At 36.7% G+C, this 115,343-nt stretch carries 103 protein-coding genes and 1 pseudogene (1 of these 104 running past the window's edge); 37 read left to right on the top strand and 67 right to left on the bottom strand.

All coding sequences use genetic code 11. From position 1 onward, the window contains the following. Positions 1-537: the 5' portion of a tetratricopeptide repeat protein gene (locus B9Y84_RS17145; RefSeq protein WP_176223827.1), read on the bottom strand. 1,506 nt of this gene lie to the left of the window's left edge; only the first 537 of its 2,043 coding nucleotides appear in the window; the start codon lies at positions 535-537; the stop codon falls past the left edge of the window. Between the two features lie 150 nt (positions 538-687). Here B9Y84_RS17145 and B9Y84_RS17140 point away from each other — a divergent pair, with 150 nt between their 5' ends. Beyond that, a complete protein-coding gene (locus tag B9Y84_RS17140; RefSeq protein ID WP_085518624.1) occupies positions 688-1,824 on the top strand; it encodes a BamA/TamA family outer membrane protein in 1,137 nt (378 codons plus the stop codon). A 104-nt stretch (positions 1,825-1,928) separates the two neighbouring features. Here the strand turns inward: B9Y84_RS17140 and B9Y84_RS17135 are convergent, their stop codons facing one another. From B9Y84_RS17135 to B9Y84_RS17120, 4 genes are read right to left on the bottom strand one after another with little or no spacing between them, the layout of a single operon-like run. Next, positions 1,929-3,944, bottom strand: coding sequence for a caspase family protein (locus B9Y84_RS17135; RefSeq protein ID WP_085518623.1), 2,016 nt, complete (start codon positions 3,942-3,944; stop codon positions 1,929-1,931). Then, a complete protein-coding gene (locus B9Y84_RS17130; RefSeq protein WP_085518622.1) occupies positions 3,941-4,507 on the bottom strand; it encodes a hypothetical protein in 567 nt (188 codons plus the stop codon). Before B9Y84_RS17130 ends, B9Y84_RS17135 begins: the two co-directional genes overlap by 4 nt. After that, positions 4,504-5,121: a hypothetical protein gene (locus B9Y84_RS17125; RefSeq protein ID WP_085518621.1), complete on the bottom strand. Its 618-nt coding sequence runs from the start codon at positions 5,119-5,121 to the stop codon at positions 4,504-4,506. Before B9Y84_RS17125 ends, B9Y84_RS17130 begins: the two co-directional genes overlap by 4 nt. After that, on the bottom strand, positions 5,118-5,723 hold the full coding sequence (locus B9Y84_RS17120; RefSeq protein WP_085518620.1) for a hypothetical protein: 606 nt from the start codon (positions 5,721-5,723) through the stop codon (positions 5,118-5,120). The genes B9Y84_RS17125 and B9Y84_RS17120 overlap by 4 nt, the downstream gene beginning before the upstream one ends. A 571-nt stretch (positions 5,724-6,294) precedes the next feature. On the opposite strand from B9Y84_RS17120, the gene B9Y84_RS17115 reads away from it, so the two are divergent. Then, complete coding sequence (locus tag B9Y84_RS17115; RefSeq protein ID WP_085518619.1) at positions 6,295-6,516, top strand: hypothetical protein; 222 nt, start codon at positions 6,295-6,297, stop codon at positions 6,514-6,516. Positions 6,517-6,852: 336 nt separating this feature from the next. Here the strand turns inward: B9Y84_RS17115 and B9Y84_RS17110 are convergent, their stop codons facing one another. From B9Y84_RS17110 to B9Y84_RS17085, 6 genes are all read right to left on the bottom strand, one after another. After that, positions 6,853-7,080 (bottom strand): PspC domain-containing protein, encoded by a 228-nt coding sequence (locus B9Y84_RS17110; RefSeq protein ID WP_085518618.1) that lies wholly within the window; start codon positions 7,078-7,080, stop codon positions 6,853-6,855. Between the two features lie 179 nt (positions 7,081-7,259). Further along, positions 7,260-7,757 (bottom strand): ClbS/DfsB family four-helix bundle protein, encoded by a 498-nt coding sequence (locus B9Y84_RS17105; protein WP_085518617.1) that lies wholly within the window; start codon positions 7,755-7,757, stop codon positions 7,260-7,262. Continuing rightward, complete coding sequence (locus B9Y84_RS17100) at positions 7,744-8,208, bottom strand: DinB family protein (protein ID WP_085518616.1); 465 nt, start codon at positions 8,206-8,208, stop codon at positions 7,744-7,746. Before B9Y84_RS17100 ends, B9Y84_RS17105 begins: the two co-directional genes overlap by 14 nt. A 97-nt stretch (positions 8,209-8,305) precedes the next feature. Beyond that, the gene (locus B9Y84_RS17095) at positions 8,306-9,193 is read right to left on the bottom strand and encodes a polysaccharide deacetylase family protein (protein WP_085518615.1); all 888 of its coding nucleotides are present in this window, start codon (positions 9,191-9,193) and stop codon (positions 8,306-8,308) included. A 168-nt stretch (positions 9,194-9,361) separates the two neighbouring features. Beyond that, positions 9,362-10,006 carry a DUF6624 domain-containing protein gene (locus B9Y84_RS17090; RefSeq protein WP_176223826.1) on the bottom strand — a complete coding sequence of 215 codons (645 nt, stop codon included), beginning with the start codon at positions 10,004-10,006 and terminating at the stop codon, positions 9,362-9,364. Between the two features lie 413 nt (positions 10,007-10,419). After that, positions 10,420-11,208: a DUF547 domain-containing protein gene (locus tag B9Y84_RS17085; protein ID WP_176223825.1), complete on the bottom strand. Its 789-nt coding sequence runs from the start codon at positions 11,206-11,208 to the stop codon at positions 10,420-10,422. 54 nt (positions 11,209-11,262) lie between these two features. Between B9Y84_RS17085 and B9Y84_RS17080 the strand changes: the two genes are divergently transcribed. The 8 genes from B9Y84_RS17080 to B9Y84_RS17045 all read left to right on the top strand — a co-directional run bounded on the left by B9Y84_RS17080 (position 11,263) and on the right by B9Y84_RS17045 (position 22,044). Then, positions 11,263-11,985 (top strand): TIGR04283 family arsenosugar biosynthesis glycosyltransferase, encoded by a 723-nt coding sequence (locus tag B9Y84_RS17080; protein WP_085518612.1) that lies wholly within the window; start codon positions 11,263-11,265, stop codon positions 11,983-11,985. Positions 11,986-12,130: 145 nt separating this feature from the next. Next, positions 12,131-12,865: a 3-oxoacyl-ACP reductase FabG gene (gene fabG, locus B9Y84_RS17075; protein WP_085518611.1), complete on the top strand. Its 735-nt coding sequence runs from the start codon at positions 12,131-12,133 to the stop codon at positions 12,863-12,865. 45 nt (positions 12,866-12,910) lie between these two features. Further along, positions 12,911-13,900, top strand: a complete 990-nt coding sequence (locus B9Y84_RS17070) for a 3-oxoacyl-ACP synthase III family protein (protein ID WP_085518610.1) — start codon at positions 12,911-12,913, stop codon at positions 13,898-13,900. A 26-nt stretch (positions 13,901-13,926) separates the two neighbouring features. Continuing rightward, on the top strand, positions 13,927-15,450 hold the full coding sequence (locus tag B9Y84_RS17065; protein ID WP_085518609.1) for a sodium/pantothenate symporter: 1,524 nt from the start codon (positions 13,927-13,929) through the stop codon (positions 15,448-15,450). After that, complete coding sequence (locus tag B9Y84_RS17060) at positions 15,440-16,924, top strand: class I adenylate-forming enzyme family protein (protein WP_085518608.1); 1,485 nt, start codon at positions 15,440-15,442, stop codon at positions 16,922-16,924. The genes B9Y84_RS17065 and B9Y84_RS17060 overlap by 11 nt, the downstream gene beginning before the upstream one ends. A 90-nt stretch (positions 16,925-17,014) precedes the next feature. Continuing rightward, on the top strand, positions 17,015-18,412 hold the full coding sequence (locus tag B9Y84_RS17055; protein WP_085518607.1) for a hypothetical protein: 1,398 nt from the start codon (positions 17,015-17,017) through the stop codon (positions 18,410-18,412). Between the two features lie 185 nt (positions 18,413-18,597). Next, positions 18,598-19,569, top strand: a complete 972-nt coding sequence (locus B9Y84_RS17050) for an alpha/beta fold hydrolase (RefSeq protein ID WP_085518606.1) — start codon at positions 18,598-18,600, stop codon at positions 19,567-19,569. 21 nt (positions 19,570-19,590) lie between these two features. Beyond that, positions 19,591-22,044, top strand: a complete 2,454-nt coding sequence (locus B9Y84_RS17045) for a TonB-dependent receptor (protein ID WP_085518605.1) — start codon at positions 19,591-19,593, stop codon at positions 22,042-22,044. Between the two features lie 360 nt (positions 22,045-22,404). On the opposite strand, the gene B9Y84_RS17040 is transcribed toward B9Y84_RS17045, so the two are convergent. The 15 genes from B9Y84_RS17040 to B9Y84_RS16970 all read right to left on the bottom strand — a co-directional run bounded on the left by B9Y84_RS17040 (position 22,405) and on the right by B9Y84_RS16970 (position 43,210). Further along, positions 22,405-25,470, bottom strand: coding sequence for a T9SS type A sorting domain-containing protein (locus tag B9Y84_RS17040; RefSeq protein ID WP_085518604.1), 3,066 nt, complete (start codon positions 25,468-25,470; stop codon positions 22,405-22,407). Positions 25,471-25,782: 312 nt separating this feature from the next. Continuing rightward, positions 25,783-26,199 carry a hypothetical protein gene (locus B9Y84_RS17035; RefSeq protein ID WP_085518603.1) on the bottom strand — a complete coding sequence of 139 codons (417 nt, stop codon included), beginning with the start codon at positions 26,197-26,199 and terminating at the stop codon, positions 25,783-25,785. 83 nt (positions 26,200-26,282) lie between these two features. After that, the gene (locus B9Y84_RS17030; RefSeq protein WP_085518602.1) at positions 26,283-28,796 is read right to left on the bottom strand and encodes a T9SS type A sorting domain-containing protein; all 2,514 of its coding nucleotides are present in this window, start codon (positions 28,794-28,796) and stop codon (positions 26,283-26,285) included. Between the two features lie 291 nt (positions 28,797-29,087). Continuing rightward, entirely contained in the window at positions 29,088-30,740 is a 1,653-nt protein-coding gene (locus B9Y84_RS17025) for a GEVED domain-containing protein (protein ID WP_085518601.1), read from the bottom strand. A 299-nt stretch (positions 30,741-31,039) separates the two neighbouring features. Continuing rightward, entirely contained in the window at positions 31,040-33,208 is a 2,169-nt protein-coding gene (locus tag B9Y84_RS17020; RefSeq protein WP_085518600.1) for a hypothetical protein, read from the bottom strand. Between the two features lie 50 nt (positions 33,209-33,258). After that, positions 33,259-33,963: a hypothetical protein gene (locus tag B9Y84_RS17015; protein ID WP_085518599.1), complete on the bottom strand. Its 705-nt coding sequence runs from the start codon at positions 33,961-33,963 to the stop codon at positions 33,259-33,261. 376 nt (positions 33,964-34,339) lie between these two features. Further along, on the bottom strand, positions 34,340-35,353 hold the full coding sequence (gene aroF, locus B9Y84_RS17010) for a 3-deoxy-7-phosphoheptulonate synthase (RefSeq protein ID WP_085518598.1): 1,014 nt from the start codon (positions 35,351-35,353) through the stop codon (positions 34,340-34,342). Positions 35,354-35,499: 146 nt separating this feature from the next. Beyond that, positions 35,500-36,294 (bottom strand): tryptophan synthase subunit alpha, encoded by a 795-nt coding sequence (gene trpA, locus B9Y84_RS17005; protein WP_085518597.1) that lies wholly within the window; start codon positions 36,292-36,294, stop codon positions 35,500-35,502. A 99-nt stretch (positions 36,295-36,393) separates the two neighbouring features. Continuing rightward, positions 36,394-37,575, bottom strand: coding sequence for a tryptophan synthase subunit beta (gene trpB / locus B9Y84_RS17000; RefSeq protein WP_085518739.1), 1,182 nt, complete (start codon positions 37,573-37,575; stop codon positions 36,394-36,396). A gap of 185 nt (positions 37,576-37,760) precedes the next feature. Beyond that, a complete protein-coding gene (locus B9Y84_RS16995; RefSeq protein WP_085518596.1) occupies positions 37,761-38,405 on the bottom strand; it encodes a phosphoribosylanthranilate isomerase in 645 nt (214 codons plus the stop codon). A 31-nt stretch (positions 38,406-38,436) separates the two neighbouring features. Continuing rightward, positions 38,437-39,252 carry an indole-3-glycerol phosphate synthase TrpC gene (trpC, locus tag B9Y84_RS16990; protein WP_085518595.1) on the bottom strand — a complete coding sequence of 272 codons (816 nt, stop codon included), beginning with the start codon at positions 39,250-39,252 and terminating at the stop codon, positions 38,437-38,439. A gap of 40 nt (positions 39,253-39,292) precedes the next feature. After that, positions 39,293-40,282, bottom strand: a complete 990-nt coding sequence (gene trpD / locus B9Y84_RS16985) for an anthranilate phosphoribosyltransferase (protein ID WP_085518594.1) — start codon at positions 40,280-40,282, stop codon at positions 39,293-39,295. 269 nt (positions 40,283-40,551) lie between these two features. Further along, positions 40,552-41,154 carry an anthranilate synthase component II gene (locus B9Y84_RS16980; protein ID WP_085518593.1) on the bottom strand — a complete coding sequence of 201 codons (603 nt, stop codon included), beginning with the start codon at positions 41,152-41,154 and terminating at the stop codon, positions 40,552-40,554. Positions 41,155-41,163: 9 nt separating this feature from the next. After that, positions 41,164-42,573 (bottom strand): anthranilate synthase component I family protein, encoded by a 1,410-nt coding sequence (locus B9Y84_RS16975; protein WP_085518592.1) that lies wholly within the window; start codon positions 42,571-42,573, stop codon positions 41,164-41,166. A gap of 412 nt (positions 42,574-42,985) precedes the next feature. After that, complete coding sequence (locus B9Y84_RS16970; RefSeq protein ID WP_085518591.1) at positions 42,986-43,210, bottom strand: 30S ribosomal protein THX; 225 nt, start codon at positions 43,208-43,210, stop codon at positions 42,986-42,988. A gap of 138 nt (positions 43,211-43,348) precedes the next feature. Between B9Y84_RS16970 and B9Y84_RS16965 the strand changes: the two genes are divergently transcribed. The 6 genes from B9Y84_RS16965 to B9Y84_RS16940 all read left to right on the top strand — a co-directional run bounded on the left by B9Y84_RS16965 (position 43,349) and on the right by B9Y84_RS16940 (position 49,931). Next, a complete protein-coding gene (locus tag B9Y84_RS16965) occupies positions 43,349-44,320 on the top strand; it encodes a calcium/sodium antiporter (protein WP_176223824.1) in 972 nt (323 codons plus the stop codon). Positions 44,321-44,440: 120 nt separating this feature from the next. After that, positions 44,441-45,139 carry a C39 family peptidase gene (locus tag B9Y84_RS16960; RefSeq protein WP_085518590.1) on the top strand — a complete coding sequence of 233 codons (699 nt, stop codon included), beginning with the start codon at positions 44,441-44,443 and terminating at the stop codon, positions 45,137-45,139. Continuing rightward, entirely contained in the window at positions 45,136-46,599 is a 1,464-nt protein-coding gene (locus B9Y84_RS16955; RefSeq protein ID WP_085518589.1) for a RimK family protein, read from the top strand. The genes B9Y84_RS16960 and B9Y84_RS16955 overlap by 4 nt, the downstream gene beginning before the upstream one ends. 204 nt (positions 46,600-46,803) lie before the next feature. Then, complete coding sequence (locus B9Y84_RS16950) at positions 46,804-48,042, top strand: carboxylate-amine ligase (RefSeq protein ID WP_085518588.1); 1,239 nt, start codon at positions 46,804-46,806, stop codon at positions 48,040-48,042. Beyond that, positions 48,039-48,746 carry an N-formylglutamate amidohydrolase gene (locus B9Y84_RS16945; protein ID WP_085518587.1) on the top strand — a complete coding sequence of 236 codons (708 nt, stop codon included), beginning with the start codon at positions 48,039-48,041 and terminating at the stop codon, positions 48,744-48,746. Before B9Y84_RS16950 ends, B9Y84_RS16945 begins: the two co-directional genes overlap by 4 nt. A 303-nt stretch (positions 48,747-49,049) precedes the next feature. Continuing rightward, positions 49,050-49,931 carry an alpha/beta hydrolase family protein gene (locus B9Y84_RS16940; RefSeq protein ID WP_085518586.1) on the top strand — a complete coding sequence of 294 codons (882 nt, stop codon included), beginning with the start codon at positions 49,050-49,052 and terminating at the stop codon, positions 49,929-49,931. A 31-nt stretch (positions 49,932-49,962) separates the two neighbouring features. Here B9Y84_RS16940 and B9Y84_RS16935 read toward each other — a convergent pair whose 3' ends face one another. Then, on the bottom strand, positions 49,963-50,904 hold the full coding sequence (locus B9Y84_RS16935) for an alpha/beta hydrolase (RefSeq protein WP_139828078.1): 942 nt from the start codon (positions 50,902-50,904) through the stop codon (positions 49,963-49,965). A gap of 123 nt (positions 50,905-51,027) precedes the next feature. Between B9Y84_RS16935 and B9Y84_RS16930 the strand changes: the two genes are divergently transcribed. Together B9Y84_RS16930 and B9Y84_RS16925 are read left to right on the top strand one after the other, a co-directional pair. Then, positions 51,028-51,297 carry a hypothetical protein gene (locus B9Y84_RS16930; RefSeq protein WP_139828077.1) on the top strand — a complete coding sequence of 90 codons (270 nt, stop codon included), beginning with the start codon at positions 51,028-51,030 and terminating at the stop codon, positions 51,295-51,297. A 55-nt stretch (positions 51,298-51,352) separates the two neighbouring features. Continuing rightward, the gene (locus B9Y84_RS16925; RefSeq protein ID WP_085518583.1) at positions 51,353-51,616 is read left to right on the top strand and encodes a hypothetical protein; all 264 of its coding nucleotides are present in this window, start codon (positions 51,353-51,355) and stop codon (positions 51,614-51,616) included. Between the two features lie 64 nt (positions 51,617-51,680). On the opposite strand, the gene B9Y84_RS16920 is transcribed toward B9Y84_RS16925, so the two are convergent. The 5 genes from B9Y84_RS16920 to B9Y84_RS16900 form a co-directional block, all read right to left on the bottom strand. Beyond that, complete coding sequence (locus B9Y84_RS16920; protein WP_085518582.1) at positions 51,681-52,295, bottom strand: hypothetical protein; 615 nt, start codon at positions 52,293-52,295, stop codon at positions 51,681-51,683. A 132-nt stretch (positions 52,296-52,427) separates the two neighbouring features. Beyond that, the gene (locus B9Y84_RS16915) at positions 52,428-52,700 is read right to left on the bottom strand and encodes a hypothetical protein (RefSeq protein ID WP_085518581.1); all 273 of its coding nucleotides are present in this window, start codon (positions 52,698-52,700) and stop codon (positions 52,428-52,430) included. 536 nt (positions 52,701-53,236) lie between these two features. Beyond that, positions 53,237-53,656, bottom strand: coding sequence for a response regulator (locus tag B9Y84_RS16910; protein ID WP_085518580.1), 420 nt, complete (start codon positions 53,654-53,656; stop codon positions 53,237-53,239). 3 nt (positions 53,657-53,659) lie between these two features. Then, positions 53,660-55,459: a sensor histidine kinase gene (locus tag B9Y84_RS16905; protein WP_085518579.1), complete on the bottom strand. Its 1,800-nt coding sequence runs from the start codon at positions 55,457-55,459 to the stop codon at positions 53,660-53,662. A gap of 418 nt (positions 55,460-55,877) precedes the next feature. Next, complete coding sequence (locus B9Y84_RS16900; RefSeq protein WP_085518578.1) at positions 55,878-57,344, bottom strand: alpha/beta hydrolase family protein; 1,467 nt, start codon at positions 57,342-57,344, stop codon at positions 55,878-55,880. Positions 57,345-57,573: 229 nt separating this feature from the next. Between B9Y84_RS16900 and B9Y84_RS20660 the strand changes: the two genes are divergently transcribed. Then, on the top strand, positions 57,574-57,732 hold the full coding sequence (locus B9Y84_RS20660; protein ID WP_176223823.1) for a hypothetical protein: 159 nt from the start codon (positions 57,574-57,576) through the stop codon (positions 57,730-57,732). On the opposite strand, the gene B9Y84_RS16895 is transcribed toward B9Y84_RS20660, so the two are convergent. The 3 genes from B9Y84_RS16895 to B9Y84_RS16885 are packed head-to-tail and all read right to left on the bottom strand — an operon-like array spanning position 57,725 to position 59,706. Further along, a complete protein-coding gene (locus B9Y84_RS16895) occupies positions 57,725-58,801 on the bottom strand; it encodes an alpha/beta hydrolase family protein (protein ID WP_085518577.1) in 1,077 nt (358 codons plus the stop codon). The genes B9Y84_RS20660 and B9Y84_RS16895 overlap by 8 nt on opposite strands. Next, a complete protein-coding gene (locus B9Y84_RS16890) occupies positions 58,798-59,448 on the bottom strand; it encodes an SdpI family protein (RefSeq protein ID WP_085518576.1) in 651 nt (216 codons plus the stop codon). The genes B9Y84_RS16895 and B9Y84_RS16890 overlap by 4 nt, the downstream gene beginning before the upstream one ends. Positions 59,449-59,451: 3 nt before the next feature. Continuing rightward, positions 59,452-59,706, bottom strand: coding sequence for an autorepressor SdpR family transcription factor (locus B9Y84_RS16885; protein WP_085518575.1), 255 nt, complete (start codon positions 59,704-59,706; stop codon positions 59,452-59,454). 67 nt (positions 59,707-59,773) lie between these two features. On the opposite strand from B9Y84_RS16885, the gene B9Y84_RS20945 reads away from it, so the two are divergent. Continuing rightward, a complete protein-coding gene (locus B9Y84_RS20945) occupies positions 59,774-59,899 on the top strand; it encodes a hypothetical protein (RefSeq protein ID WP_262494125.1) in 126 nt (41 codons plus the stop codon). A 149-nt stretch (positions 59,900-60,048) separates the two neighbouring features. Here the strand turns inward: B9Y84_RS20945 and B9Y84_RS16880 are convergent, their stop codons facing one another. From B9Y84_RS16880 to B9Y84_RS16855, 6 genes are all read right to left on the bottom strand, one after another. Further along, positions 60,049-60,621, bottom strand: coding sequence for a hypothetical protein (locus B9Y84_RS16880; protein ID WP_139828076.1), 573 nt, complete (start codon positions 60,619-60,621; stop codon positions 60,049-60,051). A 188-nt stretch (positions 60,622-60,809) separates the two neighbouring features. Further along, positions 60,810-61,589 (bottom strand): hypothetical protein, encoded by a 780-nt coding sequence (locus B9Y84_RS16875; protein WP_085518573.1) that lies wholly within the window; start codon positions 61,587-61,589, stop codon positions 60,810-60,812. A gap of 220 nt (positions 61,590-61,809) precedes the next feature. Next, positions 61,810-63,546, bottom strand: coding sequence for an ATP-dependent nuclease (locus B9Y84_RS16870; RefSeq protein WP_085518572.1), 1,737 nt, complete (start codon positions 63,544-63,546; stop codon positions 61,810-61,812). A 135-nt stretch (positions 63,547-63,681) separates the two neighbouring features. Then, on the bottom strand, positions 63,682-64,674 hold the full coding sequence (locus B9Y84_RS16865) for a hypothetical protein (protein ID WP_085518571.1): 993 nt from the start codon (positions 64,672-64,674) through the stop codon (positions 63,682-63,684). A 401-nt stretch (positions 64,675-65,075) separates the two neighbouring features. Continuing rightward, positions 65,076-65,264 carry a hypothetical protein gene (locus B9Y84_RS16860; RefSeq protein WP_085518570.1) on the bottom strand — a complete coding sequence of 63 codons (189 nt, stop codon included), beginning with the start codon at positions 65,262-65,264 and terminating at the stop codon, positions 65,076-65,078. After that, positions 65,265-66,200: a putative signal transducing protein gene (locus B9Y84_RS16855; RefSeq protein WP_176223822.1), complete on the bottom strand. Its 936-nt coding sequence runs from the start codon at positions 66,198-66,200 to the stop codon at positions 65,265-65,267. 224 nt (positions 66,201-66,424) lie between these two features. Here B9Y84_RS16855 and B9Y84_RS16850 point away from each other — a divergent pair, with 224 nt between their 5' ends. Together B9Y84_RS16850 and B9Y84_RS16845 are read left to right on the top strand one after the other, a co-directional pair. Next, on the top strand, positions 66,425-66,742 hold the full coding sequence (locus tag B9Y84_RS16850; protein WP_085518568.1) for a helix-turn-helix domain-containing protein: 318 nt from the start codon (positions 66,425-66,427) through the stop codon (positions 66,740-66,742). Continuing rightward, on the top strand, positions 66,742-68,007 hold the full coding sequence (locus tag B9Y84_RS16845; RefSeq protein WP_245830876.1) for a type II toxin-antitoxin system HipA family toxin: 1,266 nt from the start codon (positions 66,742-66,744) through the stop codon (positions 68,005-68,007). Before B9Y84_RS16850 ends, B9Y84_RS16845 begins: the two co-directional genes overlap by 1 nt. Before the next feature lie 19 nt (positions 68,008-68,026). Here the strand turns inward: B9Y84_RS16845 and B9Y84_RS20885 are convergent. Continuing rightward, positions 68,027-68,365, bottom strand: a pseudogene (locus B9Y84_RS20885) (GNAT family N-acetyltransferase); the annotation flags it as partial. 846 nt (positions 68,366-69,211) lie between these two features. Next, positions 69,212-70,231 (bottom strand): hypothetical protein, encoded by a 1,020-nt coding sequence (locus B9Y84_RS16835; RefSeq protein WP_085518567.1) that lies wholly within the window; start codon positions 70,229-70,231, stop codon positions 69,212-69,214. A gap of 487 nt (positions 70,232-70,718) precedes the next feature. Between B9Y84_RS16835 and B9Y84_RS16830 the strand changes: the two genes are divergently transcribed. From B9Y84_RS16830 to B9Y84_RS16780, 11 genes are all read left to right on the top strand, one after another. After that, complete coding sequence (locus B9Y84_RS16830; protein ID WP_085518566.1) at positions 70,719-71,549, top strand: ABC transporter ATP-binding protein; 831 nt, start codon at positions 70,719-70,721, stop codon at positions 71,547-71,549. Further along, positions 71,539-72,333: a hypothetical protein gene (locus B9Y84_RS16825; RefSeq protein ID WP_085518565.1), complete on the top strand. Its 795-nt coding sequence runs from the start codon at positions 71,539-71,541 to the stop codon at positions 72,331-72,333. The genes B9Y84_RS16830 and B9Y84_RS16825 overlap by 11 nt, the downstream gene beginning before the upstream one ends. A 1-nt stretch (position 72,334) precedes the next feature. Continuing rightward, the gene (locus tag B9Y84_RS16820; RefSeq protein ID WP_085518564.1) at positions 72,335-72,691 is read left to right on the top strand and encodes a GntR family transcriptional regulator; all 357 of its coding nucleotides are present in this window, start codon (positions 72,335-72,337) and stop codon (positions 72,689-72,691) included. 5 nt (positions 72,692-72,696) lie between these two features. Next, complete coding sequence (locus tag B9Y84_RS16815; protein WP_085518563.1) at positions 72,697-73,395, top strand: hypothetical protein; 699 nt, start codon at positions 72,697-72,699, stop codon at positions 73,393-73,395. Between the two features lie 108 nt (positions 73,396-73,503). Further along, a complete protein-coding gene (locus B9Y84_RS16810; protein WP_085518562.1) occupies positions 73,504-74,394 on the top strand; it encodes an ABC transporter ATP-binding protein in 891 nt (296 codons plus the stop codon). Beyond that, a complete protein-coding gene (locus B9Y84_RS16805; protein ID WP_085518561.1) occupies positions 74,391-77,723 on the top strand; it encodes a golvesin C-terminal-like domain-containing protein in 3,333 nt (1,110 codons plus the stop codon). The genes B9Y84_RS16810 and B9Y84_RS16805 overlap by 4 nt, the downstream gene beginning before the upstream one ends. A gap of 4 nt (positions 77,724-77,727) precedes the next feature. Further along, on the top strand, positions 77,728-79,230 hold the full coding sequence (locus tag B9Y84_RS16800) for a TolC family protein (RefSeq protein WP_085518560.1): 1,503 nt from the start codon (positions 77,728-77,730) through the stop codon (positions 79,228-79,230). Positions 79,231-79,313: 83 nt separating this feature from the next. Continuing rightward, positions 79,314-80,372 carry an efflux RND transporter periplasmic adaptor subunit gene (locus B9Y84_RS16795; protein ID WP_085518559.1) on the top strand — a complete coding sequence of 353 codons (1,059 nt, stop codon included), beginning with the start codon at positions 79,314-79,316 and terminating at the stop codon, positions 80,370-80,372. Between the two features lie 52 nt (positions 80,373-80,424). Next, positions 80,425-83,595: an efflux RND transporter permease subunit gene (locus B9Y84_RS16790; protein ID WP_085518558.1), complete on the top strand. Its 3,171-nt coding sequence runs from the start codon at positions 80,425-80,427 to the stop codon at positions 83,593-83,595. Continuing rightward, entirely contained in the window at positions 83,588-88,306 is a 4,719-nt protein-coding gene (locus B9Y84_RS16785; RefSeq protein ID WP_085518557.1) for an efflux RND transporter permease subunit, read from the top strand. The genes B9Y84_RS16790 and B9Y84_RS16785 overlap by 8 nt, the downstream gene beginning before the upstream one ends. A 114-nt stretch (positions 88,307-88,420) precedes the next feature. Beyond that, positions 88,421-89,122 (top strand): cation-translocating P-type ATPase, encoded by a 702-nt coding sequence (locus B9Y84_RS16780; protein ID WP_085518556.1) that lies wholly within the window; start codon positions 88,421-88,423, stop codon positions 89,120-89,122. Between the two features lie 62 nt (positions 89,123-89,184). On the opposite strand, the gene B9Y84_RS16775 is transcribed toward B9Y84_RS16780, so the two are convergent. From B9Y84_RS16775 to B9Y84_RS16750, 6 genes are all read right to left on the bottom strand, one after another. Further along, positions 89,185-89,544 carry a cupin domain-containing protein gene (locus B9Y84_RS16775; RefSeq protein ID WP_085518555.1) on the bottom strand — a complete coding sequence of 120 codons (360 nt, stop codon included), beginning with the start codon at positions 89,542-89,544 and terminating at the stop codon, positions 89,185-89,187. A 13-nt stretch (positions 89,545-89,557) separates the two neighbouring features. Next, positions 89,558-89,974, bottom strand: a complete 417-nt coding sequence (locus B9Y84_RS16770; RefSeq protein ID WP_085518554.1) for a VOC family protein — start codon at positions 89,972-89,974, stop codon at positions 89,558-89,560. 281 nt (positions 89,975-90,255) lie between these two features. Beyond that, positions 90,256-91,593 (bottom strand): S41 family peptidase, encoded by a 1,338-nt coding sequence (locus B9Y84_RS16765; protein WP_085518553.1) that lies wholly within the window; start codon positions 91,591-91,593, stop codon positions 90,256-90,258. A gap of 279 nt (positions 91,594-91,872) precedes the next feature. Continuing rightward, entirely contained in the window at positions 91,873-92,517 is a 645-nt protein-coding gene (locus B9Y84_RS16760) for a hypothetical protein (protein WP_085518552.1), read from the bottom strand. Further along, positions 92,501-92,995, bottom strand: coding sequence for an RNA polymerase sigma factor (locus B9Y84_RS16755; RefSeq protein ID WP_085518551.1), 495 nt, complete (start codon positions 92,993-92,995; stop codon positions 92,501-92,503). Before B9Y84_RS16755 ends, B9Y84_RS16760 begins: the two co-directional genes overlap by 17 nt. Then, positions 92,995-94,380 (bottom strand): alpha/beta hydrolase family protein, encoded by a 1,386-nt coding sequence (locus B9Y84_RS16750; protein ID WP_085518550.1) that lies wholly within the window; start codon positions 94,378-94,380, stop codon positions 92,995-92,997. Before B9Y84_RS16750 ends, B9Y84_RS16755 begins: the two co-directional genes overlap by 1 nt. Before the next feature lie 306 nt (positions 94,381-94,686). On the opposite strand from B9Y84_RS16750, the gene B9Y84_RS16745 reads away from it, so the two are divergent. Then, entirely contained in the window at positions 94,687-95,037 is a 351-nt protein-coding gene (locus B9Y84_RS16745) for a nuclear transport factor 2 family protein (protein ID WP_041650393.1), read from the top strand. Positions 95,038-95,216: 179 nt separating this feature from the next. After that, on the top strand, positions 95,217-96,377 hold the full coding sequence (locus B9Y84_RS16740; RefSeq protein ID WP_085518548.1) for a class I SAM-dependent methyltransferase: 1,161 nt from the start codon (positions 95,217-95,219) through the stop codon (positions 96,375-96,377). A 120-nt stretch (positions 96,378-96,497) separates the two neighbouring features. Here B9Y84_RS16740 and B9Y84_RS16735 read toward each other — a convergent pair whose 3' ends face one another. Together B9Y84_RS16735 and B9Y84_RS16730 are read right to left on the bottom strand one after the other, a co-directional pair. Continuing rightward, positions 96,498-96,935 (bottom strand): GNAT family N-acetyltransferase, encoded by a 438-nt coding sequence (locus tag B9Y84_RS16735; RefSeq protein ID WP_085518547.1) that lies wholly within the window; start codon positions 96,933-96,935, stop codon positions 96,498-96,500. Further along, the gene (locus B9Y84_RS16730) at positions 96,932-97,903 is read right to left on the bottom strand and encodes a PhoH family protein (RefSeq protein ID WP_085518546.1); all 972 of its coding nucleotides are present in this window, start codon (positions 97,901-97,903) and stop codon (positions 96,932-96,934) included. Before B9Y84_RS16730 ends, B9Y84_RS16735 begins: the two co-directional genes overlap by 4 nt. Positions 97,904-97,995: 92 nt before the next feature. Between B9Y84_RS16730 and B9Y84_RS16725 the strand changes: the two genes are divergently transcribed. Next, positions 97,996-98,775: an SAM hydrolase/SAM-dependent halogenase family protein gene (locus B9Y84_RS16725; protein ID WP_085518545.1), complete on the top strand. Its 780-nt coding sequence runs from the start codon at positions 97,996-97,998 to the stop codon at positions 98,773-98,775. A 60-nt stretch (positions 98,776-98,835) separates the two neighbouring features. On the opposite strand, the gene B9Y84_RS16720 is transcribed toward B9Y84_RS16725, so the two are convergent. The 8 genes from B9Y84_RS16720 to B9Y84_RS16685 form a co-directional block, all read right to left on the bottom strand. Beyond that, the gene (locus B9Y84_RS16720) at positions 98,836-99,195 is read right to left on the bottom strand and encodes a cupin domain-containing protein (RefSeq protein ID WP_085518544.1); all 360 of its coding nucleotides are present in this window, start codon (positions 99,193-99,195) and stop codon (positions 98,836-98,838) included. A gap of 113 nt (positions 99,196-99,308) precedes the next feature. Beyond that, positions 99,309-100,523, bottom strand: a complete 1,215-nt coding sequence (locus B9Y84_RS16715; RefSeq protein WP_085518543.1) for an acyloxyacyl hydrolase — start codon at positions 100,521-100,523, stop codon at positions 99,309-99,311. A 242-nt stretch (positions 100,524-100,765) separates the two neighbouring features. Continuing rightward, the gene (locus B9Y84_RS16710) at positions 100,766-102,166 is read right to left on the bottom strand and encodes an alginate export family protein (RefSeq protein ID WP_085518542.1); all 1,401 of its coding nucleotides are present in this window, start codon (positions 102,164-102,166) and stop codon (positions 100,766-100,768) included. Between the two features lie 5 nt (positions 102,167-102,171). Next, positions 102,172-102,618, bottom strand: coding sequence for a hypothetical protein (locus B9Y84_RS16705; RefSeq protein ID WP_085518541.1), 447 nt, complete (start codon positions 102,616-102,618; stop codon positions 102,172-102,174). Between the two features lie 11 nt (positions 102,619-102,629). Next, complete coding sequence (locus B9Y84_RS16700) at positions 102,630-103,172, bottom strand: NADPH-dependent FMN reductase (protein WP_085518540.1); 543 nt, start codon at positions 103,170-103,172, stop codon at positions 102,630-102,632. A gap of 3 nt (positions 103,173-103,175) precedes the next feature. Beyond that, positions 103,176-103,529 carry a DoxX family protein gene (locus tag B9Y84_RS16695; RefSeq protein WP_085518539.1) on the bottom strand — a complete coding sequence of 118 codons (354 nt, stop codon included), beginning with the start codon at positions 103,527-103,529 and terminating at the stop codon, positions 103,176-103,178. Positions 103,530-103,536: 7 nt separating this feature from the next. Further along, positions 103,537-104,019, bottom strand: a complete 483-nt coding sequence (locus tag B9Y84_RS16690; RefSeq protein WP_176223821.1) for a YceI family protein — start codon at positions 104,017-104,019, stop codon at positions 103,537-103,539. Between the two features lie 93 nt (positions 104,020-104,112). Further along, positions 104,113-104,574, bottom strand: coding sequence for a Crp/Fnr family transcriptional regulator (locus B9Y84_RS16685; RefSeq protein WP_085518537.1), 462 nt, complete (start codon positions 104,572-104,574; stop codon positions 104,113-104,115). Between the two features lie 475 nt (positions 104,575-105,049). On the opposite strand from B9Y84_RS16685, the gene B9Y84_RS16680 reads away from it, so the two are divergent. Next, positions 105,050-106,645 carry an OmpA family protein gene (locus tag B9Y84_RS16680; protein ID WP_176223820.1) on the top strand — a complete coding sequence of 532 codons (1,596 nt, stop codon included), beginning with the start codon at positions 105,050-105,052 and terminating at the stop codon, positions 106,643-106,645. 271 nt (positions 106,646-106,916) lie between these two features. On the opposite strand, the gene B9Y84_RS16675 is transcribed toward B9Y84_RS16680, so the two are convergent. From B9Y84_RS16675 to B9Y84_RS16640, 8 genes are all read right to left on the bottom strand, one after another. Next, complete coding sequence (locus B9Y84_RS16675) at positions 106,917-107,495, bottom strand: YdeI/OmpD-associated family protein (RefSeq protein ID WP_085518535.1); 579 nt, start codon at positions 107,493-107,495, stop codon at positions 106,917-106,919. 35 nt (positions 107,496-107,530) lie between these two features. Further along, positions 107,531-108,058 carry a TlpA family protein disulfide reductase gene (locus B9Y84_RS16670; protein ID WP_085518534.1) on the bottom strand — a complete coding sequence of 176 codons (528 nt, stop codon included), beginning with the start codon at positions 108,056-108,058 and terminating at the stop codon, positions 107,531-107,533. Positions 108,059-108,163: 105 nt separating this feature from the next. Beyond that, the gene (locus B9Y84_RS16665) at positions 108,164-110,164 is read right to left on the bottom strand and encodes an OmpA family protein (RefSeq protein WP_085518533.1); all 2,001 of its coding nucleotides are present in this window, start codon (positions 110,162-110,164) and stop codon (positions 108,164-108,166) included. 603 nt (positions 110,165-110,767) lie between these two features. Beyond that, a complete protein-coding gene (locus tag B9Y84_RS16660; RefSeq protein WP_085518532.1) occupies positions 110,768-111,157 on the bottom strand; it encodes a VOC family protein in 390 nt (129 codons plus the stop codon). 105 nt (positions 111,158-111,262) lie between these two features. Beyond that, positions 111,263-112,417 (bottom strand): DUF4932 domain-containing protein, encoded by a 1,155-nt coding sequence (locus tag B9Y84_RS16655; RefSeq protein WP_085518531.1) that lies wholly within the window; start codon positions 112,415-112,417, stop codon positions 111,263-111,265. Between the two features lie 349 nt (positions 112,418-112,766). Continuing rightward, positions 112,767-113,174 carry a UPF0158 family protein gene (locus tag B9Y84_RS16650; protein ID WP_085518530.1) on the bottom strand — a complete coding sequence of 136 codons (408 nt, stop codon included), beginning with the start codon at positions 113,172-113,174 and terminating at the stop codon, positions 112,767-112,769. 188 nt (positions 113,175-113,362) lie between these two features. Next, positions 113,363-114,766: a S41 family peptidase gene (locus tag B9Y84_RS16645; protein WP_176223819.1), complete on the bottom strand. Its 1,404-nt coding sequence runs from the start codon at positions 114,764-114,766 to the stop codon at positions 113,363-113,365. A gap of 158 nt (positions 114,767-114,924) precedes the next feature. Further along, a complete protein-coding gene (locus B9Y84_RS16640) occupies positions 114,925-115,293 on the bottom strand; it encodes a helix-turn-helix domain-containing protein (protein ID WP_085518528.1) in 369 nt (122 codons plus the stop codon). Positions 115,294-115,343 lie beyond the last annotated feature (50 nt).

Below are 115,343 nucleotides of genomic sequence, written 5' to 3'. Positions count from 1 at the left end.
CAAGGCCTTCTCATTATCCCCTGTTGCTTGATAAACTTCCCCAATATTTAATTTGTAAACTGCTGTACTCATCGCATATTCTGAAGAGTCAATCAATGAAAGCGCCTTACTGTAGTAGGTTTCGGCACTTGCATAATCTTCCTGATTGAAGTATAAAATTCCTAAACTATTGGATGAATTTGCCACACCCTTTGAATCACCTAGCAATTCGTAAATCCGCAATGATTCCAGCAGATTAGCAATTGCTTTTTCATAATCTCCCAAAACCGTGTACACCGCTCCCAAAATATGTAAAGAGGATGCCTTTTGGTCATAATTCTCATTTCGATCTGCAATTTTTAATGCTTCATTTACATACTTTAAAGCTGTATTGGGTTGAACTGAACGATAGCCAACCGCTAAGTCGAGGTACACTTTTGTTTTAACGCTATCGTTCGAACTTTCTGCTACAGCCAATAAGCTATCCACTTCTGAATTTTGAGCAGATAATTTAAAGCAAAAGACCAGTAAAAGAATGACTAATAAGTTGTTTTTCATCTTAGCAAAAAAATTAATGAAAGAGTCCATTTTCTCCTATTCAATAATTTCTCATTATATTTCGAGTCGATTAAAATCAATCAAAACTGAATTGAAAATAATCTTTAATTTGACTGAATACAAAATATAATTTTATCTATTTCAATATTCATGGAACAATCCTTTAAAAACTTTATATTTTTATTTTTTACAGTAGTAACTATTAGCTTAACTGCTACGGAGACCGCATTTTCTCAAGATAATATCGATAAAAAAACAGTTGATTTAGATACTGCTCTTTTCGAAACTGATAAAAATTCGCTTTTCCCCCTGCCTGTGGTATATTACACACCGGAGGCTGGCTTGTTTTATGGAGCTAGTATATTATATAATTTTTTCACTAATAGGAAAAAACCCATCAATGCAAGTCAAATTCAATTGGCAGCTGGCTATACAACCAAGCAACAAACATTGATCTTTTTGCCCTTTCAAATCTTTTGGGATCAAAATAAATGGCGAAGTATTGGGGAGTTAGGCTACTACAATTATGCCTACCCATTTTATGGAATCGGAAATAACGGCCAACAAGATGTATTTTCCACTTACAGGGCTAGCTTCCCACGGGTTAGGGTATTCTTACTAAAAGAAACTGCTCCTAATTTATTTGTGGGAGGACGCTATTGGTTTGAAAATTATGATATCATAGAATGGGACAATTCGGGTGATTTCCAACAAGAGGACTTTTCAGGCGGTACTTTTAACAGAACTAGCGGAATTGGGCCAGCGATGATTTATGACACTAGGGATGCTATCTACTATCCTAGAAGAGGTCACTACTTGGAAAGTTTTATAGAAACTAATCACCAATTCACAGGTAGTACACATAATTACACTGCTATTTCATTTGATTACGCTTATTATTATTCTCCTGCTGATAAAACAGTGTTAGCTGCCAATGCTTTTTCACTATCTAACGTAGGCGATGTTCCTTTTAATAGGCTAGCGCAATTAGGTGGTAATAAAAAAATGCGAGGATATTTTCAAGGATATTTTCAAGACAAAAATTTACTGCTTGGTCAATTTGAAGTAAGGCAAGAGCTTGTTTGGCGGATAGGATTAACAGCTTTTGCGTCTGCCGGCCAAACAGCTGAAAGTTGGGGAGATTATGGAATGAACCGATGGAACTACGCTGGAGGTGCAGGATTAAGATTCACCTTCGATACCAAAAAGCACATTAATGTAAGATTGGATTATGCAATCGGGAAAGATAGCAATGGGTTTTACATTGCTTTTAATGAGGCTTTTTAAAATCTGCCAACCAGATAAAAGAAAAAATCTGGACTAGGGTTAATCATCGTAAAAATTTATCTATTACCACAACGTTAGAAATAATTCGAACTTCCAAAAACAAACTATTGATCAGACTTTCTAAAAATAAATTCTCCCCCCTGATCCCCAATTCCTAGAATCGGATTACCAATAGGAGTTTGGTTTGTTTTATTTGCAACCTCAACCTTTACATGTTGAACTAGTTGAGAAACAGGTATCTCCTTTTCATCACTATTACTTAAAAAATTTATCACTTCTTGAGCAAATGGACTATTTTCTCCATACAAGCCATCCGATACAGTTTCTAATCTCCCAGAGGCAAGACCCCATCTAGACTTATACTTTTCAACATTCTCAACAAAACCTCTTTTCTGTTGTCCAAATAATGAGCCAGAAAAACATGCATCCACGACCAAAAAAGTATGCATACTATTAATATTATTCAATATTTTAAGCAAATTACTATTAGACATGTATTCTCCAGGGGCATTTATTTCAGCATTAACTGGTATCCAATATCCTTCATTTAATAGCTCATCATAAAATCCATGCCCGGAATAGTAAATCATGAGATTATCAACAGGCTTCACTTTTTCTATTAAAGCTCTCAACTCATCATATATATTTTTTGATGTCGCTTGATCATTCAGAAGGACTTTTACATTACTATACTCAAAACCATACTTTGCAATTAATAAATTCGTAATTGTATTGGCATCATCGACCGCATTATATAGAATAGGCCAATATTTATAATCATTTATACCCACCACAAATAAGAAATTTTCACTTTCTTTAATATTTAAATCATCATTAATAACATTCTCTCTTTGGATTACAAAACGCTTAACAGATGTATTTCCATTAACGTCAGTTGCCTCAATGGCAACATAATTTTTACCCATTGATAATGGTAGATTTATGACAAAATTTCCATTCTCCTTTATAGGTGTTGTAATTCCGTTGACAACTAAACTATTGACACCTGATTCATCAACCACCGATCCCTTGATAGGATAAAAAGGTTTTGAATAAGTAATTTCATTATTATCTATCTGCGGAGGACTAGAAACATATATCAAAGGTGCTGTTTGATCATTTACATCTTTAACTCTGTAGATTGGTTCAATTCCTAAAAACTTAACATCAAAATTAAAATACTTTCTCGAATCTTGAATAACAACTAGCATTTTATTACCTAGTGGAGAAAAAGCTACGTTATACAAATAAGATCTTTCTTGTAGATCATATGTTTTAACAATTTGATTTTGTTCTATGCTCCATATTTCAATATTGCCTTTTGAATAAGAGAATGCAACATATCTATTATCGGCACTGATAGAGCAAGAACTAAGGTTTCCTTTACTAGTTGATTTCAGTTCCATTAATTTGTAAGGTTCATTTAACTCAATTCTTCTGATTTTTCCTTCATCATTACCAACAAATAAAAACTTTCCTGTTAGATCAAAAGCCAATGTTCTTATCCACGTATTTTCAAATTTAATTTTGAAATTATCCACCAGTTTACCATTACGAATTAAAAAAACTTCGCCATACTCTGTTGATAAGCTGAATACATTTTCAACTGGATTGTATGCCATTCGAAGTACTTTAAAACTTTCATTTGCGTGGTTAAAAATTAAATGGCTTTTCTTATCATTCAGTCCCAATTTAAATATCTCACCTGATCTGGTGTTAAAATAAATTGTATCAGAAAACTTATTTAATTCAACATCAACTATCTCATTGTATTCTTGCTCTGAATCAGCGAACAAAGATTCTATTTTACCAAAAGAATAGTCTAACTTTATTATATCTCCTTTCCCAGAACTACTTTTTCCTGCAATAAAAAGCTCATCTGAGTTTGGGATAAATGCAATAGAGTAAATTCTTTTTAAATCTACAGTTTCATTATACAAAAGACCGTTAGTTTTGGAGTCATAAATAAATAGCTCATCATCTGCGGCAATAGCATATGTATTCCCGTCAGGACTAAACTTTATGTAATGAGACTCAATGGAGTTAATTTTCAGTTTATCTGATTGGCTAAAAACTGGAAAATATAAAGTCATACATATAAAAAGTATAAAATTTTTCATATAGATTTAATTAAAAATTTAAAACCTAATCCTAATCTCACATCTAATATCTTTGGTAATTCGTAATAAGAAACAGAGTCACCTCTGAAATCAAAACGAACCTTTCGCTTATTTATATAATAATTTGTCAAATCTAAAGCTAAATAAAACTTAGCATTTAAGTTCATTCTAGCTGTGATTCCGCCATATGATGAAAACCAATATCTATCAAAAACATTGCCACTAGAAATAAAATAAGAATTTCTAACCCCAACGTTTACAAATGGACTAATTGAAAAAGTCGGTGAAAGGATAACAGCATAAGAAAAACGAACTCCACCTAAAAAACTTGTGAACGATTGACTTAGATTGCCAGAAGACCCCCTATAATCATTTTTCAGAAAAGAAAATTCTGGGCCAATTGAAAAATTTTTATTGACATTTATTGGAATTACAACATCGATCGAGGGTTGAAATATATCAACAACTCTCAGAGGCTTAGTTTCTACACTAAATACATGTATTTGTCCGAATATATTTGTCACGGACAACATTACAATTGTAAAAAGTACTATCTTCTTCATAATCTCTTAGTGTATAATTTAAACCCGGTGCCAAGATTGATTTCCCATTCTTCAGGTTTAGGAAGAACAGAAAAATCACCACTTGCACTTGAAAATGAATTATCATCATAAGTGACATCAATAGAATAGTCACCATAAATATTGTGGATATATTTATGTAAGCTAGCAGATATAAAAATATTAGAGGAAAATAAATACCGAGCTGAAAAGCCAAAATATGAAAATATAAGTTGTTTTTGAATACTACTTTCTTCCACTACCAGATTATTTTGTGCCACAACAGTGTAATCTGAAGATATTGTACTTATAGTAACAAATGGACTTAGTTCAAAAACAGGTAAAACTTTCCATATGTAGCTAAATCTTAGTCCATAGATTATAGAATTAGAATCATATGTTACACCTTGAGTTTCTTCTGAATAGGAAAACGAATTAATCTCTGGGCCTATAGAAAAGTTACTTTCTATATAAAATGGAACATGAAAATGCATCGGATAATTAATTGCATCCACATTCTGTTCAGTTCGCATGAAATAGTATTCTAAATCAGCTATATTCCTTTGAGCAAGCAATATGGCCGGCATGAAAAGCAGAGTAACAATCAAGACTTTCATAGACTCTTTGAATAAAGGTTAAAACCAAGTCCACAGGTAATATTTACATCATCAAAACCAACAAGTTTATTTATCCCCCTAACACCGTAATTTCTAATTTGAAGTTGAATATTAAAGTACCTAGTGATTTGTTGAACAAAAGAAATAGAGGAATAAATGTCATAGTAATTGTGCTCAATAAAGTATACATCTGAATTATCTATCCTCCTTACTATATCGAAATCATACTGGGGTGAATAGAAATAACTATCTGTACTTTCAATATCAATTTTGGCTACTCCAAGACTAAATCTGATTTTTAAAAACTCAGAGATGTATGTATTATAACCCATCCCTAAACCCGCTAACCTCAATTTAGAATCGTGAAAGTTGGAGCCACTAGAGTGGAAAAAATTTAATTGATTATAGTCTATACCAATGGTAATATTTTTATTTAAAAAGTAACTTACCCTAGTTTGATATTCAATTTTTGATCTTTTATCAACAATAGGGTCTTCAAATAGGCCGTATCGAAAGAAATGTAGGTCGATATCCACTACATTTTTTTGGGCAGTGAGATTTAATGAAGCGAAAAATAATACAATAATAGCAGCGATTTTCATTTACAAATGATTTACTGTCAAAGATTAGGTTAAGGAAGTTAATAAAATAATTAGAAAAACAATAATTATATAAATCAATATTATTTAATAAAATATTGAAACACCGAAAATCGAGTATTCAAATTAGTATTATTTATGCATCAAATTGAATTTTGCAATAATTCTAAATGCTATTAAACTTAGATATAAAGATACATGTAATGATTATTAGTTTTCATTTGGACGGCAGGCTAACTTCATTCAAATTGTAAAATAAATATAAGTGTATTGGAATTGAATAAAAATGTATCCACTGAAATTACTATTTCCAAGATAAAATAAAGAGTGTGATTTGAGCCTTTTTGCTTACTATACTTTCCCTCACTTTTTTTATAACCTTCTGCAATTTTAAAGTAATAGAACAAGATGAAAACGACAAGGACCCTAATTTTTTAAATTGTTCATGGTGTCTGCATAATGTCAATATTTTAGATGAATCATTAATTTGAAATTAGGTTCGTTCCAAACTTGACATTCAAAAGCATATGAATTTGTATCCTTTAATGATAACAATCTAAATAATGCTGATTTCATGGTCTGTAGTCGGACTTATTCCGTTTCGGCAAATAATGATGCTCTTTCTTTTTCTCCCGTAGGTACAGAATTACTTGCCATAATTTCTGATGTTAGATTTACTTTAACTTATGGTGCACTGTATCCAAAAATGACAGATGTTGCAGGCGCCATTACATTAATATTTTCTAAGCTGATTATGATCAATTGCCGTAAATATTTTACAGCAAGTGAATTTTAGAAGCTAAGGTTCTGCATAAAAGATGTTTTTCATAAGATTTTAGACAATTTCAGTACGGCTAGATCGTGAAAATTTATCTCAAGCATAGAGCGTGTTTTAAAAGTTAGTCTAAGAAAATTAGATTTCAGGGTTAAAATAACCGTAAGAACAGGGCAATTGCAATTAAAATTAAGATTTAGAAAGGATTTATTAATTCAAACTCACCTTGACAGAGCTCATTGTTTTTTGAAGGGATTACATTTCGCGAAAACAAATACAACAAGCCACCCAACCAAAAAAAAGAATATCTACGATGTTACAGAAGCTTAAAATTACGTCCTGTCAGCACTGCCACTTTCACTTCTCAAAATCCTTGATATTAAAAGGGCTGGAATCATTACTGTCTGAATTGGGCATTAAAAAGAATAAAATGACGTAGGCAAGTACTCCAGAGGCCCCTAAAATTATAGCAATAACAAACATCAACCTCACTTGTGAGGGCTGCCATCCAAAATATTCTGCAATTCCAGCACATATGCCTGCAATTACTTTATTCTTTGATTTTTTCAGTACTCTATTTTTCATTTTATATGTAGGGAAATATTTCTCAAGACGTAATTTAAGTCTATAAATTTAAATAGTAAAATCTGAGACAACCCAATAATGCTCATATCGCATTGTGTCTTCCTGTTCTCTAAAAAGCTAATATATGTTCCATGGCGAGGCTAGGAGTCATGATTGCACAAACAGTGTAGGCTTCCTTTTTACTTCTTCGCTTTCTTAATCAGCTTTATAGCCCAGTCATAATGGCTTGAAGTAGCCGAGACTATATAAGCTCCCAATGAGGTAGTTCCAGTCCATTTGTATCTTTTCTTTTCAAATAGTTCTTCGTCAGTATGTTTCTCAATCAAACTCCTAACTTTTTCGTAACTGGATTTACAATTTTGTTTGGCATCTTCAAGAGGGGTAGCCTTATATTTTTCCCAAATCCACCTGTTCAATTCAGGGGTTGTTTTCCAAGTGTATCCTTTGGCAGGCATATCTGGTTTATCTCCTTTCATTCCTACAACGTACCAATCAAACATCATTAAATGCCAATGGTGAAGATGCATCAGTACATCTCGAATATTTCGATTCATTGTTCCTTTCGGAAAATCTGTGTTTTGCTCTTCATTTGACAAACATTCAATGAAATCCATCAGAAGCTCAAAGTTCTTTTTACTCAAATTCAGCAAATCAGCTTTGTCCTTAGGTCGTGCCATATTTTTTAGAAATGTCTTTTAAATGTTTATGAATGTGATTTGATACTACTTCTAAATGCTCGCTCCTAGTATAATCCCGGGCCCCCTTCTTGTAGGGTATGAGGTTTATTTTGTCATTAACTATGAATTCTTCAATTGTTGCTTGAGCGACTTTCAGTCGTTTGATTAGGTGTTCTATCGATTCGTTTTTTGTTGTTTCAACACTTTGGTTGTTAACTTCTGACAGCTTTCCTCTTAATGGTTTAGGTTTAATGCCCTTACCTAAATCTGAAATATTTCTTGCAAAACTCTCGTGCCAAAAAGTTATATGTCCAAGAATGTCCTTTGCATTCCAGAATTCATAAACCATTTTATGATAGTCTAGGTCTTGCTCAAAAAAGGCAAAAAGCTGTTCGAGTTCATTTCGTAGAATTCCAATAATTGCTTTTATGTGTTCCTCTTTGTTTGTCATTTCAACTTAATTAGAACGAACGCACAGCTAAAATGAATATGCGCCCCAGTTGTTGGGATTGATTGAGTATGAGCTTTGCATATATCTTTCAAAATCCTTAATTCGAATATTCATCTTTGCCATCTGCTATGCACCTTTTTATATCTTTCCAAGTGATTAATTCTACGTTATTTTGTTCCAAAATAAATTTCTTCTTTTGATCAATGAAAAAGTCAAAATCAATTTGCCTCCACTCTGAACCAAAATTGGGGTGATTTATAGTGATGCCTTTCATTTCCTGATTATCGAAAGCTGGATGAATTAGAATAAGGTTTATTCCACTTGCTAAGTTTTCCAATACAGAACTATAATAGTCTGCCAGTTTCCCATTCTCGAAATACTTGTATTCACCTACAAAAACATTATCAACCAAAAAATCTCCATTCTCAATGTTCAACTCAGGATTTAGACCTACCATTTTCATTAATTGTCCATTTATTAAAACAGGAAGGTCGTATTTTACTCCTAGGTCTCTATATATTCTAAACAATTCAGGGGTTGATGCGACACTGTACATATGTGAATCTATATGACTTGGCGTTAATCCAAATTTTAACAACTTTTCAATTTGTGCTTCAAGTTCTTTTTCGATTTCACATGGCACAGCATTTTTCTCAAGCTGTTCCCTCTTTTTAAAGAAATGACCATTTTCGTCAACCAGACTAGGCACTTCTGCAACAGGTACAACAGGTCCAAATTTGTAATTTTCCCACTCACAAGTCAGGGTCAAATGTATTCCACTATCAAATTGAGGATTATTCCTAGCAAAAACAGCCATTTCATAGAACCAAGGACATGGTGCCATAATGCTGTAAGAATTGACAATTCCTTTTTTAAGTGATTGCATGGTAGCCATATTTTCTGAATGCGAAAGTCCGGCATCATCTGCATGTACTATTAACAATTTGGTATTCTCCGGAAACCCCAATTTTTGAGCTACATTCATTTCACTTAGGTTCTTTGCAAGTTGAGTTTTTGCATAACGTTAAGAATATGGGGCGTTGGGCACTTCAAGGCTCCAAACTACTAATTCCCTACATATTTTATTACATGGAAGCATTGTCAGTTTTAGCACTATATGCCCAATGACCTATATTTAGTGTTACACACTTTATTATTCATTTGGCACCTTGTACAGCTTTGGTTCGGTAATCCCTTTTTTTAACATGTTCTCTTTGTTCATCTCAAAGTGGCTAACAGTCATTCGGTTAAGATATTCCTCAATTGATTCTAGACCAACTTCTGCTCTTCTCTCATTTACATTAGCACTATCCTCTAAAGGTCGAGAGATTGCTTGTCCATATTCGTTGTAGCTTACCTGGGTTCCGTAAATAATTTTCTTTCCTAAGTTTTTGTTAACTCGGTCAGTTAGGTAGGCATAGTTTCTTTTACTTGCATTCCCCTTCTCCATTTTAATTCTCATGTCAGCTAAAACTTTTCCCTGAAAATCAGGATTATGGTCTGAATGCTGAACCATTAACCAAAAATTAAACGAGCCCTCCTCTCCAGCTAAGTCGAAGCCAACAAAGCCGTGTTTGTCAAAAATTTCTTTTAGGCGAATTTGATGAGTCGTGAAGACACTATCTTTAAAAGAATTCCATTCTTCATTTGTCATTTCCTTGTACTTCCCTTGCGGTATGTATGCAGCTATTTGGTCTATTTCAGCCATTTTTCTTAGTTCATCCTGAAGCTTTTGATTAAACTCAACTGGAGATTCGTTCTTTGTCTCTTCTTGTTTTCTGTCACAAGATTGAAACATTAGCAAGGTAATAAAAGCGATTAAAGTGATTCTTTTAGTTCTAGGTAGCATATGGATTAAGGGTTGATTAAGTTTTTAAAAATTCATTTTCTGTAAATATCTCTTTTTATTCTCATTCTATTACCAGTTCATGTTCTTCATCCAGCTAGCTAAATGATTTTGATTAGCTTTAGAAATTGTGTGTAACAATTGGCAAAGTGCACCTCAAGGTACACTTATTTACCTTATATAATCAGCTAAATGCACCTCGGTTATCTGAAATGTATAAAATTTAAACTAAACATGAAAGAGTTCATTGTTTTTTGAAGGGATTACATTTACCGAAAACAAATACAACAAAAAACCCCCAACCAAAAATCTGATTGAGGGAATTTTAAACTATAAACCATTAAACTATACTACTACTAATTTTACTATTTCAACTCTGTGAAATTGCCTAAATCCAGTGTCCAATCATACTCTTTATAATTGACCTTAGGGTCGGCACTCTCAGGAATACATTCGTATTTCTTTAAAAATCCTATTACACCGCCTCCATCAGAAAAATCACCTTTGAACCAACTAAATAAGGTAGTAACATATACCTCATCTTCACTTTTATCGTAGCTGGTAGTTCTTTGCAAGAATTGTTGTGATATCTGATCTAATTCCTTCTCTAAATCATATGCACTGTATACAGCTACATAAGGACATGATGTGGCTCCGCAATTCAAAGCAAAGTGAATTCTACCATCGGCCTCCTCCACTCTAAATTGTTTTTCAAGTTTACTAGCGAATGGATCGTTAAGAAAACCCATCGATAATTTTACTTTAGACCCTCTGATAATACCGTGTTCTATAAAATCAAGACTTAACATCTCTCCACCGACATTTACTAAATCCGATTTGAAGAATGCACCTCTGTCATCGAAAAGGGAAGGATCTTCTGATAAAAGAATTTGAACATAGGCATTGTAGGTATTAATCCAGAAAGCCTTGATCTTTCGATCAGTATTTAAGGATTCAGCCAACGTATTTAAAGGTAAGGCTTTGTATTCATTTACATAGTTTTGATAATCTCCTGTATTTTTAACAGAAGATATTAATTCCATGCTTAATCGGACAAATTCATTGGGTTCATTATTAATTTTACTTTGTGCAAAACTATCAAAGCCCACAAAAATTAAATAAAAACTAATTAGTATACCGCTAAATCTCTTCATTATTGTTATTTCGTAAGTTGTTTCAATCAACATACGCAATATTACAAATTAGAGATGTCACAAACTGATATTAATAAAATAACTGTCATTATTCCGACACTCAATGAAGCTGATAACATTGAGCAGTTACTGGATTATTTACATAAACTGGCAAATGAAAAAATTGCTGAAATTATAGTCAGTGATGCGGAAAGTAATGATCTCACTCGAGAAATTGCTAAAGAAAAGGGGGCGATGGTAATCTCTACCAAGCTAGCTTCAAGAGCTCATCAAATGAACGAAGCTGCAAAAAAAGCAACAGCTGATATCTTATATTTCGTACATGCGGATGCAAGACCACCCAAAAGCTTTGTGAAAGATATTTCAAGAGCGATCGAAAATGGAGCTGACTTCGGTTGCTACCGCTTCAAATTTGACTCGAAGCATCCTTTTTTAGCTGTTAATTCCTTTTTCACCCGTTTCAAAGTGCTATGGTGCCGTGGAGGGGATCAAACCATGTTTATCAAGAAATCGGTTTTTGAGAAAACGAATGGCTTTGATGAAGAATTCGTGGTGATGGAAGATTTTGAATTGATCAGAAGATTATGGAAAAAGTACCGATTTCATATTATCCCAAAATCAGTATTGGTATCTGCAAGAAAGTATGAAAATAATGGCTACTGGCAGGTAAACTTAGCCAATTTAAAAATCTATAAGATGTTTATGAAAGGTTACCATCCTCAAATATTAAAAGAAAAGTATTTTCAATTGATCAAACATCCAAAAGAAATACAATAGTCAACCCTATAATATTTGCATTAAATCAACTTTTTAACCTTTTAAATAGTAAAATATAATTTTAGTCAACCTCTACTTTTAAGAGGTGCACATGGAGCTATAATTATTAATTTCTCAATTTGCTTTCCAAAATTAATCGACATTTATGGAAAGACTGAAAAATAAAGTAGCAGTAATTACAGGGGGCGCTAACGGAATTGGAAAAGCTACCGCACTAAAATTTATCAAGGAAGGTGCTCAAGTAGCAATATGGGATATTACCAAAGAGAAAGGTGAAGAAGCTGCCAAGGAATTAGGAAGCGACACGAAATTCTATCAAGTAGATACTACTTCCTTTGAGCAAGTTGAAAAAGCTGCCCAGCAAACTTATCAAGATTTCGGTAAAATCGATATCCTCATTAATAATGCAGGCATTACCCAAGATGCTACTTTAGCCAAAATGACAATAGAGCAGTGGCAAAAAGTATTGGATGTAAACCTTAACGGAGTTTTCTTTTGTACTAAAGCTATTTCACCTTTTATGGTTGAGCAAGCCTGTGGAAGAATTGTGAATGCATCGTCAGTAGTAGGCGTTTATGGAAATTTCGGACAAACAAATTATGTAGCCACTAAAGCCGGTGTAATTGGAATGACGAAGACGTGGGCAAAAGAATTAGGAAGAAAAGGCATCACTGTAAATGCTATTGCTCCGGGATTCATAGCAACAGAAATGGTAAAGAGTATCCCTGAAAAGGTAATTAATATGCTGGAGGGCAAAACTCCTTTAGGAAGATTAGGGCAACCTGAAGAAATCGCAAATGCTTATGCCTTCTTAGCATCTGATGAAGCTTCATTCATTAGCGGCACTACCTTAAATGTTGACGGGGCAGTGACAATATAATTAAGACTGCTTCAAATAAATAATCTATACTTAAAGAGAGAGTAAATGAGAAACGCAACCATCAGCGGAACTGGTTCCTATGTTCCCAAGAGATTACTGAAAAACGAATATTTCAATGAGCTTTTAGGAGAAGATGTGGACACCTGGTTACGAGAAAACTTAACTATAGAACAACGATATTGGTGTGATGAAGATGAATCAACCATCGATTTATGTGAGCATGCTGCCTTAAAAGCTATTGAAAATGCAGGAATTAGAGCGGATGAATTAGACCAAATCATCATCTCTACTGATACTCCTGAAAATATTTCCCCTGCCACTGCCGCAGTCTTACAACATAGGCTTGGGGCTACCGGAGCCGGTACTTTTGATTTGAATTCTGCCTGTGCAGGATTTGTAAGCGCCATTGATACAGCTTCAAAATACATTATTGCAGACAAACAGTACAAACACATTTTGGTCATAGGCGCTTATGCCATGAGCAAATACCTAAATAGGAAGGATAAAAAAACCGTCACACTTTTTGCTGATGGAGCAGGAGCCGTGATCTTGAGTGCTAAAGAAAATACAGATAGTGGATTTTTAAACGCACATCAATTTACGCAAGGGCAGTATCATGATTGGATGGGTGTTTATGCTGGCGGAACGGGCATTCCTGTCAATCATGATGTAGTGGATAGTGGAAAGCATCTGCTTCAATTTGTGAAGAAATTCCCAAAGGAACTCAATCCAACTATGTGGACAGAAATGAGCCATAGAATGGCAAAAGAGGCCGGAATTGAAATAAAAGATGTAAAGAAATTCTTTATGACTCAGATCAATATCAATGCTATTCACGAAATGTTAGATAATTTGGGTCTGGAAAAAGACAAAGCCAAATACATTATGCATAAATATGGCTACACGGGTTCCGCGGCTATTCCCATGGCATTAGATGAATCTTTTCGTAATGGAGAAATAAAAAAAGGGGATACTATATTTTTAATTGGGTCTGGTGGAGGTTTATCTTTCGCGGGTGCTGCTTTTAAAGTCTAAACTTAAATTTTTACGCTGTGCACAATATGAACTTTTTAATAGGAATGATCCCGGTCGCAACTGCCACCACCATTTTGCTTTCGGCTTATGCAATAGCTGTAATTTATCTGGTCTTTAAGGGTTTTAAGCAAACTCAAAACATGAATGATTACGCTGTGGGAAGTGTTTCCTTCTCTCCTGCTTTTGTCGGTCTATCTTTAGCGGCCTCCATGACAAGTGCGGCTACCTTTATTATCAATCCTGGTTTAATTGGAACTTATGGCATTAGTGCCTTTATCTCCTATGGTCTAGCCTTGCCTATTGCAGCTGTTTTCTCACTTATATTGTTGACAAAAGGATTCAGAAAATTCGGAAGTAAAGTATCTGCTTTGACCATGGCACAGTGGATGGGCAATCGCTATCAAAGCAAAGGCTTCTCGTTATTTTTTGCTTTCCTGTCCCTACTTCTGATCACTTTTATTGTGCTAATTTGTGTAGGAATCAGTCAGGTTTTATCCAAAGCTTTAGGCGTGGATGCTGTTTGGGTGCTAACAGGAGTTGTAGTTTTCATTTTTGGTTATATGATGTTTGGCGGAGCAAACTCCATGGTTTACACCAATGCCATTCAAGCTTTGTCTATGTTGATTGTGGCTATCATTTTAATAGCTTCAGGATATGAATATTTAGACGAAGGCATCAGCGGGTTTATGGAGAAACTCAACAATATTGACCCTATCCTAACAAAGCCATTAAACCCGAAAAGCCCTATTTTTAGAGATTATTTTGAAATCATCTTTTGCCAAATGGTGGTAGGTATCGCGATCGTTTGTCAACCTCATATATTGACTAAGTCTCTCCTCTTAAAGAAAGAAAGTGATGTGAATCGGTACTTGATAGTGGGTTCAATTGTGCAATTCCTATTCTTCTTAGTAGTAATTGCAGGATTATATGCTAGAATTGAATTTCCTGATTTAATGAATGAAGGAAGTGCCATTGCTCCAGATGGCTTGATTTCAACCTATGTCGTGAGCAAATTTCCTGTTTACATCAGTATAGTGATTATTTTTGGACTCATTTCGGCAGGCATGTCCACTTTGGAAGGTTTAATTCAAAGTTTAAGCACTACCATTACATCTGATATATTATTAAAAATCAGTCCTAAAAACATCAGAGAAAAACTGACTGAGCCAAAGAATGGAATGTTGGTTAATAAAATAGTTATTATACTTTTGGCAGTTGTCTCCTTCATATTTTCCTATCAGCAATTGATGAACCCGAACATGAGTGTGGCTATATTTGCTCAAAATGGTGTTTACGCCTATTTTTCCTGCGCGTTTATTCCAGTCCTTTTCGGCATGTTCTTTCAAAGGACGCATCCAAAAGCAGTTTTTTTTGCAGCACTAACAGCCTTGATTGTTTATTTCAGCATATACTATGGAGGATTGACCCCTTATATGAAAGGTGAAGTAAAAAATCCTGCCATATCTTCTGCGCTAGCTATCCTAAGCTCATCCTTTGTCGGATTATTTTTTTATTTTGTATTACCAAAACAAGCGAAAGATGAAATGTGATTGGTTTGAAAAATGGAGTACCTATAGTCCCACTAAACTAGCCGTGAAGAATATTGGTACCGGCCAAGGCTATGATTATAAATCGCTCAATCATGGTGCTAATGCCGTAGCCACTATTCTGGAGAAAGATTTTAACTTAACCAAGGGAGATCGACTTTTGATATTGGGAGATTTTGATGCAGAGTATGTAGCGTTGCTAGGCGTAGCACAGAAAATGGGGATCATATTAGTCCCATTAAATTACCGCTTAAGCGCCAATGAAATAGCATTTTTGGTTCAAAATTCTGATCCCAGCCTGATAATAGTCGCTGAAGAATATAGAAGTTTACTCAAAGAAGTACCTCAACTAGTCGCTGATAAAGTAATCAGTTTTACCCAATATAGCGACTGGCTTTTATCAGCTGCCAAAGCGCAAAAAGCTCAGTATAATTCGAAACCTCTAGAAGAAAATCATCCCGCATTCATACTCTACACATCAGGAACAACTGGTCAGCCAAAGGGGGCTATTTATACACATGGTATGATGCTGTGGAATAGCATTAACACTTCAATTCGATTAAAGATAACCTCCGATGATATATATTTAAATGTAATGCCTCCTTTTCACACGGGAGGCTGGAATGTGCTGACTGCTCCCATTCTTCATTTTGGTGGAACCTTAATTATGATGCCTAAATTTGACTCAGAACATGTTTTGAAAGCTCTTGAAAGAGAAAAGGTCTCCATTAGCATGCTGGTTCCGACCATGGTGAGAATGTTAAGTGAATGTGATGATTTTAGAAAAATAGACTTTAGCCAATTACGCTACATGATCGTAGGTGGAGAAGCACTTCCTATACAATTAATTGAGCAATGGAATGAACAAGGAGTGCCCATTCGACAAGGTTATGGCTTAACAGAATGTGGGCCAAATATTACCTCATTAGAAGCAGAAGATGCTATAAGAAAAAGAGGTTCTATTGGTTTCCCTAACTTTTATGTAGATACTAAATTAGTAAATGAAGAGGGGGTTAAAGCCGGTCAGCAGGAAAAAGGAGAACTGTGGATCAAAGGCCCTATTGTTACAACTGGCTACTGGAAAAATGCCAAGGAAACAGAGAAAGCAATAGTAGATGGATGGTTTAAAACCGGAGACATACTAATAGAAGATGAAGATGGCTATTTATATGTAGTGGATAGAATCAAAAATATGTACATCTCAGGTGGCGAAAATGTATATCCAGCCGAGGTGGAAAAATGCATTTTAAAGCATCCCGAAATTAAGGAAGTTTGTGTTGTTGGAGTTGCACATGACAAGTGGGGTGAGGTAGGAAAAGCTTTTTTAGTATTCAAAAACGGGCAAAGAGAAGTATCTGATCTAACTGCTTATTGCATCAAGAATTTGGCAAAATACAAAGTGCCAAAATATTTTGAAGTGATGAAAGAGCTCCCTAAAAATGATACTGGTAAGATTGATAGGAAGATGCTACGTTAAAATAAGCATAATCATTTATTGATTTAGCCTCTAAAATATCTTAATTTTCATGACTTTAGCATTACGGTTTAACAATAGTCCACTATCCTTTTGAAAAAGCAGAAACTGAAAAAATTTAACGAGTTCATATTAGGTCTCTTACCTCATGAAACAACATATCTGCTCAAAAAACAGCAATTTGCCGACCCTGATAATCTTACTATACTAAAGCAAACCCATGAAAAAGTCGCAGGGGTAACTCCACAACCTGATTTTTCAACTCACATTGATAAAAGAAAATATTCGCGTATGATTCACTGGATCAGCGAAAACCTCAATAGTGCGGATGTGGACAAAGAATTTGATCAACTTATTCAGTTAGAAAAGAAATTAATGAATGATGCGATCAGCACTGAAGATGAACAGATTCTATTAACCTTAATTAAGAATACGGATACATCACATTACTATTTCATGAAGCGCTTCGAATTAGCTATGCACTTATTGAATTATCTTTTGGTGAGGATGCGTCATAAGGAATACAATGAAGCGGTAAATTTTGTTAATCGGTATAAGCATAATTACGACCAATGCCGATTGGTTTACGGGAGAATACAAGAAGCTACTTTTGATATTACTAACCAATATACTTTTAACGATAAGGAATCCAGACAGTGGGAAAGTTGGCTTTTAACCATTTTCCGTGATCCTATGATGGACGGGATGAATCGCTACTACGCACTGGTGCGACTTATCTTTCTCTACTATAACTACAACCAGCAAGAACAAATGGAGAATTTGTTTGAAGAGGTTGAGCCCTTACTAGAATCTGGAAATTTCTACAGTAAAAGAATTCTGATTAACTACTACGGAAACCGTTTACTTTTCCACAGCAAGGCCAATCAACTAGATTTAGCTGAAAAATATGGCTACTTGTCTATAAGAGTGGAAAATAGTGACTTTTTACATTATGTGAATAATCTCAATACTGTATTATTAAAAAAGGGAAAAACACCGCAAGCGCTAAGCCTAATGAAAACAGCTTTTCCGGAAGCAAAGAAAAGCGCTAATTTTCATCATCGTGTGAGCTTTGTGGCATCCTATGTTCGCTGTTTAACAGACTCAGAAGAGTTGAATAAAGCCATCACGCATGCTGAGATCTTCCTTTCTGCATATAAAAAGGAATTGCTAGAGCATAGATGGCATTTTTTCTTCACTGTGTATTTTAGAGCATTATTTCTCAAAGGACATTACCGGAAAATATTGCAATACATTAGCAAATTCAAGCTTTTAGAAAGAGAGGAAAAGTATCTGCAAAAAATAAGCTCAGTAGCAACACTTGAATGGTATTCGTTCGCTGCATCTTATAAAAGTGAAAAAATTGAATTAAATGAATTAAGGAAATTCTCTAGTGATTTCTTGAAAATCTATGACAAAATCAGCAACAGAAGTAAAGCGGTTAATGAACTACTAAAAGACACCCAAAAAGTCATACCTGAACTATTCTAAATTCTAATAGTCGCACCCACTTTAATTTTTAATTAGTTATCTATTTGCTCTAAAATAGAATTAATCAACTACCCTACTCTTAAAAGTCAACCCTTCATTAATAATATTCTTCATTTGGTTTGAATTAAGCTTTCATAGATTAGCAATGCAGTTTTAAAGCAAAGTTAATTTTACACAAATGAGAAATGAAAGTACAATATTCTTACTCCACCCAGAATTTCACCTCCGGTATTATTCTACTAATAATGATAGTTATGGGTTTAGCTACTAAAAATGTGTCCGGTCAAAATCAGTTTCAAGCGCTAGCGTATCCATTTGAGATGAAAGAGGCCCAGCTCTCTGATAATAAGATAATGGCCTATACTGATTTGGGAAAAGGAGAGCCTATTTTATTCATCCATGGCTTAGCTAGCTATGCACCTGCATGGAAATATACGGTCAATGAGTTATCCAAATCCTATAGATGCATAGTGGTAGATTTAATCGGTTACGGAAAGTCTTCAAAAGGTCAGTACAAAGCAAATATGAGTTTCCATACTCAATACCTATTCGAATTAATGGATCATCTTGCTATTAATTCAACTCATATCGTAGGCCACTCGATGGGTGGACAAATTGCTTTAAAGATGGCTGTAGAAAAACCAGAAAAAGTAAAAACTCTGCTATTGATGGCTCCTGCAGGTATTGAAACCTTTACTGCTCAAGAAAAGAAAATATTCAAAAATTCTACCACTCCTCAAAGCATAGCTGAAGTATCAGACGAACAGTATCGTGCAAACCTTGCATTAAATTTTTACAAGATGGATGAAAGGGCAGAATTCATGTACGAAGACAGAATGAAAATCAAATCTGATGAGCAATTTATGGACTACAGCTATGTAGTGGCAGAAGGTGTAATGGGAATGTTAAATGAACCCATTTTTGACCAATTGCAGGTAATTACTCAGCCAACATTGATTTGCTATGGACTTGAAGACCGCTTGATCCCTAACACCTACCTACATAAAGAATTAACTACCAATAAAATAGGAGAAATAGCTAAAGAAAGCATTCCAAACAGTGAATTGAAAATGATACCTGACGCAGGTCACTTTGTACATTTTGATCAGCCTAAAAAAGTAAACGAAATCATGAAAAACTTTTTAGAAAACAATTAAACCACTTAATATACAACTACTATGAAAACGATAATTACAATAGGAATTAGTATTTGCCTTTTTTGGGCAAATATTAGTTATGCACAGCAAACCATTACTGGAAAAGTAATGGACGGAGACACCAAAGATCCACTTCCCGGAGTTAATGTTATGATTGAAGGAACTCAAGAAGGAGTCTCGACAAGAACGGATGGAACATTCGAACTAAAAACTTCCGTATCAAATCCAACCTTAGTTTTTAGTTTTATTGGGTTTGAAACCATAAAAAAAGAGACTAGTGGCAGTTCAGATCTAGGAACCATTACGATGACCCCCTCCTTGGTATATCTATCTGATCAGGTAGTAGTTTCTGGCACCAGAAGAGCTGAAAAAATCACTGAAACTCCTGCTACTATCCAAGTAATTGACTCAAGACAAATTAATGAGCTCCCTTCTTTTAATGCAGGCGAGCTACTTTCTCGAGTAAAAGGAGTTGAATTTGTTAGATCTGGTGTAATCGGAACAGGCGTTAACATAAGAGGTTTTAATAGCAATTTTAATGCTAAAAACTTGCAAGTTAATGATGGTAGATTTGCAACGCTAATTGCAACAGGGCTTCCTTTGGGTCCACTTTCTACTTTTATAAAAGAAGATATTGACAGAGTAGAAGTCATATTAGGACCAAATGCGGCACTTTACGGGCCGAATGCACACAACGGTTTGGTAAATACTATCATGAAAGACCCAAGAACATCAGAAGGGACAACCTTCGCTTTGGGAGCTGGCAATCAAAACATGTTTACCGGCAGACTAAGACATGCACAAAAAATCAACGATAAACTATCTTTTAGAATATCAGGAGAATATACAAGAGGAACTGAGTTTGAATTTACAGATTCAGTTTACGTCAATAGAATTGACAGCGAAGGCAATATCTATAAATCTGCAGAGGAAGAACTAGAATTAGATAATGACTTTGAATTTTTAAAAGGAAATGCTTCAATGGTATATGAAGTTGCAGATAATGCGGAGTTAGTAGCTACTTGGGGTGGCAGCAGCAGTACTTATTTAGCACCTACAAATGTTGGGAGAAATCAAATTAAAGATTGGAGAATTAACCATTACACTTTGAAATTCATATCAGATAAATGGTTTGCACAAGCTTATTACACCACTAGTAAAACAGATTCAACCTACTCAATTGACGATAGGACTAAACGCTACTACAGCGGAATCGATGCAGGATTAAGCGATGCTGAAGCAAGAGGAGATTTTTCTTACGAAACAGGAGCACTATTCGTAGATGATTCAAGAAGAATAAATGCCGAAATTCAACACAACAACAGCATCGGTGATTTGAATATAGTAGTAGGTTCTCAATTCCAACGTGATATGGCAAATAGCCATGGAACCTACCTTTTAGACGAAGATGAGAATGATTATATCACCATCAACCAGATTGGATTCTATACGCAGTTGGATTATAAATTAGGAAATGGATTTAAACTAACAGGAGCTGCCAGAGGTGACTACCATCAAATTTATGAATTCAATTTCGTGCCTAAGGGAGGAATTGTAAAATCATTTAAAAACGGTGCTGCAAGGTTGACTTACAGCAAAGGTATAGCGGCTCCAACCATCTTAAATATGTATGGTGATTTGTTCAGCGGTTTGATTTTGGGAAATGCGGAAGGCTTTACTTTAGCTGATGGAAGCACAGTGGCACCTCAAAGAGTAGAACAAATTCAGACTATAGAATTAGGGTACAAAGGTAAAGTTACTAAAAAGCTATACTTTGATGCTAATGCTTATTACAACATGTCCAAAGACTTTTTGAGTCCAGTTACAGTGGTCGGGGTAGCTACACAGAGAGGTGACCAACCCATTGAGGAAGTACAATCAGGTTATGGGGCATATGGCGGATTGGTTGCCACCTATATCAATTTTGGAGAAATAGACACTTACGGTTTTGATTTAGGCCTTAATTATGCTTTAAGCAATAGCTTAAGCTTGAATTTCAACTACTCCTTTTTCGATTATTCGGTTGATGAAGACAATATGGAAAATGATTTCAATAACGATGGAGTCGTCAATAAACTGGATGTATTGGTGAACTCACCAAATAACAGAGCAGGCTTTGGACTAACATACTCAGGAAGCAAATTTTTCGGTACTATCTTCACTAGATGGGTAGAGGAATACGATTACTTCTCCAGTTTCCAAATAGCAGCAGAAACGCAGGATTTAACCTACAGAGGAACTCCGATTGTAGAGGATGCCAGAAGTACAGACACTTGGAATTACGGACCATTGGGAGGCTTTGTGAATGTTGATGTGAGTTTAGGTTATAGAATCAATGATAAATTCACTGTTTCAGGGCAGGTAACCAATCTATTTGATTCAGAATTTAGAGAGTTCACAGCCTCCCCTTTCATTGGAAGGTTATTCAACTTTGAATTCAAAATGAACTTACCTCCGATTGGAAGTAAGAAGTAATATTTAAATCATTACAACCAACCTTCACCTTAAAAGACTGTTAGCAATAGCAGTCTTTTTTTACCTACAAAAAAAAACCTGTATTGCTACAGGGGCTCCTGAAAAACCACTACCTAAACGTGGGCTATTGCTAGCTTCTTCTATTCAGTCTAAACTCATATGTACCAAACTCACCCCGTCTAATTTCTTCATGATAGACGATGATGATGCTCAGCCTTTCATTGTTGAGTAAAGCTCTTGATTAAAGCGGAGAGTAAGCTTCTATCTCCCGAATTTTCTTAGATTTCCTGAAAAAGCCCCTGTTTCTAAGCAGGGATCTTTGAAAACAAATACATTCTGTACTAGAAATAAAATGCACACTTATTCTTTAATAAATTTCTGCATACTGCCTGTCTGATTTAGGCGAATAAAGTATAGACCTGAAGATAAATTACTAACATCAATTTCAGTTGATTCTCCAATGATAGTTGTAGATTTCACTATCACCCCCTTGACACTATAAATATTTAAGTAATCCGAATCCGCATTGTGCAGAATGCGAATCACATTCTCTGCTGGATTTGGATAAATAATAAAATCGTCATCTTTTTCATGATCAGTTGAAGTCACTCCTCCCACCTCAAAACTTTCTTCTACACTGCATCCATTCCCATCTGTTACAATAACGGAGTAAATACCTGTTTCAAGATTTTCTATTGAAGAAGTATTGGCTCCTGTGTTCCAGTCGTAAGCGTAGTCTTTAGTTCCTCCAGAGACCGTTAAATCTATCGCTCCGTTTCCTGCAACAGAGCTACTATTGGTCACCTTTTCGTCAACTACCAAAGCGGTTGGACTCTTAATGGTAGCAGTGGTTGACAAAACACAACTGCTATCATCCATTATTACTAAACTGTATTCTCCTTCTAATAAACCCTCCCAGGTATTATTTTCGCCAAAGGCACTTCCATTTAGACTATACGTGTAGGGTTCTATACCACCCGATACCATTACTTCAATTGAACCATCCTGTCCACCAAAGCAATTTATGTCTGATGTGATAAGCTCTGAAACAACAAAGTCTAAACAAGGATCTTTCGTCACCTGGAAGGAGGTTGAAGTTGTGGCTGCTTTAAACACTTCATTTCCTACTTGCACGGCAGTTAAGGTCACTTCTCCAATCGTTCCTTCCAAACTAATAGTAGTTCCATTAAGTTTGGCAGGACCTGAAACTTCATAAGTGAGGTCAAGACCGCTTGAGACTTCTGCTTCGAATTCAAAATCGTGATCAGTAGTATATTTGTTAGGAATCGAAGAAATATTAATAATCTGATCTACTTTACTAACTACTAATACTTTTTGAGCAACAGGTGCCGCTAAAAAATCTTCATTCCCCTCTTGAATTGCAGTTATTGTAGCCTCGCCAGCCCCGATAATAGTAGCAATTTTACCATTTACTGTAACCACCTGCAAATTTGAAGATGAATAGGAAACCTCTAAATTGCTGGAAGCAGTAGCCTTCAATTCAAAAGGCAGGTCATTCACTTTTTTATCTGATAGTACATCCCAAGTAATTGACTGCAAATTTTTTCCGGAAGAAACGGACCAGTCAAACCCGTCAGTACTATGAGTATCGTTCCACTGAATATAAATAATTTGACCCGCCTCTAAAATCGTTCTAATTTCTGATTGTAAACTCTCTGCATTATCATTTTCCGCAATGATGGTATTGCAATCGCTGTAAATATTTAAATCAGTATCTACTGTTGTTAGACCAACTGAGCTTATAATATATTCACTATTTTCCATTGCTTTAAATTCATATACAGCAGGAGCTGAAACAACGGTATTGATACCTAGTGAAGCATTCATGGTATTTTCACAATCTACAGTTTCAAGTACTCCCACACAAAAACTTACGGTTTCACTAAACTCAAATTCTCCACCTGATTTTATGATCCTACCATCAGCATCGGTAATAGTGTACGAGCCGTTCCCTTCACCGCAGCATATCCCGTCTCCAAAGGAATCCTTGATTTCAAAAGTATAATTACCATCCTCAAAATCAAAATTTTCAGTATAGGTAGTTTCATTACCATAAGTTATTGAATCAGTCTGAACCACAACTCCATCCAAGGACAGAACCCATGAAGTTTCGTCACCATATTTATCAGTATTGAGCGTAAATGTAAGAGGACTACTATAGCACCCTAAAGTATTAAAAGAAACTGCTTCTGAATACGCTCCAATACCACCTTCACTACATTTTGCAGTCACTTTTATAGTATATGTATTCCCTTCTGCTAAATCAATTAAGTCAATAGAATTACTGAGCGTATTACTCACTATGCCGTTAACCCAAACGTCATAACTATTCGCTTCTGCAACTGCATCCCAAACTAAGCTTAAAGAATTGGTACTTCTACCGGACAAAGACAAGTTTGTAGGTGCTGATAAAGAGCAACCATCCTGAACTATTCCAAGATTTTCTCTGAAACCACCCGGTTCAAATAATGCATAAGACCTCGTTTTTTGCCCTTCTGAAAACATAAACATGCAAGCATCATTTGTATAATCCATGTAATTCATGAACATATCACTAGTGAATTCGGTGTTTTCAGCACATGATTTTGAAGGATAAGAGGGACATCCCCCGTTCGAATCGGCTGCAAGAGGAGTATCGCCTACTCCATCGTCTACACTACAACCTCCGTCCCCCCAAATGTGTCTTAAGTTTAAGTAGTGCCCGATTTCGTGCGTAGTAGTTCTTCCTTTATCATAAGGCGAACTTAAATAAAAAGGATTTGAAGGATCAGTATCATAATCAGAACTACCAAAGAAATTAGGTCCCACAACAACTCCATCTGTTGGAAGAGAGCCTCCAGGAAACTGAGCATATCCCAAAATATCACCAGAAATTTTACAAACCCAAATATTTAAGTGCGTTTCAGGCGTAATAGCATCAACTCCTCCAGTTGCGGTACTTTTCATTTTGTTATCGGTATCCCATTCTACTACAGTTGAAGATTTTCTGCTAATACCTTCCAAGGTAAAAATCAATTGATAATCGGATACTAAACTTTCAAATTCGGTCGGAACATCAGCAACATCCGTGTTTAAAGCCCTGAAGTCTTCATTTAACACTTCAATTTGTGATTCAATTTGAGCGTTACTTAGATTTTGTTCAGGAACATTTTCATCATATATAATGTGTACGTAGACAGGAATTTCTCTTACGGTAGTAGAGGCTGTACTCCTGAAAGATTTTTGTATTTCCTGAAAGGCTTTTGTATTTCTTTGAATCTGCTTATAGCGATTTTTGTACAATGGGTCATGATCCATTTGATAATCATGCAAAGTTTGAGCAGCACATTTACGCTGCTGCGGAGCCTGTGAAAAAACAGATCCGCTAATGAAAAGTGAAAGGAGTAAAAGATACAATTCCTTCATGAGAGCATTTAAGCATTAATTCTATACATAAAGTTAAGCAAAATAATAGCTTATTAAGAGTATGACATTCTGTTTTCGATGAAAGCTAGTAGAATACATGTAAGAATTTTCTTGTTCTCCGAAGATTACCTTGTTGATAGTGACAGAATTACGAAATATTACAAACATTTTCTCCGCATCAGAATCTTATCTACTACTATTAACTCTATCCTGCATCTTGTAGCTTTTGACTGGCGGGCTATCAAAAAAAAAGCATCCGCTAGTGAGCGGATGCCTTTGATAGTAGTTAGTTTAATCTGAATTTGCGAATGATTATTCCATCACAAACTCGTAAGTCCCATATTCTCCTCTGCCAGTTTCCTCTTCATAAATGATCACTACTGTTAAAGACCCATTATTTACATTAGCAGTAAATAATCTTCCGTCTTGTCTAAGAAACTCATCCTCTGTTTCGGCAGTTTCAAAGTCATAGCTACCGCTTTCCGGCCATACAGGACTCCCATTTTGGGTAGTATAATTCTTATCCGATAGCGTAATGCTGAAATCAGCAAAATCTGAGATCACCGTTTGATCTTTTCTTACTTCACTGGCCGTCCAGGTGCCTTGCAGTGCTTCAATTATAGCTGCTTGTGTATCTTCATCTGGTTTCGGATCATCTTTTCCTTTGCAAGAGGCTATGATGATGGCCATTAAAGCCAGAAAACCTGTATATTTTAATATATTCTTCATCTCTTTGATTTTAATGTTGGTTCTATATTTTTTAAAGGAATCAAGGCAGAAGTTTGAAAAGATCTGCCCTGATTCTAATTCAATTATTCTTTTACAAATCTGTAGATCGGAGAGGCTCCATCTTGTTTGATGAAGTACAAACCTGAAGGCAACTGACTTACATTAAATTCAGTTCTGCTTCCTTCTGTAGAGATCTCATTTAACAACTTTCCTGTTGCATCATACAGCTTCAAGCTTTTCGCTTTTTCGCTATGCTGCAATTGAACGATGTCTTTTGCCGGATTAGGGAAGATCGTAATGGCGTTCGACAAGGCTTCTTCATTAGCTGTAACACCACCAATCGTAAAGCTTTCTTCGATACTACAGTCATTGGCATCTGTTACAGTTACCGTATATTCTCCTACTTCCAGTTCGCTGATTGATGCTGTTTCGGCTCCATTGCTCCAACTGTAAGTATAGTCTGCTGTTCCGCCTGTCACCGTCAATGCTATACTCCCATTTCCTAAAATGCTGTTGCTATTCTCCACTTCCGCTGTAATTTCCAAAGCATCAGGACTAGAGATAGTAGCAGAGGTGGTAGCAGTACAGCCATTTGCATCTGTTACTTCAATCGTATACTCTCCCGCTGTCAATTCAGTAAACTCATTGCTTTCTATTCCTTCTGCTCCAGCTAAACTATAAGTAAATGGAGCAGTTCCTGCTGTAGTTTCAACTGTGATTGTCCCATCTGCTTCTCCTGCGCAATTTACATTAGCGGCAGTAGCACTAGCTGCAAAATCTAAACATGGGTCTTCGGTCACTTCGAAACTGATTGTCTCTGAAGCAGAATTGTAATTATCATTACCTGCTTGGCTTGCGGTCACTTCCACCGTTCCTGTGGTTCCATCTAAGCTGATAGTAGATCCTTCAATTGTCGCAGGACCGCTCACTTCATAAGTTAATGCAAGCTCACTAGTCGAACTTGCCTCTACCTCAAAAGGCGCATCGGTTGTGAACTTTTCAACAATTGCTGTAATGCTGACTTCCTGTTCAGCTTTATTGACTACTAAAGATCGTTCAACGGGAATAGCTGCACTATTATCAACATTTCCTTCTTGAGAAGCTGTTATGACAGTTTTTCCAGCTCCATTAATAGTTACAATCGAGCCTTCAATTGAAGCTACATCTGTATTACTAGAATTATAGCTTATATTTAGCCCTGAAGTTGAAAAGGCAGATAATTCAAAATCATCATCTCCAAAGGTTTTTTCAGGTATAGGATTAAATGTTATTTGTTGTCTAGAGGTGTTATATACAGTCCAAGTAAATCCATCTTGGGTATTAAATTGATCTGACTCCCATAATAGCAATATGGTCTCATCTTGTTGTAACTCTAAACTTATTTTTGCTTTGGAAGAATATCCACTTGGATTATTCTCTGCTCGAATAGTCCCTTCACAACTATCATAAATTTTCAAAACTGTTCCTTTATCACTAGTCTCGGCTTCAGATGAAATTTCATAAGTGGCTGCCTCAGTAGCTGTAAAACTAAACCATTGTGGTGTGAAATCTGCTGATTGTTGCCCCTCTTCCGCTACGATTGGATCACTGCATTGGTCTCCAGCATCAGGTTCTGTTAATAATAATTCCCAATCAAAATCACCGCCCTCAATATTATTAAACCTAAAATAATAGTCAGTTTCAGCTTCTAAATCCAAAGCAAAAACAGAACTGTCTCTTTCTTGCACAATTGAGCTTGATCCACAACCATTTTTCGTAAGGATCATTTCAACACCTTCTTTTACGTTGGCTTGTAATTTTTTTCCTGCTACATCAGCTGGCGTAGTATATTTAAACCAATAAGGTTCTAAATCAGTTGCTGGCAAAGTGTTTGTCCCAACAATAGCGGTCTTAGCAACTGAACATCTCTCCCCGGTTTCTGGAATTTCAATTGTCCAATCAAAACTACTTTGACCACTAATTTCAATTTTTATAAAGTATTGTTGATTTGCAATAAAATTTGAATTGCCCAAATTTGAACTAGCTAAAATATTTCTCTCATTTGTAAGGTTACTACAGTCGCCTTCAAATACTTTAATATCAGAAAAGTTAAAATCTGGTAAAATAAAATACACTATATCATTTTCAACATCGGGCATTGTGAAAGTGTACCAATATTGGCCACCTCCTTCTAAAGGCATATTATTAGTACCTTCTACTGCTTCAACAGCTGTAGAACATAATTCACCAGTTACAAAATCTAGGACTTCTACCGTCCATTCAAAGCTTTCAGTATTACCAGCCTCAACTTCAATCAGGATAACTTCATTTGGTTCAGCATCATAATATAGCAGATCTCCAAAACTTTGAACATATAAAGTATTCGTGAATCCTGTGCAGCTACTGTTAAGTTCAACCCTCGTTCCATCTGGTGACCCAATTTTTAATTTACCTCCAGATGATGGCATTGTAAACTCATACCAATAGTAATTATCATTTGGAGTTGCCGGTTGGGTTTGGGTACCTTCTGTTATGGGAACAGCGGTCGAACAATCTGTTTGACCAAAGCTCATAAAACTGGTGAACAGTAAAATAAGTACAAAATAAAGTTTTTTCATTTGGGTAAATTTGTTGTGAGTAAAAATCAAAACTAGGCAACTGCTGGAAAGAATCAAAACGAAACTACGCAAATCGGATCAAAAAGGTAGGTGCTGAACCGCCCCAATTCTGACTATTCTTGAAGCCTAACACAAATCACTAGACCTCTTATCAACCTCAAAGAACCAACCAGAAAAAAAACAAGGAATTCATAAAAAATTCTAAAAAAAATAGCACCAGATTTTTTTCCAGTGCTATTTTTAAATTTGAGACTAAAATATTTAGTCATTCACGACTATTTCTAGTATCTCTTACTTTACAACAAACTCTGCGCTAACAGTCTTTCCACCAGCTTGTGCTTGTATTGTGTAGTTACCTTTAGGTAAATCGCTTGTATTAATGGTTGTACGTTCACCCTCTGCATCCACTGATTTAACTAAATCATTAGCGGTATTGTAAATCTGTATTGGTTCAGAAGTATCAATATTATTGATCAATACATCAAATTTATCACTATTGGATACACCATCTGTCTTTAAGAACAAAATATCATCTTCCGATCCAAGATCAATAACTTCTGATCCGTTAATTGGGGTTTCATTTGCATCAGTTGGAGAATCTGTAATTATAACAGTATAGTCTTCAACTTCACCAAAAGTAAAATCATCACACGGACCAACTGTTCCATTGTAACTCATAGTGAATCTTAATCTTGTAGCTCCTAATGAAGCACTTGCAGGAATAGTAATGGTAGTTGCTAAAAGGCTAGGATCAGCTGTACAACAAATATTTAATAACTTTTCACCTGCGTCATCAAAATCACCATCCTGATTTAAATCAATCCATAAATTCCAAGCTTCAGACCAAAGAATTGAAGAATAACCAGCTTGAAAAAATACGTTTTCAGTAGATCCTCGCTGCAGAGCAGTAGATAAATTAGTGAAATCTGCATAGTCACCACTGACTCCACTGTTGTTATCAATTGAACCTAATACAAATCTTTGGATCCACTCATCTGCCTGTGTATCAGCTTTCGAATCGCAATACGTTAGGTTAGGACAAGCCTCTAATGGAATCGTAATAATTGATTCATTATCTGAGGTACTAATTTCAACATCATTATCATCACCAGTTATCACTGAACCAGCGATACTAACTTTCAAAATTAAATCATTACATGCATCAAAAGCTGCGTCCTCTATAAAGACTCTGATATTCTTCTCAGTCTCTCCTTCCTCAAACGTAATAGAACCTCCAGTAAGATCACTATATAAATCACCAACTTGACCACTTTCATTTGTAAGATCATAAGTCAAAGTCGTTTCAGTAATAGCAGGCATATCAAGCACTACCGGAATAATAACAGTTCTGTTTTTAGAAACAGTAACTTCAAATTCAGATTCGGCAATCGTTGCGATGGTAGGATTATTTTCAATTGTAATTGTAGCTGAGAACCTCTCACGCTCGCCCTCATCTACTGTAAATTCTGTTCCATCAGCGGCCGTTGCACTTTCAAGCGAAACAGTTACCGATTCATCTCCCTCAGTAACCCCATCACGGAGCACGGCTACGGTAAACTCAGCAATTTTTAATGACTTAGAAATTGTTATGATAGCACCATCTGCATCAACACTTTTCAAGTCAGCACCTAATATAGTAAAATCTTCTCCGTATTCACCTGCGCCAGAAAAAGAAAGGTTTACATCAATATCCTGATCAACTTCACTTGGATTTAGAACTTGAAGAGCAAAACTTTCACCCTCCTGAACTGTGGCAGATCCTGGGCTAGCTGAAGATAGTTCAACATAAAAATCTGGTAATTCGTCAGTGCCCTCTAGCAAATCATTTTGTTGCCTCACCATATCAGGCGTAGGACCTGGATCTTGATTGTCACACGAGACCACTACAAAAAAAGATGAAATTAGTAATGCGAGTAAGTATTCAATTCTATAATGTCTTTTCATATTGAACCAATTAATATTTGAACTGTAAAAATAACCATATAAATATAGTTAACAAATATTTCTATATCTTAAATGATAACAAATATCAAATTCATTATAAAAGGACCATACGCGATAATCCCTTTTATCCCTGCTATCAAAAAAATTAGCGCTATTGACTTATGCAAACTCACGACTATTAAATCACAAGATTCATATCCTTGCCCATAAAGCACTAAAAATTATTAAAATATAAAAAAAACATAAAAAAACCGATCCGGATATCCGGATCGGTTTATACACTAAGATTCTACAAAATCTTATTGAACTCTATCATCTAATAAGAATCCAGGTCCATAATTGATATTTCTAATGATTGTAGTTCCATTCTCTGGAGCTCCAATACCAATTGGTAAATTGTTTCCAACTAAAGCACCACTGTCATTAACATCATCAGTATAACCTGATCCACCATTGACAATAATGAAATCTTCACTCCATTCGATTTCTAAATCATCACTGTTAGTATCAAAACCTGTCAATGTCACTTCTACATCGGAAGCTACAGTTCCGTCAAGATTTTGGAATGTTACTGTTACAGGCTCTGTATAACCAGTACCTGCCACAATATTGCTGAAGTCGTCAAACTCACCATCAACAAGGTCGATATCAGCAGAAGCAGCTTCGTGCTTAGCGTTTACAACGATTGGCTCAGGAGCTTCTACAAAACGATCATCCGTTACAAATTCAGTATATGCAAAATAGATATCTTCAGGTAATAAAACATATGGAGTAGTAACGGTAGCTGAAGGAGTAAAACGGTACTGGAACTCCATAGCTTCAATTACTGCTGTAGCAGCTGTAGTAGCATCTCCACCTGTTAATGTAATAGTAGGCGCTGAATCATAACCTTCTCCACCTGTTTCGATATCAAGGTCAGTAAGTCTACCTGTATAAGTTACAGTAAATGTTGCATCCTCATCTCCACCAGGGTTGGTGAAATCGTCTTCAAAACCTCTAATAGAAGCTACTTCATTAGTACCAAGATCATCCCAAGTATCCCAGAAATCACCAGTAGTTGGTAAATCATCAATATCAATACCCGTGATTCCACCTGTTCCGTTTACAGCTGTAACCTCAGCAGAAACTTGCGCTACGCCGGCCAAAGGAACATCATTACCATCACCATCGACTCTTCTTATTTCAATATCAAAAACATCTCCAACAATATAGCCTTCACCAGCATTATTAATTGCAAGAGTAGCACCTGTGTTTCTCCATTCCATTCCTACTTTTGCCTCAGCGCTGTCTTCAGGAGCAACACGACCACCACCTGTAATCGTTGCAACTGGAGATGACTGGTAACCAGCTCCTTGTGTCGTTCTAATTCTTATACCGCCAATTGTTTCAACTGGAAAATCATAATCACCAGCAGTTAAACTTCTTTGGAAAGTACCTGCAACATCTAAAGTAAATCCAGCACCTTGAGGAGCCGGCTCAGAAAATACTGCTCTTAAACTACTGTAAGTATTAGTAGTGTAAACATTATCGCTTCCACCTGTAGTTGCAGCGCTTTCACCGAAAACTGCAGGGAATGTACCAACTGCAACGCCACCTTCTACTGTAGTTTGACCTCCATCTGTTGAGCTATAAGCAACTGTAGCATCAGCTTCAAGATTAGGAACTAAGAAATCATAAGTAAGACCTAGACCCGGAACAGCCGGTAAAGTCATAAGATAATCACCAGTAGTACCATCCACTTCAGCAGAACCAATGTTAGCTTGAGTAAATGTAATGCTAGTAGCACTTGAATTTGACCCTGAAAAACTTGCATTATTGTTAGTAGTTGATACAATGTTGCTTGCGTTTGTCAAGTTCGCTCTAATCGTAACACCTTGAGGAATCTCAGGTGAATCATTCGTTACATCAGATTCAAAAGTTACTTTACCTTTAACGGTACTAGTTAGCATACCTGTTAAAGGAATTGCAGTGATACGCGCACTTTCTGAAGTTTCAATTGGAATAACTTGTCCATCGATAATTTCATAGTGAACTCCTCTTTCAGGAACTCCAAAATCAATTTCGAAAGATAAATCAACGTGATCTGCAGAACTCATTTTGATGGTATGTCCACCCATTTGAATATCTGTAAAAGTAATGTTTCCATTAGCATCAGTCGTAGCTGAAGCTGTTTCTCCTGCTTGATTAGTAGCTGAGATAGTAACACCTTCCACACCAGCTTCATCAGTAGCCACTGTCACAGAAAAATCTAATAATTGACCTGCTCGATTCAAAGCATCAACAGCAGCTTGTTTGCCTGCATTGTCAATAGAATCTTCACGTGCATTTTCTCTATCTTCTTGTTGTTGAGCAAGGTCATATTGCGCTTGCAATAAATCCTCCTCCGTAAAATCGTCAGCGCAGGAAGAAATGATGAATGTCATCACCAATGCCCCCACGAACATTTTAAGTAAATTGTTGATCTTCATAATTATTGATTTAAGTTAAAATTTGAATTATTATTTATTAAGGTTAAAAATTACAGGTTAAAAATTGTCATTCCGAAATTTAACATGATACTGTTGGTGTATACATCCCCCACATTTCCAATTCTACCTAATCCAACATTATTCATTTGATTTAATCCTTGACGGTACATTATTTCTACAAATCCTTTTCTGTCATCTTCTAATGCAAAATCAAATCCGAAACCACCTGCAATATCAAAATGATGGTTAACAAAATCTCCTCTTACATTTTCTTTATCTCCGGAATATACCGCATAAGCTCCAGTAGATCTATTTACGAGCCTATAATCTCTTTTTTCAATTGTAGCTACATTAAATCCATATGCAAAACCGACTGTTAATCGAGGTTTAATTGCTGCCTCTTCTGAACCCGGATAGTAAACATTTACATAAATCGGAATCTCAACATTATGAAAGACCAATTGCCTATTAATGTATTCTGTGCTGAAATCAAAACCAGCCGGAGCATCAGTGTAACTTGGTCTAGAACCACCGAGTTGATTATAGCTTACCCCTGCCCTTGCATTTAAAAACAGAATGTCATAAGAAGCAAAAAGGCCCCCGTTGAATCCTGTATAAACCCCAGGAGAGTTTAACTGATTGATGTTAGCACCAACGCTAGCACCTAAACCGATCTGCGCTTGAAGCCCATATCCAAAGAACAAAAAGCTCAAGACTAGGGAAAGCTTAATCGTGCATTTTAGTAAGTATTTCATATTAAGCGGGTTATGTGTTAAAAATTTAATTTTAGTAGTTTTAAATGTAATTTTTCGTGTATTCGATTACAATAATACGTAATTTTTAATACAAAAAAACAAATACAATGAATTTTTGATCTATTTTTTTCGGTGTAGTTGCATTTTTCTTCGATAGAATATTTTATTTCCTACACTTACAACATTGCTGTCTAACAACATACAAATGCAAGATTCGAAAAAACATATCAATTAAAACATCTACTTATAGATTTTATTGCAAAACACCGTTACAGAAAAACTTAAAATTATATAATTAGTTTACAAATACCTAATTGAAAACCGAAGAACTTCTTCCGTCTCCCATTACATATAGGAAGCAAAATGTAATTCAGGATTAATTCAACTCCCCTCTCAGCTCATACGCTTTCTTCATTTTATTAATCATAGCTGCACTTTCTTCAAAATATAATGATTGCTGTCCGTCACTCATCGCTTTTTCAGGATTTGGATGCAGTTCAAATATTACTCCATCAGCACCCGCCATGATCCCTGCCAAAGCTATAGGTTCAACATGTTTTCTTATGCCAATTCCGTGAGAGGGATCCACCACCACTGGTAAATGTGAACGATCTTTCAACACCGGGATAGCATTAATATCCAATGTATTGCGTGTCATATTTTCGAACGTTCTAATTCCTCTTTCGCAAAGAATTAAATCTTCGTTCCCGCCACTGAAAACATATTCCGCTGAATACAACAATTCCTCTATGGTACCACTTACTCCTCTTTTAATCATTACGGGCTTATCAACCTTACCTAATTCATCCAATAAATTGAAATTTTGAGTGTTTCGGGCACCAACCTGATAAATGTCAATGAAATCATACATTTCCTCTACCTGAGAAACCTGCATGACCTCCGTGATAATTTTGATACCAGCAGCTTTGGCTTTGTCATGCCACATTTTTAAGCCTTCCATACCCAAACCACGGAAAGAATAGGGTGAGCTTCGAGGCTTATAAACTCCTCCTCGCATAATCTTGACATTATTTTCGACCAAATGTGCAATGACTGCATCCACTTGTTCTTCGTTTTCAATGCTGCACGGCCCTGCCATAATATTGAAATGATTCTGAGAAATAATATCTCCATCACGCAGTTTGATCTCTGCAGGATTTACTTTCCATTTTTTGGAAACCAATTGGTAATTATCTGATACCACATGCACATCTTTTACGCCTGAAAGATGTCCGATTTCACGTATGTCAACATCACCTTTTTCCAAGGCCACTAAGTAAAAGCCTTTTTGGGTTTGCACTTCGCTCACTGATTTGGTGAACTTTCCCAAAGAGGAGATCAGATCTTCTTTTTGGATGTTGTTTATGTTTTTTTCTAATTGTAAAATCATATTTTAGATTTTTAGAGTCTAGAATCTAGAGTCAAGACTTTTGGTGCTGTTCCTAGATTTTAGATTGTTTATATTTTTTAATCGTTATAAGTTTTAGGTTATAAGTGCACGTTTCAGATACTGACACCCCCCCGCCAGTTGGCGGGTTAGGGAGCCTTCTTTGGGCTAGGAGGCTTTATCTTTCCAATAAACCTCTCCACACTTCTTTCTAAATCATTCTCATCCAAAGCCTTTATAAAGGCACTTCCAATGATGCCTCCATCTGCATATTGATTGACCATACTGAGCGCTTCATGATCACTAATTCCGAATCCCACCATTCTTGGGGTTTTTAGATTCATCTTTTGGATCCGTTTCAGATAGTCCAATCGCTCCGGACTATCTCCCCAACTGCCCCCTGTGGTGCTTGAACTACTCACCATATAAATAAAGCCCCCTTCTTGCGCATCAACTTCTCGAATTCGTTCTTCGGACGTTTTCGGAGTAATTAGAAATACGTTTTTCAATTTGTACTTTTCAAAAATAGGCTTAAACTGTAATTTAAATTCATGCATCGGCATATCAGGCAATATCAAACCATCTATCCCTACCTCCGCACATCTCTTACAGAATTTTTCAGTTCCGTATTTTAAAACATTATTACAATAACCCATGATAAATACCGGCTTATCCGTAAGTTTTCTTAAATCGGCTAATTGCTCAAATAGTTTGTCCAAATTCATTCCATTGGCCAAGGCCTTCATACTACTTTGCTGGATAGTCGGTCCGTCTGCCAAGGGATCTGAATAAGGCATTCCTATTTCGATAATATCTACATCAGCTTTATCTAAAGCTTTTAAGATGATGGTAGTGTCTTCCAATTTAGGATGGCCTGCCGTGAAATAAATGGTCAGCTTTTCTCTATCCTTTTCCTGGAATATCTGTTCAATTCTATTTGTCATTTCTTTTTAGAATCTAGAGTCTAGAACCTAGAATCAAGACCATGACAGATACGTCATCCTCAATTCCAAATTCGTAATTAAAAAATTCATAATTCGTAATTAATAATTGCCAAAGTTAATATAAGTCTGCAAGTCTTTATCTCCCCTTCCAGAAAGATTAATGACCACTATATCATCTTTCTTAAACTCAAACTGATCTAATGCGGCCAAAGCATGAGCGGTTTCCACTGCTGGAATAATTCCTTCCAATTTGCTCAGCTCCACTCCTGCATCCATGGCTTCTTTATCAGTCACATATTTAAAAATACCTCTTTTGCTTGCATATAGATGTGCATGTAGGGGTCCAATCCCAGGATAATCTAATCCAGCACTGATTGAATAGGGCTCTGTTACTTGTCCATCTTCTGATTGCATGAGCAATGTTTTAAAGCCATGCAACACTCCTGAACTTCCTCTGGCAGTAGTAGCCGCTGTTTCACCACTATCCAAACCATGTCCTGCTGCTTCTACAGCAACCAATTTCACCTTTTCATTATTTAAGTAATGGTAAAAAGCTCCTGCAGCATTGCTACCCCCTCCTACACAAGCCACTACATAATCTGGCGCGTTAGTCCCTTCTTGTTCCTGCAATTGCGCCATCATCTCTTCGCTGATAACAGACTGAAAACGCGTCACCATATCTGGGAAAGGATGCGGTCCCACTACCGAACCTATAATATAATGTGTATCATCAGGATTATTGATCCAAAAGCGCATAGCTTCATTGGTGGCGTCTTTCAAGGTTTTGGAACCAGAAGTAGCGGGAATTACCTCGGCTCCTAAAATCCGCATGCGTTCTACATTTGGTTTTTGCCTTTCCATATCTTTCACTCCCATAAAAACTTTGCAAGGCAAGTCCAATAAAGCACAAGCAGTAGCAGTTGCCACGCCATGCTGACCTGCTCCCGTTTCCGCTATGATTTTCTTTTTACCTAATCGCTTAGCCAATAAAGCTTGCCCAATAGCATTATTAATTTTATGCGCTCCGGTGTGATTCAAATCCTCACGTTTTAAATAAATTTTAGCGCCATGCTTCGCTGAAAGTCTCTTTGCTAGATATAAAGGAGTTGGTCGACCAACATAATCTTTCAGCAAAGCTTTAAATTCCTCTTGGAACTCGGGATCGGCTGAGATTTTTAAATAATTATTTTTCAGTTCTTCAATATTCGGATGCAAAAGCTCAGGAATATAAGCTCCTCCAAACTCTCCGTAATATCCGTTTTCATCTATTTTAATTTCCATTTCTTTAGTATTGACTAGTGTGTATCTAGTATCTAGTACAGAGATATTCACCGTATATTTCTAATTATTTCTCTTTTTATTAGTAAGTAACAGGTTTTAAGTTTAAGTCTCAATCACCTGTCTTCTATTTGCTCACTTCCAACATTTTCTCGCCATTTCGGTGCGACCTAAATGTAATTTAGCACTCACCCATTCCCCCTTTGGGGGTTAGGGGGCTTTAATAATTCTTTAACTTTCTCCAAATCTTTCAATCCCGGGGCCGTTTCCAACTTGCTATTGAAATCTAGAGCGTAAAGGTTTTTGAAACTTAGACTGTTTACCAACTCTACATCCTTTACTTCTAAACCTCCACTAAGGAAAAACGGCTTTTTTATTTTACTTTTTTCCAATACTTCCCAATTGAATTTGATGCCATTTCCTCCTGGTGATTTTCCCTTCGTATCGAATAAGAAATAATCAGCCTCAGCATATTTACTTAAAACCTTAGCATCAAAATCATCATCTACTGAAAACACTTTAATCACTTCTAAACCTTCTTCTTTTAATGCTACCACTGTTTCTGGAGGTTCCGTACCGTGTAACTGGACTACATTAAAAAATCCTTCATCTGCATAAGCTAAGATCTTTTCAACGCTCTCATTCACAAAAACCCCCACTGTTTCAGTCTCTCCAAAATTAAGTTTGATGAGCTCTTTCATTTGTGCTTTGGAGACATAACGAGAAGATTTTTCAAATAAAATAAACCCTAAATAATCAGGCTCTAACCCCAATATTTGCTTGACATTTTCCACATCCCGCATTCCACAGATTTTAATTTTATGCTTTTGCATGGTATTGAAGGTTTTGATTTTAAGATTTATACTATTTTACAAATTCTTTGCTTGCTAATGCACTTTTTATTTGTTGAGAAAACCGTTGACAGGCTTTGGCAGGCTGACTACTTTTCATAAAGGTAGTACCAATCAAAAAGCCTTGAAAGCCTATTTCTTTCATTTTAACTACATCTTCTGGAGTTTTTAGGCCACTTTCTGCAACTTTTACAATTCCTTCTGGAACCTGATCAACTAAAGAAGCCAAGAGATTTAAATCCGTTTCAAAGCTCTTTAAATCTCGGCTATTAATTCCTACCAAATCAGCATAATTTCCCAAATGGCTGTCTAATTCCTCCTGACTATGCACCTCTAACAAAACCTCCATACCTAACTCATGAGCAAGTGCAGCCAAATCCTGACATAAAGTTCTATCAATCATGGCTGCAATTAGCAATATAGCATCCGCCCCATGGGCTTTGGCTTCATATACCTGGTAGGGATCCAACATGAAATCTTTTCGAAGAATCGGACAGTAATTAAACTTTCGAGCAATTTCAAGATCTTTTAAGCTGCCACCGAAAGAGGGTTCATCTGTTAAAACTGATAAGGCACTTGCTCCACTTTGCATATAGCCGATGGAAACTTCCTCTACTGAAATATGCTGATTAATCGATCCCTCAGAAGGAGATTTCCTTTTAATCTCAGCTATGATTCCTGTTTTGCTGGCATCAGTAATGTATGATTTCAAACTAACAGGCTTTGATTTATAATATAGCTTTTGCTTCAAAAATTCCACTGGAAAGAGCTTTTGACGTTCTGCTACTTCTGCCTTTTTATATTCTGCTATTTGTTGTAATATGTTCATTTTCCTTAGATTTTAGATTCTAGAGTCTAGAATCTAGATTTTATTTATTAATCAATTTTTTAAATACTTCATTAGCTTTTCCGGATTCAATGGCATCTTTGGCTGCTTCGCCTGCTTCGATTAAAGAGCTATATTTTCCAGCTGCTTGTAGAGCTAAGGCACTGTTGGCATAAACCACTGAATTTTGAGCCTTTGTTCCTTCACCTTTTAAAATGTTTGTAAATATTTTAGCTGCTTCTTCTATTGTTTCCCCACCGTAAATCTCTTCTGCTTTGATTTGTTCCAATCCAAAATCAGCTGGCTTCAAAATCTTCTCTCCGTTCGATGAAAATATTTTTGTTTCTCCAGTAAGTGAACATTCATCATATCCTTCTAAGTCATAAACTACACTATAACGAGTATCCGTTTCTTGAAATAAGTACGAATATATTCTTGCTAATTCATGACTAAAAACTCCTGCCATTTGTTTTTTAGGAACTGCAGGGTTTACTAATGGTCCTAACATATTGAAGAACGTTTTTACTCCTAATTCTTTTCGAATTGGCCCCACAAAACGCATCGCCGGATGAAATTTAGGAGCATGCAAGAAGCAAATTCCACTTTCATCTAATTGTCGCTCTAAGGCTGATTGTTCATTTGTAAATTCATATCCAAAATGTTCCAATAAATTAGAACTTCCACATTTTGAAGAAACTCCGTAATTACCATGTTTTACTACATTTTGGTCGCATGCAGCTACCACAAATGCTGACATGGTGCTGATATTAAAGGTGTTTTTACCATCACCACCTGTACCGCAAAGATCCATACCGTCATATGCCGATAAATCAAGAGGTACACGTAATTCCATCAAGCCATCACGAAAACCGCTTAATTCCTCCACCGTCACAGGTCGAATCATAAAAAGCGTCATAAAAGCTGCTAATTCAGAATTATTAAATTCCCCTTGGCCAATTCTTAAGAAAATTGCTTTGGCTTCCTCCTTGGTTAAGGTATTGTACTGTGATAATCTATTTATAAGTTCTTTCATTTTTAATTTAGATTTTTAGATCCTAGAATCTAGATATTAGACTATTCTTTAATCTCAGATATCTCTATTCTATTTTCATTTGTTTTTATCTTATATCTAGCTATTTCAATTATTTTTCTGTTCTCACATCTTCCTTCATCCATCACCCCTTATCCTTCTGCCCTCTTCCAACTTCCATTTTCCAACTATTTAATTCAATCATATTTTCAGTTTAAAGCTAACCCCGGTCTGACCTTCGGTACTGACCTAATCATCCATCACCCCACAGCCTACACCCAACTTCCCTCTTCCAACTTCCTACTTCCATCTCTCTCTATCCAATTTCTCAAAATCCTGCTACCTTCCGGTGTCATCACCGACTCAGGATGAAACTGCAATCCGCACACATCATACTCCTTGTGGCAAGCCGCCATGATCTGACCGTCTTCAGAACGTGCTAATATTTTTAATTCTGTCGGAAAATCTTCATCAGCTACTACCCAAGAATGATATCTTCCGATGCTAATATTTTGATCAACTCCCTCAAAGAGATAATGAGAATCCAACTTTACTTCACTTTGAATTCCGTGCAAAACAGGATTTATGTTTAAAAGTTTACCTCCAAAAGCTTGCCCAATGGCTTGATGGCCTAAACAAATTCCCAGTATAGGTTTTTTAGAAGCATAACGTTTTATTAAGTCTAGCATAATACCTGCATTTTCAGGAACACTCGGTCCGGGTGAGAGGAGGATTTTATCGTAAATAGCCACCTCTTCGACCGAAATCTTATCATTTCTGATAACATCTATTTCAACTCCTAAATTTTGTTGTCTGATGACCTCCACCAAATTGTATGTAAAGGAATCATAATTATCGAGTAATAATATCTTCATTTCCTTCTCTTATTTTTGATGTTGATCAAATAGATTTTCTGCTTTATCCATGGCTTTCCTTAAAGCAAAAAGTTTATTGTGCACTTCTTGCAATTCGCTTTGCGGGTTAGATAAAGCAACTATTCCTGCCCCTGCTCTATAATTGAGCTTATTACCTTTGCTAATGAATGACCGAATCACAATAGCATGATTCAAATTTCCATTCAACCCTATTAAACCCACTGCACCACCATATAAACCTCTTCCTGTTGGTTCGTATTTATTGATCAATTCCAATGCTTTATATTTTGGGGCACCACTCAAAGTTCCTGCTGGAAAGGTATCAGCCAATAGTTTCACCGCTGATTTTTCGGGAACATCAGCCGTCACTTTACTCACCAAATGAATAACATGAGAATAGAACTGTATTTCTTTATAAACATCGACTTTCACATTACTTCCATGCTTAGACAAGTCATTTCTACCCAAATCCACCAGCATCGTATGCTCGGCATTTTCCTTTTCGTCCTTCAATAGTTCTTCAGCTAATTTTGCATCTGCACCATCATCCCCACTTCTTCTGTAGGTTCCTGCAATGGGGTTTACAAAGGCTTTATTCCCCTTTACGCCTACTTGTGCTTCAGGTGACGAACCGAATAGCTTATAATCTCCATAATCAAAATAGAACAAATAAGGAGAAGGATTAAGAGAACGTAAAGCACGATAAACGGTAAATTCATCTCCTTTAAATTCCTGGGAAAAAGCTCTAGAAAGGACCATTTGAAAAACATCTCCTAATTGCGCGTGGGCAATACCTTTATTAATGATTTCCAAAAATTCTTCATCATTCATATTACTGCTTTCCTCTCCTACTTTTTTGAACTGGAATTGTGGAACTGAGCGATTTAAAATAACTTGTACCAGATCATCTAAATCAAAATCGTAGGTTTTTCCGAGTTTATGTTCAAATACATGGAGCTCGTCCTTAAAATGATCAAAAACCAATACAAAACGATAAAAGTGATAGCGTAGAAACGGAATGTCTTCTTCTACTTTGTCAAAATCGATATCCTCGAAATATTGCACACCATCAAAGCCGGTTGCCCCGAAAAATCCACTTTCTTCAAATTCCTCTCCTTTTAAGATATCCTCCGCTTCAAACTGATTAATGAAGTCTTGAAGTTTGTTGGGAAGTGATAACTTATCTTTCAATTCCTCCATCTTTTCCACCCCTTCAATTTCGGTGTAAAATAAATTCTTGGTGGCCTTTACTTCCGATATTGACTGCACTCCTATATATGAAAAGCTATTCCTTCTAGTATGATAATCAGAGCTTTCCATCAAAAAAGTATGAGGAAACTGATCTCTCAATCGTAGGTAAAGAGCTACCGGAGTAAATGAATCTGCTGGAAGCGTAATGTGTGATTTCTTTATTTTCATCTGTTATTAGTTTTGGCATTAAAACCTTTTGGGTTTTAATAAATCTATTGATTAAAATTTCTCCTTTCCAAACTCAAATTGTCAAAACTAAACCTGACAGGTTTAGTTAGAAATTAGTGCATAAAAAAAGGCTTACCGGATGTCCGGTAAGCCTTTTTTTGTTCGCAATTAAGCATGGCATATCCCTTCATCCAGTTTCAGATGTTTTCTTGTGCCACCACCATGCGTTATTTAATTTATTTATCATTTTTTAATACATTTTGACCAAAAAAAAACCTCACTTGACAGCGAGGTTTTGAATATTGTATATACCAATGCTGTCCTCTAAATATTAGAAGGCCACCACCAGATGATATTTGTATTTCGCTTTTGCATTTGCACAAATGTAAACGGCAATTTCAAATAAGCAAAATTATTTATCAGCTTTTTCAGTTTTTTTCTTTGCTGTTGTTTTTTTAGCTGTTGCAGCTTTAGTAGCTGTACTTGCTTTTTTAGCAGGTGCCTCCTTTTTCTCAGCCTTAGGTTTTGCATCTTTTGCTATCGAATTATCAGAAGAGGCATTTGGTCTTGGCCTCGTATTTCCGAAACTTCCCATCCAGATTTTACCTTTTTTCGTTTTTTTATCTCCTTTTCCCATAATATTACATTTTTATTAAATTTTATTTTCAGAATCTAAAATAAGAATAATTACACTATTTTGATAAATTTTCAAACCTCCTGTTTCCCATTAGCAATACTTATGCTAACTTGATGAGCCAACATACAATATTACAATTTGGAACTATTTCTAGATACGGTATTCATCATATTAGGATTTGTACTTTTAATAAAAGGCGCTGATTTCATGGTTAGCGGAGCTTCCTCCTTTGCCAAAAAATTCAATGTTTCAGAAATTGCAATTGGTTTAACAATAGTGGCCATGGGCACCTCTGCGCCTGAATTAGTGGTTAATCTAGTATCAAGTTCGCAAGGTCTAGATGATGTCGTTTTTGGTAATTTAATTGGTAGTAATATTTTTAATCTTTTCCTTATTTTAGGAATTGCTGGTGCTATCCGACCATTAATTGTTCAATCTGAAACAGTTTGGAAAGAAATTCCCTTTAGTATGGGGCTAGTCATCGTCTTATTCATTTTAGTAAATGATACTTTTTTCCTTGGAGGCGATCGTAATAGTTCTGGAATAATAGATGGAATAATCCTGTTGCTACTCTTTGTCACGTTTATCTTCTATGTATTTTATAATGTAAAACACAACAACCACACCTTGGATCTGCCTGATGAAACACCAATTCATAGTCATTGGGTAACATTGCTAATGATCTTAGGAGGGCTCACCGGTTTAGTGATTGGGGGCAAATTGGTGGTTGATAATGCAGTCGATATTGCTAGAAGCTTTGATTTAAGTGAGAAGTTAATCGGTTTAACGATAATAGCGGCAGGTACTTCATTGCCGGAATTAGCCACCAGCGCAGTTGCTGCTTATCGTAATAGAGCAGATATTGCCATTGGCAATGTCATCGGCTCCAACATCTTTAATTTGACTTTTATATTAGGAATCAATTCAATCGTAAAACCCTTGAATTTCAATACACAAATGAATTTCGATTTTTATGTATTAATCGGAGGATCCATTTTGTTATTTATCTTCATGTTCACGCTGAAAAGCAAAAAACTCGACCGCTGGGAAGCGATACTTTTTCTAGCAATCTTCATAGCATATATCAGCTATATTTTCATAAGGAAATAGAAAGTGTTAATCACTGATAATCAAGACAATATAATTTATTTTAAAAACTGGAAAAAATATCTAATCAAAAGAAACTAATCCTAGAATCTAGCGTTATCGAGTTACTTTTTAATACATAAATTGAAAAATAACATACTCCAACTGGATATATCCAGACAACCCACTGACAGCACTTGTGGCCCTACAAGTTTACATGCTGTTTATCAATATTTTAACGAAAACATCAGCTTAGAAAAAGTAATCGACTCTATCGAATATCTGGAAGAGGGGGGAACTTTGGCCGTAATGCTTGGCATAGATGCTTTGAAGAGAGGATTCAAAGCTGAAATCGTAACTTTCAATCTGAAGATTTTTGATCCAAGTTGGTTTCAAGATGACAACATCAACTTAGTTGGAAAATTAAAAGAACAACTAAAGTATAAAAAAGCCCCAAAGTTTAAACAGGCTTCTTTAGCTTATATCCAATTTTTAGAAAATGGGGGGACAATCACCTACAAAACACTAAATAAAGATCTATTATATTCCTACTTAATTCAGGACATCCCTATTTTAACAGGCTTGAGTGCTACTTATCTTTACAATGAAAAAAGAGAGTATGGGGACCCCATTTTATATGATGATATTAAGGGTCAACCTTCTGGTCATTTCGTGGTATTGAGTGGAATTAATTACGAAAATAAAAGTGTGCAAGTAGCAGATCCTCTGCATGGAAATCCGTTTGATTCACAGTTGTATTCAGTAAATATTGACCATTTAATTTGCGCTATTCTGTTAGGGGTAATTACTTATGACGCCAACCTATTGATTATAAACAAATGAAGATTATTATAACCGTCACTAGCCTAAAAGATTGGGATTTTGACATTAAAGACATAGAAGTTGTCACTGGTAAGCAATACCTGACAAACCCTATTTATTCAAATTTAAAAAATGCACGAGTATTTAATCTTTGTAGAGATTATAAATATCAAAATACGGGCTATTATGTTTCCTTGTTGGCGGCTGCTAGAAAGCATAAAGCTATACCGAGTATTGAAACTATTCAGGAAATGAAATCAGCCCCTGTTGTGAAAATTTTATCTACCGAATTGGATTCATTAATCCAGAAGTCATTAAAAGATATAAAATCTGAAAAATTTACGCTGAGCATATATTTCGGTAAAAATCTTTCCAAGAAATATGATGCTTTGAGCTTGCAGTTATTTAACCTGTTTCAATCTCCATTTATCCGCGCTCAATTCACCATGAGAGACGGTAAATGGACCATTCAAAATATTACACCTATAGCTTCTGGCGACATTCCTCAAGACCATGGGGCATTTGTAGAAGAGGCAACCAAAAAATATTTTGAAGCTAAGAAATTCACAGTTCCAGAGCGAACTTCCTCTGCCTATTCTATGGCTATATTATGGGACCCAAAGGAGAAAACTGCACCAAGTTCAGAAAAGACATTACAAAAATTCATCAAAGCTGCTAATCAGAAAGGAATTCAGGCCAACTTAATCACTAAGGACGATTACAGTACGCTTTCTTCCTATGATGCCTTATTCATCAGGGAAACAACAGCTGTAAATCATCATACTTTCCGCTTTGCACAGCGTGCCAAAGCCGAAGGTTTGGTGGTGGTTGATGATCCGGAAAGTATCATTAAATGTAGCAATAAAGTATATTTAGCCGAATTGCTAAAGATGCACCAAATTGATGCACCCGAAACACTGATCATCCATAAGGAAAATATTCAACTAGCCCCTGATATTTTGGGCTTTCCTATCATTCTGAAACAACCTGATAGCGCATTCAGTCAGGGTGTGAGCAAAGCTGAAAATATGGAAGAATTTAAAAAGAAAGTAGCGGATTTGTTAGAGAAATCAGACTTGATCGTTGGGCAACAATTTTTGCAAACCGATTTCGATTGGCGAGTAGGTGTTTTTAATGGAGAAGCGATTTATGCTTGCAAATATTATATGAGCAAAGAACATTGGCAAATCGTCAATTGGAATAAAAACGGGCAGTACGGAAAGGTGGAAACCATGCCGGTGGAATTAGCACCACCTGCTTTGATTAAAACTGCTGAAAAATTATCCAAACTTATAGGTGAAAGTCTTTACGGAGTGGACATAAAGCAAAAAGGCAATAAATTTTTTGTCATTGAAATCAATGATAATCCCAATATCGATACGGGCGTGGAAGATGCTGTATTGAAAGAAAAGCTATACAGTAAAATGATGGATGTGTTCTTGAATCGCATTCAAAAATCTAAGCAAATAAGTATTAATTAAGGCGAACTACTTAAATATCAGCAGCAAATACCGCCATTGCGAGGGAGAAACGACCGAAGCAATCTATAGCTAGACACTATCTGCTAAATTAGATTGCTTAGATGCGCTCGCAATGACGCACTGATTTACTTGGGTGCGTTATCCAACTAAACTTGGAAAAGTACCTTTTATAAAACATAGAATAAACAAATTATATAAAATAAAATGGGCGCAATAAATCCAACCAAAACCTATTCCCTTTTCGAATGTATCGGCATTGAGCTGGAATACATGATTGTAAACCGTAAAACGCTAATGCCTGCTCCTATTTCTGATCAACTCATTTTAAAGAAAATCGGCCACATTACCGATGAACTAGACAATGGAAACATCAGCTGGTCCAATGAGTTGGTTTTGCATGTCTTGGAACTGAAAACCACCGTACCTATGCCTGGTGTAGAGGGTTTATCTCAAGATTTTCATGACAATATTAAAGAAATCAATGAGATTTTAGCGGAAATGGATTGTCAGTTAATGCCAACTGCAATGCACCCGCTCTTCAACCCAATGACAGATGTAAAGCTTTGGCCCCACGAGCGAAATGAAATATATAGCAGATATAATCAAATATTTGACTGCAAAGGCCATGGCTGGGGAAATTTGCAGAGTATGCATATTAATCTTCCCTTCGCAAACGATGAAGAGTTTTATGTACTCCATGAAGCGATTAGACTCATTATGCCTTTAATTCCGGCCTTATCTGCTTCTTCTCCTATTTTCGATGGACAAAAATCTGAAGTATTAGATAATCGCTTGGCATTCTATGAACAAAACCAAAAGAGAGTTCCATCCATTACAGGAAAGGTGATTCCAGAATCTGTACAAAATAAAGCAGATTATGAGGGGAAGATATTAAATAAAATATATCGTGACATTGCTCCATTTGATAAGGATAGCAGCTTACAAGAAGAATGGTTAAATTCAAGAGGTGCCATCGCTCGTTTTGACAGAAATGCGATTGAAATTCGTATTATAGATTTACAAGAGTGTCCTGCTGCAGATATTGCATTAGCAGAATTTGTGGTGCAAGCTTTGAAATTCATCATTCCTGCTGTAAAAAAATCCGATCCGATTGACGAGTATGAACTCTATGATATTTACCGATTAGCACTGGAAAAAGGTGGGCGAAATATCATTTCGAATGAAGAATATCTTCGAATCTTCGATTTAGATCAGGAGGAAAAGGTAACCATTGAAAAAATCTGGAAGCACATTTTAAAACATGTTTATATATCAGAAGAGAAAGAAGCAATCATCAATTACATTTTAGAAAATGGAAACCTATCTCAAAGGATATTAGCAAATCTAAAAGAACAAAAATGGTCTGCAGAAAATATTAAGAAGGAATATCAACTTTTGGTAAATTGCTTAACCGAAAATAAGCTTTATAAGCTAAGAACATGACAAAGTTTATATTCTCTTGCGAGCATGGTGGCTATGAAATCCCCGAGCTTTATGGATCCTATTTTAAAGGAAAAGAGGAAATTCTGAAAAGTCACAGAGGTTGGGATAGAGGTGCTTTAGAGATTGGGAAATATATAAGCCGAAGAGCTGATGATAAACTCATTTCTAATTCCATTAGCCGGCTATTGATTGAATGCAATCGCACTTTAGGACATGAAGAACTATTCTCTGAATTTTCTACAATTATGTCTAAAGCAGTCAAAGAGAGCCTAATTGAAGAATATTATCTGCCTTACAGAAATCAAATTGAACGAAAAATAGAACAGCATTTACATCATAATCATCAAGTTATTCATATCTCTTTCCATAGTTTTACGCCTGTGTTAAATGGAGAAGTTCGTAAAACAGAAATCGGGATCTTATTTGACCCTGCCAATAAGTTAGAGCAAGAATTTGCCGAAGCCTGGAAAGCTAGTATAGATGAAAAAATGGATACTTGGAGAGTAAAATTTAATTACCCATACAAAGGAACCGATGATGGTTTGACCACTTATTTCAGAGGAAAATATAAAGAAAATTATGCCGGCTTAGAATTGGAGGTCAATACCAAATTGCTGGATTGCTACCCCATGCACCAAATCAGTAACTGGGTCTTCCCACCTATTTCTTTTCACAAAGGGAAAAAGGAAAACAAGAAAGTCTAAGACTTTTAGGTTATTCACGCAAAGTCGCTATGACGCAACGACCTCGTAACCTAAAGAAATATCTAATAGCCAATTATACAAAAAACATATTTTCCTTTGTGAAAACTTTGCGTCTTCGCGTCTTTGCAAGAGTTTTTTATAGCTTTTGGCTATCCTTTTGTTTTCTTTTGCCTCTTTTGCGGTAAATATAAAGCTTTAGCTTTCTCTTCGTGTCCTTTGTGACAGTCTTAGAGTAACTTAGTGGTTATAAAAAAATCTTGCGTTTTATTATGCATGCCTACTACTTTTTGTATAATTTCAGGCATGCAATCAGAAAGTTTATTTATTGAAAAGGAAAATTACCAGCTTCACCTCAAACGATTTTATACCAAAGAGAATGCTCCTACAGTATTTTTAGTCCACGGCAGCATAGAAGACGGCAAAATATTCTATTCCAAATCTGGGAAGGGATTTGCGCCCTTCTTAGCTGAAAATGGATATGATGTATTTGTAGCCGATCTCAGAGGAAGGGGTAAAAGCAAGCCACATCCAAGTCGAGACAACAACTTTGGAATGGCATCTGCCTTTGAAGAAGATATTCCGGATTTCATCGCAAAAATCAAATACATTGCAGGTAAAGAACCCGATCATTGGGTTTCCCATAGTTGGGGAGGCGTGCACTTACTGGCCTACTTAGCAAAGAATGAAGCGCCTACTTTGAAATCAATGGCCTTTTTTGGTAGCAAAAGAGACATTAGAGTCCGCAACCTTAAAAAGTTTTTAATAGTAGATTTATTATGGTTTGGCTACTGCACTTTCCTAGCTAAAACTAAAGGCTATTTACCCGCCAGAAAATATAAAATAGGCAGTGCCGATGAAGCCAAAGATTATTTTCTAGAAGTGAACAAATGGGTGCGCTCCCGAGACTGGAAAGACCTTAGAGATGGTTTTGATTATGCAGCGGCTCTACGAAGTAAAAACCTACCTCCTATTTTGTCCATAACAGGTGCCAATGACAAGCAAATCGGCCATCCTGTTGACTGCAGGCGTTTACTAAGAGAAATAGGGGATCAAGATAACTTTAGCTTCAAAGTAATTGGTAAAAAACAAGGCTATAAACATGACTATGACCACATTAATTTACTAACCCATAAAGATGCAAAGGATGATCATTTTCAGGAGGTTTTGGGGTGGTTGAAAAATTGAGGTTAGAAAAACTTAATTACTTAAACATAAACTAACTCCTCAGAATCCAGTCTAACAAATCATCCTGATTAACGATAGACCAACTATGAGGATGGCGATCACCATTTGCTCTGTATCCTTTTAGTTGCGAAGGAATGTACTCGGTATTTTCAAAGCCTCTGAGCTTTAGCAACTCGTACAATTTCTGAATTTGGTAAGCATTGGTTTGCTCAAAATCTGCTTGTCTATTTTCTTTCCACCAACTCGAATCAGGCTCTGTATAAAGTCTCAGTTTGACATTTTTCAATTGACTCAGATTTGATATATTACTCGTTTGCAGGGTTACAACGGAATGCTTTTCATAAACTTCCAGACTAGTTTCTGGACTTCCTAAACTAGACCCAAACTTTTGGAGCAGCCACTTACTCTCTTCCATTGCAACTACTGAAAAATCTCGCTTAACATTTCTTTCAGCATTTTGATACAAAGCTACTAAATCAACTGGTGAATCGATTAAGAAAACGCCATTCGCATTCCTCTCGTTTTCATTATTTGCAGCTAAATGATTCCCTAACAGTAATGCTACATTACCACCACTAGAAAACCCACCGATATATACATTACTGGTAGGCAGCTGATGTCTTTTCAGTGCTTGCTCCATTTGAAGAGCTAAGGCTTCAATTTCATTTTCTGACAGCCAAATTTTTTGATTGAAATTAGAGTATAATATTGCAACGCCTCTATTCATTGCCTTATCCATAATATCAAACTCTCTCTTGATATCGCTTGCCCTTTCAGGATAGCCGCCAAATAAAATCAAAACTGCTTGAACATCTTTGTTAGGAATAGCTAAATTATACCCCTCTTCTACAATTTGCTGATATTGTTGTTCCGTGCGGCTTCTATTTTGACATGAAATACTAAGTATAAATAGACCTAGAAAAAGAAAGTTACGCAAAGTCATTTCGAAAGATATTAATTTATTTCTAATCATTGAATTTTGAATAATCCCATTATCGGTAGACAGGCGTAGCTAGAATGAGTCATCATTTATTCTTGCTTAAAGCAAACCCAACATTTAACAATTCCGTTATCCTTTTCTAAATTATATTCGATTGTGAGGCATCTAATCTTTTTCCTGGCTTTCATCATGTTGGTTCCTTTCGGTTACCATCAGCAGGAAGCCTTTGAAAAAAATGAAACTGAAAAAATAGAGGAATTTAGTCACTCGCAAAGAATTTCTTCCAAAGAAGTAACAAAGAGCATTGGTAGGTCAACAAAAATCTTCTTCCAGCCCTCTGATTTTCACTTTCATTCTGATGAGTTCTTTCAATCATTTAGATTAGTTCAAAAAATATATTTACTGCAAAGAAACCTACTGATTTGAGACTCTAAAGTGTCAACTATCTTATTTCAAAAGTTACATTTTAAAGTTTTTACCAATGAGTAGATTATTCCCTAAAATGGTGGATAAGCTGAACAGGATAGATCAGCTCATCCGCATGAAAGCAACCGGTCAACCACATGAGTTGGCAAGTAGATTAGATATTTCACCAAGTACGCTTTATGAATATATTGAAATCATGAGAAGTGTATTATTAGCCCCTATAAGATATTGTCATATCAAGAGATCTTATGTATACGAGAAGGATGGAAAACTGCAGATCGGTTTCAAAAACCAGCAGCAATTAAACAGGATCGGCTAATCATAAATGAAAGTGGCAAGTGCTAATTGATTAACACTTGCCACTTCTTTTCAAATCAACTTTTCTATTTGAAAAGACCAATTTTTAGGCCGATGTAAGCCGTAAGTCCTGAAATGTCGGACTGATTAAAATTCCTGTAGTCCATTTCTCCTATAAACCTATACCCTCCGCCTAAGTTGAAGCGCACATTTTTATGCAAATTTACTTCCAAAAGAGCTGAGGGTTCAATTTGCAAAAAATTAGCCTCACCCAATCCTGCATCACCATTTTCATTATCCATTTGGACTTCTCCATAACCCGCGTAAAATGGAAAACTTAAATGGAAAACTTTCTTGGATAAAAGCGTATATTCTGCAAAAGCTCCCACTGTCCAATAATCCATATAAACGTTTGCTATTGTCTCACTTTCAGGATTGATTTCATTTAAAGCCGTACTAAAATAAGCTCCAAAAGAGATCTCATCTTTAAGGCTTATGCCAGCTCGAACATTCAATAAGGAGGTAGTACTTCCATCCATCTGAGTAAGACCAACAGTAGGTACAATAAAAAAACCAATAGTTTCCGTATTGATTGAATTACTATCCAATAAGGTATTTACCTCTTCGCTCTCTTGTGCATACAGCTTCTTGTTCAGAAATATGCATGCTGCTGCTAAAATCAATAAAAAGGTGTTTTTCATTTTTCGTTTTATTTAGGTTAATTAATTATTATTTATGCTGGTTTACTGGAATTTCTAAATTTTTATCTTACCTATTTTCTTAGGTGGCTTCCCAATAAAATAACTGTTAGGCTTACTTCTAAAGTCGATGTCCTAAAAGTTGGATTTTGGTAGGTTTTTTTGATGAGTTTGAATACTAGTTTTGATAATAATACTTACGCTATTGGGATAAAAAAGCCTAATCTGCTTAGCTGCATATTTTACTTGAAGATATTTTGCCCTACCCATTGCCTCCTTAGAATTAGGATAAACAGTAAACCCTAATCTGTCCTTTTTACTTTTGGCATCCACGCAAAAAATTGCAATATAATTATCCGGCTTTGGATTCGATTCACTCACTAGCCAAACTTGATCGTTCTTAATCATCTTTTTAAACCATAAATCATGAACTATTTATTCTATGAAGTGATGAAATTAAACTGATAATGAAATGGCCTCATTGCCCTCAAGGCTTAGAACCCCCTTCTTCACTCACAACTTCTTCTTGTGTTATACTTCATGATGCAATAATAGGATCGGACACTCTTATTTTACCGGAGTGATAATAAAATCAGAAATTTTAATTAGTAAACCATCTAAAGCCGCTAAAAGAACCGGATTATCTAAGCACAGCCTGTGCGACTACGAAAACTAAAGCCTTTTCAATAGTGAGAGAGATCAAGAGATTTCTGGCAATAATTACAGGAATTAGGACGAAAGCCTAAATGAAAAATTTAAGTTGATCATGCAAGGGAAAGAGATAGGCTTTACACGGGCCGAATTTAAACGACTAGTCGACAGAAGGTTTAGGAAAAAACTATAAGTAGCAAATAAAGTGGAAGTACTGGAAACTAAAATTGAAGAACTAGAGAGCAAGCTTGATCGTCTTAAACCAAAAATTTTAGTAAATTTTAGACAGTACCTTACAAATATTCAGGATAGAATTCATTCAATATTTCATCAATCATAGCTTCATCCAACGGCTTTGTTTTGAATCCGTTCACGTTCGATTCTCCTTCTGCCCTCTTCCTATCAGCAGGATTGAGAGATGTTGTCAACATAAAAAGTACGATTTTCCCTTTTGCCTGAGGGGGTAATTTCTTGTATTTTTGAAGAAATTGCCAACCATCCAATACTGGCATATTAATATCCAAGAAGATCAAATCAGGTTGAGGATAATTATGATCATCTAACCTTGCTGTCAAAAAATTAATAGCTTCTTCCCCATTTTCCCTGACGATGATTTTTTCCGAAATGTCAGCTTCTTCTAGTATTGATTTATGTAAAAAGTTTGTTGCCTCATCATCATCAATGAGCAATATACAGTTCAGTTTTTTTTTCATATATTAAAAAACAGGTATTGTAAAATAAATTGAAGTTCCTTCAGCGGGCCCTGACTCTGCCCAAATACTACCTCCATGCAAATGAATTATTTTTTCGCAATGAGCCAGCCCAATTCCCGTACCCTTAAAAGCACGTTTGTTATGTAATTGTTTAAATAAACCAAAAATCGAAGACAAATGATCTTTATCTATCCCAAGGCCATTGTCTTGAACGCAAAATTCATAGGATTCTTTCTTTTTACGGGCAAAAACTGAAATTTCAAGTTCTCTATCGGGTGACCTGAATTTGATGGAATTTTGTAAAAGATTCTGAAAAACCAGTCGCAATTCCGTCTTATAGGCTTTTAAACTTGGTAAATCCCTACAGGTTATCGTGGCATCCTTTGATTCGATAAGGGTTTGAATATCCTCTTTAACTATTCCTAGTAATGCTGCAGTATCCACCATTTCGGGTTCTTTATCTAAACCGATAAGCGAATAGTCCAATAATCCCTTAACCATAGTGCTCATTCTTACTGCAGAATCTGATATAAAATCTACAATTTTTGCATCTTCTCCGAGTTCCTCTGCTCCATAGCGCTTTTTTAGAAGGGCACTCATGCTTTTCATAGTCCTTAAAGGCTCTTGTAAATCATGTGATGCCAGATAAGTAAACTGTTCTACTTCCTTATTTCTTAACTTTAAATTCTTGTATTGATTCGATAGAATTGTTTTCTGTGTAATATCTTGTTTTATGCTAATATAGCGTTCAATTTCTCCTTTCGTATTCCGTAGAGGCACTATCACTGTATGCACCCAATAAAAATCACCAGATTTCTTTTTGTTTTTCAGTCCCCCCACCCATACATTACCCGCTTTTATGGTATTCCACATGCTCTTAAAGAATGAATCACCATGATGACCTGAATTCACTATTTCTAATGTTTTACCAATCACCTCGTCCTTTGTGTAGCCTGAAATCTCCTCAAACTTTTTATTTACGTAGATCACTGCTCCTTCTACATCAGTGATCGTTACGATAGAACTTTCATCTAATGCTGCTTTGTATTGAAAAAGCTCTTGATTTGATGCTCGTAATTCTTCCTCTAGCTTTACGCGCTCCTGATCAGATATATTGAGTTTCTGGAAAATAAAGGAAAAATAGAAAATGCTGATAGCGGCAAAGCAGACCGTATATAAAGTTACTCCATAGGCTGTGGCCAACACACCCGAATTTAAGAAATAAAGTAGTGCCGCACTTAAAATTACTGGTAAGCCCACAACAAAAGGCAACAAACTCCTTGCTTGTTTATTTCCAACATATTTACCGGTAAGGAATCCTACATAACTATGATCTGGATGTTTGAGCGAGATAGCTAAAGAGGCTAAAAAAAATAGTATGGCAGTATGCAATGCCATTGAATTAAAAATCAATACATAATTATCTGTTACAAATTGTAATAGATAAGTTGAAAAAACTAGGAGTGAAATAATGGCAACCAGCGTCACCAAATAATTAAGAAATTTCAAATCATGGGTTGTCTTAACTCCTCTTAATACTTTGGTTGTCGATAACAACAGAAAACATAAGGCAGTAGCTCGCGACATTCGACCAGGATATGTACTCGTAATTGTATCTTCAAAGAATAGGTTATCAATCCCAAAATTGAAAGAAAAAATATATTGGAAGAGCGTTAAAAAACTGATAATAAATACTATTCCAGATATTAGTACGGCAAACGTATGAAGATATTTATTTTGGTGGCCGACCAAGGCTATAGCCAGCCCTATAAAAAGAAAAAGCAAAGCCGTATTAAACTTCATAGTAGGTGCTTTGGGAATAAGGCTTAGAATAGATTCAATTCCAATTAGCCAAGCTAGAAGCACAGAAGAGCTTACCAATAATACAGTACATATACTGGCTGATTTAAGCCACGGTTTACTTATCGATATACTCAAGATCTTGATATTTTGGTGAAATTGTTTTCCAAAATATGAATTATCTGTTTAAAATTTCAACTATTTATCGAACTTTTTAATTATTACCAAAATTCACTTACTGGAGCTATAAAATGAAATTTTATTTAAACATGCTTTTATGCAGATTTATATCTTAAATAAAATTTAATTTTTTCGTAAATCAACTGCCTTTCCGAGGTCAAAATGTTCAAAAACACTAAAAAATCAGACCCCAGAGGCACCTCTTAACCTTAGTGCCTCCCGGAATCTGACTAGTCAATAACTACTTAATGGAATCCCCCTTGTAAATTTTCATCTCTAATAAATCGAACTGCTCTCCTACACTTTGAGTATTTACTTGATCAGCCTCAAGTAGATGCTGATCGAAAAAAGCACCCACTAATTTAGTCACAATTTCCAGCCCCACGTAAGGATCAATATTGCCAGTTCCCGCCAAAGCACTGACTGGAACCATGAAAGGAATATCCATGAAGTTAGGGTGCCCAGAATTTAACAATTTTGTCTCATAAAAATAGTCAGTACTTTTATTAATATAAACATGCGAGTTGATATCCTCATGATCGGCTGGCCAATCTGCAGAAATGTAGAGATAAGGAATTTGATAAGTCGTATCGATCATCTCACCCCATTGAATACCATCTAAATTAGCAGCAGCTTTTATTCTTGGGTCTTGTATGGCCAACCTTCCTATTGCCCCTCCTCCTACTGAATGCCCAAAAGCACCAATTTTATTCAAATTAAGTCTATTGGCAAAAGCACCTTTTGCATTCCATTCCTCCAATAAATTCAATACTGATTTCATATCGTTCGCCCATCGTGCCTGAATATCTTTTTCGAAATAATTTCGAATGGCAGGAGCCGCTATCTGATGTCTCTTTTCATAAGTTATGTCATCTTTAAAGGCTTTCCTCATAGGATCCATAAGTTCGGCATTCCATTCAGAAATCTTTTGCTGATAATCATAGTCAAAGAATTTCTGGCTACCGTCAGGGAAGCTGGCGCCTAGACTTTCGTAGGTATGATTCATATTGACGATAATATAGCCTTGACTTGCCAGCTCAGTAAGCAGTGCATAATAGCCTGTCGCTTTTGAACCATAACCATGTGAAAAAAGCAAAACCGGGAAGCTGCCCACTGCGACTGGGATATCTGGATAAACGAAGGTTTTGACATGCTCCAAATAGTTCAATGCAGTAGCCGGTAAGCCGTACTTAGTTGCGAAACCAGCTCTACCGCTTGGGTCAAGATAGCTTTCTCCCTTTAAATCATCGGTATCAGTGTTACTTGGATACCAAATTTTACATAGAAATTCCCGATTATCATCTGGCTTTTCAGTGATTTCCTCTGGACGATCGGTTTTTACATGAATTATTTTGCTACCTACCTCATAACTCCCTCTTGGTTCTGGCAGATCAAAAACAGGTAAAACCATAGGCAACACCCAAGCTAGTATGGCTAAAAGAGAGAAAATAAAATAGCCACTGACCCGTAGAAAATTCAAACGAGGGGGTTGTGAAATATCTACTGCTTTTATTCTCCACCCTACTATTAGCAGCAAGAAATAGGCAGGAAACATTTGCCAACGTGCTCCTTCCACTAGTAAATGCAGAAGAAATAAAACGCCCAGGAAAATTAAAATATAGTGGGATCGAAATTGTAATAGCATTTTCCTTTTGACGAAAGGAAGCACAGTGACCACCACTAGCAAAATGATTTCAAAAGTTCTCATAAGATTCTGAATTTGATTGTAATAATTTTATTACAAAGCTAGAGACAAGCACTATTTAACACAATGTAGAGTACCTACACAAAATGGTTATCTATCGACTTAAAATGTTAATAAAAAAATCTTGGCTACTTGGAGGTGGATTTTAGCTAAAGAAAGCTCTTACAAACAGATGGAATTAGTGCGAGGCAATAGAAATATGGAAATCCGTAGTGTCTTACAATTCTGAATAATGAATTTTAAGATCAATACTGTCCTAAATTCAGCTTTTGGATCAACCTTCTATGTAAAAATCAGGACAATGCAAAGAACGCCTTATGCTTCGAAACTCGCTCGAGAAGGCGGGAACAGGAGATACAATGACTATGCTTCTGCTCACACTATTACTTAGTTCTTTCCTCAATCCAATCGGTAATGATTTCCAGTGCTACTGGTGAAAAAGTCTGTTGAATTGTAGCGTATTCATTTGGCAAACCCGTTTCACTTTCCTGAAATAAATGGTTCAGCTTTTCCAGTACCTGAGTTTGAATATCTTCATTGCCTCCGGCGATTAGTGCTTTTTCAATCGCCTGTAAATTTTCCTCTGCTGGTACTTGCACATCATTCGAGCCATTTATTGCCAACACAGGGCAATCTACTTTTTGAAGGACTGGAGCGGGATCAAATTTGATAAAATCTACAAACCATGGCCACGACATTTGTTCTGCTATGGTTTTCACTTGTTGTTCAGGAATCATCCCAGCGAATTTGGTGGTAAAGTATTCATTTAACTGTTTCTGCAGCTCTTCTTTCTTCCCATCCGAATTTAATATGATGTCATAGGCTCCTTTCATATTTGTTTGGGCTTGTGCTACTGATACTTCTGGCACTCCCATTTTTCGCTCAATCATCGCTTTTTGTAAGAGCATCAACTGGTCTCCCCTAATCCCTGAACCCGCCAACAAGACGATAAATGCAATATCTTCTCTTTCACTAGCCACAATAGGCGCTATATTCCCACCTAAGCTATGACCTATCAGTCCGATTTGATTGCTTTGAATCTTTTTGTATGTTTTAAGAAAATCTAGGGCACTTTTAGTATCCTTTACAAAATGACTCATTGCACTTTTATTATAATCACCTTCAGATTCTCCAGCCCCTCTATCGTCTACCCGCAAGACAGCTATACCCATTTTCGTAAGATGATCCGCTATTACTAAAAATGGCTTATGATTCATCAGTTCAGAATTTCTGTCTTGTGGGCCGCTCCCACTAATCAGAATTACAGCTGGAAAATCAGATCCCTTTTGAGGATAAGTCAAAGTGCCCGCCAGTGAGATTCCGTCAATCGTATTTTGAAACACTACTTCTTCTACTTCATAGCTGTAGGGTGCTTTTGGTTCTTGTTGCCTAATGGCCTGAGCATTCACTTGAAAGCTTAGAACAAAAGTTGCTAGTATATATGACCATCTCGTTGTCATGATAGTTGATTTTTAAGCTTTCGAAATTTTAAATAAGAATAGATCACCGGTACAAGACTGATGATGATCGTGATGGACATAAAAACAATAAAGTTCATTTGCTTTTCGAAGATAAGACAGGACAACACCACCAATATACCCCCTACAAACCACATCTTGCCCGCAAGCTTATGAGTGGCTTTCCATACTTCTTCGTTCTCCAGAGTCCAGGGAGTTCTAATTCCTATAAAGTAATTGGCTTTTAGCGTTTTAAAGTAATTCCCAAGTATGAAGTAAAGCAGGCCTATCCCCAACAGGATGTAGTTCGGGTTCGTGACAGATTCATTATTTGCCGAATAAATAATGAATAGTGCAAGGATAGAAACAAAGGTGGTCACCAGAAATCGAATACTATCATACTTCCCTCCCATACGTTGTAGCTTATTTTTAGGATCGATTTTAGGCACAATTAACAATAAGAAATAGACCAGAACAGGCAGTAATAAAATAAGGAGAACCAGTTCTGTTTTATCACCATATCGGTTAACTTCCCCTTGCAAATTCCAGTGCATGGGTACTCTATTAGGCAAATCATTCCATACAAACGCTAGATAAGCAAGCGGTAATAATACAATCGCAATTAATGGTAGTTCTTTTTTAAGCTTCATAGTTCATTTTTTTAAGGTCATAATCCAGTTCACCAAATCTTCCAGTATAGTAGTATTGAGTGAATACTCAATAAACTGTCCTTTTTTCTCACTGGTAATTAAATCAGCCCTTTTGAGAATATCCAGATGATGCGAAATACTAGGCTTACTCATATTAAATCGCTCGGCAATTTGTCCTGCATTCATATCCCGATCTTTGAGCAGCTCGATTATTTCACGCCTGGTTTCATCATTTAAGGCTTTAAAAATTGAATTCATTTATTTAGTTATTTAGACAAATATCTAAATACTATTTTAAATTTTAAAATTTGCAGCTAAAATAGCTTTGGATCAACTAGATGTTTGTGGATTTAAAGAAGAAAATATGATGATCAATAATATGGACGCAAGGGTAATGAATTTTGATCAAGGACAATCTTTCTACATTCTCAAAAGCAAAGAGAAGAAATAAGTAATACTTGTGTAATTTTATACATTTATGGGTATAATAGGATGATTATTCCACATCTATCTAACTACATCTTTTATGGACTTGCTTGAAAAAGCTCATAGATAAAAATCCAGCATTTGGAGGATGGTGGTAGCAGTAGCCAGTCTTCCCTACGAAATCCATGAACTGGTTTTTCTTTGAAATTCCCAGACGTCATCAATTTTCTTATAAGTGCAAGTATATCCGCCCCCACTTAAATAGGCCATGTCTTTGGTGTGCTTACTTACAATCCAGCTGTTATTGATTTTTATGGTCGCTATATTTCCTTCGATTTTTATTAAACTAAATGACGCATGCAAAAAATCTTCCCAGGTCCTGTCTGATATTTTTTGAAGCGCTTCTTTACTTTTCAGTGAAAACTTAACCTCCCCAATAGCATTCGGGACTTCATTTGGTTTTAAATAGGATACGGTTTCGTCCCAATCTTCTTGACTTTTAAAGTCGTCTTTCTCAGCTTGATATTCGTTCGACACGTAGATCCTATGTTTTTTCCACATCAATTTGTAATCAGCGATATCCTTTTCGGTTACGAATGCCCTTTCTAAAGATTTGTATACTAATACTTTTAAATCAGTATCCATTTTATACTCTTTTTCTGCGGATTTAAAGTGTCGGTCTTTAATGTATAAAGGCCTGTTGCAACTTGTGAAGAGAATAAGTAATAAAAATATAAAATTCCTCATTAATGATTTTTAGGGGATGATTTGGAACGACCAGCTATGATGAGTGGGGATTAAAAAGCACTAACCTCTCGTCTCGCACATAGCCACGCCTTGATTTAAATTTAAAACTTGTGGCGGACTTTCCAAGCCCCACGAATATTTCCTGACTGATAAAACCCCATTCATTCATAGCATTTGTTACCAGCTTTTTAGTCCGTTAGCCATTTTTGGAATTTCTTCGTGAATTTGTATTCAAATTTTGCAGGTTGCTTCCATATCATTAGTCGGATGTTAGCCGTGTCTTTTGATAGTCCAGTTATGCCAGTTCCTCGTTCACCTAGATTAGAAGAAAAGTTGTCATATTCTTTCTTGAATGTTCCGAAGTTGTCCGTGGAAAATCGAAGGTTTAGTGATGTCGAGTCAAATGTCCCATGTACTGAAACGATACCGTTTGATAGTTGCAAAACTGTATCGGGTTTTGAGGTTATCATTGAGTCGTTGAGTACGTAAAATTGAAGTCGGCTAACAGTTAGATCGCAGCTTCCAGTACTGTCCACGGTGCAACAGTGAAGTTCAAATACATGATCAGGAATAGTGAATTTATGGTCAATAGCAGCAGTCAAAAGGAAATTCCTGCTTTCAATAGACTCAAACAGATCTTCGGGTAAAAGTTCGTCATATCGTTCGTATGCGACTTGTGCCGATTTCCATTGATTTATTGGGTGGTACTCACCCTTTGGATAGGCTACAGCAAGAATTGATGCGTCAACCACCAAGAGAATTGAAATTAATATAGTCTTGTTGATTTTAAGTCGGTTGCTAAACTTGTAATAAAGAAATGCACTGAGTCCACCAGTTGTAAAAATGATCGGGTAGTAGATTAGCAAACAAAGTCCATATCCGCAGGGTGTTGGGAATAAGCTTAACACCCAAATCGGAATTAAGATGTTAGCAAGAAAGATAAGTATTGATATTACTGTCTTCGTCATGCAGATAATTGCTGGTAACGCCACTGTATAAATTCGTGGCTGATTAAAAGTATAAAAATTTCAGTTAACTACCGAGGCAATCCGCAGGATTGACTGGTTTACTATTATACCTCCTTTCTTATTATGATACAATATCGTAAATCAAGGTGCGGATTGACCGGTTAACTAAGTAGCACTAAAGCTTCATAGACCAACAACCAGTCATGATTTATACAGCTTGCTAGAGTCTTTTATTTTGTTCTATTTTTGTAATTACTGTTTTAATCTCTTCAGGAATTTCATCCAATTTTATTTCTTTAGCTATAGCTAAAGCACTGAATGATGTTTTCCACTCAGTAAGTGACCAAATATTTAGTCTCTTTAAGATTTTCTTGCCAGAAACGAGTTCTCTCTTTTCTAAATCCCATTTAGGGTTAATTTGGTTACGAGCTTCTGAATGTGCCTTACCCGCAGTGTAATTTCGTTTTTTGTGATTAATTTCTGTTGCTACGGCATCTATAACATCATCTTTAAGAGAATCAACTAACTCTTCAATTTTTCTTGTAACATCGTCTTTAGTAATAGTCTTAGAAACAGATTTACTTTTCCGAATCAATCTGTAAATAGCTGAGTCTGAAATGAGATAGTTTTCAATCTCCTTTTTTCTCCATATTTTTAATTCAATTTTGTGAGCTTTTGCTTCATTAATCCTTTTAATTTTTTCTTCTTCAGAATGGTAATCCGAATCAAATATTGAATAAACAGTTATCTTGGAATCACCTGCGTTTTTTAGTAACATTTGAGAACCAACAACATAATTCCATCCTCCCCATCCACCACAAGGCATATTAGGAATTGAATCAAGAGGTTCATTACTAAAGGGAAATAAAGTGTTTTGAAATCTTTTTAAAATAGAAACATCTTTTCCTTCAACAATTAAGAATTTCTTTGCATTCCAGAGTCTTGCTAATTCAATATTCTGAATGCTTCCAATGTTATGAATAATACTTTGTACTGCTGGCAGATTAGATGCAAATGAAGATTTATCTTTATTACGATCAATAACTAAGATCTCATCTGGTTCAACTTCTGCCATTATTTCTATGGAATGTGTTGCAACAATAACTTGAGCAAATCTATTACGAAGGTAACGAATAAGTTTTCTTTGCAAATCAGCGTGCATGTAAACATCCGGCTCATCTAATATGATAGTTGATGACTTATGACTTCTTGCAAGAAACCAAACTGTTTGTAGCCACATTTGTAGTCCGTGACCCATCCAGCCAACTTCTGCTACAAATGTTTCATCCTGAACCATAAGAGATAGTTTGTTTCCAGTTAAAGGACCTTTTCCTTGAAGCTCTCTAATTCTCAACCCTGGCCAAGTTTCTTCTGCCATTCGTTTAAATTCAGTGTATTTAGAATTCAATTGATTTAGTTGATTTCGAAAATGTCTGGAAGCTAATGATGATGACAAATTGGAAAGAACATAATCACCTCTTAACGTTTCTTCATTTGTTTGTAGTGGAGCAATCTGTGGCAATATATTAATCTGTGGAAATTTTACATTTCGCGCTTCACCTTTAGATTGAATCACTTTCCCCTGCTTATCGAATAACACGGCATGGAATTCACCATCACTGCCAATGTAGAGAGTGATTTTGAATTCGTTTTTAAAAATAGCTTCAATTTTTGCAGGAGGGTTACTATATAGATGAAAAAGATTCTCTTTTGAAAATTCTATACCTTTTAAAGATGGAGATACTCCTTTATGGTCTCTAGGTAACTCCGTCCATGAAGGAGGACTTTTAAATGGAAGGTTTGAATACCTAGTTGTTACCAGTGATATTAGACGAAGAGATTCTATTAAAGTAGATTTTCCTGCATTATTCTTACCAACGACTATTGAAAGGTTTTTAAAATCAATTTCATGACTATTATAGCAGCGATAATTATTTAATATTATTTTTTTAATCATTTGAAATTGACTTTAACGTTAAGAATATGGGGAGTTGGGGACTTCAAGACTCCAAACTATCAATACCCTACATATTTCCTTAAATGTAATCATTATCAACTTTAGCACTATCTGCCCAATGACCTATATTTAGTGTTAGCTGCTTTTATTAAATACCTTTTCAATTAATAACTCTTGACTAGCTTTTACTGCCACCAGTGCTTTTTCACATTCATTTTTTGATATGCTTTTAATTAACTCTCCATGAACAATTCTATTTCTTAGCTTTAGCATATAATTTTTTACATCTTCCCATTCTTTGGTGGCACCAAAGTCAAATTCGAAATATTCCTTTATACCTCTGCTACATACTTCAGAAATGCCTGCCAAACATCCACATTCTGGTTTTTTCTTAATCTTGTCAAGTTTGGTATTACTTAGTTTCTTCTTAAGCTCTGTATATATAAAATTTTCAAAAAGTGTAGCGGACTGAATTAGCGCAAAATTATATCTCCCTAAATTAAAATTGTCCAACATCGAAGAAACTATATCGTCTTTAAAACCATAGTAATCTTCAAGCAAATAGTGACGTAAAATGTCCTCCTGTTTTTCTTCAAGTTCAAATTCCTTTCCACCATTAAATCTTATCATATGATGTTTAGGGATCAAGGTAGTTACTGTCTGGTGTTGACCTTCGGTATCTAACAAAAGATACTGATAGTTGAAAACATCTTTAAGAACTACGTTTCTTATCCAAAATGAATTTGTTATGCTGCGATAAATATTAATAAACTTATTTAGATACTCAATTGCAATATCCACAAATTGATCAGGTATAATCGTAATGATTTTTTTATTAATTCTACTTGACTCAATCATTTGTTTATCAAACCAAACTTGGACCTGCATATATGATAATAAGGCAGATCTATCCTCTTCCATTTTTGAAAAAGGAGCCATTTCAAAATCATCCTTATATCTGAAATCATAAATCCTTTTGAAATGAATTTTAGCTGGAATATTATCAATTTGCATCATATAAGGTTTACCCTTATTCTCTTTTGTTAGAGAATCCAGAACATCAAATGAAACAGGTAGCTTCATTTGAACAATCACATTCTGTAATTTATCAATGGTGAACTTTGACATTTTTTAATCTTAATTCGGATGAACTCTTACTTATAATGTTTAAAATAAGTGCTTTACAGTTATTGTCTGTTAGTTAAATATTTTAATTTCTCTGCTGTTCCATTAGCTTGCGAAGTCAATGGCTTAGCTATACACGGAATTGCAGCTAACAACCGTATAAAGAACATTAATGCACTTTACACCCTAATTCACTGCGCCTAAAACAACAAAAGCTACTTCATCCGCAATACACCTTCAACCTAAACCCAGAAAAACAATTTGAAATTCGACTTTGGGGTTTTGGTTAATGATGGACTGTAAATGTATAGGATTTAATTTTAAATACATCCTAAGAATTTAGGGCTTAGTCGAAAAATGTATATTCGGTAGTTTTAATAGAATATTTCTAGGAGGTATGATCTTTAATTCTTGGCCTTTGAGTCTAGCTTAAAATCCTGATAGCAATCGTAGCAATGGTATTCCTTTTTGTATTTCAATACCGGCAGGCCTACAAAGAGTAATAAGATCACAAAGACGGAAGAAGGCTTTTTGCTTTTCCCTACATGATCGGAATGGCAATAAGGACAGACTAAGGCTTCTGCATTTTCCATTTACTCTTTGATTAAGCTTTTAATACTGTCTCTTTTCAATTTCAGTAACTGAAAGTCTTTCTCCGTGTAGGCTAGTAAATAAGCATCTTCTCTTTTCTCAAGATAGGTAGTCAGATATTTTGCTGCATTCTTATAATCTTTTTGAAGCAAATATACGTCCGAAACTGCTAAGTAAGCCTTATAATTTGAACTAGCCCTTTCCTTGTATAGTTCTATCGCCTCCTCATACTCCTTCAGCTGAATATGGCAATAGGCTATTGCACTTGATCTGTCCTCCCTCGAATAACCATAGCTTTTCGATGCTTTCATATAGCGAATGGCCAAATCAAAAGAATCCAGTGCTATATATCCGTATCCTATGTCGGAATATAATTGAGCGTTTTTAGGATAATCCGTTCTTAATAGGCGTTTACTGTAATTAATTGCCTGCTGTGGGTTGCTTTCTAGTAAACTATCTACTTTAGGATAATGATAGTCGTAAAGCAAATGCTCCATTCTTTCTTCTTCCCTTTGTTGCGCCATTTGCTGCTTTTCCGCTTCTGTAGGAGCTTGAGCAATTGAGATGATTATTCCACCAATCACTACTATACTGATCAGAATGAAGGCAATGATAAAAATTGCTCGCAACTCAACCGCCCAATGCTTTAGAATAGGGATTTTATTCGTTTTCGCATCTATCCAATTATAGTACCCTCCGGATTCTTCTTGTGGCTCAACATTTACCCCCATTTCACGCAGCAAAGCTACCGCCAAGGGTACATCGGCTGCTCTCACTTGTAGTTTTATCCCTCCTACTGCATTCGACAGGAAATTATGAGACTGTACTGTTAACTCATCTTTCAGAAATACTTTGATGTCCGCAGCTTCTAATTTGGATTGGATAATGTGCGCCTCATGCGGATATTGAAAGGTGGCAATGGTGATAAATTGGTCCATAAAAAATGAGTCTGACAATAGGGTGAAAAGGACAATACTAACCGAAGACGTAAATATAGAATTTAATTTTAAAAACGTCTTTAGCATCTAGGTCTTGGTCGAAAATGCGCAGTCTTTCAATAAGTCAAATAAACGAATAAAATGCATTAAACTAAAACACAGTAAATCATAATGTTTGTTATTTCAAACAAAATATAGTATAATTGTTTATTATATTAAACATTATGAATAATAAGAAAGCTATATTACTTCCAAAAAATCAGGAAATTCTAGCTAATGTAGGCGAGCAAATAAAGCTAGCAAGGCTAAGACGAAAGCTTAGCGGGCAAATGGTCGCAGAACGGGCTGGCATTGGGAGGAATACACTTATTTCAATTGAAAAGGGCAAAGCATCGGTTAGTATAGGGCATTACCTTAATGTTTTAAAAGTTCTAGGTCTTGAAAAGGATTTCTTAATGCTTGCTAAAGATGATATACTGGGAAGAAAACTACAAGATGCTGGTTTGTCAACCAAAGAAAGAGCCCCTAAAAAGAAAGCGTGATGTCAAAAAGAGACTTATATGTATATGCAGACTGGAAAGAGGTAAAAGGTCCAAAGCTAATGGGTGTTTTAACCGCTGAACTATTAAGAGGGAAAGAAATCTTCTTTTTCGAATATCACAAGGAATGGTTGTCATCAGGCTTTGCGCACAATTTAGATCCTGATCTGCAACTGTATTCAGGTCCTCAATATTTGAATGATGAAGAAAAATTTAATTTCGGCTTATTTCTTGATTCTTCGCCTGACCGATGGGGAAGAGTATTAATACAAAGAAGAGAGGCTGCCAAAGCAAGATCAGAAAATAGAAAAGCAACTAAATTATTCGAAACCGATTATTTATTAGGAGTTTATGATGAACACCGTATGGGTGGACTTCGATTTAAACTTGATCCAAGCGGCCCATTTTTAAATGATGACGAAAGGCAGGCCAGTCCTCCATGGACTTCTATCCGAGAGTTAGAGGAAGTAAGCTTAAAGCTTGAAAAAGAGGACGCTATTAACGACCCAGAATATTTGAAATGGTTAAACATGCTCGTTAATCCTGGCTCTTCCTTAGGTGGTGCAAGACCTAAAGCAAGTGTGTTAGATACAAATCATCATCTATGGATTGCTAAATTTCCTAGCAAAAATGATGATCACAATCTAGGCGCATGGGAAATGGTAACCTATGATTTGGCCAAGACTGCAGGTATCAATATGTCGGAATGTAAAGCCCAAAAATTCTCCAGTCATCATCATACATTTTTGACAAAAAGATTTGACAGAAGCAGTACGGGAGAACGAATTCATTTCACCTCGGCCATGACGCAATTAGGCTATACGGATGGAGCCGATGCCTCTACAGGAGCAAGCTATTTGGAGTTGGTTGACTTTATCACAACTCATGGTGCTAATGTGTCAGAAGATCTACAGGAACTTTGGAGAAGAATTGTTTTCAATATTTGTATTTCCAATACCGATGACCATTTAAGAAATCATGGATTCCTATTATCTAATGAAGGTTGGCATTTATCTCCAGCATTCGATATTAATCCCGTGGAAACCGGAACAGGTTTAAAATTAAATATTTCCGAAGATGATAATGCTTTAGATACCGATTTGGCTATGGAAGTCCATGAGTATTTTCGGTTAGATAGAAAAACAGCAACAACTATTATAAATCAGGTAAAAAATGCAGTTGAAAATTGGAGTACTATTGCTTCAAATTATGGTATTCCCAGAAGCGAACAGGAAATAAAATCCCCTGCATTCCAATCAAATTTATGATGTAAATCCCTATATGATTCTATTTTTTATTAAGTAGCTCCATCCAATACAAATCAAAACCCTCAGCCCAATAGTCTTTTTTAACCTTAAGGAGTTTAAAGCCCATCTTTTCGTAAAATTTGTCAGTATGCTGGGAGGTTCTAACAATGATCTTTTTAATATCAGGCTTTGTATTGATATGCTGAATTCTATGTTGGGTTAATTTCCTGCCTATTCCTTTGCCGTGTTCAGTGGGTTTGATTATATCCCAGGAAATTACAGCTGCTTTGGATTGCGGTTCGTAGTTAATACCGCCCGCTCCTACTATTTCTCCATCATCCTCTACTACAAAGTAATCTTCCGTTTCATTATCCAGGTAATGAACTAATCCTGCTCTTTCCGTTTCATCAAAATATTACGGTGTATTCCAATTAAATAGTTGAAGGACGGCTGCTTGGTCTGAAGGTATGTAGGCTCTTATTTTCAAGTTTAGTAATAGCTTTAAGCATACTAAATTTAAAATTTTCTTTCTTGAGAATCGATTTAATGTCCAGATTTTTCAAAATATTGAACATAAGGTAAAAACATGTTCAAACACGGGACAGAATTCGGTACTATGTCCAGTTTTTGGTAAATATTGAACGTAGGAAAGCGTTTAGAACAGTTTGTTCATTGGAATTGATGCTTTTCTAGCTAAAAGCAATCACCTCTATTTACATCGCAGATTAATTAAGCTTCTTTTGATAAATAAAAAACACCTTCAAAATAGGATCTAATCTGAATTAGGTGGTCTTTTCATAGAATACTATCATCTAAAAAACCCTCAATTAAAAGGCTTTTTACAAATTTCGAGGTTTTAGAATCTATTTATTAAAATCAAAAACCAAATTAAATTTTGTAGTTTCTATTTTTTCCTTTTTGCTTGAACAAAAAGAAATAAAAATTCAAGACAAAAATATGCTTCCTCCCACATCCTCGTCTGGCCCGCATTTTTGTCCTCCTTCCCACACTCACAGATCAAAATTTTATTTGGATCAATGGATTTGTAGTATTTTTCATAAGTTCCCTAATTATAGGTAAAGCTTCTAGATTGCAAGAAAAAAGAATGTTGCTTGAATAAGTTATGTAAGTGATAAAATTTCCATAGCTCAGGCGCTAGGAATTTCATTCCTGTAGCTGAGCAAACAAGACTATCCGAAGCCATTGCAGTTCTATAATAACTATTTCAAAACACAGTGACGACCTCTACAGAGCGATCACTAAAATCAAATTCTTGAGACAAACTGCCATCAGTATTGAATACTTGAACCTTCGTTCGGCCAGCTAAGACAATTTGATTCATCTGCATATCAAAAATTAATGATCGTAAGCCATCCGCATAGACCTCTAACTCTTCAGAAAAAGTTGATTCAACTAATGCTGTGCTTTCTTGCGTGCTGATATCATATTGCGACAGATAGTAAGAATAGGGTGAGGGTTGTGGAACACTAATTGCATGATATACGGTAGCATTTTTATTATCAAAAGCTACAGAAGAGTTTTGAGGATCCGAAATAAAAAGGCCGTTACTAAAAGTGCCGATTTCTGTGATATTATCATTTGATGCAGAAAGCTCGTATAGCTTATCAGAAGTTACCATCAACAAATTATCATCATCCAGTACCTTGAAAACAGGAAAACCAAAGAAGTCATCTGATACCAGAGTAGCCGAAGTTTCTTCCCTAACATCAATAGAATATAGGCCTGATGGTGAAGAAAAAAACACTCTATTGCCAATAGAAGCCATGCTGTAGAACTCTGTTTCCAGATCAAGATTTATTATTTGGGTTTGCTCAAGCGAATTGATATCAAGAACCACTAAAGAAATAACAGCAGTAGAAAAATTTTGAAAAGCTACAATCAGGTGATCGCTGGTGGCTACAATTTGCCTAAGCTGGTCAACACTATCAGGAATTGAGGTATACTCTTTAAAGTCTATAGATTCCATCTTATTTAAATCAATGACCTCAAGATTCCAATAATCAAATACATAAAGTAAATTTCCAACACGAGTAGTGGTGCCAACAAACTTAGACCTTAAAGTGACCGATTTCTCCTCTTCGTCTAAAGAAACCACTTCTTTGGTTGTACTTGTTGTAGAACGCAATAGCGCATAAGAATTTAGCTCCTTGGGATTGACCTCTTTGTCTGTGCAACTTGCATTTATGAACAATAGAAGGAATACAATAGATATAAAGTTTTTCATGACCGCACTTGAAATTGTAAGCTGCAAATTATTTTACTATAGCGGAGAGCAAAGGTACTTACTCCCTATAGAAAATGAAAAGAATAAACTTATAGATACGCCATCAGTCAGCCCTTCTAGAAAACACCAATGCCTAATGACTCACACCGCACATCCCTCACCCATCATCCTAGTTCCAACTTCTGGCTTTGTACCTCTAACTGTAATCTTCGAACTCCTCACAATGCTCAATGTCCGACCTTCGGTACTGACATAGCCTGACGCACCCTCACCCAACATCCATCATCCTACTTCCAACCTTAATCTATTGCCGGTCTGACCTTCGGTACTGACCTAAGTGGTATCTTCACTTCCAACTTCCTACTTCCAACTCCCTGCCAATTGGCGGGTTAGGGGGCTCAACTTTTTCCCCCTTTCTCTTGCATATTTAAAATCAATGCTTTACTATTGTACTGTATTAGTTAAGTAGTACACTAAATCAGTAATAATGATTGCAATAAAAAATCTAACTTTTAATTACGCTAAAAAGCAGCAACCGCTCTTTAATGAGCTGGACTGCGAGTTGCAAACGGGCAGCATAGTCGGCCTTTTGGGTAAAAACGGAGCAGGGAAAACCACCTTGCTCAAGCTCATGATCGGTTTGTTATTTCCTGACAAGGGTGATATTTCTATTTTGGGGCACGAACCTTCAAAGAGGCAGCCTTCTCTTTTACAGGATGTCTTTTTTGTTTCGGAGGAGTTTCATCTCCCTCCTATTTCCATCAATAATTATGTGAAAGCCAATGCTGGTTTTTATCCTCGATTTGATAAGGATTTGCTCCTTCGCTTGATCAAGGATTTTGAACTACCGGAAACCAAAAGCTTGCAAAAGCTTTCTTACGGGCAGAAGAAAAAATTCTTGATTTCTTTTGCGCTGGCTACCAAATGCCACTTGTTGGTGCTCGATGAGCCTACAAACGGACTGGATATTCCTTCAAAATCTATTTTCCGTAAAGTATTGGCGGGTTCTTTGGATGAAGATCAGTTGGTCATCATTTCTACTCATCAGGTGAAAGATGTAGAAAATTTGATTGATAAGGTATTGATGCTGGATAATGGCAAATTCATTATGCAGAAAGACCTTTATGAAATTGGCTCACAGCTGAATTTCTCCACGGTTTCATCCGCTGAAGGCGAGCATATTTTGTATAGCGAAATGGTGCCGGGCGGTTTTCGGGTCATTACTCCACAGGAAAACGGAAATTCCAATGTTGATATAGAGTTATTGTTTAACGCCATTGCCAATGGCCACGAAAAACTGAAAAAATATGTCCAATAATATATTCAATCTCAAAAGGTTTATAATGTTGGCCAAACAGCATTATATCCAAAACCAGAAGCTGTTGTTCTTTGCGTCCATCGCTTATGTAGGGGTTATATTCCTACTGCTTACTATTGTGCAAATGGGCAATGACCGGGAACCACATGATCTGGAAATGTTCAGAGGGTTTATTATCGGTTTTGTAGCCGTATTTGGTATTCTCTATACCGGTTATTCTTTCCCGGCCTTTAGAAGTAAAGAAAGCACCATCAATTATTTGATGCTGCCCAGCTCGGTGCTGGAAAAGTTTCTATTTGAATTGATCACCAGATTAAGCATAGTCGTCATTCTGCTCCCGGGGCTATTTTGGCTGACTTTTCACTTTCAAGGCTATTTCTTCAATCTGTTCAGCCCTGAAAAATTTGAAAGCATTGGATTTGGAATGGCTACAGATTTGGAATTCCCTGATTCCATACAGGAATTTCAATCCTGGTTTATGACCATGATCATAGCATTGGTGATGTTAGGCTTTGTTTTGCCTTTTACGGGCGGGGCCATGTTCAGCAAACAACCATTGGTTAAAACACTTTTTGCAGTGGCTATAATTGTCATTTTTTATGCGGCTTGTCTCTATATCATAGTGGAGCCTTTTGGGGTAGGAAAATACCAACCTAATGAGAGCATGTGGTTGATACCGAGTAGTGAAAAGGGCGCAATGCAATTTTTTGGCACTTTTGCCATCATCGCCAATCTGGTGATACTATTTGTGGCCTACAGAAAATTAAAAGAAAGGGAGGTATAAAATGGAATTTCAAAACGGCAAAAGCATATTTCTGCAGATAGCGGACAGCATTACCGACAAGGTGGTGAATGGTGAATTTCCTGCAGGCAAGAAAATCCCCTCAGTGCGAGAATTAGCAGCTGAAATGGGGGTAAATCCGAATACGATTATGAGAACTTACAGTGAACTACAAGCTATGAATATTATCGAAAACCAAAGAGGCATTGGCTATTTCGTCAATGAAAATGCCCCTAAAATTATTTTGGAGAGCAAAAGAGAAGAATTCTTTAAGCAGATATTGCCTGAATTCTTGAAGCAAGCGCAGCTATTAGGCATTAGCGCCACTGAATTGAAAAAACATATTGAAAAAATTAACTGATCGTTATGAAACTAAGCAATAAAATATTGATCGGCCTCTTCGGTTTCTTATTCCTTTATATGATTGTGGCATTTACTGAAATGCGCTTGAAAGGGGATTTGAACCGCTTAGATGATAGCAATAGTATTTCGGAAACTGTTGACATTAAATCGGTGCAGTACCTTAAACTTGTGGATATTGGCCATCGAATTGCGCTTCACGGCTCCAATAAACCAGGAATAGAAATAAAAAGTGTTTCGGGAGATGTACTTCAATATCTGAAATATGATCTAGAGGGTGATACACTAAGTATAAAATCCATGGATTTGGAGAAAAAACAAGCCTTAGATATATCGATTTATGTGTCAAAATCGAACTTTAAAGGCTTGAGAGTTGATAATGCTAGCCTATACATATATGACCTGCAACAGGAAAGCTTAGATATTCAGCAGAATGCTGGCTGGATTAGGGTGAATGCAAGCAATGAAATAGCTACGATTAATCTAAATATCCAGAATTCTGCTTATTTCAATTTACAAGATGTTGAGGTTGACACGCTCAATGCAATAATTGACGAAGCAGAAGTAGTGACAAATGAGCCCATCAAAATTGTGAAAGCGTCTATGACCAATGACTCCTATTTGCACTTAATTGGCACAAGTGAAATTCAAATCAAAAAAGATGAAAGTAGCAGGTTGTCAAGCGGTAGACTAATTGTGCATTAAACCTACAAATTAATAGGAGCTGCAACAAAAAAGCAGTTGCAGCTTCTTACTGATATCCATTAAAACGAAATACCGGCTACAACCTAAAGCTATCAACTTTCAAGCCCTATGAATATACAAATTACAGGACTCACGAAGACCTATCCGAATGGCTATACTGCTATAAAAGATGTAAATCTGGAAATCGGCAGCGGAATGTTCGGTTTGCTAGGCCCTAATGGCGCTGGTAAATCTAGCTTTATGCGCATTTTGGTGACCGCACAGCAAGCTACATCCGGCACCATCCTAATGGACGGTATGGATATTAATGAGCACCGACAAAAAATCCGTACTCGCATAGGCTATCTTCCTCAGGATTTTACCTTTTTCTCAAAGCTTAAGACCTGGGAGTTCCTGGATTATGCTGCCCAATTATCCACCTCGCTCAAAAAGAAGGAGCGAATCATCAAAGTAGATCAACTGTTGGACCAGGTTGGCCTCTTGGATGTGCGTGAAAGATTGGCCAACAAACTTTCCGGAGGGATGAAACGCAGGCTGGGAATAGCCCAGGCACTAATTGGCGAACCGAGGTTATTGGTGATTGATGAACCTACCACTGGCCTAGATCCGGAAGAAAGAATTCGTTTTCGAAACATCTTATCTGATTTAAGTCAAAAAGATGTGACCATTATTCTTTCCACTCATATTGTGGGCGATATCAGCAGTACCTGCCATAATATGGCCATGCTCAATAAGGGAGAAGTGGCTTTTAAAGGATCTCCAGAAGGGATGATAGAAAAAGTTCGAGGGCATGTATGGCAAGTCAATCTAAACGATGAAGAATTCAACAAAATCAAAACGGAATATTCCGTGGTTTCTACCATTCCTATCGATGGAAAGTGGGAAGTGCAACTGATTGCTGAAAATTCACCGCATCCTAAAGCGACTCATGCGAATCCTAACCTGGAGCATGCTTATGTATATTTTATGGAAAACCAACTAGGCGTATCACTGGTATGATTTCAATCAAAAACATTTTGACCATCTCCCGATTTGAGGCGAAAGTGCTTTGGAGAAATTGGTTTTTCAGAATATTAGCCATAGCCGGTATAGGCTTCTTGACTATTTTTAATATTGCCGTTTTTTCTGAGGCAGATGTACCAAGATGGGCCTTCCTATCCAATAGTTGGATGATGCCTTATGCCAGTTTGGTGCTGATCAGCATTCCACAAGCAGCGGCTGTGGTGTTTTTGGCCACTGGCTTGATTAAGAAAGATAAAAAAGTGGATACCAATGAGGTCTTTTTTGTGCGCCCCATTAGCAATTTAGATTATGTGTTAGGGAAAGCACTAGCATTATTTAAGCTTTTCTTTCTGTTAAACCTGATTTTCGTTTCGATTTCGCTGATCTTCAATATTACCAGCCCCTACACCACATTCGAGCCACTGACTTACGTTCTGTATCCTTTGCTGACCAGCATGCCCACCATTATGTTTACCACGGGAATATCGTTCCTACTGGTGACCATTTTAAAGAACCAGCCCATTAGCATTGTATTGCTATTAGGACTAGCCGGGGTGCAGTTGATCTACTATTTCGATCAGTTTTCCAATATTTTGGATTTCGTGGGGTTCCGATTGCCCATGTTCACTTCTGATATTGCCGGTTTCCAAGACATGGAATTTGCGCTAATCCAACGGTCATTTTATTTCATCTTGGGCATTGCCTTTTTATTTATGACTGCCTTTTTATTGGATCGACTTTCAAGCCACAAAACGACCAAGATTTTAACAGGAGCAATTGGATTAGCAGTTTTGGCATTTTCTTCCATTATCATGCTAAGATTATGGGATATGCGTCAAGATCCGATAGAATTAAGAGCGCAAATGGTTAGCCTCAACGGACAGTGGGCAGAGGAACCCAACATTAGCATTCTTTCCCATTCCATCGATTTGGAGCTCTCAGAAAATGAAATCATGGGGAATTCAGCAATGCTCGTAAAAAACAATACGACTGAAACCCTCAATCAAATCTACTTCAGCCTAAATCCGGGGCTAAAAATCGATGAGGTGCTAGTGAATGGACAATCTGTTTCAGCAGAAAAAACTCTGCATATTGTTTCTATCACAAAAGGATTTAGCCTGGCACCAGCACAGGAAATGAATGTAGAGCTGAAGTATAGCGGTACTATTCAGGAATCAGCTGCACATTTGGAAGTTGATGAAGAACGATATGAATCGCCTTTAGAATATTTCACTTTCTCTCTGCAAAAGAAATATGCCTTTCTGCAATCTGACTATGTGCTGCTCACCAAAGACGTCATGTGGTATCCTGATACTCAAATTGGATATAGTCCTAAAACTCCTAAGCAAGAAAGATTATCCTTCATAGATTTTCAATTGAAAGTGAAAACACATGAGGGGCAGATGGCCATTTCTCAAGGTGAATCAGTAGTAAAGGACAATACTTATGAATTCCAGCCAGAATATCCCCTTTCGCAAATTTCCCTTGCAGTAGGCGATTATGTGAAAAAAGAAATCATGGTAGATTCCATTGAGTATGCGATATATCATTACCGTGACCATGATTTTTTTGCGGATCACCTTGATCAACTTCCAGATACTTTGAGTTCACTCATTACCGATCTTTCCAATGAATATGAAGATGCACAAAAAATTTCCTACCCTTTCAAAAGGCTACAATTTGTAGAAACTCCACTTCAATTTTCAGCCTACACAAAAGTGTACGAAACACATCAGGCCTATTTACAGCCGGAAACCGTCTTTTGGCCCGAAAAAGGAGGTGATATCCGGCAGTTAGATCTCAGAATGCAATTGCGGGATATGAATAATCAGGCAAAGTCCCAAAATCAGACTTTAACAGATAAACAGAAGCAGGCCAACGTATTCAATGATCTCATTAAAAGAGTAATCACCAAGCAGATTGGAGCCAACTACACTTTTGACGGCTATAACCAAGATGATGCTGACTACTCGATTTTTCCCAATTACTATACCTACAATACTGGTTTTGTCAGTGAAGAATGGGGACTGCTAAACCGGAGCATTGCTAACTATCTGGTGAATGAAAAGCAGGCTCAAAGAGATTTCTCCAGAAACAGAAATGGGATTTCCTTTACGGAAGAATGCAACGACTTGATGCGAGAATCCTCCCTGAACGAGATTGTATCAGAGGCAGAATTCAATAAAATCCAGAAGTCTATTGAATTGAAGAGCGAATACCTCTTCTCTTATCTTGGACAACTAGTGGGAGAACCCAATTTAAAAGCTTTTCTCTATGAATGGATCAGTGCACATAACCACCAGTTGACCCATTATGAGGATCTCAGAACAGCACTTTTGAATGAATTCAATTTGGATATTGATCCAATTATTCAAAAAGTCTATTCTGAGACATCGCAGCCAGCATTTGAGATTTTAGAACTTCAGAAATATGAAATTTTGGATGGGGATAGAAAGCGTTATCAAATATTGACCAAAATTAAAAACAGTGGTGATAATGATGGAGTGATTGAGATAATCTTTGACAATAAAGATAATAGCGATGGCGAATTTTATAGAGGGAAAGTGAATGAGGAAACGGAAACTGAAGTTGAAGGACAGCTTTCCTTAATTAAAAAGGGAGAAACAAAAGAGTTAGGCTTCATTTTGGATGAAAAACCGAATAATATCACCATTAACACTTTAATCTCCCGAAACATACCTTCTAAAATCACCATGCCATTCGGGACATTAAGCAAGCGTGAAAATGCTACTATGTTTGAGGGTGAAAGGCTGGCTACAGAAGATAAAGAGTTGGCATTTACAGAAGTCATTGTGGATAATGAAGATGAAAATTTCAGCAGCTTCAGTCCCATAAAACCTACTTATTTAAAAGCCTATCTGGACAGTCGAAAAACTACTGAACAAAAATACTATGGGGAATGGGATCGGCCTTATTCCAAATGGTTAGCCACAACGGGTTCTGAGTATTTCGGGACTGTCATACGATCGGCACACTTTACCCGCTCGGGCAGTGGTGAAAAAGTGGCTAGCTGGACACCAGAAATAAAGGAAGCAGGATTCTATGATCTCTACACCTATATGAAAGGAAAAAATCAAGACGCATATAGTGGTAATGATAGCAATGGAAAGCAGTATTTCTATCACTACATCATCAAGCATGCCGATGGCGAAGACAATATCAATTACAATATATCCAATGCGGAACCCGGCTGGAATTACCTGGGGTCCTATTATTTCAACGAAGAAGGAGGAAGTATTTCATTAACAGATGAATGTGACCTTCGAACAGTTTATGCAGATGCGATAAAATGGGTTAAGCAATAAAACTATGAACAGAACTACAGAAAACTCAAGCAGAAAACCAATGAGAATCAGCCCATTAGTGCTGGTACTCATCATTTTGGGATGTAGCTTAATGTCTCAAAATTTAATGGGACAACAGACGCTCACACTCCAAGAGGCCATTAAAGTTGCTCAGCAAAAAAGCCCAAATATCAAGAAATCTAAATTAAATCTCTACGGGAATCAGCGTAGTCTGGATGCTCAACGTGCCTCCTTAAAATCAAGGTTTTCATTGGATGTCACGCCCTTCGACTATAATCGAAATCGTAATTTCAACGAACTATTTTCACAATGGAACACCAATGAAGATTATAATTCCTTTGCTAATTTTTCGGTAACTCAGCCCATCGTAGCGACTGACGGTAGCATCTCTTTGATCAACCAATTCGGCTATAGAGATAACTATTCTGAATTTCAAGATGTGAGAACAAAAACTTTTAGCAACAACCTATACCTACAGCTGGAGCAGCCCATTTTCACATATAACAGAACGAAGCTGCAACTGAAGGAATTAGAACTGAATCTTGAGAATGCTCAGATCAGTAATAGCATCCAACTACTTAGTTTGGAACAGGATGTAACCCGTTCTTTTTACAATTTCTATCAGCGTCAAAATAATTTAGAAATTGCTACGGATGAATATGAAAATCAAAAAGTCAGCTATGAAATCACCTTGAATAAAGTTGAAGCTGACCTTTTAGCGAAAGAGGAATTGTATCAAGCGGAATTGAACCTTGCTTCTTCCAAATCCACCCTAGAAAACAACGAAGTATTACTCAACAATGCCGCGGATGACTTTAAGCTCCTCCTCGGACTCAATTTAGATGAGGATATAGAAGTAGCGGTTGATATTGATTTCATTACTAGAAAGGTGGATTTGGCAAAAGCTATAGAGCATGGACTAGAGCACAGAATGGAGTTGAGACAGCGTGGAATGGCTATCGAAAGATCGCAATTTGAATTAACCCGAACCAAAGCATTAAATGAGTTTAAAGGATCTGTTGCTTTATCATTGGGCGTATTCGGTGATAACGAACAAGCGCCTGAAGTTTATGAACAGCCCAATTTGAACCCTCGAGTAGCCATCACTTTCAACATTCCGATATGGGATTGGGGTGAAAACAGAGCCAGAATGGATGCCGCCAATGCTAATCTGGAAATCAATCGGGTGGACCTACAGGTGGAAGAAAATAATATCATTATCGGCATTAGAAAAATTTACAGAAATCTGCAGAACCTGGAAAACCAAATCTCCATTGCGGAGCAAAATGTAAAAAATGCCAAACTTACCTATGACATTAACCTAGAGCGATACAAAAACGGTGATCTGACTAGTATCGATCTCAATAGATTTCAAAGCCAGCTTTCGGAGAAAAAAGGCGCACTGGCTGATGCATTGATCAATTACAGAATGGAATTACTGAATTTAAAGGTGCAGTCACTTTACGATTTTGAGAAAAACGAACCCGTAATGATTAACAGATACTAGTGATAGATTTTAAGTTTTAAATGAGCTCGAAAACCTATTACAAAACACTTACAACTTAGAAGTCAATATTTAACAATAACGATATGAAAAAGCTATTAAAAGGGTTCACGCCCCTACTAATAATGATTGTTTTATGGTCATGCAGTAACCAAGAGAATAATATTCAAACAGAAATAAAAATTCCGGTATCAGTTGAAACCATCAAGCCCAGAAGCATCTCCAGGTTTATCGAAACCACTGGTACGGTCTATTCTTCCAAAGAAGGAGAAATGAAATCCGAAATGAGTGGTCTTTATCGGCTTCAAAGAAATCCAGTTACAGGAAGACCCTTTGCGCTAGGTGATGTCGTGAAATCAGGTCAGGTGTTGGTCAGACTTGAAAATGAAGAGTTCGTCAACGGATTGCAAGTTGAGGGAAAAAAGCTCAACCTGGAGTTGGCCGACAATAATCTACAAAAGCAAAAATCTCTATATGACAAAGGTGGGGTTACCCAAACTGAACTAAAAAATGCCTCCATTTCATACGTAAACGCAAAGTACTCTTACGAAAATGCGGAAATTCAATTGGCCAAAATGGCGGTTAGAGTTCCGTTTGATGGTGTAATTGTAGAACTGCCTTATCACACCAATGGAATTAAAATCGATCAGGGTACAGCACTTTTCAAGGTGATGGAATACAACAATCTCTTGATGGATGTTAAGTTACCAGAAAAGCATTTACCGGAAGTGACGCTTGATCAATTAGTCCAAATCACCAATTACAATATGGGTAATGACACTATCAAAGGTAAGATTAGCCAGATTTCACCCATCATCGACCCGGAAACCCGAACATTCCAAAGTGTTTTGCAAATCAATAATGATAAGCATTCTCTTCGTCCGGGCATGTTTATTAAAGCGGCCATTCTTTCTGAGCAGCGTGATAGCACTATTGTGATTCCAAAAGAAACCGTGATTTCTAGACAAGATGCTAAAGTGGTTTTTATAGTGGAAAACGGTATTGCTACTGAAAAGCAAATCACAACCGGATTAGAAACCATGGATGACATTGAAGTGATTAGTGGACTCAAAATCAACGATAGATTGGTTGTGAGTGGATTTGAGACCTTGAGAAATAAATCGAAGGTAAGTGTATTACAATAAGCACTGATGAGTAGTCAGTTTGTAATGTTTTCAATATTTAACCCCAAGTGATTTGAAAAAGATAGTTTCATTGGCCGTTTCCTACCCCATTTCCATTCTGATGTTGGTGCTGGCCGTCATTTTATTAGGCACCATTTCATTTGGTAAATTACCAATTGAATTGTTCCCCGATCTGAAGAATCCCACTTTATTTGTGGAGCTTAAAGCGGGAATAAAACCTCCATCAGAAATTGAAAAGCAATTTGTAGAGTCTATAGAGTCGGTTGCCATCAGGCAAAATGGCGCGGTAGAAGTAAGTTCCATTAGCCAAACAGGTTATGGTCGTGTTACAGTTCAATACGACTGGGGCAAAGACATGGATGAGGCATTCCTGGACCTACAAAAGTCGCTCTCTAGCTTTTCTTTAGATGAGGAAATTGAAGAATTTGTAATCTCTCAGTTTGATCCAAATGCTACTCCCATTATGATCTTGGGCATCTACAATCCCAATTCTAATGATACGGAGGCCCTCAGAAAAGTGGCGGAAAATAACTTTAGAAATGAGATCATCCGTTTGCCAGGCATAGCTGAGGTTCGACTTTCAGGAGAGCAGGAAAAAGAAGTGGTTTTAGAAACAGATCCAAATCTACTCGCTTCTTACGGACTAACAGTAAACGATTTAGTAGCCAAAATTGAAAACTATAACCGCAATGTATCGGGTGGTTTTATTGAAGAACTAGGTCGAAAATATGTGATTAAAGGCCTTGGCATTATTGAAGACTCGGAAGATTTAGAGGAATTGGTAGTCGGATATACCAATCGTGAAAGCACAAGCAGCAATCCTAATTCCACTAATGTGAATGCTGAAATGGCACAATCAGCTACAAATCCTCAGACTTCCACTTCTGGTCAGGTTCCGGTTTTGTTGCGTGAAGTAGCCACTTTAAAAATCATGGATAAGGAAGCTAACAGCATTGTTAGAGTGAACCAACAAAGAAGTCTTGGGCTTTCAATCTTTAAGGAAACAAAATACAATACGGTGAATGCCGTAAATGAATTAACCGAAGTTCTGGATGAGTTGAAAAAATCTGTTCCGGGTTATGAGTTTGTCATCATTCAGAATCAAGGCAGATTTATACAAGGCGCTATCGATGAAGTAAAAGAATCAGGACTCTACGGGGCACTTTTCGCTGTAATCATCTTATTTGTTTTCCTTCGCAGAATAGGATCTACCCTTATCATCAGTGTCGCGATTCCAGTTTCTATTATCGCCACTTTCAATCTGATGTATTTTAACGGGCTTACCTTAAACGTGATGACCCTAGGTGGTCTGGCTTTAGGCGCTGGAATGTTGGTAGATAATGCTATTGTGGTAGTTGAAGCCATTTTCAGAAGACGGGAAGAAGGAATGAGTGTAATCGATGCAGCAATAAAAGGAACCAGTGATGTCAGTGGTGCCATTACCGCCTCCACACTGACCACTATTGTGGTTTTCTTGCCGATTGTTTACTTGCAAGGACCATCCGGTGAGTTGTTTAAAGATCAGGCCTGGACTGTGGCTTTCTCTTTAATTTCTTCTTTGGCTGTTGCCATCTTGGTTATCCCAATGCTCTTTTCTCAAATTTTCCGCAAGGATAATACCAAGCAAATGGAAAAGCCTCTGAAATATAAAGTCTACCGAGACTTCCTGAATAAGGTACTTCATTACAGAATTGCTTTTATTGTCTTATCCTTTTTGTTAGTCTTGGGTTCCTATCAATTAATTGAAATTATTGGCAGCGAATACATGCCACAGGCGGGCACCAAAGCGATTGCAGTTGATTTAAAATTAGCAAATGGAACACCACTTTCAAGGACTTCTTCTACTGTTGACCAAATTGAAGGTCAACTATCGATCTTGTTTGAAGAGCAGCTGGAGCATGTGTATTCTCATATCGGGCCTGAAAAAAGCCAGTCGGGGATTGATAATGAAAATGTATATGATGAGAATAAAGCCAGTTTAAAATTAATCTTCAAAGAGGATGTAGAATTGGACATTAATGAAGTCACTTCTGCCCTTTCTACTTATTTCGAAGGCATCCCAGGTCTTACTGCTAGTTTTAGCAATGATGAAAGCGCACTTAATGCAATTTTAGGTGAAGAGCAGATGCCATTGCTAGTAGAAGTAAGTGGTGCTGAATTCGAAGCACTTAGTGCACTTTCCGATTCAGTGATGGTGATATTGAACAGCAATGAAGACATTTATGAACCTGTTTCCAATCTGGAAGAAGGGGTTCCGCAGATCAAAGTAGATGTAGATAAATACAGAGCGGGCTTATTGAGCTTATCCATTGAAGATGTTATCGTCCAAATAAAGGATCAACTGGAAGGCAAGAAGGCTGGAAGCTTGGAACGAGGCGGGGAAATGCAGGATATCCTTGTGAAAGTCCCTAAAATCTCGCTGAACGGACTCGAAAATATGCGCATTAAAAGCAGCAGCAGAGAATTTCCATTGAGCGAAATTGCCGATATCAGTATACAATATGCTGCCAATTCCATTTACCGCAAAAATCAAAGCCGAATGGTAACCGTGGGTGCTAGAGTCAATCAAGACAAAGCATACAATCAAATTGTAAAATCAGTTGATGACGCTTTCGCAGAAATGTCCGTTCCTCCACAATACAAAATAAGTGTAGCCGGTCAGGAAGTAAAAAGACAGGAGTCGATGAATAACTTATTATTTTCACTGCTTCTTTCTGTGTTGTTGGTGTATATGGTTTTGGCTTCTCAGTTTGAGTCCCTTTTACATCCGTTCACGATATTGCTTACCATTCCATTAGCTTGTGTTGGAGCACTCGCCTCCTTTTGGATCCTCGGAATGTCATTAAATATGATGGCTTTTATTGGTATCATCATGCTAGCCGGAATAGCGGTTAATAATTCAATTATTCTGGTGGATAGCATTAATCGAAACAAAAGGAGCGGCATGGATTTAAGAGACTCCATACTGGATGCTGCACAAAGGAGATTCAGACCTATCATCATGACAAGTCTTACCACTATCCTTGCTTTGTTGCCTTTAACCATTGGTTTTGGGGAAAGCGCTGCGTTACGTGCCCCAATGGCTGTAGCGGTAATCGGTGGATTGCTTTCTTCCACTTTATTAACCCTCATTGTGATTCCATGCTTCTATGAAAGTATAGAAAATTTAATCAGCAAGATTAAAGGGACATCTAGCGCCAAAAAAGAAGCTTCCAATGGGTAAGAACGGACTATTACATACGATCATTAGAAGGAAAGTATTGGTTTCCATGCTCTTCATTGGCTTCACGGTGATGGGCTATATATCCTACAACAAATTACCAGTTGAGCTTTTCCCTAATGTGGAACTACCAGTATTGATTGTGCAGGTAGGGGCTACTTCAGAAGTGGATCCAAATTATATGGAACGAGAAGCTATTATTCCACTGGAAAGTGCCATCAGTACTATGGAAGGCATAGAAGAAATCACCGCCAATGCGGACAGTCAGCAAGGCATGATCTTTATCTCTTTCCGCCAAGGCGTGAATATAAAATATGCTTACTTAAAGCTGGAACAAAAGGTAAGTGCCATCAAATCTGAGCTTGGCTCTGAGTTTATAGTAAATATTGTAAAAATTGATACGGATCAGTTTACCAATGCTTTTATGGATTTGCAGGTGTTGGGAAGTGGCGGAGTAGATCGTGTTAGAAATGTCACTGATCAGTATATAACCGATCGACTCAATGACATTGACGGTATAGGAGGAGTAGAAGTATTTGGTGGTCGTCAAAAAACAATAGAGATCATCATGAATGATGAAATTTGTGAAGCTAACGGCATTACTCCCAACACCATAAGCAATGTACTCTCCCAAAACTCCAATAAAAGTGCTTTTGCAGGTCAGATAGAACGAAACGGACAGCAGATTTTTGTCAATATAACAGCTGAATTAAAGGATATCAAAAACATCCAGAATCTGGTAGTTTCGGAAAAAGGTCCCCTGCTGCTTAGCGATGTAGCCGAAGTATTCTTTGGGGTAAAAGAACAAACTTCCCTCAGTCGTATCAATGGTAAAGATGCGGTTTCTATTCGATTATCTAAAGGAACTCAAGCTAATCTCATTGCACTTTCTGATGCAACACTTGAAACTATTGATGGCATCAATCAAGATTTGGAATCAATGGGGGTAGAAATGGTAGTACAAAATAATCAAGCGGAGCTGATGACTAAAAACATTGACCAGATCAAAAATTTGGCAGTGACTGGTGGTCTTCTCGCTATATTTGTTTTATGGGTATTTCTCAGAAGATTAAAGTTTATTTTGAGCATTGCCTTAGCCATTCCTATTTCAGTCTATACTGCTTTCAACTTCTTTTATGCAGCTGGTATTTCCGTCAACAGCCTGACCCTAATTGGTATGGCTCTTGCCATCGGGATGCTTTTGGATAACAGTGTGGTGGTATTGGAGAACATCTACCGCCATGTAGTCAATAAAAAGAAAAAAGAAGATGCTGTGGTAGATGGCACCAAAGAAGTGATGCGATCAGTCATTGCAGCTACTTTAACCACCGTAACCGTTTTTCTTCCCTTTATATTTTCTTCCAATTTCCTGATTACGAAAATCGGAACACATATCGGAATTTCCATTATTTCAACCCTATTGGTTTCATTGGTAGTGGCACTGGTATTAATCCCGATGTTGGCACATGCTGCCATTAATAAAGATGATGAGGAAAAAGCTCCTTTGATAAAAAATGCTTCTATCCGCCAGCGTCTGATTCAGAAGTATATGGTGATTTTAAAATCATGCTTCAGAAAACCCTTGCTCACCGTCATTGGAGGTTTAGTATTATTCTTCGTAACTATTGGTCTAAGTTTTTTGGTGAGCATGTCAGGACCATCAGAAGTGAATGATTCGCAAATGAATTTATTTGTCACAATGCCGGAAGGCGCCACTCTGCCAACTACTGACATTAAAACCAGAAAATTGGAAGAGAAAGTGATGGAAATTCCAGTGGTGGATAAATTAATCAGTCAGGTTTCGGAAGGTGAAGCGGTGCTTACCGTAATGCTGGTTGAAGGATTTAAAGATTTAGATACCGTCTCAGTTAAAGATGTTCAAAACAAATTAAGAAGCATCAGCAACAACTTTGAAGATATGGATATTTCTTTGGATGAACCCCCTCGTGCTAGAGGCGGGCAAAGTGGAGTGGGCAGCTCAGCTTCTTCTGACTTTGAGCGCATGTTGGGAATTGGCTCTCCCTCAGAACGAATCATCGTCAAAGGTCAGGATTTTGAGCTGATGAAAATTATCGCCAGTGATATCAACAATTATGTCACGGGCTTACAATCCATCAAAAGAAGTAATGTAAATATTAGCCCAGAACGGCCTGAAGCACATATTTTGTTTAATCAAAAGCGCATGAGTGACAATAATATCACCCTGCAAAATGTGGCTATTGGATTGAATGATTTTCAACCATCCTTTGCTTCAGGCTCTAATTTTGTGAGCGGAGGTGAAGAATTCGAGATTACCATTCACACTCAAAACCAGGTTCGAAAAGCCAAAGAAATGAAAGACCTTCGAGAGATGCCGGTTACCAGCACCTCAGGAGTAGCGCATTCTCTAGACGACATTGGCTCGGTAATTTACTCCTCAGGAGAAAGTACCATTACCCGATTAAACCAGGAAAAAAGGATTGAAATCACTTATAGCTTTATTGATGAAGTATTAAAATCTGAATCCCTGCTTGAATCTTCCAGAATGGAGGTTGACCAGATCGTGCGCAGTGTAAATATTCCTAAAGGCATGGTCGTGGATGTGATCCATGATGAAGGAATGTATGATGAGCTATACTTCTTCATTTTTGCCGCCATAATGATCATTTTCATGATTCTGGCAGCTGTTTTTGAATCGCTATACCTACCACTGGTAATTATGTTTTCAATCCCGCTGGCAGGTATAGGTGCGTTCCTAGGTCTTACATTTACAGGTAATTCTTTACTTAATGCTAATACTTTAATTGGACTCATGATATTATTGGGTGTTGTAGTTAACAACGGCATTATATTAATTGATTATTCCCGAATTCTTAGAAGAAGAGGTTTCAATAAATATCGAGCCCTGATGATGAGCGGAATTTCTCGGATTAGGCCGATTCTCATTACTTCCATAACCACTTTTGTGGCCATGTTGCCCTTGGCAATGGGTGATGCTGAATATGTGACCAGCATAGGACAACCTTTTGCTGTCACCGTAATGGGCGGACTGGCTTTTGCTACCGTGCTTACCTTGATCTACATTCCTACCATGAGTGCAGGGCTTGAAAGCGTATTACACTGGTTTAGAAATCTTAAAACTAGTACGAAGCTGGTGCAAATCGTGCTTTTAATTGGATTTGCAGCTCTCATCTATTTCCAAATAGAAGGTGCATTATGGCAAATCATTTGGTTTTTGGCAGCCGTGATTTTAATTCCGGGAGGCACCTATTTCATCATGACTTCCTTACGACAAGCGAATGCCAAAATGGTAGCTTCTGATGAGGCCATGCATATTGAAATCCAAAGCCTGACCAAAATTTATGGAAGAGATAAGCGATGGATCAGAGAATGGAAAGGCAATAGGCGATTGTTTGAAAAACGTAATGAGGAACCGGTTACCGTCAAGGCAGTATTGCAAAATGCGATATGGCAAGGAGCATTAATCGCCTTCCTATTATATTTTATCTATTTCTTCCTGGACAAAGCGTTCTGGCAACTACTATTTATGATTTCGCTTCATGCCTTATTGCTATCTATTTTTAAGGAAGTAGCCCTGCTAGCGCAAAAGGGGAAAAGGTTAATACGATTCATCTATTCGCTATTGTACTGGGCCTTCCCTATCGTGAGTGCAGCCTATCTCTATAGCGATATCCAGACAAAAGGAGTTGGTGTCTTCCTGATTATTGTATGGTTTACAGGTTTGTTTTTGGCGCGAATAGCTAGAAAGCTTAAAGAAAAGCCTGTCATAATTGATGAGATTAAAGGGCGTTTTGCAAAAATCAGAAGACTGTATTACAAATTACTCTTGGCTATCCCTTTTGTAAAACCAAAGAAGTCACAATTCAAAGCCCTTAAGGGAGTTAGCCTGACGATTGAACAAGGCATGTTCGGACTTTTAGGGCCTAATGGTGCTGGTAAAACTACCCTAATGCGAATACTATGCGGAATTATGGATCAGAGTTATGGTAAAATCTGGATCAATGGACATGATACAAACATGAGAAGAGAAGAGCTTCAGGGGTTGATTGGCTACTTACCTCAAGCTTTTGGGACTTATGAAAATATGACGCCTTATGAATTTCTCGATTATCAGGCGATACTGCGTAAAATCAGCCAAAAAGATGTCCGAGAAGAAAGAGTGCAATATGTACTGAAAGCGGTGCATATGGATGAGCATCAGCATAAGAAAATTGGCTCTTTTTCCGGAGGAATGAAGCAGCGAATTGGGATTGCTCAAATTTTGCTTCACCTGCCTAAAATATTAGTGGTGGATGAACCTACTGCAGGTCTGGATCCCTTAGAAAGAATCCGATTCAGGAATCTTTTGGTAGAATTAAGTCGGGAACGAATTGTGGTTTTCTCTACGCATATCATAGAGGATATCGCTAGTAGCTGTAATAATTTGGCAGTACTTATTTCAGGAAATATTGAATATATCGGTAGTCCTACGACCATGGCAGAGCTAGCCAATGATAAGGTCTGGGAATTTCATCTTTCTCCTGAAGAATTTGAAAGTGAGAAGGAAAACTATCTGATTGTACATCACATGCGTGAAGGAGATCAGATTAGAGTGAAATGTTTGGCAGGCGCGCAACCAAGGGAAGATGCCGTTCAAGTTCGGGCCCAGCTGGAGGATGCTTATTTGTGGTTGATGAAGAGTAAAAGCCCCCAGGCCGCAAAGAAAGCCCCCTAGCCCCCAAAGGGGGAATACGCACAGAATAAGATCAGTGCGGCTATCCCCGCCAGCTGGCGGGGATAATAGGGGTGTTACCTTGCTTGCAAAAATGAAACATAAAATACCAAAAAAATGAAAAGCTATCTATTGCTACTATATAAACTAATCACCTACAATGTGAAGGTGATATTCGCAAACAAGTTCGTCTACTTTGTGGTGGCGTCCTTTTTGTTTTTTGCATTTATCATCACAATTGCCATTTTTGATGATCCTGATTTTAATGAGGCGGTTATGTACGGATTTCTGGTATTTCCTGGCTTGCTACTGATCTTTTACCCTATGGCCTATGGAATTCAGAATGATGATGATTCCAAGATGCTGGAGACCATTTTTGGTATCCCGAACTATCGGTATAAAGTATGGTTAGTTCGTTTTATATTGGCAGTTGGAGTGGCATTTGTTATCCTGCTGGTCCTAGGCAGCATTGCAAATTTCACACTTTATCGTTTTAATTTACTCCCAATGATGGGGCAAGTGCTGTTCCCTATCATGTTCCTGTCCTCATTAGCATTTATGCTATCTACCTTAATCAAAAATGGAAACGGAACTGCAATTGTGCTTGTAATTGTCTCCTTTATCTTTTTTGTGTTTTCGGAACCTCTAAGATTCAATGTATACAATGTCTTTCTTAACCCATTTTCAGAACCAAGAGAAATGAGCGAGTTCATCTGGCACAGCATTATTTTCAAAAACCGATTGTACTTGATAGTAGCCAGTGCATTGTGCTTACTTTATGGAATGTTTAATTTGCAGTTTCGGGAGAAGTTTGTTTAAATGAGATAGATTATTCTTTGGCTTATAACGGAGCAAAGATTTCTGTTGTTAAAAAGTTGATGCTAGATGCTATCCAAATCATTTTTGGTTAAGTCGCTTTTTGCATCTCCTGTATTTAAAGTAGAAGTGGGTTCAAAAAGCATCACCCAAACTTCTTCTTCAGCAACGGGTTTGTGTTCAACACCTCTGGGTACAACCAAGAATTCGTTTTCATTCACTTCCACTGTCCGATCTCGATATTCCATTTTAAAGCTACCTTTCACCACAAAAAAGAGTTCGTCCTCCTCATCGTGTTTATGCCAAACAAACTCCCCTTTCAGCTTCGCAAGTTTTACATGCTGCCCATTCAGTTCACCCACAATCTTTGGTGACCAATGATCTGAAAATAGAGAGAATTTCTGTTGAAGGTTTACTTTATCCATTTTGTATCATTTATTAAGTTGCTCGGTATTCACTTATTTCAAACAAATGACCATCCGGATCTCTAAAAAAGCATCTGGTTTCAGCACCATTTACTACAGGAGGTGTTATAAACTCAGCACCTCTGCCCTTTAAAATTTCATAAGACTTATTGCAATCTTGAACTCTGATTGTAAATGAGTGACTGACTGAATCTCTATTTATGGGTGAAACAAAATGAGTATTGGGTTTATCTGCTGTGGGTCCACCGGGAGTAACTAGCAAAATCCAATCCCCTAAAAATTTTAATACCAGAGAGTCTCCCCCGTATTCTCGAAAGATGTCAGCTCCCAATACATCTACATAAAAGGCCTTGGATTTAGCCATATTAGACACCACCAATATGGTGGTCAATTCCGAATTTTCAAACGGATTACTGTGATTCTCACTCATATTAAAAAATTTTCAAGTTCAAATACATCAAGCTAGAAGGAATTTATCCCTTTATAAAGTTAAGAAAATTAACGTAAGAAAGCTTTTGGCTTTCACAGTTAGAAAGGAATACCACCCGATCTAATACCTTACCGCTAGAAGTCACCATCATTGAAAACATAAGCATTTTATCTTAAAAAGCTGCCTTAGAATATAAAGATGGCTCTGTTTTATATGAAAATGTATGTACTATAGCAACAGAATAGGAGCCATAAAAAATTACCACAGCCGTACTAAAATCTTTATTTAGCATCCGCCAAAATCCAGTCTAGAATAGGATCTTTTCCATTCAGGTAATCTTCAAAACTTAATTTTATTTCTTTGTCAAGATGTAAATCTTTTGCTGCAACTCCGTAAAACGAGTTGACCCAGAAAGTTTTTCCAAATGTAAAACTATCGTCTTGCCAATCGTGCTCAGCACTAGCATCTGCTATTCTAATTTCTGAATTGGGCAGTCTGTACATATCTCTCTCGGCCCAAAACTTTAAATTGTCGCCCACTTCTTCTCCCACTACAACAATTTTATCGCCCGCGTAATACTTGATGCGGGCTGCGGTAACAAGTCCTGCGGAAAATGTCATATTGCTTGTGATCATATATATATTTTTATCGCTCTTAATGATTTTGGGAGGTTCCGTTGCCAGGTCAACAGGAATTATATAATTCCCACCAGTAAAGTATCTTAAATCGCAAACTACATCGTAGTCAGTTTTCGTTTTTAGCTCCTTGACAAATTCTTTGATTTGACCCTTAAAATCATCGGCCGTATCCCAATAACCATTTATGCTAAAGTAAGCTATCTGCTCAGAATCGTTAAACTCAAAGAAAACTCCCTCCCTCATGCGGTTGAGGTAAAGAGGTTTATTGCTACTTGCTTCTAAGATATGTTCCCAGTCAGAATCAGCTTCACTTGGATATAAGTCTGCCCAATTACCGTAATAAATATCTTTCAATTCCTTTGTTCTGAAAGTAGACACTAATGTGTCTTTCCCTTTCAGTAAAGTGAGTGTCATTTCATCAGGATTGGACAAACCAATTCCGTTCAAAGTCTCTGGACTGTTCAGATAATCGGTCATTTTAAATTCTTTCCACCGGTCGACTCCTGGTAAATACGGCTTGAGCTTTTTTTCGACTTCCTCAATATCAATTGAATTGATTTCTAAAATTTTTGAACCTAAGTACTCTTTTGAAGCACTGTCGGTTTTTATAATATGAAGACCATCGGAAAATCGATAGAAACGCAGTGGTATTTTATCCATAAAACCGAGCGGAATAAGCGTGTGCCCGTTATTAGCCATTGCTACGCATTTAGACAATTGCAAGATGATTTGAGGATCAGAGAGCGAATCAATCTTCGACTTTAAGCTGGATAATATTAACTTACAACTAGCTAAGGAATCATTAGGGAATGTTTCCGAACCAGTTAGATATTCATTCTGAAAATAGGTAATGTCTTCAAGCCATTTTTGATTTCGTGATTTTTCTGAACTGCTGTTTGCAGCATGATTATCAACGCATCCCTGCAGTAAAAATAAAAGTGTAAATATTAATCCGATTTTATTTAATGTGGTTAACTTCATAAGCTTAGATTTGATAGTGTTTTATTTATTTGACAAGGGTAAAAGTCGAACTTTTAACATTCATCTCTTATTTTTTATTACCGAAAGGAAGATTCTTGATGATGGAGTGTAGATTTCCAAGGATAGAGCGCTATTGATATTTAAAAATTAGGACCCCTTGTCAGAAAGCTAATAAGTTAAGAAAGCAGGAAAGATGAGGTCGATGAGAAAATAATTTCTAAAACATAAAAATAGCGATGAGCCCACACCCATCGCTATTATACCTTATTATAAAAAGCTCTATGCTCTTAGACTTTCCATCTCTTCAATAGTAGCGTCTAATTTATCGAAGATGCGCCCATACATAAGCCTCACATCAAAATTGTAAATCTGCTTAGAAAACAGCAGCATCAATACTGTTACCACAGCAGTGAAGACCCATGCCATAAGCGGAACATCTCCTATAAAAGTGACATCCGGAAATTTCTGTACTACTTCATTGACTAGCTCTTCCTGACTGGACCAGCTAGAAAAAATCATATTTATGACGATCAAAAAATAAATTGGGTACGTAAAACGGATCACACGACCATTTTTTAGTAAAACGGTATCCAACCATTCCTGAAATGACTTTAAATAATCGTAACTATTTTGTCCTGTTTCTACTGGTTCTATTTGCTCAATTTGTCTTTTACTGAACCATGCTGTTGCCAACATTAGGACAGATATTGCCAGCCCTTCCCATACAGCATCGAGTAGGAAATAAATAAGAGGTATAGCAATAGCCATCCCAATAATTAACCTCAGGTTGAACTTCAATCTACTTTTTATTTTATCCACAATGTGTTGTGATTTCTGCTCGTATAATCTGTTAATCTTCGGTAAATCTAAGGTGCCCTCTTCAAGGAAGCCTTCTTTCCATATATTTTCAATTGAATTTTTCATCTATAATTTTTTTAAGTCGTTCTTTTATTCTTTTTATTCGTACTCCAATATTATTTGGATTAGTACCTAAAATTTCTGCAATCTCCTGTTGCGGCTTTTCCTCTAAATAGAGGAGAATCACTGCTCTATCTACTTCCGATAAATGCTTGATGGCTGTGTATAATTGGTTAAGCGCTTCATTTTCAAAAGCCTTATTGCTTACTGTAACTGAATCTGGCAATACATCGGAGGTGAAATGAATGGTCTCGTTATTTTTCCTTTTCTTCAAGAGCGTTAGGCATACATTCAAGGATATCTTATAGATCCAGGTTGACCAGGCAGATTGCTCTTTAAAACCTTCTCTACTTCTCCAGATTTGTAGACAAACTTCCTGATAGTAGTCCTCAAAATCTTCCTGAGAATTGGTATACGCCCTGCAGATCTTGACAATGATGGCTGCATAAGGCACAATAGAAGAATGATAAAAATCGCTACTCATTAGTTCTGCTTATTGATCCAAGTTGAGACCGTTTCCAGTACTATAGGTTCCATGGTGGTCTCTATTGTAGCATATTCCTCCATTGCGCCCTTTTCACAGAGCTGGAAAAGGTGATTCATGCTGTCAAATTCTTTAATGGTCACTTCTTTATTCCCTCCTTTGTGCAAGGCTTTTTCTATTGCTGTAAGATTTTCCGCAGCTACCTGCACATCCTTTTCTCCGTTAAGTGCAAGCACTGGGCATGTCACTTTTGCCAAGGTCGGTCTTGGGTCATAGCTTATAAAATACCGCAACCAAGGTCTGGTCAACTGAGCTATCTGCTTTTCTTTATATTCTTCGGTGCTCATTCCTTCTATAACCACCTTATTCTTCTCCATCTGATGGCTAATGTAAACTTCAAGCTTATTTCTTAAAACTTCGATATCCTCCTCATTATTTTTTATTAGCTCAAATATACCTTTCATGATCGCTATTTCATTTTTGATATCTTGTTGGTTTGCATCTTGCAACTTCCCTAATAGCTCGATTTGCTGTATAGATATTTGCTCTCCGGGGACGCCAGGGCCTGCCAGTAACACCATGAAACTCGTTGGTACATCAGCGGCCACAATGGGCGCTATTAGGCCTCCTTCACTATGACCAATCAAACCAATCTTCTCCGGATCTATGTCTTTTCGACTCTGTAAGTACTTGATAGCCGCTTTAACATCGGTGGCAAAATCGGCACTTGTAGCCGCATTATGATCACCAGTAGATGCTCCAAAGCCTCGATCATCATAGCGTAAAACTGCAATGCCATTTCGCGTTAAATGATCTGCCAGCACCAGGAAGGGCTTATGGGTCATAAATTCCTCATCCCTGTTTTGTGGTCCTGAACCAGAAATCAGGATGGCTGTAGGAAAATTCTTTTTATTTTTTGGCAAACTCAGTGTCCCGGCCAGTGTCACTGTCCCTTCTTCACTTTTAAAGCTTACTTCCTCTGTATCATAAGGATAGGGTTTGGTCGGCTCTTGAGGTCTAACAAGCTCCTTCGCGGCTATAGGTTCAGTAGAGAGGTCGAGCTGGAAAGACTGGTTAGCCTGATAAAATTTTCCTTTGATCTTGCTATCCGAAAGTGCTCCTTTGTACTGTGCTCCAATATTGGCGATCTGCAAATGTAATTGACCGTCAATAAATGTTACCGAACTAACCGGCATACCAAAGGCTTTTTGTGCTGGGCTGTCCATTGTTGCAGAATAGTTGCCTTCTGTTTCCGTAATATGGAAAATAAGTGGAAGCTCCATACCCTGGACTTTTAAGAGACCATACCAGTCTCCACTAATTTGCTGTGCAGAGGCTAGAAATGGCACCACTAACACTAGAAATAATAATTTGATCCTTCTCATAATTTTATCTTTTTCTTTATTAGTGGCTGCTAAAAGATAATCTTACACCTAGACATTAATTTTTTAATTTGCTTCGCTCGTTTTTTTATTTAAAGAAGGACTTTAGTCTCTTAAAGAGCCTCATACTTCAATTTTTTTTCTATATAAACAGCAAGGTAATATGATATGTAACTGATTTTTCACTTTCGCCATCTGAGTCTGCAGGTTTAAGTATGGAAATACTTTCAAAATATTCTGATAAAATTCAAACCTTTTTGGTATTTCCATGTATATACATATATTGTATCGACATTAAATAAAAACATTATGACACTAAGAGAAAAAACACAAGACATTTACAACTTAATAGGCGAAGGAAAATTATTAGATGCATTTGATAAGTACTATGGCGAGAGTGTAGTAATCACTGAGCCAAGAGGAACCTGGAAAGGTAAAGCAGAGTGCAGAAAGCATGAAGAAGAGTTCTTAGGTATGATTAAAGAATTTCATGGAATGGAAGTAACAGCTATCACTTCTGATGAAGAAGCTGGAATTGTAATGCATGAGACTGCTATGGATGTTACCTTCCAAGACGGTAACAGAGTAAACATGGAACAAGTTGGTGTTCAAAAATGGGAAGATGGTAAAATCGTTCACGAAAGATTTTATTACCAATAGTATCACCCTTTCACAATGATTTCAAAAGCAGGCTGAAAGGCCTGCTTTTTTTATTCTCATTCGAAATTGTAAAGCGTGAAACGCTGCAAGGAACTAAGCTCTGCTAAAACTAGTTATCTGATCCTTTACCTAATTTCAGTGCGGTTTATTTACTAAGCTTCCTTAGATTTGCAGTTAATATGAATGAAACGCAACAATTTTTCCAGGAAATAGAAGATTCTATTAAGCAGGATTCCTTTGTCAAGCTTACCTTAAGTAAACCCATTCGAAAGTCGGAAGATTTAGAAAACGTTTACCTGCGTGAAGTGGAGCTTAAAAAAGAAAAAATGATTTCTTTCACCTATCGCTTCAAAACGAATGATCAAGTAAAAAACTATGCTTTTGAAGAAGCTATAAAGGAATTAGAGCACCTATTGCAGAATTCTTTCCGCATCGCTACTTTATTTACTCTGGAGAAAGATGTTGCCATTAGATTCAATAAAAAGGGTAAAGCTACTATTACAAATAATCCCCCTACCTTCAGCGATAAGCTTCCGGCACATCATGATAATCAGAAAGAAAAGCGCGCTTCTGATAGTGAGTATTTGTTCCATTTAGGAATAAAAGATAAGCAGGGAAAAATTATCCCTAAAATGGCCGACAAGTATAAGCAAATTAACAAATACTTAGAGATCATAGATGGTTTGCTTAAATCTACCCCTCTTCCTAAACAAATCAATATTGTAGACATGGGCTCGGGTAAAGGCTATTTAACCTTTGCACTTTATGATTTCTTGCGCAATACGCGGAATTTGGATGTACAAGTGACCGGGATAGAACTTAGAGAAGAGCTCGTAAGCTACTGCAATGAGGTTGCTACAAAATGTGGATATACTAATCTGTCGTTTGTTTCAGAACGGATAGAAAATTATAATAAGGAAAAAATTGACGTATTGATTGCGCTTCATGCTTGCGATACCGCTACGGACGATGCTATTTATAAAGGATTGATGTCCAATTCTTCACTGATTATATGTGCACCATGCTGTCATAAGCAAGTTCGCCAAAGTGCGAAAGGAATTCCTCAAGAGAACCCTATTCTTAAATATGGCATTTTTCAAGAGCGTCAGTTTGAGATGGTAACTGATACTATACGCGCGCTGCTATTGGAAAAAAACCAATATAACACCAAAGTATTCGAATTCATCTCTAATGAACATACAAGAAAAAATGTGATGTTAGTAGGGACGAAGGCCAGTAAAAGACCTAAAATAGAAGCAATTGATGCTAAAATAGCCAGCCTAAAAAAGGATTATGGAGTTGCTGAGCATTATTTAGAGGCTCGATTAGATCAGGATTAAAATAAAGAAGCTTCTCCTCTTACCATTTTCATAAAAGCAATCCAAAGTTGATTTTTCACCTTTCGGTTACAAATCAGACTAACCACCGTCTTTTTATGTTTCAGTAGTAAGCAGCGGAGTTTACATCATCTTTTCCATGTGATAGTGCATAATGTTGCATTCCTCGAATTGATCGCCAATTTTTTGAAATCCGAATCGATCATACAAATTTACAGCAGTAAGTTGCGCATGCATATACATTTTCTTACCCCTTGATTCAGGATTAAGCGCAATATTATCAATCACTTCCTTCACTAAGGCCTGCCCTACTCCCTTACCTCTATGAGATTTCAAAACAGCAAATCGCTCTAATTTCATTCCATTCTGCGTAAATCTCCAGCGTGCTGTACCACAAGGCACCCCTTCTTCATCTACAGCAATAAAATGTGTGGCAACTTCTTCAAACTCATCATATTCCTCCTCAGGAGCCACTTTTTGTTCTTTAACAAATACCTCTTCTCTAATAGCAAATATCTGTTTCAGTTCGTCTTGGGTTTCAACTACTTTTACTGTAATCATTTGTCCTTTTTTTCGATCAATGCATCATTCTTATCGTAGGCCTCAATAATATGTTTAACTAATCTATGTCTTACCACATCTTCTGCCTTCAAATGTACTATACCAATTCCTTTAATATCCTTGAGGATCTGAGTAGATTCGATTAATCCAGATTTTTGCCTCTTCGGCAGATCAACCTGACTCATGTCGCCTGTAATAATCGCTTTAGAATGAGGCCCCATACGTGTCAGGAACATCTTGATTTGCATGGGGGTAGTATTTTGCGCTTCATCCAACAAAATAAAAGCATTATGCAAAGTCCTTCCGCGCATGTAAGCTAATGGAGCAATTTCTATAACACGATTTTCTTGGTAGTACTTTAGTTTCTCTGCCGGCACCATATCGTCTAATGCATCATAAATCGGACGTAAATAAGGATCAATTTTTTCTTTCAAATCGCCTGGCAAAAAGCCTAAATTTTCACCTGCCTCTACAGCCGGTCGCGTAATGATAATTTTTCTGACTTCTTTATTTTTCAAAGCCTGTACTGCCATAGCAACAGACACATAAGTTTTACCCGTTCCTGCCGGACCAATCGCAAAGACAAGATCGTTTCTTCTCACTGCTTCCACCAATTTTATTTGATTAGGTGTTTTCGCTTTTATGGCATAACCCTTAGTGCCAAAAACCAAGGTTTCATCTGCGTTAACGTCCAGCTTCTTCTGGCTCTCTTCATGCTCTTCATTCAAATAGGTTTTCACACTTTCTTCGGTGATTTTGCCAAATTTATGATAGTGCGTAACCAGTGAATGCACAATTTGATTGATACGGATAATTTCCGGAGTGCTTCCTTGTATTCTTATTTCGTTTCCTCGTGAGATAATTTTAGATTTAGGAAAAGCGGACGAGAGCTCGTTGATATTGCGGTTCTCTACGCCTAAAAAATCCACAAGGGATACATTTTCTAAAGTAATAACTTTTTCTACCAAATGATTTTCTTATTTATGATGTCTCAATGTGTTAGTACTGAAATTTATGTAGTTTTGTTTTTAACAAATTTAACAATAATTCAATTTTTTGTATGCCTTTGATCACTTTTCTATCAGATTTCGGTTGGCGCGACCATTATGTGGCAGCGGTGAAAGCCAAAATACTGAGCGAAGATATTAGTCTTCAAGTGGTTGACATCTCCCATAACATTACTAAGCACGATATCATTCATGCAGCATATGTTTTAAAGTCCGTTTATAAAGATTTCCCAGAAGGTAGCGTGCATTTAGTGGCTGTGAATTCCTGTTCTGAACCAGATGAAGCTATGATTGCCATTGAAGTTAAAAAACATTTTTTTCTGGCCAGTAATAATGGTTTGCTAAGCCTACTCAGAGAAAAGAACCCTGATAAAATAGTTAAAATCAATTCGGAAGGCATAGTTGGAAATTTTTCGACAAAAGACGTTTTGGCTCCTGCAGCCGTAAAAATCCTGAAAGCTGGTAATTTAGATGAGATCGGGGAAGAGCTAAGCGCTGAATCATTTAAAAGATTTATTACTCCAAAAGTGAAAGCTACGCGGGAGATTATTCAAGGACATGTAGTCCATATAGATGACTACGGAAATCTAATAACAGATATTCTTAAGTACGATTATGACATCTTAAGCAAAGGAAAAAGCGTACAGATCAAGTTTAGAAATTACTCCTTAACAGGAGTTCAACAGCACTATTACGAGAGCCAAGGTGGCGAAGCTTTTGCCATTTTTAATGATCAGGGTGTTTTAGAAATAGGGATTAAGCAAGGAAATGCAGCAGAACTACTCGGCATGGAGTACAACAGCATGGTGAGCGTTAAGTTCGAAGATTATTAGGATAGTCCGCGTCCAAAAAACCACTAGTAGGCCCGCCTCTTAATACAGTCATCAATGGCTTTATAGCCGATCCAGATCTTTCTTGGTCATTGCATTTTCAGTATTTCCTGTATTTAAAGTAGAGGCAGGTTCAAACAACATCACCCAGACTTCCTCTTCTGCTACGGGCTTGTGCTCTACTCCTTTTGGGACTATCAAAAATTCGTTTTCACGAACCTCCACAGTCCGGTCTCGGTATTCCATTTTAAAGCTTCCTTTTACCACATAAAAGAGTTCGTCTTCTTGCTCATGCTTATGCCAAACAAATTCTCCTTTAAGTTTAGCAAGTTTTACATGTTGCCCGTTTAATTCTCCCACAATTTTGGGTGACCACTGTTCTGAAAACAAAGAGAATTTTTGATTGAGATTTACTTTATCCATTACTAATTAAAATTTTCAATTGCTGCAATTTGCTATTATTCTTTAACTCGACCTATTCTTACGTTTAATTCAAAAGTTGTAAGAATCTATGCTTTAGAGTTGAAGGAGCTTATTTACTTCGATTCCTTCCTGTTCTGAAAAGTATAAGCCAGTCGAAAGTCTATAAACTCTGCCACATGCCGATGTGCCAATAGATTAATTCCTGTACTCAAATATCGATTTAATCGGTACTGAATGCCCCAACGGTGAAAAATACGATCATAATAAGGCGTTTGGTCAAATATATACAGACCAAGGCGCTGACTAAATTGAAACCTACCCAGCAAAAATTCATGCCCCAATAGTAAGCCAGATTTCACCGGACTTGCTTCAAAACCATCTCTGCTAAGCTGATCTTGAAGTTTCTCATCAAAGTAAACTTCTGTTCCGATTGTAAGCATACTTAAGCTACCCACTTGCCTAGCTGCCTGAAAAGCTAAACCACCAACAAAAAACCTCTGGCGCTCACCAGCTGCATTATACCCCCTACTCAATGTGCCCAATACTGCAAAATCATAGCGAGCGGAGTAATTTTTCCAAAACTTTTCTTTGGTCCGAACTCCCTTATACAGAGGACGAGGAATCGGTTGATAACTTACTCCAATACCTGCAGTAGGCCAATTAATACCTTTATTCGGCTGACGCATACCTCCATTAGAAATATGTTGATAGTTTATGGACGGGTTCAACCACCAATTATCCGACAATTTTATCCATACTCCCACACCCACCAGCAAATAGATACTTATTGGAGTACTGTAAGATTGGTTTCCAGGGTTAAGGATACTATCATATGGATTGCTTAAATACGAAAGACCAGCAGCAGCTTTCACTGAGAATAGCACAGTCTTACTAATCCCATAAGTAGGTTCCAACAAATAAGCTGCAGTCGCACTCTTGCCTAACAAATCAACATCATAATCATAGTAGGACAGCAATAAACCTTGGCGAGGATTACAATGACAAAGAGCAAAACTGGCTGAATCGATGCGCTGCCAGCTGAATATAGTTTCGATACCTGTTGGTCTTGCCCCACTTGTATTTTGCACATCTACAGAGTGGGGAAAAATAAAACCATGTTGAGCGCCAACACCAATGGAAAAAAGTGACTTATTACTAGTTGAGCTTTCACTTGTTACCGTTGATGCTGTCTGAGCATAAGCAGCATTCGCCAAGCATGAAGCAAAAATCATCAATAACAACAACCTGAAATCCATCCACTTTACTACAAAGCTGTTGAAAGCACAGGCAATCAAATTACCGATATAAAAGTAAAATACAATTAGCATCTGACCCTTAATTTCAAATATATGGCACTAGAAGCTTCTCTAGCTTATTTAAATTAAAACCCTCTATTACAAGAATTACATATTCATAAATTCATATGATGATAGCTCAGGCTATCTCTTAAGAAATCAGTTCCTAATAAAATTCAAAAACTGATGTAACGCCCTAGACCTTTAACTTTCAATCTTCTATGAAGTTAGTAAAAACTAAAGGATTTGTTTCTAGCTGGTTATCCTTAGTAATCTTAAAATCGAAAATTGAAGGTAGGAGCTATATAAAAAGTGTTCTCAGCGGGTCCTGAAGCTTCAATAAAATTACCGGCGATAAAATAGGTCGTTCTCAGGTCGAAAGAGGTATTACGATTGAGTTGGTAGCTCATCATCAGTCCAAAAGTGTCGCCAATATTTCGATCAGACTGTCCGCTGCCTTCTCGGATTAGAAATCTGGGAGGAGCATACAATCCGTCATTAAGGGAAGTTCGGTAGAAAAAAGCATAATCGATAAAAACCGTCATTTTATCAAAAATAAAAGTGATATTAGGGTGAAGGCTAGTTAAGTTAGCTGGTGTATTTAAACCAGCCAGGCTATAAATAGCAGGATTTACAAAAAGTGGGTTAAAGGTTTGAATATAATCATCTCCCTGCTCTCGATCACCTGAAGAGATGTCAAGCTTAAGCCCTAAAAGTGTCCCTATTTTAGTTCTCAATTTATATTTCCAATCGGTCTCCACATTGAAGGCCGTGATCCTACTCCCTTCCAAATCTCCAAATTGGTAAATCACTTCCGTATTATACATCCACCGCTTTCCAGCATTTCCAAAACTTCTCACGCCAAGGCTATGCCTATTTTCTTTTCCTACTACATCATTCAATTTCGTACGATCCGATTGAAAACCGATATAGTACACATCAAATGAATGTTTTTCTGCCAATGGAAGTCTCGCTCCTAAACTCCAAACGATCGGATCAGCACGACTAGAATTAAATAAATCAAAACAGTTATCGAAGGCCTCGAAATTTGGTTTTACATAGGTCCCATAAAAAGCGAGAATTTGAATATCATTAAGTAGCGCTCTAAACTTTGCCAAGTCAAAGCTCTGCCGAATGTTTGGACCTTCTCTTAAACCAATGAGTCGACTTCCACCTAAATCCATTTCTTGTCGTCCAAACCTAAAAGAAAGACTGTTCCTTTCTTTTAGCGGAAGTTTAATTTCCACAAATGCTTGATGCCAGTCTGCTACATCGGATTGTAGCATTATTTCTCCCGCACTGGTGGCTCCATGATAGAGTTCGCCAAAAACCCTAAAATATTTCCCCAAAGTGAGGTTTGCATTCAAGGCAAGACGCTGCGAAAAATAGCTTTGATTTTCGCTTGTATAATTTACGTTACTAAAATGTTCAAATCTTGGCCTGTATTGACCACCTACGGATAGAAAAACATTCTTTTTTCGGCTGATGGGCATCCACTTTAAGGATTTTAGCAATAGCCGAGCTGAATCTCTCCCCTCAAGAAAAGAATAGTTTTCTTCTGCGCGCATTTGCTTAATTGGAGGAACATCAGCAGCTGATCTTTCCTCTTGAGCATAGAGCGTTGGCAAACAGCCTATCGAAAAAATACACCCCAGCAGAATAATAAATTTCATCATTGCTTTTAGGATTTCTTCGCTTTGAAATAGCCGTAGAAACTTGTCAAAATAGCAGCACTTGATATCAAGGTCATGATGGTACCTGGTACGAAGTTGACAAATCCTCCTAAGTCGAGGAATAGAAAATAACCAAGATCTGCCAGCCCCCCTGTAAGTGCAGCTAAAAAGATGGCGTTCTTATTTCCTTTCCAAATGAAAAAAGCACAGATGAAGGTAATAAGCCCTATCCAAAATAAATTAAACCCGTGTTGTCCAATTACTGCTCCTGCCGCTTCGGGGTAATCCATTGTGAGACTTGAGGGATCCACAGCATCGGCAATACCACTAATAGAGGCACTTATTTCATCAGTGAGAATACCTTTCATAGTCATTATACCAGCGAAGATGTGTACAAAGCCCCAAAGGATCCAAAGTACTGCGCTTGTTTTGAATAAAAAGTTTAATTTTTTCATAGTTAATTGATTTAGAGTTTATTTATAAAAGATTGAAATTGATTTAATTGTACTTGGAATTCAGCCTGTGCTTCAGGATCTACTATTTTATCATCTTTAAAAAAATGATTGAATGAGGGCAGACTAAAGCTCGAAATGATTTTTGCTCCGAAATGAGGGAACAGAAATTTCGAAACCTTCATTACATTTGATTCCGGACGCCTACTCGGGCTCGTAGCTAAAAGAAACATAGGTGTATCATTCCAAATGTTCTGAGTTCCCAGTCTAGACATCCAATCCCATAGATTTTTAAATGCTGCAGTATGTAAACCATTATGTTCGGCTAAAGACACTATTACTCCATCAGCATTCTGAATATATTTTGAAAAAGACTGAGCATTTGCTGGAATACCAGCTGTCTTTTCAATGACAGGACTATAAATCGGAAGCTCAAAATCGTTCAAATCTAGCACGGTAACCTCTACATTTTTTAGTTGATTAGCCGCAAAAATTGCCAGCCTTTTATTGATGGAGGCTGGGCTATTAGAAGCTCCAAAAGCAAGTATCTTCTGCATTTTTCAATTACTATTTAAGGGTTTTCTGATCCATGTTAATGCCCCTAATAAAATGAGCAATACCAAAGGTGGAATAAAAGCTTCTCCATTTAATAAATGAGTTCCTATAGCTCCTAACATTAAACCCAGTAATCCCAATACAGCTAAAAATCGCGTTTTCGGAATTAAGATGCCGATCGCTCCCAAAATTTCAGCCCCACCTATTAAGTACATTGCCCTTATAGGTAAGCCCCATTTTTCAAAATTCTGTATCATTTCAGCTTGTCCTGAAAGTTTCACACCTCCAGCCATTACAAAAGCAAGGGCCAACACCACCGCTAAAATCCATCCTATTATATTTTTTGTTTTTGAGTTCATTTTCTTATTAGTTTTTGATTTTACAATCGATTGAAATTTGAATGTTCTTCCCAATAAAAAATGCTGGGAATTTTTCACCAAGCTTGTAGTCTAATCGGTTCAGAGAAAATGCTCCTTTAAATCGACCTTGATCAAATGAAAAAGGAATACTTACTTCTCTCTCAACACCAAGCATTGAGAGTTTACCTATCGCATGATATGCTTGAGCATGGGACTTTATAGAAGTAGATTGGAATTTTATTTTAGGATACTCATTTACATGGAAAAAGTCTTTACTCCTAAGATGCTCATCTCTCTTTGAGCTGCCGGTATCAATAGTAGATGCACCTACACTCACATCGATTTTAGCCTGATCCAAGTCATCACTGTCAAAAGTAATTTCTCCTGAAAAATCAGTTAGTGTTCCCGCAATGGTTAAAAACAATAATTTTTTCACTTTGAAGGACACCGCTGAATTGGAAGTGTCAATAGCTAATGCTTTTGAAGTCAAATAAAATTCTATTTAATATAACTCAAATGTAGGTCGGGCGTTAGCCCCATGCATTAATCTACATTAAGAAGTGAAAATAATTCGATATTAATGTTACTGTTTTCGCTTGCTGCGAACAGTAGACAAAGCTTCAGGAGTAATACCTAAATAAGAAGCAATCATTTTTTGAGGAACCCTTTGCACAATATCAGGGTAGGTTTCAACAAAGTGGTCATATCGAGCAGCAGCCGATGCAGACATCAGTCTTATCACTCTCTTTTGTAAAACACTTAAGCGTTTTAGCAACTTTTGCATATCGTGTCCTCTCTGAACCTCCTTTTCTTTCCTTATAATAACGGAGTCCTCTAGTGCATCAATATATAAATCACAGGATTCATCTGGGGCAACATTGTCGGCAATAATCCACCCCTCTGGCGCAAACATATAGATGTGTTCTTTCCCTTTTTCGCTGATCGCATAGCTACGCAATAAACCTGACTCTACTTGGTAAACTTTACTATTGAGGTCGCCTTTCCTTTGTAGAATTTCTCCCTTTTTTACTTTGATTCTTTTCAAGTGTTCAGCCTTTAAAAAACTATCATTGCCTAAATGTAATCATTTAAGCTTTCGGAACTGATTGATGAAGGCCTAAAAGATGGAGAAATATGGGATCTCTCAAAAGAGTACACTATAGTCCTGGAATCCTTGTTTAGTGAAAAATAGGATTTGGATTTTATATCAAAATAGTAATACAAAAATGGATAAACCAAAACAGTTATTGTAGAAATAATCGCTAAAGAAGTTGATATCTGCTAGCTTGACTTTCCCATAATCATTAGTCTAGTAAACCCTAAACAGATTGAACTTGTGCATAAAGTAATTCACTGTAGAAATTAATTATTCGGATTATCCTTTACTAGTTGAAGCTAAGAGTCATTTCTTTCGCTCTTTTACAGCTCCTCTTAGCAACTCTGTTTAACTTCTCTAGATAAGCATCAGGATTATTTCTGTTAATGCCATTTTTATGTATATTCAGTTTAAAATCAAGATTATGCAAAAAATATTAATCGGCTTGTTGTTACTAAGCTTCACCACTGTAGCTCAGGCGCAAAAGCGGAAGCTCCCAAGCACTATTTCTAGCTGGAGCGACAACGAATATGCACCAAAATTGTCGGCTGACGGTCGCACCATTGTATATATGTCTGATTATACAGATTCAGGAGAGCCCGAAATTTTTATAAGCACCGCAATCGGTAATGACTGGCAAAGAGGGCTTCCAATCGACATCCCTAATAAAGATATGATTCCTTTTGGTGCCTTTAACCTATCGTATGATGGTGAACAATTGATATATGCCACTCGAAAAGCACCAAAAATTGGCGGCTACGATATCCGCTTTCAACAAAAACAGGGCAAGAACTGGGCTACGCCTATCAACCCTGGTAAGCCTTTAAATTCCACCTTACATGAGATGGACCCCACCCTTTCGGCAGATGGCAAAACCTTATACTTTAGCCGCTGCGAAACGCTGGATCCCTCTGGCGGAAACTGCAAAATCTTTGCATCTGAATATTTGGGTGATGTATACTGGAAAGAACCAGAAGAGATACAGTTAGATTTAACTTCATCATCCTTCGTTAATCCAGTGATTTTACCTGATAATAAAACCCTTTATTTTGCAGCATTAAATAGCAGTGAAAATTACGATTTTTATATGAGCCGAAAAGAAGGGGATAGCTGGAGCAAACCTGTCGCAATGGACTTTCTTAATACGGAAGCACATGATCGTTATATAGGCGTTACCGCTTTAGGGGATGTGGCCTACATCCATGAAAAAGATGAGCGCAGCTACGATCTATACATGGTGAAAGTACCGGAGGAGTTTCAGCCGGCCAGCGTATATTATCTGGAAGGAACAGTTACAAACCTACCTGCTAAGGCGTTGGTTAAAGCTACCGATGTTGAGTCAGGTGCAGAATTAGCTCGTTTAATTCTCGATCCGGAGGAAAAAACTTTTGGAATCTATTTACCAGAAGGCCATAAAGTGGATTTTTACATTGAAACGAAAGAAACAGGCTTTGGCTACTATAGTGATTTTTTTGATCTGGAAGATCTGGCCTCCTCTAAAAAGGTGGTAACGGATATTATGCTTCCAACATTGCGAAAAGGTGCGAAATATCCAGTTTCCATTAGATTTAAAGAGCATTCTGCAGCTTTTGCTGCTGGTGCTGAGGAAGAATTTGCCCGCTTGATCACACTTATGAAGCAAAACCGCGACTACCATTTTCAGCTCGAAGTATATCAGCAAAGCATCACCGAGTCGGAACAAAATGCAGATAGTTTACCTGAGATTCGATATGACACACTTTTAGTATCACCGAATCAGTACGATACTCTCTCCACAGCAGCAAGCGTTATGACCCAGCAAGATAGCACAGCCATAGCGGGAGAACCTATAGAAGAAATTGTGACCATCTACCACAATGATTTAACTCAAAAACGGGCCGATGCGATCAGAGCTTACTTGCAGGGCAAAGGCGTGCCATCAACTATGTTCAGCACAAGCGGAAAGGGTGAAAATGTTCAGATAACGTATTCAGAGGTAGAAAAAGCACTTAATACTAAAGTAATCTATCGATTGGAGTAAGTCGTATCAGGTTTTTTAGGACCATTAGTTTTTGAAAAATGAAAAGTTTTCCTCAAAATTCTCGGCTGTCCCTTATGCTAAGGGAATGCTTAACCCTGTTTCTTTTGTCTTTTATTAAATGTACTTATTATGGAGAGTAAATTAAGCATACCTTCCTATTAAAGATCGTGCTAAGTAGAAATTAAAATTAATACCTCAAATAGTCTACATTTTATGGATAAATACTCTTCCCTAGTTCTTTAGTATTCGTTGGATTTTGAGGATGGTGAATTTAACTTCCAGGTAATTTTTTTTCTTGAAAGGACAGCTGAGCCAGCTCTGCTATTCTTTTTTGTCTGGTCTTTTCTGTTTTAGCTAGTTTGATCCACCTAAGAACAAACCGCTTACTTGAGCTATTAATTGAATCAAAAAAAAGTGCTGCCCCATTAAATTTTGAAAGCTCATCAGATAAGTCTTTGGGCACAATTAGATTATCAACCTCATCCATGAAGTTCCAAAGTCCATTAGCTTTTGAAGCTGCAATGGCACTCAAACCAGCTTGGTGCATTTTCTTTTCGTCTATTAACTTTGCCGCTCTTTCCTTATACGTTTTCGCCCAATGTTCTACTTTTCTTTGGGATATTAATTGCATAGTTCTTCGATCATCTAATTTCCTTCTGATTCCATCAATCCATCCAAAACATATAAGTTCATCAAGAACTGCCCATCTAGAAACATATTTATCAGGTACATCTTTCTTAAAGGTGACAAGCCACACACTTTCAGATTGAAGATGATTTTTCACCAACCATGATCGTAGTTCTTCCTGCGAAGAAATTTCAACTTTATCGAAGTTTTCTGTTTTGACCATCTATATTCTTACTTCTAGCCTGATGTCGGCAAGAGTTATATTTTCTCATTTTTTAGAAACTTCCTTATTATTTCAGCACTTAATTCAGTTGGTGTTCCATACCAAATAATTTTGTTGGAATTATCAATTAAAACTGTTCGTGGCAAAATCATCATTCCCTTATATTCAATATTTAGGTCATTGTGAATTTTCTTAGTTTGATCTGAAACAACAATTGTTTCAAATTTTATTCTTTCTAATACCTTTTGAGTTTTTTCTGGTGCCTCGTAAGTTACTGACAAGAATACCAAATCATCTTCATCATTAAATGCAGACTTTAGTTCATTCAAATGAGGAACAGCTTCTAAGCAGGGTTTACACCAAGTTGCCCAAAATTCAAGTACCTTAAATTTTTTATTAAATTCCTTACTATCAGGTGTGTTTTCTATATAATCGGTAAATTCAATTTTTTCAATCTTACCACCTATTAATCGCTTTTGTGCTTTAATAGTCTTTTGAGCATAAATATTACTTGTCAAAAAAGTTAAGGCTAGAATTACAATGCCTACTATAATTTTTCTCATCTCTTACTTAGGTTTTATTTTATCTTAGCTGTAGATTGCTCCATATCATTATTTCAAGAACAGCATTTGACAGAAAACCCTTAACTTAAAGTTAACTTCCTAAAATTAACCATTTTGACTTTCACCTAAGATTTCTATTTCGGTTCTTCTGTTGATCTCTCTTCCACCAATTTCATCATCATTTGATACTAGGGGCTTTTCCTCTCCAAAGCCTTTAGCTTCTAAACGATCGGCTTTAATACCATTTGCAATCAGGAAATCTATCACAGATTGAGCTCTTTTTTTAGAAAGCAACTTATTGTAAACTGAATTTCCGACATTATCAGTATGCCCATTTATTTGCACTCTTAGGCCAGGTGAGTTCATTAGAAGGTTTTTAATCACTTGAAGCTCACCTAAGGACTCCGTTCTTAAATCTGAGCTGCCGCTGTCGAAGAAAATATTCTTAAGTACCATTTTAGTACCTACTTCAGCCTTATCCAACAATATTGAAACATCTATTTCCTGATACTCAGAAAATTCGGGTAGCCTAAAATTCATTGAATTAAAGAGATAGCCTTTTTTGCTCGTAGATATTCCGTAATTGCCTCCTTCCGGTACAATCAATTCGAATTCACCTGTTTCTGGGTCAGCAAATGCTTCTGCAGTCAAGGTATTATTCTTGTTATCAACCATCTTAATTTCAGCACCAACTGGTAAGCCCGTGCTGGCATCAAGCACTTTACCTTTAAATACGGTAATCATAGCTTTAGTATCTGGCTCCTCAATTTTAACCTCTACTTCTTTGTCATTTTCAGAAACTATCACAGTATTTTCTACTAAAACAGGCTCAGGCTGCACGATTTCTTCCTCTTCTATTTTTTCTTCCATGTCTACATGATAGATATCTACCATCCCTAAACCACCTGGTTTTCTGGAAGCATAATATGCATGCTTAAGATCGGCCGTGATCACAAAATAATTATCATCATAAACAGTATTGATCGGGTACCCTAAATTAACGGGCAACTGAAACTCCTGACCTTCTATTTTACTATAATAGATATCATAACCGCCCATTCCTTGATGACCAGTAGAACTAAAATATAAGGTATGTCCATCCGGGTGTATCATCGGTGCGTCCTCCGAGGCTTGGGTGTTAACTATAGGGCCAAGGTTTTGGGCAGAACCCCATTCGCCATCCTCTCCTTTGGTAGTTTTGTAAATATCTAAACCACCGTAACCACCCGGACGCGCGCTTGAGAAATATAAAGTTTGTCCATCAGCAGTTATCGAGACTGATGTTTCCCAAAAAGTTGAGTTGATCTTATTGCTAAGCGGTTGAGGATAAGTCCACGTTGAATCTTTAAAATTTGAAAAGTAAATATCGCCATTACCTTTCTCAGAATATACAAAAAGCGTTTTCCCATCAGGAGCGATAGAAGCTACAGCGTCATGATAATCACCGTTTAATTTCTTACCCAGTTTTTGGGCCTTGCTCCATTGCCCGTCTTGTAGGGAAGAAATGTAAATATCTTCATAAAAACTACCGTCCTGTCCTTTCCTGCCACCAGTAGAACCCGGTCTGTTTGAAGTAAAATACAGTGTTTTGCCGTCAGCCATTAATGCGGGTGTGTAATCATGCTCTTGTGAATTGACCATTGGCCCTAGGTTTTCAACAACCATCGACTTAGGAGTACTGTATAGCGAATCGGCCGTTAAGCACTCTGTAATCAATAGGTCGGCTTGATAACGGTTTTTCCTTTTTTTATCACCGTAAATTTCGAAATACCTGATAGCCTCATCAAAGTTATAATCGTATTGATGAGCAAGTCCTAAATAATAGTCTATGTTATTTCCAACTTTAGGATCAAGTTGTTTGACTAATGTAAGCTGTTTGAGTGCCTCATCATTGCTAAAATCGAACAAATAGGCGATTCCCAGCCCATAAGTGGCTTCTACATTCCCAGGCTTATGTTTCAGGGCCTTTTTATAATAACTTATGGCTCTATCATAGTCATTAAAGCTTAGGTATTGATCGGCCTTTCTAAGACTTTTTCTAAAATTTTGCGCATGAAGAGCCGAACTACAAATGATTATTAACAAAAAAACTTTTACCCGTAACATAATTTGATTACCTCATTAATCTTTTACGAAGTGATAGCATGAGCATTAAATGTCGAATGTACTAAAAATTACGAGTTTTAAGGTAAATAATTGGCTTAAAAATTAATTGATTTCTGTGAGAACACCCAAGGATGCTTTTTATGGACCAGCTTTGTTACCTTGTATGATGCTCCTGTTGCACTTCTGTAAAATAGTTTACTAATAGGTGAGGTGTAAGTTTGATCTTTTTAATGAACTTTTGGCAAGCCTGCCTGCTTATAAAGACAGGGAAAGAAAGTACCAAAACTCGAGGCTGTTTAGCAATTTTTAATTTTCCAATAAGTCAATATCAATTATAGACTCAATTTTGAGGTCTATTTGCCACACTTTTTGTAAAGTTCTATCCATTCTGGTGATACTTTGGTATTTTGGAACGCCCTACAACGGATTAGTTTAGGCAATGCAGGCGACTGCAGACTTCAAACTTTCAAACCCTTACGAACTTATAGTAGGCTGCAAGCACTGAATTTACTACCACCATGCCTATGTGCTTATTCATTGCTGTACTACTTCACTTTTTTTCTTTGAAATTGATTTTTTGCCCACTCAAATCCTCCAGCTATTTTAAAATTCAAAATCCTTAATTGGTGAAGAAATATCAACTAAAGTTCCATTCGGGTCTTTAAGCAATAAACGTCTCTGGCCGTAAAACGTGTTAGTTGGTTCGTTAACAATTTCAAATTTTTCCGATTCCGCAATCTTAAATATTTCGTCCGCACTATCAACTACAAAAGTTACATAAAATCCTTGCGGATTATTCTGAAATCCTTTTGGCACCATTTCATTTGTTCTGTCGATTATTCCCAATTCCAGTTTTTTGTCCTTCGAAATGAGATGGATGAACCAATCACTATCATAATCCACCTTGAAATCGAACAGTTTGGTGTAAAAATCTCGACTTTCTGCTAAATTGTCTGAGCAGATGTTCGTCATTATTCTATTTAGTTTCTTCATTATTTTCACTTTTAGTTCAGATTACGAATGTTTTGTCACATTCACCAGGACTTTTAGTGTACGAAGCGTAGCATCCCGCAGGCTGCTACGATTTCATATTCAGTGTTAGGCATATTCTCTCATCCATTTCAGCATTATTGGATAAAGAGTTTCAATTTTAGGTTTACCTTTCAATTTATATTGTCGGATTAACTCATTGTTGAAATCTTCGAATCTATGAAATTTTCTCCGATCATTTATGAGTCTAGTCGTTCGCTCAATTATTTTTTTGCTGTTTTTGGGTGTGTAAGTATCTAATGCATAAAGGCTAAATACTCCCCAGGTCATGTACTCATTGAATGTTTTGTACTTTGATTTATAGTTTGATTTAGATTGAATATTCCAATCCTTATAATTCTTCATTGATTTTTCAAGTTCTGAAATAAATTGGTCGGTTAAAGGATTGACATAATTGTGATCAATTTCGGTAAAAACAACTCTTGATTGAAGACCATTGCTGATTTCTGCCTTGTCAATATCTAATGTGTCAATAGGTCTCAAATTAGAACTTACAAACATAAAAGTTTGACTCATTTCTTGATTGTTTTTTAGGGCTAATGTAAAGTGGAGTCCCCCTGTAAGAGGTGAGAAAACGACCCTATAGGATTGGTGCTCATTGTCAAATTTCGTTTCTAACCAGAGCTTCATTCCTTCAAAGTCACAACGTTTTTGATAGTTTTCAGCTAGATCTTGGTAATAATGTTCATGTTTTTCATAAAAGGATGCGAAATCAGTCTGCTTGGCAAAGTCGTTGATCAATTTTTGGTTTTCTGAAATGAGAAAAGAATTCCAATAGAAGATTTTTTTAACAATAGGATTGAATCTTATGGTGTTATTTTGTTCAAGTTCATTGCTGTTATTTACATCATAGCTAATTGAATGTAGTCTAATAGCTAGGTTGGACTTAAAATCAAGATGATTCTCTAATTTTTGAATCAGCGGGTGGTTTGAGAAGGACCCAAAGTACTTCTCAACATCGGAGTAATATTCGCTTTTCTTATTAAGTAAATTGGGGTCATTCTGAAATGTTGGTGTTAGGCTACAGGCAATTTGTAGAAGTTCGTAAGTTTTTGGAGTTTCTACAGATATATTATTGATGTGTTTTTCTGCGATTGCGACTCTAGGATAAAAGTGCCTCACTATTTTGTTTCTATTTGTTACTAAAAACAAAGAAACTATCGCTATTAAAAATAGTAGTATTATGATCTTTTTATTCAACATACTTATTTTTCTAAATGACTAACGCCTACATAAAACCTGTTTGCCTATGTGGGCTATGAAAAACGAATCTAAACAATTTATGCGGTTTCCACCAAGGTAGAATGTCAGATTAAATTGATGTTGTCTTATTACAGTATATCCAGTGGATCTGTAAAAACTTGTCCGCCCGATGATGGCAAGTATTAGACTTAATTGAATTACTTTAAAAGCTGATGAGCCCTGCAATGCTCCGTCCTCCGTTGATGAAACTGCCACGAAGTGAAAGCATAAATTGCTGGCTATCTACTGCTGAATTTGCAACAGGGTGCTGAGCAAATTGGTTTTATGGAATGTTGTGCACAGTGATTTACTATTCTTCTATTTGCTGTCTGACCCAGTCAATCATAGCTGCCTGCTTAAATTGGTGCCAATCGTCCGTATAATTTAAGTACTGAATTTGATGTTTAAAATTCTGAAATGGTTTTGGCCTAGCTAATGTGTCCAACAGCTTTTCAGATATTGACATGTCTTTTATTGAGTGAGCAAAATTAGACATGACATTATAACTATCACGACTGTCCAATGGGTCAAACTTGATAAAAGCTTCTCTATCTTTTTTAATTGATAAAATTATATCTTTCCACTGGTCGGGATCAAAGTGGAGTGAATCTGGGTCTGTGTGATGCAACAATTCATCTGTCTGCTTATGGACGTAGCATACCTGCCCCATGTCAAGTAGGTCAGCTATTTCGGCTATATGTTTTTCCGATATTTTCATTTACTCAAAGTAAGTGTAAAGGATGTGCCTTTAACTTAGCACGACATTGTGAAGGTTTAGAAGATGGGCGCTGGACACTTCAAGACTCCAAACTACCAATTACCCTCATGTTTTCTTAAATGTAATCATTTTCAATTTTAGCGCTATATGCCCAATGACCTATATTTTAGTTTTGGCGGTTCGTGTATTCATTCATCGCTTATTAATTTGTACACTAAATCTAATTCAGGGTCCTTATTACTTTGGGTGTCGCGTATATTTCTCTTTACGATATAGTCGGGCATGACACCTCTAAATCTATCACCACCTTCTACATCTATTTTAAAACTCCATGCGGGGAAGCTTAACTGTATTTTTGAGTAAGGTAAAGTAATTTTGATTTTTTTTCGCCCGTCAACGTCTTCAAAGACTCCTCCTGATTCTTGACCAACAATAATGCCGATGTTATGAAAACGAATAAGGGATAACAATATAGATGCTGCAGAACGAGATCCACCATTTGAAAGGACATAAACTTGGCCATCAAAATGGTTTTTAGACTTAGGAGAGAATGTTTTTAGGACTTTATCTTGAATTTTAAAGTATCCCGAATCAGTCTTAATATAGTCTTTTTTACGAAAGCTAAATTTGGAACTGTTTGGTAAATCATATTTAAAATCCAAAGTGTTTGCTTTCGCACTCTTATAGATTCTAAAGTCTTTCTTGACTAAGTATGTCAGTAGTTCCGCTGCTAACATCTCTTCACCCCCTCTATTATCTCGCACATCTATAATCAGATATTTAATTCCTGCTTTCTCAATTTCGCTAAAATATTTTGAAAATGTTTCAGCGTATTCTTTCTTACTAGAAGAGACTGTCCAATAAGCAAATGTTGTTATTTTAATTATTGCTATCCTTTTTAATGAATCTATTTGTAAAGCAAAAGGAGGGTCGCATTCTTTAGGGAACTTGGGATAAATTTCTCCTTTGAAGTTATCAATCCCTGGAATTGCTACAATTTCGTTTTCAAAATGTATCTGAAATGTACTGGTTGTGTCGATAAAATAATAATAGGAAAATGCAAAGTTATTTTCAAATGATAAAATATTAAGTAATGCGGAGTTATTATATCCTGATTTTAATCCTGTGGAATTAGCAATCTGATTAATTATATCCTCTGACTTTTCTCCATTGATAGCATTTATTTCTCGGTTTTTGTAGCTAGAATGTTTTTTATCAAAACTCTCTTTTACAACAATGATGCTATCGGATATTGTGACTTCAAAGGGGAAAAGTTTTTTCGTCTGCAGTTGTTGAGTTAAACTTTCCGAAGGCAGTAGATATGTATGACCTTCTCTAACTAAAGATTCAATTTTTGATAAAAGCCGAAAAAACTCTAGTTCCGTTGTTTTTGGAGTGATTTTTTGATCGATAGAGTCAAAAACTGTATCAAATTTGGCTTTGGCAGTAAATCTGTAAAGATTAGGATGTGTTTCCTCAAGTGCTTTTTGAAAAATTCTTAAGTCACTTTTAAATCCCGCGCTGTCAGACTGTCCAAATGAAGACAACGTCTCAACGAGCACCATAAATAGCAAAGTTATTAATTTTCTCATTAGACTGTCTTCATATTTCATGACCGCCAACGATATGGCTAAAAACTTTGGCGAATTAAAAGCCCTCACATTCAATCTCAGATAAAGGTAGAAAATAGTGAGAATATGTTAAAGTACCATCTAACCGCCATTGTTTTTAGCTAATGTTGCCAACTTTATTATTTTATTAGCTTGTAGTCGTTTATTAGAATTTGCGCTGATAGATTTAATCTTAAAGCCAAGCTGCGAACCATATCAACAGTTAACTTTTTCTTTCGATTAAGAATCTCAGAAACCCTACTTTTTCCACCAATTACACCGACCAAATCCTTCTGTTTCAAATCCATCTCCTCCATTCTAATTTTAATTGCTTCAATGGGGTCTGGGGCATCTATCGGGTAATGCTTTTTTTCGTATTCATCAATTAGAAGACCTAGAATATCAGCTTCATCACTTTCTGGAGTTCCAATTTTAGCATCAAAGATTTCTTCAAGTCTGTTGAGGGCCTCTTGATATTCGACATCTGTTTTTATAAGCTTTAGTATCATAATTATCTATTTAAATGTTGTTGGCATCAATTTTATCGTATTCGGCATGC

The organism is Marivirga sericea (assembly GCF_900177665.1).
Taxonomy (GTDB): domain Bacteria; phylum Bacteroidota; class Bacteroidia; order Cytophagales; family Cyclobacteriaceae; genus Marivirga; species Marivirga sericea.
Note: the sequence above shows the minus strand (reverse complement) of the source record. Positions and strands in the feature narration are given on the sequence as shown.

Coding starts and splice junctions, on each gene's coding strand:
- B9Y84_RS17140 (WP_085518624.1), top strand. CDS start 688: ATGGAACAATCCTTTAAAAACTTTATATTTTTATTTTTTACAGTAGTA.
- B9Y84_RS17135 (WP_085518623.1), bottom strand. CDS start 3,944: ATGAAAAATTTTATACTTTTTATATGTATGACTTTATATTTTCCAGTT.
- B9Y84_RS17130 (WP_085518622.1), bottom strand. CDS start 4,507: ATGAAGAAGATAGTACTTTTTACAATTGTAATGTTGTCCGTGACAAAT.
- B9Y84_RS17125 (WP_085518621.1), bottom strand. CDS start 5,121: ATGAAAGTCTTGATTGTTACTCTGCTTTTCATGCCGGCCATATTGCTT.
- B9Y84_RS17120 (WP_085518620.1), bottom strand. CDS start 5,723: ATGAAAATCGCTGCTATTATTGTATTATTTTTCGCTTCATTAAATCTC.
- B9Y84_RS17115 (WP_085518619.1), top strand. CDS start 6,295: ATGGTCTGTAGTCGGACTTATTCCGTTTCGGCAAATAATGATGCTCTT.
- B9Y84_RS17110 (WP_085518618.1), bottom strand. CDS start 7,080: ATGAAAAATAGAGTACTGAAAAAATCAAAGAATAAAGTAATTGCAGGC.
- B9Y84_RS17105 (WP_085518617.1), bottom strand. CDS start 7,757: ATGGCACGACCTAAGGACAAAGCTGATTTGCTGAATTTGAGTAAAAAG.
- B9Y84_RS17100 (WP_085518616.1), bottom strand. CDS start 8,208: ATGACAAACAAAGAGGAACACATAAAAGCAATTATTGGAATTCTACGA.
- B9Y84_RS17095 (WP_085518615.1), bottom strand. CDS start 9,193: ATGAATGTAGCTCAAAAATTGGGGTTTCCGGAGAATACCAAATTGTTA.
- B9Y84_RS17090 (WP_176223826.1), bottom strand. CDS start 10,006: ATGTTTCAATCTTGTGACAGAAAACAAGAAGAGACAAAGAACGAATCT.
- B9Y84_RS17085 (WP_176223825.1), bottom strand. CDS start 11,208: ATGAAGAGATTTAGCGGTATACTAATTAGTTTTTATTTAATTTTTGTG.
- B9Y84_RS17080 (WP_085518612.1), top strand. CDS start 11,263: ATGTCACAAACTGATATTAATAAAATAACTGTCATTATTCCGACACTC.
- fabG (WP_085518611.1), top strand. CDS start 12,131: ATGGAAAGACTGAAAAATAAAGTAGCAGTAATTACAGGGGGCGCTAAC.
- B9Y84_RS17070 (WP_085518610.1), top strand. CDS start 12,911: ATGAGAAACGCAACCATCAGCGGAACTGGTTCCTATGTTCCCAAGAGA.
- B9Y84_RS17065 (WP_085518609.1), top strand. CDS start 13,927: ATGAACTTTTTAATAGGAATGATCCCGGTCGCAACTGCCACCACCATT.
- B9Y84_RS17060 (WP_085518608.1), top strand. CDS start 15,440: ATGAAATGTGATTGGTTTGAAAAATGGAGTACCTATAGTCCCACTAAA.
- B9Y84_RS17050 (WP_085518606.1), top strand. CDS start 18,598: ATGAAAGTACAATATTCTTACTCCACCCAGAATTTCACCTCCGGTATT.
- B9Y84_RS17045 (WP_085518605.1), top strand. CDS start 19,591: ATGAAAACGATAATTACAATAGGAATTAGTATTTGCCTTTTTTGGGCA.
- B9Y84_RS17040 (WP_085518604.1), bottom strand. CDS start 25,470: ATGAAGGAATTGTATCTTTTACTCCTTTCACTTTTCATTAGCGGATCT.
- B9Y84_RS17035 (WP_085518603.1), bottom strand. CDS start 26,199: ATGAAGAATATATTAAAATATACAGGTTTTCTGGCTTTAATGGCCATC.
- B9Y84_RS17030 (WP_085518602.1), bottom strand. CDS start 28,796: ATGAAAAAACTTTATTTTGTACTTATTTTACTGTTCACCAGTTTTATG.
- B9Y84_RS17025 (WP_085518601.1), bottom strand. CDS start 30,740: ATGAAAAGACATTATAGAATTGAATACTTACTCGCATTACTAATTTCA.
- B9Y84_RS17020 (WP_085518600.1), bottom strand. CDS start 33,208: ATGAAGATCAACAATTTACTTAAAATGTTCGTGGGGGCATTGGTGATG.
- B9Y84_RS17015 (WP_085518599.1), bottom strand. CDS start 33,963: ATGAAATACTTACTAAAATGCACGATTAAGCTTTCCCTAGTCTTGAGC.
- aroF (WP_085518598.1), bottom strand. CDS start 35,353: ATGATTTTACAATTAGAAAAAAACATAAACAACATCCAAAAAGAAGAT.
- trpA (WP_085518597.1), bottom strand. CDS start 36,294: ATGACAAATAGAATTGAACAGATATTCCAGGAAAAGGATAGAGAAAAG.
- trpB (WP_085518739.1), bottom strand. CDS start 37,575: ATGGAAATTAAAATAGATGAAAACGGATATTACGGAGAGTTTGGAGGA.
- B9Y84_RS16995 (WP_085518596.1), bottom strand. CDS start 38,405: ATGCAAAAGCATAAAATTAAAATCTGTGGAATGCGGGATGTGGAAAAT.
- trpC (WP_085518595.1), bottom strand. CDS start 39,252: ATGAACATATTACAACAAATAGCAGAATATAAAAAGGCAGAAGTAGCA.
- trpD (WP_085518594.1), bottom strand. CDS start 40,282: ATGAAAGAACTTATAAATAGATTATCACAGTACAATACCTTAACCAAG.
- B9Y84_RS16980 (WP_085518593.1), bottom strand. CDS start 41,154: ATGAAGATATTATTACTCGATAATTATGATTCCTTTACATACAATTTG.
- B9Y84_RS16975 (WP_085518592.1), bottom strand. CDS start 42,573: ATGAAAATAAAGAAATCACACATTACGCTTCCAGCAGATTCATTTACT.
- B9Y84_RS16970 (WP_085518591.1), bottom strand. CDS start 43,210: ATGGGAAAAGGAGATAAAAAAACGAAAAAAGGTAAAATCTGGATGGGA.
- B9Y84_RS16955 (WP_085518589.1), top strand. CDS start 45,136: ATGAAGATTATTATAACCGTCACTAGCCTAAAAGATTGGGATTTTGAC.
- B9Y84_RS16950 (WP_085518588.1), top strand. CDS start 46,804: ATGGGCGCAATAAATCCAACCAAAACCTATTCCCTTTTCGAATGTATC.
- B9Y84_RS16945 (WP_085518587.1), top strand. CDS start 48,039: ATGACAAAGTTTATATTCTCTTGCGAGCATGGTGGCTATGAAATCCCC.
- B9Y84_RS16940 (WP_085518586.1), top strand. CDS start 49,050: ATGCAATCAGAAAGTTTATTTATTGAAAAGGAAAATTACCAGCTTCAC.
- B9Y84_RS16935 (WP_139828078.1), bottom strand. CDS start 50,904: ATGATTAGAAATAAATTAATATCTTTCGAAATGACTTTGCGTAACTTT.
- B9Y84_RS16925 (WP_085518583.1), top strand. CDS start 51,353: ATGAGTAGATTATTCCCTAAAATGGTGGATAAGCTGAACAGGATAGAT.
- B9Y84_RS16920 (WP_085518582.1), bottom strand. CDS start 52,295: ATGAAAAACACCTTTTTATTGATTTTAGCAGCAGCATGCATATTTCTG.
- B9Y84_RS16915 (WP_085518581.1), bottom strand. CDS start 52,700: ATGATTAAGAACGATCAAGTTTGGCTAGTGAGTGAATCGAATCCAAAG.
- B9Y84_RS16910 (WP_085518580.1), bottom strand. CDS start 53,656: ATGAAAAAAAAACTGAACTGTATATTGCTCATTGATGATGATGAGGCA.
- B9Y84_RS16905 (WP_085518579.1), bottom strand. CDS start 55,459: ATGAAGTTTAATACGGCTTTGCTTTTTCTTTTTATAGGGCTGGCTATA.
- B9Y84_RS16900 (WP_085518578.1), bottom strand. CDS start 57,344: ATGAGAACTTTTGAAATCATTTTGCTAGTGGTGGTCACTGTGCTTCCT.
- B9Y84_RS20660 (WP_176223823.1), top strand. CDS start 57,574: ATGAATTTTAAGATCAATACTGTCCTAAATTCAGCTTTTGGATCAACC.
- B9Y84_RS16895 (WP_085518577.1), bottom strand. CDS start 58,801: ATGACAACGAGATGGTCATATATACTAGCAACTTTTGTTCTAAGCTTT.
- B9Y84_RS16890 (WP_085518576.1), bottom strand. CDS start 59,448: ATGAAGCTTAAAAAAGAACTACCATTAATTGCGATTGTATTATTACCG.
- B9Y84_RS16885 (WP_085518575.1), bottom strand. CDS start 59,706: ATGAATTCAATTTTTAAAGCCTTAAATGATGAAACCAGGCGTGAAATA.
- B9Y84_RS16880 (WP_139828076.1), bottom strand. CDS start 60,621: ATGAGGAATTTTATATTTTTATTACTTATTCTCTTCACAAGTTGCAAC.
- B9Y84_RS16875 (WP_085518573.1), bottom strand. CDS start 61,589: ATGACGAAGACAGTAATATCAATACTTATCTTTCTTGCTAACATCTTA.
- B9Y84_RS16870 (WP_085518572.1), bottom strand. CDS start 63,546: ATGATTAAAAAAATAATATTAAATAATTATCGCTGCTATAATAGTCAT.
- B9Y84_RS16865 (WP_085518571.1), bottom strand. CDS start 64,674: ATGTCAAAGTTCACCATTGATAAATTACAGAATGTGATTGTTCAAATG.
- B9Y84_RS16860 (WP_085518570.1), bottom strand. CDS start 65,264: ATGGAAAATGCAGAAGCCTTAGTCTGTCCTTATTGCCATTCCGATCAT.
- B9Y84_RS16855 (WP_176223822.1), bottom strand. CDS start 66,200: ATGGACCAATTTATCACCATTGCCACCTTTCAATATCCGCATGAGGCG.
- B9Y84_RS16850 (WP_085518568.1), top strand. CDS start 66,425: ATGAATAATAAGAAAGCTATATTACTTCCAAAAAATCAGGAAATTCTA.
- B9Y84_RS16845 (WP_245830876.1), top strand. CDS start 66,742: ATGTCAAAAAGAGACTTATATGTATATGCAGACTGGAAAGAGGTAAAA.
- B9Y84_RS16835 (WP_085518567.1), bottom strand. CDS start 70,231: ATGAAAAACTTTATATCTATTGTATTCCTTCTATTGTTCATAAATGCA.
- B9Y84_RS16830 (WP_085518566.1), top strand. CDS start 70,719: ATGATTGCAATAAAAAATCTAACTTTTAATTACGCTAAAAAGCAGCAA.
- B9Y84_RS16825 (WP_085518565.1), top strand. CDS start 71,539: ATGTCCAATAATATATTCAATCTCAAAAGGTTTATAATGTTGGCCAAA.
- B9Y84_RS16820 (WP_085518564.1), top strand. CDS start 72,335: ATGGAATTTCAAAACGGCAAAAGCATATTTCTGCAGATAGCGGACAGC.
- B9Y84_RS16815 (WP_085518563.1), top strand. CDS start 72,697: ATGAAACTAAGCAATAAAATATTGATCGGCCTCTTCGGTTTCTTATTC.
- B9Y84_RS16810 (WP_085518562.1), top strand. CDS start 73,504: ATGAATATACAAATTACAGGACTCACGAAGACCTATCCGAATGGCTAT.
- B9Y84_RS16805 (WP_085518561.1), top strand. CDS start 74,391: ATGATTTCAATCAAAAACATTTTGACCATCTCCCGATTTGAGGCGAAA.
- B9Y84_RS16800 (WP_085518560.1), top strand. CDS start 77,728: ATGAACAGAACTACAGAAAACTCAAGCAGAAAACCAATGAGAATCAGC.
- B9Y84_RS16795 (WP_085518559.1), top strand. CDS start 79,314: ATGAAAAAGCTATTAAAAGGGTTCACGCCCCTACTAATAATGATTGTT.
- B9Y84_RS16785 (WP_085518557.1), top strand. CDS start 83,588: ATGGGTAAGAACGGACTATTACATACGATCATTAGAAGGAAAGTATTG.
- B9Y84_RS16780 (WP_085518556.1), top strand. CDS start 88,421: ATGAAAAGCTATCTATTGCTACTATATAAACTAATCACCTACAATGTG.
- B9Y84_RS16775 (WP_085518555.1), bottom strand. CDS start 89,544: ATGGATAAAGTAAACCTTCAACAGAAATTCTCTCTATTTTCAGATCAT.
- B9Y84_RS16770 (WP_085518554.1), bottom strand. CDS start 89,974: ATGAGTGAGAATCACAGTAATCCGTTTGAAAATTCGGAATTGACCACC.
- B9Y84_RS16765 (WP_085518553.1), bottom strand. CDS start 91,593: ATGAAGTTAACCACATTAAATAAAATCGGATTAATATTTACACTTTTA.
- B9Y84_RS16760 (WP_085518552.1), bottom strand. CDS start 92,517: ATGAAAAATTCAATTGAAAATATATGGAAAGAAGGCTTCCTTGAAGAG.
- B9Y84_RS16755 (WP_085518551.1), bottom strand. CDS start 92,995: ATGAGTAGCGATTTTTATCATTCTTCTATTGTGCCTTATGCAGCCATC.
- B9Y84_RS16750 (WP_085518550.1), bottom strand. CDS start 94,380: ATGAGAAGGATCAAATTATTATTTCTAGTGTTAGTGGTGCCATTTCTA.
- B9Y84_RS16745 (WP_041650393.1), top strand. CDS start 94,687: ATGACACTAAGAGAAAAAACACAAGACATTTACAACTTAATAGGCGAA.
- B9Y84_RS16740 (WP_085518548.1), top strand. CDS start 95,217: ATGAATGAAACGCAACAATTTTTCCAGGAAATAGAAGATTCTATTAAG.
- B9Y84_RS16735 (WP_085518547.1), bottom strand. CDS start 96,935: ATGATTACAGTAAAAGTAGTTGAAACCCAAGACGAACTGAAACAGATA.
- B9Y84_RS16725 (WP_085518545.1), top strand. CDS start 97,996: ATGCCTTTGATCACTTTTCTATCAGATTTCGGTTGGCGCGACCATTAT.
- B9Y84_RS16720 (WP_085518544.1), bottom strand. CDS start 99,195: ATGGATAAAGTAAATCTCAATCAAAAATTCTCTTTGTTTTCAGAACAG.
- B9Y84_RS16715 (WP_085518543.1), bottom strand. CDS start 100,523: ATGCTAATTGTATTTTACTTTTATATCGGTAATTTGATTGCCTGTGCT.
- B9Y84_RS16710 (WP_085518542.1), bottom strand. CDS start 102,166: ATGATGAAATTTATTATTCTGCTGGGGTGTATTTTTTCGATAGGCTGT.
- B9Y84_RS16705 (WP_085518541.1), bottom strand. CDS start 102,618: ATGAAAAAATTAAACTTTTTATTCAAAACAAGCGCAGTACTTTGGATC.
- B9Y84_RS16700 (WP_085518540.1), bottom strand. CDS start 103,172: ATGCAGAAGATACTTGCTTTTGGAGCTTCTAATAGCCCAGCCTCCATC.
- B9Y84_RS16695 (WP_085518539.1), bottom strand. CDS start 103,529: ATGAACTCAAAAACAAAAAATATAATAGGATGGATTTTAGCGGTGGTG.
- B9Y84_RS16680 (WP_176223820.1), top strand. CDS start 105,050: ATGCAAAAAATATTAATCGGCTTGTTGTTACTAAGCTTCACCACTGTA.
- B9Y84_RS16675 (WP_085518535.1), bottom strand. CDS start 107,495: ATGGTCAAAACAGAAAACTTCGATAAAGTTGAAATTTCTTCGCAGGAA.
- B9Y84_RS16670 (WP_085518534.1), bottom strand. CDS start 108,058: ATGAGAAAAATTATAGTAGGCATTGTAATTCTAGCCTTAACTTTTTTG.
- B9Y84_RS16665 (WP_085518533.1), bottom strand. CDS start 110,164: ATGTTACGGGTAAAAGTTTTTTTGTTAATAATCATTTGTAGTTCGGCT.
- B9Y84_RS16660 (WP_085518532.1), bottom strand. CDS start 111,157: ATGAAGAAACTAAATAGAATAATGACGAACATCTGCTCAGACAATTTA.
- B9Y84_RS16655 (WP_085518531.1), bottom strand. CDS start 112,417: ATGTTGAATAAAAAGATCATAATACTACTATTTTTAATAGCGATAGTT.
- B9Y84_RS16650 (WP_085518530.1), bottom strand. CDS start 113,174: ATGAAAATATCGGAAAAACATATAGCCGAAATAGCTGACCTACTTGAC.
- B9Y84_RS16645 (WP_176223819.1), bottom strand. CDS start 114,766: ATGAGAAAATTAATAACTTTGCTATTTATGGTGCTCGTTGAGACGTTG.
- B9Y84_RS16640 (WP_085518528.1), bottom strand. CDS start 115,293: ATGATACTAAAGCTTATAAAAACAGATGTCGAATATCAAGAGGCCCTC.